This is a genomic window from Gordonia sp. NPDC003376 (assembly GCF_053589235.1).
This window is the reverse complement of the sequence record NZ_JBSFRM010000002.1, coordinates 9,733-125,075: the sequence shown is the minus strand read 5'-3', so window position 1 is coordinate 125,075 and position 115,343 is coordinate 9,733. Positions and strand designations below refer to the sequence as shown.

96 protein-coding genes and 1 riboswitch (1 of these 97 running past the window's edge) are annotated in these 115,343 nt (G+C 69.0%); of the genes, 60 read left to right on the top strand and 36 right to left on the bottom strand.

Translation table 11 applies throughout. The annotated features are described in order from the left end of the window. The 5 genes in view from ACWDUA_RS02800 to pyrF are tightly spaced (each overlapping or abutting the next) and all read left to right on the top strand, a layout consistent with a single transcriptional unit that may run on beyond the window. Positions 1–900, top strand: partial view of a dihydroorotase gene (locus tag ACWDUA_RS02800; RefSeq protein ID WP_449749479.1) — the 3' portion only. The gene continues 441 nt to the left of window position 1, outside the view; 900 of the gene's 1,341 nt are visible here — the last part of the coding sequence; its start codon lies off the left edge, out of view; its stop codon occupies positions 898–900. Further along, entirely contained in the window at positions 897–1,460 is a 564-nt protein-coding gene (locus tag ACWDUA_RS02795) for a PH-like domain-containing protein (RefSeq protein WP_449749478.1), read from the top strand. The genes ACWDUA_RS02800 and ACWDUA_RS02795 overlap by 4 nt, the downstream gene beginning before the upstream one ends. Next, positions 1,457–2,626: a glutamine-hydrolyzing carbamoyl-phosphate synthase small subunit gene (gene carA, locus ACWDUA_RS02790; RefSeq protein ID WP_449749477.1), complete on the top strand. Its 1,170-nt coding sequence runs from the start codon at positions 1,457–1,459 to the stop codon at positions 2,624–2,626. Before ACWDUA_RS02795 ends, carA begins: the two co-directional genes overlap by 4 nt. After that, positions 2,626–5,961 carry a carbamoyl-phosphate synthase large subunit gene (carB, locus tag ACWDUA_RS02785; protein WP_449749476.1) on the top strand — a complete coding sequence of 1,112 codons (3,336 nt, stop codon included), beginning with the start codon at positions 2,626–2,628 and terminating at the stop codon, positions 5,959–5,961. The genes carA and carB overlap by 1 nt, the downstream gene beginning before the upstream one ends. Further along, the gene (gene pyrF / locus ACWDUA_RS02780; protein ID WP_449749475.1) at positions 5,958–6,776 is read left to right on the top strand and encodes an orotidine-5'-phosphate decarboxylase; all 819 of its coding nucleotides are present in this window, start codon (positions 5,958–5,960) and stop codon (positions 6,774–6,776) included. The genes carB and pyrF overlap by 4 nt, the downstream gene beginning before the upstream one ends. 220 nt (positions 6,777–6,996) lie before the next feature. Here the strand turns inward: pyrF and ACWDUA_RS02775 are convergent, their stop codons facing one another. Next, a complete protein-coding gene (locus ACWDUA_RS02775; RefSeq protein ID WP_020791382.1) occupies positions 6,997–7,815 on the bottom strand; it encodes an SDR family NAD(P)-dependent oxidoreductase in 819 nt (272 codons plus the stop codon). Positions 7,816–7,819: 4 nt separating this feature from the next. Beyond that, positions 7,820–8,986, bottom strand: coding sequence for a TetR/AcrR family transcriptional regulator (locus ACWDUA_RS02770; RefSeq protein WP_261977715.1), 1,167 nt, complete (start codon positions 8,984–8,986; stop codon positions 7,820–7,822). Between the two features lie 39 nt (positions 8,987–9,025). Between ACWDUA_RS02770 and ACWDUA_RS02765 the strand changes: the two genes are divergently transcribed. Continuing rightward, entirely contained in the window at positions 9,026–11,884 is a 2,859-nt protein-coding gene (locus ACWDUA_RS02765; RefSeq protein WP_160319576.1) for a helix-turn-helix transcriptional regulator, read from the top strand. A gap of 217 nt (positions 11,885–12,101) precedes the next feature. On the opposite strand, the gene ACWDUA_RS02760 is transcribed toward ACWDUA_RS02765, so the two are convergent. Further along, on the bottom strand, positions 12,102–12,641 hold the full coding sequence (locus ACWDUA_RS02760; RefSeq protein ID WP_261977716.1) for a hypothetical protein: 540 nt from the start codon (positions 12,639–12,641) through the stop codon (positions 12,102–12,104). Between the two features lie 303 nt (positions 12,642–12,944). Between ACWDUA_RS02760 and ACWDUA_RS02755 the strand changes: the two genes are divergently transcribed. The 11 genes from ACWDUA_RS02755 to ACWDUA_RS02705 all read left to right on the top strand — a co-directional run bounded on the left by ACWDUA_RS02755 (position 12,945) and on the right by ACWDUA_RS02705 (position 25,334). Then, positions 12,945–14,207 carry a lipase family protein gene (locus ACWDUA_RS02755; protein ID WP_449749474.1) on the top strand — a complete coding sequence of 421 codons (1,263 nt, stop codon included), beginning with the start codon at positions 12,945–12,947 and terminating at the stop codon, positions 14,205–14,207. Positions 14,208–14,215: 8 nt separating this feature from the next. Beyond that, positions 14,216–14,854, top strand: a complete 639-nt coding sequence (locus ACWDUA_RS02750) for a response regulator (protein WP_449749473.1) — start codon at positions 14,216–14,218, stop codon at positions 14,852–14,854. Between the two features lie 8 nt (positions 14,855–14,862). Continuing rightward, positions 14,863–16,194, top strand: coding sequence for a sensor histidine kinase (locus tag ACWDUA_RS02745; RefSeq protein ID WP_449749472.1), 1,332 nt, complete (start codon positions 14,863–14,865; stop codon positions 16,192–16,194). 505 nt (positions 16,195–16,699) lie between these two features. Continuing rightward, complete coding sequence (gene mihF / locus ACWDUA_RS02740) at positions 16,700–17,014, top strand: integration host factor, actinobacterial type (RefSeq protein ID WP_020791706.1); 315 nt, start codon at positions 16,700–16,702, stop codon at positions 17,012–17,014. 20 nt (positions 17,015–17,034) lie between these two features. After that, a complete protein-coding gene (gene gmk, locus ACWDUA_RS02735; protein WP_449749471.1) occupies positions 17,035–17,673 on the top strand; it encodes a guanylate kinase in 639 nt (212 codons plus the stop codon). Positions 17,674–17,744: 71 nt separating this feature from the next. After that, positions 17,745–18,044, top strand: coding sequence for a DNA-directed RNA polymerase subunit omega (rpoZ, locus tag ACWDUA_RS02730; protein WP_449749470.1), 300 nt, complete (start codon positions 17,745–17,747; stop codon positions 18,042–18,044). Positions 18,045–18,069: 25 nt separating this feature from the next. Next, on the top strand, positions 18,070–19,353 hold the full coding sequence (coaBC, locus tag ACWDUA_RS02725) for a bifunctional phosphopantothenoylcysteine decarboxylase/phosphopantothenate--cysteine ligase CoaBC (protein WP_449749469.1): 1,284 nt from the start codon (positions 18,070–18,072) through the stop codon (positions 19,351–19,353). A 111-nt stretch (positions 19,354–19,464) separates the two neighbouring features. After that, a complete protein-coding gene (gene metK, locus ACWDUA_RS02720) occupies positions 19,465–20,676 on the top strand; it encodes a methionine adenosyltransferase (protein WP_449749468.1) in 1,212 nt (403 codons plus the stop codon). Positions 20,677–20,852: 176 nt separating this feature from the next. Beyond that, positions 20,853–22,868, top strand: coding sequence for a primosomal protein N' (locus tag ACWDUA_RS02715; RefSeq protein ID WP_449749700.1), 2,016 nt, complete (start codon positions 20,853–20,855; stop codon positions 22,866–22,868). A gap of 64 nt (positions 22,869–22,932) precedes the next feature. Next, a complete protein-coding gene (gene fmt / locus ACWDUA_RS02710) occupies positions 22,933–23,874 on the top strand; it encodes a methionyl-tRNA formyltransferase (RefSeq protein ID WP_449749467.1) in 942 nt (313 codons plus the stop codon). After that, positions 23,871–25,334 (top strand): RsmB/NOP family class I SAM-dependent RNA methyltransferase, encoded by a 1,464-nt coding sequence (locus ACWDUA_RS02705; RefSeq protein ID WP_449749466.1) that lies wholly within the window; start codon positions 23,871–23,873, stop codon positions 25,332–25,334. Before fmt ends, ACWDUA_RS02705 begins: the two co-directional genes overlap by 4 nt. A 245-nt stretch (positions 25,335–25,579) precedes the next feature. Here ACWDUA_RS02705 and ACWDUA_RS02700 read toward each other — a convergent pair whose 3' ends face one another. Beyond that, entirely contained in the window at positions 25,580–25,846 is a 267-nt protein-coding gene (locus ACWDUA_RS02700) for a helix-turn-helix domain-containing protein (protein ID WP_449749465.1), read from the bottom strand. Positions 25,847–25,932: 86 nt separating this feature from the next. Between ACWDUA_RS02700 and map the strand changes: the two genes are divergently transcribed. The 3 genes from map to ribD all read left to right on the top strand — a co-directional run bounded on the left by map (position 25,933) and on the right by ribD (position 28,548). Then, entirely contained in the window at positions 25,933–26,700 is a 768-nt protein-coding gene (gene map, locus ACWDUA_RS02695) for a type I methionyl aminopeptidase (RefSeq protein WP_449749464.1), read from the top strand. A 98-nt stretch (positions 26,701–26,798) separates the two neighbouring features. Further along, positions 26,799–27,491 (top strand): ribulose-phosphate 3-epimerase, encoded by a 693-nt coding sequence (rpe, locus tag ACWDUA_RS02690; protein ID WP_053776488.1) that lies wholly within the window; start codon positions 26,799–26,801, stop codon positions 27,489–27,491. Between the two features lie 25 nt (positions 27,492–27,516). Next, positions 27,517–28,548 carry a bifunctional diaminohydroxyphosphoribosylaminopyrimidine deaminase/5-amino-6-(5-phosphoribosylamino)uracil reductase RibD gene (gene ribD / locus ACWDUA_RS02685; RefSeq protein WP_305950354.1) on the top strand — a complete coding sequence of 344 codons (1,032 nt, stop codon included), beginning with the start codon at positions 27,517–27,519 and terminating at the stop codon, positions 28,546–28,548. 45 nt (positions 28,549–28,593) lie between these two features. Here ribD and ACWDUA_RS02680 read toward each other — a convergent pair whose 3' ends face one another. Further along, the gene (locus ACWDUA_RS02680) at positions 28,594–28,812 is read right to left on the bottom strand and encodes a lipopolysaccharide assembly protein LapA domain-containing protein (protein WP_449749463.1); all 219 of its coding nucleotides are present in this window, start codon (positions 28,810–28,812) and stop codon (positions 28,594–28,596) included. 198 nt (positions 28,813–29,010) lie between these two features. Continuing rightward, positions 29,011–29,160, top strand: a riboswitch (FMN riboswitch). Between the two features lie 52 nt (positions 29,161–29,212). Here ACWDUA_RS02680 and ACWDUA_RS02675 point away from each other — a divergent pair. From ACWDUA_RS02675 to ppc, 13 genes are all read left to right on the top strand, one after another. After that, positions 29,213–29,869 (top strand): riboflavin synthase, encoded by a 657-nt coding sequence (locus ACWDUA_RS02675; protein WP_449749462.1) that lies wholly within the window; start codon positions 29,213–29,215, stop codon positions 29,867–29,869. 6 nt (positions 29,870–29,875) lie between these two features. Further along, complete coding sequence (locus ACWDUA_RS02670; RefSeq protein ID WP_449749461.1) at positions 29,876–31,201, top strand: bifunctional 3,4-dihydroxy-2-butanone-4-phosphate synthase/GTP cyclohydrolase II; 1,326 nt, start codon at positions 29,876–29,878, stop codon at positions 31,199–31,201. Continuing rightward, positions 31,198–31,668 (top strand): 6,7-dimethyl-8-ribityllumazine synthase, encoded by a 471-nt coding sequence (gene ribH / locus ACWDUA_RS02665; RefSeq protein ID WP_449749460.1) that lies wholly within the window; start codon positions 31,198–31,200, stop codon positions 31,666–31,668. The genes ACWDUA_RS02670 and ribH overlap by 4 nt, the downstream gene beginning before the upstream one ends. A 95-nt stretch (positions 31,669–31,763) precedes the next feature. Further along, positions 31,764–32,165, top strand: coding sequence for a PH domain-containing protein (locus tag ACWDUA_RS02660; RefSeq protein ID WP_449749699.1), 402 nt, complete (start codon positions 31,764–31,766; stop codon positions 32,163–32,165). 97 nt (positions 32,166–32,262) lie between these two features. Beyond that, on the top strand, positions 32,263–34,401 hold the full coding sequence (gene uvrC / locus ACWDUA_RS02655; RefSeq protein ID WP_449749459.1) for an excinuclease ABC subunit UvrC: 2,139 nt from the start codon (positions 32,263–32,265) through the stop codon (positions 34,399–34,401). Next, a complete protein-coding gene (gene rapZ / locus ACWDUA_RS02650; RefSeq protein ID WP_449749458.1) occupies positions 34,398–35,348 on the top strand; it encodes an RNase adapter RapZ in 951 nt (316 codons plus the stop codon). The genes uvrC and rapZ overlap by 4 nt, the downstream gene beginning before the upstream one ends. Next, complete coding sequence (locus ACWDUA_RS02645) at positions 35,345–36,343, top strand: gluconeogenesis factor YvcK family protein (RefSeq protein ID WP_449749457.1); 999 nt, start codon at positions 35,345–35,347, stop codon at positions 36,341–36,343. Before rapZ ends, ACWDUA_RS02645 begins: the two co-directional genes overlap by 4 nt. Positions 36,344–36,424: 81 nt before the next feature. Next, positions 36,425–37,402, top strand: coding sequence for a DNA-binding protein WhiA (whiA, locus tag ACWDUA_RS02640; RefSeq protein WP_449749698.1), 978 nt, complete (start codon positions 36,425–36,427; stop codon positions 37,400–37,402). Positions 37,403–37,581: 179 nt separating this feature from the next. After that, positions 37,582–38,601 carry a type I glyceraldehyde-3-phosphate dehydrogenase gene (gap, locus tag ACWDUA_RS02635; protein WP_449749456.1) on the top strand — a complete coding sequence of 340 codons (1,020 nt, stop codon included), beginning with the start codon at positions 37,582–37,584 and terminating at the stop codon, positions 38,599–38,601. Between the two features lie 37 nt (positions 38,602–38,638). After that, on the top strand, positions 38,639–39,850 hold the full coding sequence (locus tag ACWDUA_RS02630; RefSeq protein WP_449749455.1) for a phosphoglycerate kinase: 1,212 nt from the start codon (positions 38,639–38,641) through the stop codon (positions 39,848–39,850). A gap of 3 nt (positions 39,851–39,853) precedes the next feature. After that, a complete protein-coding gene (tpiA, locus tag ACWDUA_RS02625) occupies positions 39,854–40,645 on the top strand; it encodes a triose-phosphate isomerase (protein ID WP_449749454.1) in 792 nt (263 codons plus the stop codon). Between the two features lie 125 nt (positions 40,646–40,770). Next, positions 40,771–41,010 (top strand): preprotein translocase subunit SecG, encoded by a 240-nt coding sequence (secG, locus tag ACWDUA_RS02620; protein WP_449749453.1) that lies wholly within the window; start codon positions 40,771–40,773, stop codon positions 41,008–41,010. Positions 41,011–41,214: 204 nt separating this feature from the next. Then, positions 41,215–44,052, top strand: a complete 2,838-nt coding sequence (gene ppc, locus ACWDUA_RS02615; RefSeq protein ID WP_449749452.1) for a phosphoenolpyruvate carboxylase — start codon at positions 41,215–41,217, stop codon at positions 44,050–44,052. A 510-nt stretch (positions 44,053–44,562) separates the two neighbouring features. Here ppc and pgl read toward each other — a convergent pair. The 5 genes from pgl to tkt all read right to left on the bottom strand — a co-directional run bounded on the left by pgl (position 44,563) and on the right by tkt (position 51,142). Next, entirely contained in the window at positions 44,563–45,300 is a 738-nt protein-coding gene (gene pgl / locus ACWDUA_RS02610; protein WP_449749451.1) for a 6-phosphogluconolactonase, read from the bottom strand. Then, the gene (locus ACWDUA_RS02605; RefSeq protein WP_449749450.1) at positions 45,297–46,214 is read right to left on the bottom strand and encodes a glucose-6-phosphate dehydrogenase assembly protein OpcA; all 918 of its coding nucleotides are present in this window, start codon (positions 46,212–46,214) and stop codon (positions 45,297–45,299) included. The genes pgl and ACWDUA_RS02605 overlap by 4 nt, the downstream gene beginning before the upstream one ends. A 52-nt stretch (positions 46,215–46,266) precedes the next feature. Continuing rightward, positions 46,267–47,808: a glucose-6-phosphate dehydrogenase gene (gene zwf / locus ACWDUA_RS02600; protein WP_020792246.1), complete on the bottom strand. Its 1,542-nt coding sequence runs from the start codon at positions 47,806–47,808 to the stop codon at positions 46,267–46,269. Between the two features lie 4 nt (positions 47,809–47,812). Further along, entirely contained in the window at positions 47,813–48,925 is a 1,113-nt protein-coding gene (gene tal / locus ACWDUA_RS02595) for a transaldolase (RefSeq protein ID WP_020792245.1), read from the bottom strand. A gap of 138 nt (positions 48,926–49,063) precedes the next feature. Then, entirely contained in the window at positions 49,064–51,142 is a 2,079-nt protein-coding gene (gene tkt, locus ACWDUA_RS02590; RefSeq protein ID WP_449749449.1) for a transketolase, read from the bottom strand. 468 nt (positions 51,143–51,610) lie between these two features. On the opposite strand from tkt, the gene ACWDUA_RS02585 reads away from it, so the two are divergent. Next, positions 51,611–52,591: a heme o synthase gene (locus ACWDUA_RS02585; protein ID WP_449749448.1), complete on the top strand. Its 981-nt coding sequence runs from the start codon at positions 51,611–51,613 to the stop codon at positions 52,589–52,591. Between the two features lie 90 nt (positions 52,592–52,681). Here ACWDUA_RS02585 and ACWDUA_RS02580 read toward each other — a convergent pair whose 3' ends face one another. Further along, the gene (locus ACWDUA_RS02580) at positions 52,682–53,647 is read right to left on the bottom strand and encodes a quinone oxidoreductase family protein (RefSeq protein WP_449749447.1); all 966 of its coding nucleotides are present in this window, start codon (positions 53,645–53,647) and stop codon (positions 52,682–52,684) included. An 81-nt stretch (positions 53,648–53,728) separates the two neighbouring features. Beyond that, complete coding sequence (locus ACWDUA_RS02575; protein WP_449749446.1) at positions 53,729–54,235, bottom strand: phosphoribosyltransferase; 507 nt, start codon at positions 54,233–54,235, stop codon at positions 53,729–53,731. Between the two features lie 158 nt (positions 54,236–54,393). Between ACWDUA_RS02575 and ACWDUA_RS02570 the strand changes: the two genes are divergently transcribed. Next, positions 54,394–54,771, top strand: a complete 378-nt coding sequence (locus ACWDUA_RS02570) for a hypothetical protein (RefSeq protein WP_449749445.1) — start codon at positions 54,394–54,396, stop codon at positions 54,769–54,771. A gap of 104 nt (positions 54,772–54,875) precedes the next feature. Here ACWDUA_RS02570 and ACWDUA_RS02565 read toward each other — a convergent pair whose 3' ends face one another. The 4 genes from ACWDUA_RS02565 to mptB all read right to left on the bottom strand — a co-directional run bounded on the left by ACWDUA_RS02565 (position 54,876) and on the right by mptB (position 59,584). Next, positions 54,876–55,880, bottom strand: a complete 1,005-nt coding sequence (locus tag ACWDUA_RS02565; protein ID WP_449749444.1) for a COX15/CtaA family protein — start codon at positions 55,878–55,880, stop codon at positions 54,876–54,878. Then, on the bottom strand, positions 55,877–56,698 hold the full coding sequence (locus tag ACWDUA_RS02560) for an ABC transporter permease (protein WP_449749443.1): 822 nt from the start codon (positions 56,696–56,698) through the stop codon (positions 55,877–55,879). The genes ACWDUA_RS02565 and ACWDUA_RS02560 overlap by 4 nt, the downstream gene beginning before the upstream one ends. Then, entirely contained in the window at positions 56,695–57,678 is a 984-nt protein-coding gene (locus tag ACWDUA_RS02555) for an ABC transporter ATP-binding protein (RefSeq protein ID WP_449749697.1), read from the bottom strand. The genes ACWDUA_RS02560 and ACWDUA_RS02555 overlap by 4 nt, the downstream gene beginning before the upstream one ends. A gap of 106 nt (positions 57,679–57,784) precedes the next feature. Next, complete coding sequence (gene mptB / locus ACWDUA_RS02550; protein ID WP_449749696.1) at positions 57,785–59,584, bottom strand: polyprenol phosphomannose-dependent alpha 1,6 mannosyltransferase MptB; 1,800 nt, start codon at positions 59,582–59,584, stop codon at positions 57,785–57,787. Positions 59,585–59,752: 168 nt separating this feature from the next. Here mptB and ACWDUA_RS02545 point away from each other — a divergent pair, with 168 nt between their 5' ends. From ACWDUA_RS02545 to ACWDUA_RS02510, 8 genes are read left to right on the top strand one after another with little or no spacing between them, the layout of a single operon-like run. Further along, on the top strand, positions 59,753–60,592 hold the full coding sequence (locus tag ACWDUA_RS02545; RefSeq protein WP_449749442.1) for a helix-turn-helix transcriptional regulator: 840 nt from the start codon (positions 59,753–59,755) through the stop codon (positions 60,590–60,592). Beyond that, the gene (sufB, locus tag ACWDUA_RS02540; RefSeq protein ID WP_449749441.1) at positions 60,589–62,040 is read left to right on the top strand and encodes a Fe-S cluster assembly protein SufB; all 1,452 of its coding nucleotides are present in this window, start codon (positions 60,589–60,591) and stop codon (positions 62,038–62,040) included. The genes ACWDUA_RS02545 and sufB overlap by 4 nt, the downstream gene beginning before the upstream one ends. Continuing rightward, positions 62,040–63,230 (top strand): Fe-S cluster assembly protein SufD, encoded by a 1,191-nt coding sequence (gene sufD, locus ACWDUA_RS02535; protein WP_449749440.1) that lies wholly within the window; start codon positions 62,040–62,042, stop codon positions 63,228–63,230. Before sufB ends, sufD begins: the two co-directional genes overlap by 1 nt. 48 nt (positions 63,231–63,278) lie before the next feature. Further along, a complete protein-coding gene (gene sufC / locus ACWDUA_RS02530; RefSeq protein ID WP_449749439.1) occupies positions 63,279–64,052 on the top strand; it encodes a Fe-S cluster assembly ATPase SufC in 774 nt (257 codons plus the stop codon). A gap of 44 nt (positions 64,053–64,096) precedes the next feature. Further along, the gene (locus ACWDUA_RS02525; protein ID WP_449749438.1) at positions 64,097–65,392 is read left to right on the top strand and encodes a SufS family cysteine desulfurase; all 1,296 of its coding nucleotides are present in this window, start codon (positions 64,097–64,099) and stop codon (positions 65,390–65,392) included. Then, complete coding sequence (gene sufU / locus ACWDUA_RS02520; protein ID WP_449749437.1) at positions 65,392–65,862, top strand: Fe-S cluster assembly sulfur transfer protein SufU; 471 nt, start codon at positions 65,392–65,394, stop codon at positions 65,860–65,862. Before ACWDUA_RS02525 ends, sufU begins: the two co-directional genes overlap by 1 nt. Further along, on the top strand, positions 65,859–66,302 hold the full coding sequence (locus tag ACWDUA_RS02515; RefSeq protein ID WP_449749436.1) for a metal-sulfur cluster assembly factor: 444 nt from the start codon (positions 65,859–65,861) through the stop codon (positions 66,300–66,302). Before sufU ends, ACWDUA_RS02515 begins: the two co-directional genes overlap by 4 nt. A gap of 31 nt (positions 66,303–66,333) precedes the next feature. Next, positions 66,334–66,693 carry a DnaJ family domain-containing protein gene (locus tag ACWDUA_RS02510; RefSeq protein ID WP_449749435.1) on the top strand — a complete coding sequence of 120 codons (360 nt, stop codon included), beginning with the start codon at positions 66,334–66,336 and terminating at the stop codon, positions 66,691–66,693. Here the strand turns inward: ACWDUA_RS02510 and ACWDUA_RS02505 are convergent. Both ACWDUA_RS02505 and ACWDUA_RS02500 read right to left on the bottom strand, forming a co-directional pair. Then, positions 66,632–67,786 (bottom strand): lycopene cyclase family protein, encoded by a 1,155-nt coding sequence (locus ACWDUA_RS02505; RefSeq protein ID WP_449749434.1) that lies wholly within the window; start codon positions 67,784–67,786, stop codon positions 66,632–66,634. The two genes, ACWDUA_RS02510 and ACWDUA_RS02505, sit on opposite strands and share 62 nt — an antisense overlap. Before the next feature lie 47 nt (positions 67,787–67,833). Beyond that, complete coding sequence (locus ACWDUA_RS02500; protein WP_449749433.1) at positions 67,834–68,622, bottom strand: SDR family oxidoreductase; 789 nt, start codon at positions 68,620–68,622, stop codon at positions 67,834–67,836. A gap of 149 nt (positions 68,623–68,771) precedes the next feature. Between ACWDUA_RS02500 and ACWDUA_RS02495 the strand changes: the two genes are divergently transcribed. The 3 genes from ACWDUA_RS02495 (at position 68,772) to ACWDUA_RS02485 (ending at position 72,363) form a co-directional block, all read left to right on the top strand. Further along, positions 68,772–69,755, top strand: coding sequence for a glycosyltransferase family 2 protein (locus tag ACWDUA_RS02495; RefSeq protein WP_449749432.1), 984 nt, complete (start codon positions 68,772–68,774; stop codon positions 69,753–69,755). Beyond that, positions 69,746–70,627: a glycosyltransferase family 2 protein gene (locus ACWDUA_RS02490; RefSeq protein ID WP_449749431.1), complete on the top strand. Its 882-nt coding sequence runs from the start codon at positions 69,746–69,748 to the stop codon at positions 70,625–70,627. Before ACWDUA_RS02495 ends, ACWDUA_RS02490 begins: the two co-directional genes overlap by 10 nt. Before the next feature lie 152 nt (positions 70,628–70,779). Then, positions 70,780–72,363: an MFS transporter gene (locus tag ACWDUA_RS02485; RefSeq protein ID WP_449749430.1), complete on the top strand. Its 1,584-nt coding sequence runs from the start codon at positions 70,780–70,782 to the stop codon at positions 72,361–72,363. A gap of 6 nt (positions 72,364–72,369) precedes the next feature. On the opposite strand, the gene ACWDUA_RS02480 is transcribed toward ACWDUA_RS02485, so the two are convergent. The 5 genes from ACWDUA_RS02480 to ACWDUA_RS02460 are packed head-to-tail and all read right to left on the bottom strand — an operon-like array spanning position 72,370 to position 78,979. Then, a complete protein-coding gene (locus tag ACWDUA_RS02480) occupies positions 72,370–73,638 on the bottom strand; it encodes a lipopolysaccharide biosynthesis protein (RefSeq protein ID WP_449749429.1) in 1,269 nt (422 codons plus the stop codon). Then, positions 73,635–74,480 carry a beta-1,6-N-acetylglucosaminyltransferase gene (locus ACWDUA_RS02475; protein WP_449749428.1) on the bottom strand — a complete coding sequence of 282 codons (846 nt, stop codon included), beginning with the start codon at positions 74,478–74,480 and terminating at the stop codon, positions 73,635–73,637. The genes ACWDUA_RS02480 and ACWDUA_RS02475 overlap by 4 nt, the downstream gene beginning before the upstream one ends. After that, positions 74,477–76,945 (bottom strand): AMP-binding protein, encoded by a 2,469-nt coding sequence (locus ACWDUA_RS02470; RefSeq protein WP_449749427.1) that lies wholly within the window; start codon positions 76,943–76,945, stop codon positions 74,477–74,479. The genes ACWDUA_RS02475 and ACWDUA_RS02470 overlap by 4 nt, the downstream gene beginning before the upstream one ends. After that, positions 76,932–78,098 carry a 3-dehydroquinate synthase II family protein gene (locus ACWDUA_RS02465; RefSeq protein WP_449749426.1) on the bottom strand — a complete coding sequence of 389 codons (1,167 nt, stop codon included), beginning with the start codon at positions 78,096–78,098 and terminating at the stop codon, positions 76,932–76,934. The genes ACWDUA_RS02470 and ACWDUA_RS02465 overlap by 14 nt, the downstream gene beginning before the upstream one ends. Positions 78,099–78,145: 47 nt before the next feature. Next, complete coding sequence (locus tag ACWDUA_RS02460; RefSeq protein ID WP_449749425.1) at positions 78,146–78,979, bottom strand: 2-amino-3,7-dideoxy-D-threo-hept-6-ulosonate synthase; 834 nt, start codon at positions 78,977–78,979, stop codon at positions 78,146–78,148. 252 nt (positions 78,980–79,231) lie between these two features. Between ACWDUA_RS02460 and ACWDUA_RS02455 the strand changes: the two genes are divergently transcribed. After that, entirely contained in the window at positions 79,232–80,086 is an 855-nt protein-coding gene (locus ACWDUA_RS02455) for a glycosyltransferase family 2 protein (RefSeq protein WP_449749424.1), read from the top strand. Next, entirely contained in the window at positions 80,083–81,363 is a 1,281-nt protein-coding gene (locus tag ACWDUA_RS02450) for a lipopolysaccharide biosynthesis protein (protein WP_449749423.1), read from the top strand. The genes ACWDUA_RS02455 and ACWDUA_RS02450 overlap by 4 nt, the downstream gene beginning before the upstream one ends. 359 nt (positions 81,364–81,722) lie before the next feature. Here ACWDUA_RS02450 and ACWDUA_RS02445 read toward each other — a convergent pair whose 3' ends face one another. From ACWDUA_RS02445 to ACWDUA_RS02430, 4 genes are read right to left on the bottom strand one after another with little or no spacing between them, the layout of a single operon-like run. Further along, the gene (locus ACWDUA_RS02445) at positions 81,723–82,622 is read right to left on the bottom strand and encodes a glycoside hydrolase family 16 protein (RefSeq protein WP_449749422.1); all 900 of its coding nucleotides are present in this window, start codon (positions 82,620–82,622) and stop codon (positions 81,723–81,725) included. Continuing rightward, positions 82,619–82,819 carry a hypothetical protein gene (locus ACWDUA_RS02440; protein WP_449749421.1) on the bottom strand — a complete coding sequence of 67 codons (201 nt, stop codon included), beginning with the start codon at positions 82,817–82,819 and terminating at the stop codon, positions 82,619–82,621. Before ACWDUA_RS02440 ends, ACWDUA_RS02445 begins: the two co-directional genes overlap by 4 nt. Beyond that, a complete protein-coding gene (locus tag ACWDUA_RS02435) occupies positions 82,816–85,050 on the bottom strand; it encodes a hypothetical protein (RefSeq protein WP_449749420.1) in 2,235 nt (744 codons plus the stop codon). Before ACWDUA_RS02435 ends, ACWDUA_RS02440 begins: the two co-directional genes overlap by 4 nt. Further along, complete coding sequence (locus ACWDUA_RS02430; protein WP_449749419.1) at positions 85,047–87,065, bottom strand: glycosyltransferase family 2 protein; 2,019 nt, start codon at positions 87,063–87,065, stop codon at positions 85,047–85,049. Before ACWDUA_RS02430 ends, ACWDUA_RS02435 begins: the two co-directional genes overlap by 4 nt. Before the next feature lie 190 nt (positions 87,066–87,255). On the opposite strand from ACWDUA_RS02430, the gene ACWDUA_RS02425 reads away from it, so the two are divergent. After that, a complete protein-coding gene (locus ACWDUA_RS02425; protein ID WP_449749418.1) occupies positions 87,256–88,884 on the top strand; it encodes an ABC-F family ATP-binding cassette domain-containing protein in 1,629 nt (542 codons plus the stop codon). Here ACWDUA_RS02425 and ACWDUA_RS02420 read toward each other — a convergent pair. Beyond that, a complete protein-coding gene (locus ACWDUA_RS02420) occupies positions 88,860–90,419 on the bottom strand; it encodes an AMP-binding protein (RefSeq protein ID WP_449749417.1) in 1,560 nt (519 codons plus the stop codon). The genes ACWDUA_RS02425 and ACWDUA_RS02420 overlap by 25 nt on opposite strands. A gap of 210 nt (positions 90,420–90,629) precedes the next feature. On the opposite strand from ACWDUA_RS02420, the gene ACWDUA_RS02415 reads away from it, so the two are divergent. After that, a complete protein-coding gene (locus ACWDUA_RS02415) occupies positions 90,630–93,500 on the top strand; it encodes a BTAD domain-containing putative transcriptional regulator (protein WP_449749416.1) in 2,871 nt (956 codons plus the stop codon). A gap of 143 nt (positions 93,501–93,643) precedes the next feature. Further along, positions 93,644–94,324, top strand: coding sequence for a hypothetical protein (locus ACWDUA_RS02410; RefSeq protein WP_449749415.1), 681 nt, complete (start codon positions 93,644–93,646; stop codon positions 94,322–94,324). Here the strand turns inward: ACWDUA_RS02410 and ACWDUA_RS02405 are convergent. The 7 genes from ACWDUA_RS02405 to ACWDUA_RS02375 form a co-directional block, all read right to left on the bottom strand. Continuing rightward, positions 94,234–95,376, bottom strand: coding sequence for a pyridoxal phosphate-dependent aminotransferase (locus tag ACWDUA_RS02405; RefSeq protein ID WP_449749414.1), 1,143 nt, complete (start codon positions 95,374–95,376; stop codon positions 94,234–94,236). The two genes, ACWDUA_RS02410 and ACWDUA_RS02405, sit on opposite strands and share 91 nt — an antisense overlap. After that, entirely contained in the window at positions 95,373–96,410 is a 1,038-nt protein-coding gene (locus ACWDUA_RS02400) for a 3-oxoacyl-ACP synthase III family protein (protein WP_449749413.1), read from the bottom strand. The genes ACWDUA_RS02405 and ACWDUA_RS02400 overlap by 4 nt, the downstream gene beginning before the upstream one ends. Next, positions 96,407–97,084, bottom strand: coding sequence for an SRPBCC family protein (locus ACWDUA_RS02395; RefSeq protein ID WP_449749412.1), 678 nt, complete (start codon positions 97,082–97,084; stop codon positions 96,407–96,409). The genes ACWDUA_RS02400 and ACWDUA_RS02395 overlap by 4 nt, the downstream gene beginning before the upstream one ends. A 7-nt stretch (positions 97,085–97,091) precedes the next feature. Beyond that, positions 97,092–98,900, bottom strand: a complete 1,809-nt coding sequence (locus ACWDUA_RS02390) for a thiamine pyrophosphate-binding protein (RefSeq protein WP_449749411.1) — start codon at positions 98,898–98,900, stop codon at positions 97,092–97,094. 7 nt (positions 98,901–98,907) lie between these two features. Continuing rightward, positions 98,908–100,533, bottom strand: coding sequence for a GMC oxidoreductase (locus ACWDUA_RS02385; RefSeq protein WP_449749410.1), 1,626 nt, complete (start codon positions 100,531–100,533; stop codon positions 98,908–98,910). A 69-nt stretch (positions 100,534–100,602) separates the two neighbouring features. Next, on the bottom strand, positions 100,603–101,208 hold the full coding sequence (locus ACWDUA_RS02380; protein WP_449749409.1) for a TetR/AcrR family transcriptional regulator: 606 nt from the start codon (positions 101,206–101,208) through the stop codon (positions 100,603–100,605). 15 nt (positions 101,209–101,223) lie between these two features. Next, positions 101,224–104,028 carry an aconitate hydratase gene (locus ACWDUA_RS02375; protein ID WP_449749695.1) on the bottom strand — a complete coding sequence of 935 codons (2,805 nt, stop codon included), beginning with the start codon at positions 104,026–104,028 and terminating at the stop codon, positions 101,224–101,226. A gap of 421 nt (positions 104,029–104,449) precedes the next feature. Between ACWDUA_RS02375 and ACWDUA_RS02370 the strand changes: the two genes are divergently transcribed. The 8 genes from ACWDUA_RS02370 to ACWDUA_RS02335 all read left to right on the top strand — a co-directional run bounded on the left by ACWDUA_RS02370 (position 104,450) and on the right by ACWDUA_RS02335 (position 113,219). Beyond that, complete coding sequence (locus ACWDUA_RS02370; RefSeq protein WP_449749408.1) at positions 104,450–105,076, top strand: Rv1476 family membrane protein; 627 nt, start codon at positions 104,450–104,452, stop codon at positions 105,074–105,076. Between the two features lie 424 nt (positions 105,077–105,500). Beyond that, entirely contained in the window at positions 105,501–106,982 is a 1,482-nt protein-coding gene (locus ACWDUA_RS02365) for an NlpC/P60 family protein (protein ID WP_449749407.1), read from the top strand. Between the two features lie 285 nt (positions 106,983–107,267). Further along, entirely contained in the window at positions 107,268–108,449 is a 1,182-nt protein-coding gene (locus tag ACWDUA_RS02360) for an AAA family ATPase (protein ID WP_449749694.1), read from the top strand. Next, the gene (locus ACWDUA_RS02355) at positions 108,439–109,377 is read left to right on the top strand and encodes a DUF58 domain-containing protein (RefSeq protein WP_449749406.1); all 939 of its coding nucleotides are present in this window, start codon (positions 108,439–108,441) and stop codon (positions 109,375–109,377) included. Before ACWDUA_RS02360 ends, ACWDUA_RS02355 begins: the two co-directional genes overlap by 11 nt. 6 nt (positions 109,378–109,383) lie before the next feature. Next, positions 109,384–110,361, top strand: a complete 978-nt coding sequence (locus tag ACWDUA_RS02350; protein ID WP_449749405.1) for a VWA domain-containing protein — start codon at positions 109,384–109,386, stop codon at positions 110,359–110,361. 63 nt (positions 110,362–110,424) lie between these two features. Next, on the top strand, positions 110,425–111,162 hold the full coding sequence (fabG1, locus tag ACWDUA_RS02345; RefSeq protein WP_449749404.1) for a 3-oxoacyl-ACP reductase FabG1: 738 nt from the start codon (positions 110,425–110,427) through the stop codon (positions 111,160–111,162). Between the two features lie 67 nt (positions 111,163–111,229). Further along, positions 111,230–112,066: an NADH-dependent enoyl-ACP reductase InhA gene (gene inhA / locus ACWDUA_RS02340; protein WP_449749403.1), complete on the top strand. Its 837-nt coding sequence runs from the start codon at positions 111,230–111,232 to the stop codon at positions 112,064–112,066. Between the two features lies 1 nt (position 112,067). Then, a complete protein-coding gene (locus tag ACWDUA_RS02335) occupies positions 112,068–113,219 on the top strand; it encodes a ferrochelatase (RefSeq protein ID WP_449749402.1) in 1,152 nt (383 codons plus the stop codon). 50 nt (positions 113,220–113,269) lie between these two features. Here the strand turns inward: ACWDUA_RS02335 and ACWDUA_RS02330 are convergent, their stop codons facing one another. After that, a complete protein-coding gene (locus tag ACWDUA_RS02330; RefSeq protein WP_449749401.1) occupies positions 113,270–114,076 on the bottom strand; it encodes a hypothetical protein in 807 nt (268 codons plus the stop codon). A gap of 128 nt (positions 114,077–114,204) precedes the next feature. Here ACWDUA_RS02330 and ACWDUA_RS02325 point away from each other — a divergent pair, with 128 nt between their 5' ends. Then, positions 114,205–115,032 carry a DUF3097 family protein gene (locus ACWDUA_RS02325; protein ID WP_449749400.1) on the top strand — a complete coding sequence of 276 codons (828 nt, stop codon included), beginning with the start codon at positions 114,205–114,207 and terminating at the stop codon, positions 115,030–115,032. The last annotated feature ends 311 nt before the right edge of the window (positions 115,033–115,343 follow it).

Genomic DNA, 115,343 nt, shown 5'->3' with positions numbered 1-115,343 from the left:
CTCGCCGAGATGGGCATGATGGCGGCCGGTGTCGGCAACGTCCGGATGTTCAGCGACGACGGCAGATGTGTGCACGATCCGCTGATCATGCGCCGTGCCCTGGAGTACGCGAAGGGCCTCGGCGTCCTGATCGCCCAGCACGCAGAGGAGCCGCGACTGACCGTCGGGGCGATCGCCCACGAGGGACCGACCGCGGCCCGTCTGGGTCTGACCGGCTGGCCGCGTGCCGCCGAGGAGTCGATCGTGGTGCGCGACGCGCTGCTGGCCCGCGACGCCGGTGCCCGCGTGCACATCTGCCACGCCTCCACCGAGGGCACCGTCGAACTGCTCCGCTGGGCCAAGGACCAGGGCATCTCGGTGACCGCCGAGGTCACCCCGCATCACCTGCTGCTCACCGACGCCCGGCTCGAGGGCTACGACCCGGTCAACAAGGTCAACCCGCCGCTGCGCGAGGAACGCGACACCCTCGCGCTGCGGCAGGCACTCGCCGACGGCATCGTCGACTGTGTCGCCACCGACCACGCCCCACACGCCTCGCAGGAGAAATGCTGCGAGTTCTCGGTCGCCAAACCCGGCATGCTCGGGCTCGAGACCGCTTTGCCGATCGTGGTCGAGACCCTGGTGCGGCCGGGTCTGCTGGACTGGCGCGGCGTGGCCCGGGTGATGAGCGAGCGGCCCGCCCAGATCGTCGGACTCACCGACCAGGGCCGGCCGATCGCCGTCGGTGAGCCGGGCAACCTGACCATCGTCGACCCGGACACCTCCTGGGTGGTCCACGGTGACGAGCTGGCCAGCCTGTCGTCCAACACGCCGTACGAGGCGATGACGATGCCCGCCACGATCACCGCCACGGTGCTGCGTGGGGTGGTCACCGCGAGGAGCGGGCAGGCGCGGGCATGAACGACATCTGGTTCGACCTGATCATCGTGATCGCCGTGCTCGCGCTGTGGCTGGTGCTGATCTCACTGGTCCTGCGCGGGTGGCGCAATCGCGGACGACGACAGGTCGACGCGGTCGGCGAGATCCCGGTGCCGCCGGACGATCCGGGCCCGGTCACCCTCGGCCCCGACACCGGCCTGTACCTCGGTGCGACGTTCGCGCCGAGCTGGCAGAACCGGGTCGCCGTCGGTGACTACGGCGATCGTGCCGCGTCCTCGATCGGTCTGCACGCCACCGGCATCCTGGTCGAGCGCGACGGGGCGAGCCCGGTCTGGATTCCCAGGGAGTCGATCACCGCGGTCCGCACCGAGCGCGGCCACGCCGGCAAGGTGATGACCGCCGACGGTGTCCTCGTGATCCGCTGGGCCCTGCCCAACGGGACCGAGCTCGACACCGGGTTCCGCGCCGACGACAAGTCCATCTACCCCGGCTGGGTCGCCGAGTTCGATCCCGACGGCGGGCGCGAGAGTTCCGCGCCCGAGTCCGCCCAGCCCGATATCGAACAGAGGAAAGATCAATGACCCCAGCGGTTCTGGTGCTCGAGAACGGGCAGGTTTTCACCGGCCGGGCATTCGGTGCCGTCGGTGAGACCCTCGGCGAGGCGGTCTTCTGCACGGCCATGACCGGCTATCAGGAGACCCTCACCGATCCGAGCTATCACCGGCAGATCGTGGTGGCGACCGCCCCGCAGATCGGCAACACCGGCTGGAACGACGAGGACGGCGAGTCCACCGGCAGCGCCGGCAGCCAGGGTGTCGACGGCGACTCGGGCAAGATCTGGGTCGCCGGTTACGCCGTGCGCAACCCCACCCGCCGCGTCTCCAACTGGCGGGCCACCACCTCCCTCGAGGACGAGCTGGTGCGCCAGGGCGTCGTCGGGATCTCCGGCATCGACACCCGCACGGTGGTGCGCGTGCTGCGCGATCACGGCTCGATGCGCGCCGGCGTGTTCTCCGGTGCCGCCCTCGCCGACACCGACGACCTGCTCACCCGGGTCCGCAACCAGCCGTCGATGAAGGGCGCCGACCTCGCGGGCGAGGTCACCACCGACACCGGGTACCTGGTCGAACCGGCCGGGGAGACCCGCTTCCGGGTGGCCGCCATCGACCTGGGTATCAAGACCAACACCCCGCGCATGTTCGCCGAGCGCGGCGTCGCGGTGCAGGTGTTGCCGTCCACGACGACCTTCGAGCAGATCCGTGACCTCGGCGTCGACGGCGTGTTCCTGTCGAACGGTCCGGGTGACCCGGCCACCGCCGACACCTCCGTCGCGCTGACCCGTGAGGTGCTCGGCGCCGACCTGCCGCTGTTCGGCATCTGCTTCGGCAACCAGATCCTGGGCCGGGCACTCGGTCGTGGCACCTACAAGATGACCTTCGGACACCGCGGCATCAACATCCCGGTGATCGACCACGCCACCGGCACGGTGTCGATCACCGCACAGAACCACGGCTTCGCGCTCGAGGGCGAGGCCGGCGAGGAATTCGACACCGACTTCGGCCGGGCGCGGGTCAGCCATGTCTGCGCCAACGACGGCACCGTCGAGGGTGTGGAGCTGGCCTCCGGCCGCGCGTTCTCGGTGCAGTATCACCCCGAGGCGGCCGCCGGACCCCACGACGCCGCGTACCTGTTCGACAAATTCGTCACCCTCCTCGAGGGTGACCGCGCACGAGGAGCGAGGGCCTGATGCCGCGCCGCACAGATCTGTCCCACGTCCTGGTCATCGGTTCCGGTCCGATCGTGATCGGCCAGGCCTGCGAGTTCGACTATTCCGGCACCCAGGCGTGCCGCGTCCTCAAGGCCGAGGGCCTGCGGGTGAGCCTGGTGAACTCCAATCCGGCCACCATCATGACCGACCCGGAGTTCGCCGACGCCACCTACATCGAGCCGATCACCGCCGAGTACATCGAGAAGGTCATCGAGGCCGAGCGCGACGGTGGCCACCCGATCGACGCCGTGCTGGCCACCCTGGGTGGGCAGACAGCACTCAATGCCGCTGTGGCACTGCATGATCGCGGTTCGTTGGACAAGTACGGCATCGAGCTGATCGGCGCCGACTTCGACGCCATCCAGCGCGGTGAGGACCGGCAGAAGTTCAAGGACATCGTCGCCGAGGTCGGTGGTGAGAGCGCCCGGTCGGCGGTCTGTCACACCATGGAAGAGGTCCGCGCGACGGTCGCCGAGCTCGGCTACCCCGTCGTGGTGCGGCCGTCGTTCACCATGGGTGGGCTCGGCTCGGGTATGGCCTACGACGAGACCGACCTCGAGCGCATCGCCGGTGGCGGTCTGGCCGCGTCACCGACCGCCAACGTCCTGATCGAGGAGTCCATCCTCGGCTGGAAGGAATACGAGCTCGAGCTGATGCGCGATCACCGCGACAACGTCGTGGTGATCTGCTCCATCGAGAACGTCGACCCGGTGGGTGTGCACACCGGTGACTCGGTCACCGTGGCGCCCGCGATGACCCTCACCGACCGCGAATACCAGAAGATGCGCGATCTCTCGATCGCCATCCTGCGTCAGGTCGGCGTCGACACCGGTGGTTGCAACATCCAGTTCGCGCAGGACCCGCGCGACGGACGCCTGGTGGTCATCGAGATGAACCCACGCGTGTCGCGGTCGTCGGCGCTCGCCTCGAAGGCCACCGGCTTCCCGATCGCCAAGATCGCCGCGAAACTGGCCATCGGCTACAGCCTCGACGAGATCACCAACGACATCACCGAGGAGACGCCGGCCTGCTTCGAGCCGACCCTCGACTACGTCGTGGTGAAGGCGCCACGGTTCGCGTTCGAGAAGTTCCCCGGTGCCGACGACACCCTGACCACCACCATGAAGTCGGTCGGCGAGGCGATGAGCCTGGGCCGCAGCTTCGCCGAGGCCCTCGGCAAGGTGATGCGGTCGCTGGAGACCAAGGCCGCCGGGTTCTGGACCGAGCCGCACCGCCCCGATCCGGCGACGCTGGATCTCGACGAGCTGCTCGAGTCGCTCAAGACCCCCAAGGACGGCCGCCTCTACGGGCTGATGCTGGCCTTCGACGCCGGCGCCACCATCGAGCAGGTCTACGAGGCCACCGCCATCGACCCGTGGTTCCTGGCCGAGATCGCCGGGATCGGCGCGCTGGGCAACGAGATCCGCGACGCCGACGAGCTGACCGTGGATCTGCTGCGGGAGGCCAAGTCGAGCGGTTTCTCCGACCGCCAGATCGCGGCGTTGCGCAGTGAGTTCGCCGACCAGGACGAGGTCCGCGCGCGCCGTCACGAGCTCGGTGTGCGGCCGGTGTACAAGACCGTCGACACCTGTGCGGCCGAGTTCGAGGCCAAGACGCCGTACCACTACTCGACCTACGAGCTCGATCCCGCCGCCACCAGCGAGATCGCCCCGCAGACCGAGCGGCCGAAGGTGCTCATCCTCGGTTCGGGTCCCAACCGCATCGGGCAGGGCATCGAGTTCGACTACTCGTGTGTGCACGCGGCGCTGACCTTGAGCGAGGCCGGGTACGAGACCGTGATGGTCAACTGCAACCCGGAAACCGTGTCGACCGACTACGACACCGCCGACCGCCTCTACTTCGAGCCGCTGACCTTCGAGGACGTCCTCGAGGTCTACCATGCGGAATCGCAGTCGGGCGCCGTGGCCGGCGTGATCGTGCAACTCGGCGGGCAGACCCCGCTGAGTCTGGCGCATCGACTCGAGGCGGCAGGCGTGCCGATCGTCGGCACCAACCCCAAGGCCATCGACCTCGCCGAGGACCGTGGCGAGTTCGGCAAGGTGCTCACCGCCGCCGGACTGCCCGCCCCCGCGTTCGGTACCGCGACCAGTTTCGAGGAGGCCCGCGACACCGCCGCCCGCATCGGTTACCCGGTGCTGGTGCGTCCGTCGTATGTCCTCGGTGGTCGCGGCATGGAGATCGTGTACGACGAGAAGTCGTTGGCCGACTACATCTCTCGCGCCACAGAGCTCACCCCCGATCACCCGGTGCTGGTGGACCGCTTCCTGGAGGACGCCGTCGAGATCGACGTCGATGCGCTGTGTGACGGCGACGAGGTGTACATCGGCGGGATCATGGAGCACATCGAGGAGGCCGGCATCCACTCCGGCGACTCCGCGTGCGCGCTCCCGCCGGTCACCCTGGGTCGTGCCGATCTGGCGATGGTGCGCGCCTCCACCGAAGCCCTGGCCAAGGGCATCGGGGTGCGGGGTCTGCTCAACGTGCAGTACGCGCTCAAGGACGACGTCCTCTATGTGCTCGAGGCCAATCCGCGGGCGAGCCGCACCGTACCGTTCGTGTCGAAGACCACGGCGGTGCAGCTCGCCAAGGCCTGTGCCCGCGTGATGCTCGGCACCTCCATCGCAGAGCTGCGCGAGCAGGCGATCCTGCCCGCCACCGGTGACGGCGGGACGATGCCGACCTCGTCGGCGGTCGCGGTCAAGGAGGCGGTGTTGCCGTTCAACCGGTTCCGCCGCCATGACGGCACCGGCATCGACTCGCTGCTGAGCCCGGAGATGAAGTCCACCGGCGAGGTGATGGGCATCGACTCCGATTTCGGTCGCGCCTTCGCCAAATCGCAGACCGCTGCCTACGGGTCGCTGCCCACCCAGGGTGCGGTGTTCGTCTCGGTGGCCAACAAGGACAAACGGGCACTGCTGTTCCCGGTCAAGCATCTCGCCGATCTCGGGTTCACCATCCTGGCCACGGAGGGCACTGCGGATGTGTTGCGCCGCAACGGCGTCGAGTGCACCACGGTGCGTAAGCACTTCGAGGCCGCGCCGGGGGAGAAGACCGTCATCGACGCGATTCGTGCGCACGAGATCGCGATGGTGATCAACACTCCGTTCGGCCAGTCCGGACCGCGTGTCGACGGTTACGAGATCCGTAGTGCCGCAGTGTCGGTCGGTATCCCGTGCATCACCACGGTGCAAGGTGCCAGTGCTGCGGTGCAGGGTATCGAGGCCGCACGCAACGAGCAGATGGGTGTCGAGTCCATCCAGCGTCGCCACGCCGCACTGGTGAACGAACGATGACCGGGTTCGGGGACCGCTACCGCGCGTCGGTCGACGCGCGGGGCCGGCTGTGTGCCGGCATCGACCCGCACACCGAACTCCTCGAGGCCTGGGGGCTGTCGGTGGATGCCGACGGCCTCGGCCGGTTCGCCGACATCTGCATCGAAGCGCTCGGTCCCGCCGCCGCGGTGATCAAGCCGCAGGTCGCGTTCTTCGAGGCGTTCGGGTCGGCCGGGTTCGCGGTCCTCGAACGGGTCATCACCGGCTGCCGGGGGGCCGGTGCGCTGGTCCTGGCCGACGCCAAGCGCGGTGACATCGGCTCCACCATGGCCGCCTATGCGCAGTCATGGCTGGGTGACGCATCCCCGCTGGTATCCGACGCGGTGACGGTGTCGCCGTACCTCGGATTCGGTTCCCTCGCACCGGCTGTCGACGCCGCCCGGGCCGGCGGTCGGGGAGTGTTCGTGCTCGCCCGAACCTCCAACCCGGAGGGCGCGCAGGTGCAGCTCGCCGATGCCGACGGGCGCACCGTCGGCCAGCGCATCGTCGACGACGCCGCCGCGGTGAACGCCGACGGTTCGGCAACCGTCGGCGTGGTGGTCGGCGCGACCCGCGCCCACGGGCTGGATCTGAGCGCATTGCGCGGCCCGATTCTCTCGCCGGGGCTGGGCGCTCAGGGCGCCACCGCAGCGGACCTTCCCGAGGTCTTCGCCGACGCCGACTCGTCGTGGCTGCTGCCCGCGAGTTCGCGCGGCGTGCTGCGTGCCGGTCCCGACGTCGCCGCCATTCGCGCCGCCTTCGAACGAACCCGCGACGAGGTCGAGTCGGCGTTGTAGGCGGCAGCGGCCGCGACACGGACGGAACTGCCGTTCTCTCGACTCCGCGCAACCTGTCGTGTCCCGGTGTCCCCGCCAATCCCGGCGGCGGCTGCCGGCGGAGCGGGGTGCGGGCAGGAACCCGCGTCGAGACCACGTCCATCGAGTGTTCGGGCGGGCTGAGGCGAGCGCGGTGACCGGATGAGCTCGGGCCTGCTCGACCCGGGATCCTCACCGGGGGTCACACCGTCGTCGCGCCCAGCGATCGCATATCGGCCACCATCGGCTGGTGTGACAGGAGACCGGCGTCGACCTTGATCTCCTGTCCGTTGATGCCGGCGGAGTCGTCGGAGGCCAGGAACGCGAATACCTTGGCCTGCTGCTCCGGCGAGGGCATCTCGGGGTTGAGGTTCTGCCGGCGGAAGATGTCCTTGATCTCCTCGGGGAGCTGCTGAGCAGGTGGCGACGTCGTGGTTCCTGGGCTGACGGCGTTACACCGGACCCCTTCCAGCCCGTACTGGGTGGCGAGGAACTTGGTGAGTGCGATCACGCCGGCCTTGGATGCGCCGTACCCACTCAGGCTCGTGTCGCCTGCCGATCCGTGTGTGGATGCCGTGCTGACGATTGTCCCGCCTGCCTTACGCAGGTAAGGCAGTGTGTGCTTGCTCAGCAGCATGACGCTTCGGAGATTCACCGCCATGACGTTGTCCCAGGCCTCGACCGTCATCGTGGCGACCTCGGTGTCATCAGGCGGGAACACGCCTGCGATGTTGATCACGATCGTCGGTTCGCCGAGCTGCTCGACAGTGGTCGCCACGAGCTGCTCGATCTGCTGCTCGGATCGGACATCGGTGTGGACCGCGATCGCCACGCTGTGACCGGCACGCTCGTTGAGCTGTTTGGCCAGTGCCTGCGCGCCTTCGATGTTGATATCGGCGAGCGCGACCTTCGCCCCACCTGCAACGAGTTCGGTTGCGGTGGCGCCTCCGATGTTGAGCCCGCCCGGGTCGACGGTGGTCGCCCCGGTGACTATCGCTGTCTTGCCGTCGAAACTCGGCATGCTGCTACCTTCTCCCATTGGTTGAGGACTGGTTCCCTGCGGCATGTGCCGAGGTCGAGGTCTTCGTCGAATCTGCTGCCAGCCAGGATGGAAAGCACAGAACCAGTTGCTCAACGACCTGTTCCTGTGACCCTTTCGATTCCTCGTCGTCCAGCCAGCGTCCGACGACTCCGAGCACTCCGTGCGCCAGGAAGGGCGCGAGCACCGCCGTGTCCACTTCTGGTGGACGGGTGGTCATCTGGTCGAGCGCGGTGGCGGTCAGTTCTGTGAAGGCCTCCGTGATCCGGCGCACGGCGCCCGCCGGCGCGTGTGATCCGAGCAGCGGCGCATAAACTGCCCGACGCGCATCGATGAATCCGACGAAGGCCGACATTGCACTCCGACTCGCCGCGAGTCCGTCCACCGCGAACAGGCCACGCATCCGGACATCGGCGTCACTGAGCGCGGTGAACAGGTCGCGCAACATGTAGACGGCCAGGTCATCCGGTGACGCGAAGTGCTTGTAGAAGACGGAGCGATGCACACCTGCGGCGCCTGTCAGGGCCGCAACCGTGACCGGTCCCGAGTCGGCGAGCCGGGTGAATGCTTCGACCAGCTTCGTACGAGTACGCATCGCACGTGGATCTTCGCTGGTCACTGTGATGCGCCCCTTGCGCGGAATCGACTGTTGTGAAGAACTCATTTCCCGCGATGCTAGCACTAAACGACAGGTGTCGACGAAGTCCTCTCGTGCCTGCATCGGATCGTTGATCGACCAGGACGAGTCGACGTCGCAACGATCCGCGGTATCCCTGGACCCGTCGGCGTCGTCGGCGACCAAACGGTCGCCGCCGCTGCCAGAACCGGTACCGTGGGCGCCGCAGTGCTTGTCGATCGAACCGTCGCCCGAGAGGGTGCGGTGGCCCGGTCCGGGCGTTCCCGGCCGCGCGTCGGGGTGCGGACAGCGCGCAACGCCGCACGGTGTCGGCTGCGGTCGGTGGTGGGCGTGGTTGCGGCGGGGGGAGACGGCGTACGCCGGACCAGCCGGGCCGTCGAACAGTGCCTGGGCGCGCTGCTCGACCCGCATCCGATCAGTGGTATCGCCAGGACGTATCGCGCCCATGCGGTCGACGAGGTCACCGCGATCAGTCGGATCGACGAGACCCGGATCCGATCCGGGTGCAGCAGCCATTGTGAGCCCGGTTGGGAATGTCCGATTAGCATGTCACCGGTGAGTGAACGGTCCGGGGCCCTGTTGGCCGAGCGGTCACGTCCCGACGTCGTCGCCGGACTCCGCGAGAGCCTTCTCACGGCCCTCGAGACCCGACGCGGCACCTCGATCGTCATCGAGGGCCCACCGGGTATCGGCAAGAGTCACCTCATCTCGACCCTGCTCGCCGACGTGTATCTCGGCGTCCCTGAACCCGCCACCTCCGATCGGGGTGCTCCCATCGTCCTGCGTTCCCGTGGCGACGAACGCCGCCGCACCGAGGCGTTCTCGGTGGTCACGGCGCTGATGGGCGGGGTCGCACCCGACATTCATCCCGGTGAGTACGTTCTCGAGCGCATCGACGATCTCGCCGCGACCGGACCGGTCCTCGTGTGGGTTGACGACGCGCACAACGCCGACGAGGCCAGCCTGACGGTGCTGCGACGGCTGGTATGGACCTCGCAGGTGTTGCCGCTGATCGTGATCGTCTCCGCCCGGCCGATCCCCGGCCGTACCCGCCTGGATTCGCTCGTGGAGCAGGCCGATATCGCGATCAGGTTGCCTCCGTTGACCCCTGAGATGGTGCGCCAGATCGTCACCGACATGGTCGGCGGGGCACCGGGACCCGCGTTGACCCGCGCCGTCTCCATCGCCCAGGGCAATCCGCTCTTCGTCTGTGAGCTCGTACGTGCGTGGCAGCAGGCGGGTGCGCTTCGGTCGACCACCGGGCTCGAGGGGGCCGGCGTCGAACTCGACGACGAAGCTCGCGTGGTTCGTCCGGGGCATCTCGACCGTGTGGTGCGAGATCACCTCGGCGGGCTCGACGACGCGACACGCGATGTCCTCGCGACCCTCGCGGTTTGTGGCACCCGCGTTTCCCTGGAATTGCTCGCCGAGCTGATGTTCTACGACCCGGCCGATCTCGACATCCCGCTCGCACACGCGGACCGGGCCGGAATGGTCACCCTGCGCACCGAGGGAGAACTCACCGTCGACTTCGCTCACGACGTCTTCCGCGAGGTCGCTTACGACGGCTTGTCGCAGGGATTCCGGCGTGCGACCCACCACCGACTGGCGCGCCTGGCCGAGCAGCGCGGCATGTCCGCCGCTGTGGTCGCCGGACACCGGATACGTGCGGGTGGCGGCCGAGACCGCACCGATCGGCATCCCGGCACCGATGACACCGCGCTGATCCTCGATGTACTGCGTACCGCGGTTGCCGAAGCCGAGGAGCTCGCCCCGGAGGTGGCCGCGGATCTGCTCGAGATGGCCGAGACCCAGGCAGGCACCGCCGACGCCGACCGCATGCTGGTGCATCGTGTCCACAATCTGATCCGAGCGGGCCGGGGGCCGGTCGCCGAACGCCTCATCCGTACGCGCATCGACACCGTCGCCGACCCGAGGATCGCCGCCCGGTTGCAGGCGGAGCTGGTCCGGGCCCTCGTGAGTCGCGCCGACGCCGACGGTGCGGTGGCGATGATCGATCGTGCCCTGTCGATCGGCGGACTGCCGCGGGGAGTGCGCGACACGATGACCATTCGCCGGGCATGGATTCGTCAGCTCGCCGGTCACGTGGTGGGCGACGACGAGATCCCTTCCGGCGTCGCCGACTTCGCCGGGACCGATCCGCAGGCCGCCGAGGCCCGGGCGACGCAACTCGTGCTCCGGTCGAGCCAGGCGCTCTTCGGTGGCGCACCCGGCCGTGCCGTCGCACTGCTCGCGGAACTCGACACCGCAGGGGCCCGCGCGGCCAGCGGCTCGTCGGGGTCGTCGATCGCCGACGACCTCGCGCCGGTGTACCGGCTGTGGGCGACCCTCGCGCACAGCGGACCCATCGCCGTGGTCGAACGCGTGGACCGGATCCGCCACCGTTCCGGCGGTGAATTCCGTTGGTCTGATTCGTATCTGGGTTTCCTCTGCGGGGATGCGCGGGCCGCCGAGGCGGAATGGGACGATGCCGTCGCCGAGTTCGATACCGCGTTGGAGTCGGCGGCCGAGACCGGCACCGGGTGGATCTCGATCGCGGTGGGCAATCGTGCCTACCTCGACGCCCATCGCGGTGACGTGGCCCGTGCACGGAGCCGGTTGGATGCTTTTCGACATCGAGGCCTGCCATTGCAGTTCGGGATCGACTATCCCGGGGTGGCCGAACTCGCCGCGCTCGAGGCAGACGGCGACCTCGACCGGGCCGCGGTTCTGGTGCGGTCGCTGTGGGCGGCTGCGCGGATCCGGCCGGGTCGCGGATTCGCCGATCGGGTTCTCGACATCGCCCGCACCGCCCGGCTCACCGGGCAGGAACGCCTCGTCCGTCAGATCGCCGACGATCTCGCCGACGACCTGCGCATGGCGCGGTCGGGATCGCGCGGGCCGGAACCGACGGTGCGGCTGCAGGCGACGGCGGCCTGTGTGACGGCGATGGCTGTGGGCGACGTCACGGCGCTGGTCGCGGCCGCCGACCTGTTCGGGTCGCAGGCATGGGGATGGCCGGCCGCGCAGGTCAGGGAGGAGGCTGCGTGCGCGGCGGCGTCGGCGGGGGACCGGGCGCGTGCGCTCTCCTTGCTCGACGAGGCGCTGGCCGTCTATGAGTACTGCGGTGCGCGACTCGACCGCGACCGCGCGCTGGCCCGGGTCCGTGCGCTCGGCGTGCGGCGCGGCTCCCGGGAATCCCACCGATCGGCGACGAGCGGATGGGAGGCGTTGACCGCCACCGAGACACGCGTCGTCGGTCTGGTGTGCGAGGGGTTGACCAACAAGGAGATCGGGGCCCGCATGTTCGTCTCCCCGCGCACCGTGCAGACCCATGTCTCCCACATTCTCACCAAGACGGGTCTGCGCTCGCGGGTGGAGGTGGCCACCGCGGCACGCGAGCAGCAGACGTGATTCCACGGACGTGAATCGACGGACGCATGTGGATTCGGTGACCGACGACACAGGTCCGTCCATACACGGGTGGCGGGGTGACGGTTCACCCCGTCACCCCGCCACCCGTGTCGGCTGCCTTCAGGTCACATTCTCGCGGCGTCGTCCCCATGCAGGTCTCCTGGCCGGCGGCTGCGCCGCGTGTGTGGCTGCCCCATCTCTGGCTGCCCCGTTCAGATCACCAGAGGTCGTAGCCGGCGTTGGCATGCGGGAAGCCTGTCGAGACGTTGGCATTGATCCAGTAGTGGCCGCCGGTGACGCCGGTGGCGTTGGTGTTGGTGCCGCCGGCGACGTTCACCAGCTGGTACACCGCGTGCGGGCCGACCGCACCGATCCGGTAGTTGATCGTGACGGTCTCGTGGTTGCCGTGCGTGGATGCGGTGACGATCTCCGACGCGCCGGGGGCCAGGGTGCCGCGCGGGGCGTTGATCCAGCTACCGGCGCCCGGGTCGGCACTGGTGAGGTACTCGGTCTTGTCGGTGTGGTTGGTGATGGTCATCGCGGTGGTCGCCTGACCCACCGGCAGGGTTCCGGCACTGGCCAATCCGGCACCACCCGCCGCAAGCGCCCCCACGGCACCGACCCCGGCGAGCACGGCCAGGAGACGGCCCTTGCGGCTGCGCAGACCCTTCCGGCCGGTGTTCTCGGCGGCAGTGTTCTCGGCTGCAATTCCGGTGACGTGGGTGCCGTTGATCGTGGTGGTGTCGGTGGTGATCATGGTGGGTCTCCTTCGACCGGTGACCTCGTCCTTGTGGGGCGTGGTCGTCGTTGTTTCTGACATGTATGACTTTGCCGGTCAGGGTGGGTTTCCGGATTCGGCCGACCCGGCGATCGGGTGGGGGAACGTGTCCTCCCCCAATCGGGGGAGGAGTCGGCAGATCGGCGGATGTCTCCGACAGCGTGCGCAGATACCGTCCAGGCGGTACAAGGAGACCGACCGGCGTCGTCGAAGTGACACCGGCGAATCGGAGGAGGGTGCTCGATGGCCACTGGCAGGCAGGGATCAGGACGGATGAGGTGGATGATCGCCGTCCTCGTGGCGGTGTCGGTGGTGGTCGGTCTCACCGGGGCCCTCGACGCCCGCGCGGTCGCCGACACTCCGGCCGCGGGCGATCCGAGTCCGTCGGCCGACCCGTTCTACCGGTCGCCGCGGCCCCTCGACTCCGTCGTTCCCGGCACGGTCCTGCGGACCCGCGAGGTGAGCATCGGAATCCTCGGCACACCGACACCGTTGCGCGCCACGCAGGCGCTGTATCGCACCACCGACCACCGTGGGGCCCCGACCGCCACGGTCACCACGATCATCCGCCCACCCGGCGGGGCCCCGACGCCACGCCTGGTGAGCTTCAACATGGCCTACGACGGTCTCGGACCGGTCTGCGTTCCGTCGTACACCTTGCGCGGCAACAATCCGAGTCCGCTCACCACTGTCGAACAGGTCGCCATGTCCGGCTACCTTGCCACCGGTCACACCCTGGTCGTCACCGACTACGAGGGCCCGGACAACGAGTGGACCGTCGGCCGGCTGTCGGGATACGCCGCCCTCGATGGTGTCCGCGCCGCGCAGTCGGTGTTGTCACTCCCGCGGTCCACCCCGGTCGGCATGGTGGGGTACTCCGGGGGCTCGGTGCCCACCGACTTCGCCGCCGAACTCGCGCCGGGGTACGCACCCGAGTTGCGTATCGTCGGCGCCGCCGCGGGCGGTCTGCCGGTGGACCTGGCCCACAACCTGCCGTATGTCAGCGGGACCAAGGACTGGGCCGGCGTCATTCCCGCCATCATCGTCGCTTATCAGCGCGCGTACCCGATCAACAGTGCGTCGTTCCTGTCAGCGCGCGGCAGCCAGTTGACCGCCACGGTCGCCGACAAGTGCATCACCGACTTCGCCCGGAGCTACCCGGGGCTCACCGACGCCGACATGGTGCGCGCGCCGTACCACTCGCTGCTCGACGTTCCCGCCGTCGTCGACGCACTCAACGACAACATCATGGGCACCGCGGGCACTCCGCGCACCCCGATGCTGCTGGGCATCGGCCAGTCCGATGCGACGGGCGACGGCGTGATGATCACCGGCGACGTCCGCGGTCTGGCCCGCGACTACTGCACCCGCGGTGTCCGCGTCGACTTCCGGACCTATGCGGGCAAGTCGCACGGCAGTGCCTACCAGCCGTTCGAGACCGACGCCTCCCGGTTCCTCGCCGATCGCTTCGCCGGGCGACCGACCGCCGACAGCTGCGGGACCATCCCGCCGGGCAACTCGCTCGACCCGACACCCGTGCCCTGAGGAGCCCGATGAACCGCCAGATCAGTGTCGTCGTGGTGGACGATCATCCGTTCTTCCGCGACGGACTCGCACGCGGGCTGGCCGCCAGCGGCCGCATCCGCGTGCTCGGCGAGGCCGATGACGGTCGCAGCGGCATCGCGATGATCACCGACCTGCAGCCCGACGTGGCCGTCGTCGACCAGCAGATGCCCGACCTCACCGGAACCGATGTGGTGCACGCGGTGGTCCGCGACGGCCTTCGCACCCGGGTGCTGTTGCTGTCGGCGGTGACCGACTCCGTGGTGGTGTTCGATGCGTTGCGCGAGGGTGCCGCGGGTTATGTGTCGAAGAACTCCGACCGCGACGCGATCATCGGTGCCGTGGAACGGGTGTCGAAGGGGGAGACGGTGGTACCCCCCGAACTCGCCGGTGGTCTGGTCGCCCAGATCCGCGCCCACGCCCAGCCGGATGCCCCCGCGCTCAGCGAACGGGAGAGTCAGGTGCTCAACGGGTTCGCGCGGGGACTGTCGATTCCGCAGATCGCCGCCGAACTCTACATCGGGGCGTCGACGGTCAAGACGCACGCCGCCAACCTGTATCAGAAGCTCGGCGTCTCCGACCGTGCCGCCGCCGTCGCCGAGGGCATGCGACGCCGACTCATCGAATGAGGGCTCCGGTGGTGCGGACCGGGGTCGACGGGGTGCGTGCGCAGGTCGGGATGCGACTGATCCTGGCAGTGTTCTTGGTGCTGGTGATCGCCTGCGATCCACCCGAACAGTTCCTCGCCGTCACGTGGGCGGTGGTCGGCGTATACCTCGGATGGACCGCGTCGACCCTGCTCCTGGCCCGTCGTCCGGACCCGCGGGTGCAGGAGTGGGCGTGGGCGGCGCTGTTCGTCGATCTCGCCGCGCTCACCGCGGTGGCCGTCCTCGCCGCCCGGTCGGATGCCACCAGCTGGACCTCCGATGTGCTGCTGACCGGCTTCGCGCTGATCCCGATGGCCGCCGCCACCGGACTGCGACCCGGGGTGTGTGTGACCATCGCCATCCCGACCACCGTGGTGTTCCTCGTGGCGTCGGCGGCGGCACGCCCGGCCAACGGGGAGCCGTGGTCGTCGGTGCTGCTGCACACCCTGGTCATCGGCGGGCTGGGCGTCGGCAGCGTCGCGTTGTCGGCGATCGCGCGATCACGGGTGGACACGATCGCCGCCCTGGCCCGCGATCGGGCGCAATTGCTCGACGATGTGAGCACCATCGATCGGCGGGCCCGCCGCGAGCTCGCCGACCACCTGCACGACGGTGCCCTGCAATACGTCCTGGCCGCGCGCGGGGACGTGGCCGCCGCCCGACGGGGGGACGGCGAGGCGATCGACCGGATCGAGGCCGCCCTGCGCGAGTCCGGTGATCTGCTGCGGTCGACGCTGACCGCACTCAACCCGGCCGTCCTCGATCACCACGGACTCGGTGTGGCGGTCACCGAACTCGGCCGCAGCACCGCGGTCAGCACCGGGCTCACCGTGATCGTCGACACCGCCGCCTGGCGCGAGCGTCCGACCCCGGCCGACGAACTGCTGTATGCCACCGCCCGCGAACTCCTGACCAACGCCGTCAAACATGCCCACGCGACCCGCATCGAGCTGACCCTCGAGTACGAACACGAGGACGCTGCAGACTTGGACGCCGCAGATTTCGACGCCGTTGCCTTCGACCCCGCTGACCCCGACCCCGCTGACCCCGACCCCGCTGACCCCACATTCGACCGCGACGGCTACAGCGCCGGTCGGGCCACGCAGGGACCTGGAAAGGCTCGGTTGATCGTCGTCGACGACGGGGTGGGTATCCCGCCCGGAGAGCTCGAACCCGGCAGACTGACGGCGCGACTGGCCGAGGGACATCTCGGTCTGGCGTCTCGGCAGGTCCGGCTCGCCGCCGCGGGCGGCACGCTCACCTTCGCCCCGCGGAGCAGTGGGGGGACCGTGGCGATCGCGACGATCCCGGTTGTCGGCTGATCCCGACTTCAGGCCGATTCCCGACTGTAGGCCGATCGATGGACAGCGGTCGGGAGGGTCATCCGACCGGTCCGGACACCGTGCGACACGCGCAACGTGCGCAACGACTTCCGATTTTTCGGTGCGGGTCCCAGTTGTCACACAGGTCTCAGTCGTTCGGCGTCGCCCAACGCGTCTCACTGGGCGCTGAAGGGTCCGCCGCGGCGCAGAGATGCCTCTCACCTGCAATTTTGTTCGAAGCGGGTTACCCGGATGGGGTAGCGTTGGTATCGACCGGACCCGATCTGCATCGACGACAGATGGCGTGTGTACATCACGGCTGTCGACGCGATCACCAGGGGTGGGCCTCGCAAATGCCAGCTCACGTGGGTACGGTCGCTTTCGCCGCACCAATCGGTGAGTGCCGGGCAACCAACCCGCCGCACCCACGCCGAGCGGCCACACGCCACCGGGCACCACTTGGTGCCGGTGCAGTCCAGATCGAGAACGAAAGACGGAGGACCCCGTGGCGCTTCCCCAGTTGACCGACGAGCAGCGCGCCGCTGCGTTGGAGAAGGCCGCTGCCGCCCGCCGAGTGCGCGCCGAGCTCAAAGAGCGCCTCAAGCGTGGTGGCACCGACCTCAAGCAGGTGCTCAAGGACGCCGAAGAAGACGAGATCCTGGGCAAGATGAAGGTCTCGGCCCTGCTCGAGGCCCTGCCGAAGGTCGGCAAGGTCAAGGCACAGGAGATCATGACCGAGCTGGAGATCGCTCCGACCCGCCGCCTGCGTGGTCTCGGTGATCGTCAGCGCAAGGCGCTGCTCGAGAAGTTCAGCTCCTGATCGACGCCGAAACAGGCAGCGTGAACGGAGCAGCACAGCCCGCGCGTGCGAGGGGCCGACTGGTTGTTTTGGTCGGCCCCTCTGCCGTGGGCAAGTCCACCGTGGTCGCGCGGGTCAAGCACCTCGTGCCGGACCTGTGGTTCAGCGTCTCGGCGACCACCCGCGACCCGCGACCCGGTGAGGTCGACGGACGCGACTATCACTTCGTCAGCCGTGCGGAGTTCGACCGGATGATCGATGCCGACGAACTCCTCGAGTGGGCTGACATCCATGGCGGCCTGCAGCGGTCGGGGACCCCGCTGCGCCCGGTCGCCGACGCCCTCGACTCGGGCGTCCCGGTACTGCTCGAGGTCGACCTCGTCGGTGCCCGCAACGTCCGCCACCGCCTGCCCGAGGCGATCCTGGTGTTCCTCGCACCGCCGAGCTGGGAGGAATTGGTCGCCCGGCTGACCGGCCGCGGCACCGAGACACCGGAGGCGATCGAGCGTCGACTGGCCACCGCACGGACCGAGATGGCCGCCCAGGGCGAGTTCGACCACGTCCTCGTGAACAGGCAAGTCGACCAGGTGGCCGATGAATTGGTATCCTTGCTGGTCGGACACGATCATCTCGACCGAGCGCCTGCCCTGGAGCACAGCAGCGGCGACCGCCCCGACTGATCCGATCCACCGACCACCGTCGGACGCGTCTGTTCTCGCCCGACCCATCCACGACCATTGCAGGAGTTCGCGTGAGCACGCCGACCAACTTCGATTCCACCGAGATCGCCGACGCACCGGTCTACGACACCCCGCTGGGCATCACCAACCCGCCGATCGACGACCTCCTCGAGCGTGCGTCGTCGAAGTACGCCCTGGTGATCTACGCGGCCAAGCGCGCCCGCCAGATCAACGACTACTACAACCAGCTCGGCGACGGCATCCTCGAGTACGTCGGCCCGCTGGTGGAGCCGGGTCTGCAGGAGAAGCCGCTGTCGATCGCGATGCGCGAGATCCACTCCGACCTGCTCGAGCACACCGAGGGCGAGTAGCGAGAACGCGGCCGGGCACGCGCACATGACCGCAGAGTCGGCAACCACGCCGGCCCCGGGGAACCGGGGCCGCAAGCGCATCCTGATCGGAGTGGGCGGCGGAATCGCCGCCTACAAGGTGTGCTCGCTGATCCGGCATTTCACCGAGGCCGGCCATGAGGTCCACGTCGCCCCGACCCGGGCGGCCCTGGAGTTCATCGGAGCGGCCACGTTCGAGGCGCTGAGCGGCAACCCGGTCAGCACCGAGGTGTTCGACGCGGTCGACGAGGTCCGCCACGTCCGTCTCGGCCAGGAGGCCGACCTGGTCATCATCGCGCCGGCGACCGCCGACCTGATGGCCCGCGCCGCCGCAGGTCGCGCCGATGACCTGCTGACGGCGTCCCTGCTGGTGGTGCGATGTCCGGTGTTGTTCGTGCCGGCCATGCACACCGAGATGTGGCAGCATCCGGCCACCCAGGCCAACGTCGCGACCCTACGTGCCCGCGGCACCACCGTGATGACCCCGGCGTCGGGTCGACTCACCGGCGCCGACAGCGGTCCCGGACGACTCCCCGAGCCGCAGGAGATCGCGCTGGTTGCCGAGCTGTTGCTCGACCGCGCCGACGCCCTGCCGTACGACCTCGCGGGTCTGCGTGTGCTGATCAGCGCCGGCGGCACCCGCGAACCGCTCGACCCGGTCCGCTTCCTGGGTAACCACAGTTCCGGCAAACAGGGCTACGCCCTCGGCCGGGCCGCGGCGCAGCGCGGCGCCGAGGTCACCATCGTGGCCGGCACGGTCAGTGCCGCGGGCGATCCGGCCGGCGTCGAGATCGTCGGTGTCGGCAGCGCCGAGCAGATGGCCACCGAGATGACCAAACGGGCGGCCGACGCCGATGTGGTGATCATGGCCGCCGCGGTCGCCGACTTCAGGCCGGTGTCGATGGCCGACGCCAAGATCAAGAAGGGTGATCAGGGCCCCGCCCCGATCGAGCTCACCACGAACCCCGACATCCTCCGCGGGCTGGTCGAGGCGCGCACCGAGGGCCGGATCGCCGCGACGACGGTGATCGTCGGATTCGCCGCGGAGACCGGCGACGAGACCGGCGGGGTACTCGACCACGGTCGCGCCAAGTTCAAGCGCAAGGGATGCGACCTGCTCGTCGTCAACGCCGTCGGCAACGGCAAGGCGTTCGGCACCGAGGACAACACCGGCTGGCTGCTGTCGGCGGGCGGCGAGGAGACGGCGTTGCCGACGGGTTCCAAAACACTCATGGCGAGCCGAATCCTTGACGAGGTCCGCGCGCTCGTGCCCGATGAAATCGGGATCTGACACGCGTTCTCGTTCTGCCACTCCCGGCAGCGCAGGCCGCGCTGCCACTGTGTACGTTTGAAGCCACAACCGGCGACGCGGGCGTCGCCGATACCACCCTGAGAGGATCCGATGACCAGCTCCGCGTCACGCCTTTTCACCAGCGAGTCCGTCACCGAGGGGCACCCGGACAAGATCTGTGACGCGATCAGCGACTCGATCCTGGACGCGATCCTCACCGAGGACCCCAAGGCCCGCGTGGCCGTGGAGACGCTGGTCACCACCGGGCAGGTGCACGTCGCCGGCGAGGTCACCACCACCGCCTACGTCGACATCCCGGGCATCGTGCGCGCCAAGATCCTCGACATCGGATACGACTCGTCCACCAAGGGCTTCGACGGTGCGTCCTGCGGAGTGAACGTGGCCATCGGTGCGCAGTCGCCGGACATCGCCGGCGGCGTGTTCAACTCGCACGAGAACCGCAGCGGCATCTCCGAGGACGAGATCGACGCCCAGGGTGCGGGCGACCAGGGCCTGATGTTCGGCTACGCCACCAACGAGACCCCCGAGCTGATGCCGGTGCCGATCGCGCTGGCCCACCGCCTGTCGCGACGCCTGACCGAGGTGCGGAAGAACGGCACCCTGCCGTACCTGCGCCCGGACGGCAAGACCCAGGTCACCATCGAGTACCAGGACGACAAGCCGGTCCGGCTCGACACCGTGGTGGTCTCCACCCAGCACGCCGCCGACATCGACCTCGAGAACATGCTCACCCCCGACATCCGCACCGAGGTGCTCGAGTCGGTGTTCGCCGAGCTGCAGCTGCCCACCCTCGACACCTCCGATGTGCGTCTGCTGGTCAACCCGACCGGCAAGTTCGTCCTCGGTGGCCCGATGGGCGACGCCGGCCTCACCGGCCGCAAGATCATCGTCGACACCTACGGGGGCATGGCCCGCCATGGCGGTGGTGCGTTCTCCGGCAAGGACCCGTCGAAGGTCGACCGCAGCGCCGCGTACGCGATGCGCTGGGTTGCCAAGAATGCCGTCGCCGCCGGCCTCGCCGACCGCATCGAGGTGCAGGTCGCGTATGCGATCGGCAAGGCCGCCCCGGTGGGCCTGTTCGTCGAGACCTTCGGCACCGAGAAGACCGACCCGGTCAACATCCAGCAGGCGATCACCGAGATCTTCGACCTGCGCCCGCTCGCGATCATCCGCGACCTGGATCTGCTGCGTCCGATCTACGGGCCGACCGCCGCCTACGGTCACTTCGGTCGCACCGACGTCGATCTGCCGTGGGAGCGGACCGACCGCGCCGAGAAGCTGCGCGCGGCCGCCGGACTCTAAGTCCCCGGCCGTTCGTGGCCGACACCGCAAAGGGCGGTCGCACCACCGAGACCGGCACGGCGACAGGGCCAGACACCGCGACGGGGCCAGACACCGCGAGCACCGGCGGTACGCGCAAGGGTGCCGCCGGTCCTCGTCGGCGCGCCCCGCACGCGCCGATCGCCAAGGTCCTGCCGATGTTGGGTCTGACCCATCTCGACCGACCGTTCGACTACCTTGTCGACGCCGATCAGGACGAGTCCGCGATTCCCGGCGTACGGGTACGGGTGCGGTTCTCGGGGCGCCTTGTCGACGGATTCCTGCTCGAGCGCGTCGAGCACTCCGACCATGAGGGACGCCTCGGCTGGCTCGACCGGGTGGTCTCCGCCGAACCCGTTCTGTCCAGCGAACTCGCCGGCGTGTGCCGTGCTGTCGCCGACCGCTACGCCGGGACCATGTCCGACGTGCTGCGCCTGGCGGTGCCGCCACGCCATGCCCGCACCGAGGCTCAGCCCACCCCCGAACCCACCACCGATGTCGTCGTCCCGGATCGCAGCGCCTGGCAGCGCTACCGCGCGGGGGCGTCGTTCCTGGAATCGCTGACGAGCGGGCATCCGCGGGCCGTGTGGCAGGCGTTGCCGGGGGAGGACTGGCCGCAACGACTGGCCGACCTCGCGGCGATCACCGCGGCCGCCGGCCGGGGTGTGGTCATCGTGGTGCCCGACCAGCGTGACCTCGACCGGTTGTCGTCGGCGTGCGAGCCGCTCCTCGGGGACCGGTGCGTGACGTTGTCGGCGGGGCTGGGCCCCACGGCCCGCTACCGGCGGTGGCTGTCGGTGCTCCGCGGGGCCGCCGACGTCGTGCTCGGCACGCGCAGTGCGATCTTCGCGCCCGTCCACGACCTCGGACTGATCGTCGTGTTCGACGACGGTGACGACTCCCTCAACGAACCCCGCGCCCCGTATCCGCATCCTCGGGAGGTGGCGGTGCTGCGCGCCCACCAACAGCACGCGGCGCTGGTGATCGGGGGATTCGCCCGCACCACCGAGGCCCAGTCGCTGATCGCGTCCGGGTGGGCCCACGACCTCGTCGCCGACCGCCCGCTGATCCGCGACCGGATGCCCGCGGTGGAGGCCATCTCCGACGAGGACGTCCGTATCGCCCGAGACCCCCTCGCTCGCACCGCACGTATTCCCGCGACCGCGTTCGATGCTGCCCGGAAAGCCGTCGCCGCCGACGCCCCGGTGCTGTTCTCGGTACCCCGGCGCGGCTACATCCCGTCGCTGGCCTGCGCGCGATGCCGCTCCCACGCCCGCTGCCGCGCCTGCCACGGACCGCTGCAGATGGATGCCGACGGCAGCCTGACCTGCCGCTGGTGCGGTCGGCGGGAATCACGGTTCCGGTGTCCGGAATGCGGCGCCACCCAGATCCGTGCACTCACCCTCGGTGCCCGTCGCACCGCCGAGGAACTCGGCCGGGCCTTCGCCGGGGTGCCGGTGGTGACCAGCGGCGGATCGACCGTCGTCGACGAACTGGAGCCGGGTGCCCGGGTCGTGGTGGCCACTCCCGGCGCCGAACCGGAGGCTCCGGGTGGGTACGGCGCGGCGGTCGTCCTCGACACCTGGGCACAGCTCGACCGCGCCGACCTGCGGGCCGAGGAGGACACGGTGCGACGCTGGATGGCGATCGGCGCGCGGGTCCGGCCGCGCGCCGACGGCGGACGGCTGATCATCGTCGCCGACGCGGGACTGACCCCCGTGCAGGCGGTCATCCGATGGGATCCGGTCGGCTTCGCGGCCGCCGAGCTCGACCACCGCGGCGAGCTGGGCTTCCCGCCCGCGGTGACGATGGCATCGGTCGACGGCCCGGCTGCGCTGGTCAGCGGTTTCCTCGACCTGCTCGAACTGCCCGACGGCGCCGACACCCTCGGCCCGGTCCCGCTGCCCGACGGCGTGCGGCCACCGGCAGGTAGCGAGGACTGGGAGCGGTCGGCGGCCGCAGGCAGTGTCGGCGGGTCCGGTCGCGGTGGGCCGGCTCCGGGTTTCGGTAGGGGTGACGGCGTCGGCGGCGAGATCGAACGGGTGCTGGTGCGCACCGACCGTCGGCACGGATGGCGACTCGCCCAGGCGCTCACCGCAGCGCAGGTCCGGCGGAACGCCGCGCACGAGACCGGGCCGATCCGGGTGCAGATCGACCCGCCTACCATCGGATGATCACCGGAACCAGAGTTTCGGGGTGGAGAATCGTGCACAACCCGGCCGAGTGGAGGCAGACAGCGTGAGGATCGTGTTCGCGGGCACACCCGAGGTGGCCGTACCATCATTACGGCGACTCGTCGAGGGGCCCGAACACGAGGTGATCGGGGTGATCTCCCGGCCCGACGCGGTGTCCGGCCGCGGTCGCAAGGTCCACCGTGCACCGGTCGCCGAACTCGCCGACGCCCACGGCATCCCGGTGATCACCCCGCGCCGCCTCGGAGAGCCGGAGGTTCTCGAGACCCTGACCGCCTGGGCGCCGGACGCCGGGGCCGTCGTCGCCTACGGTGGCCTCGTCCCGCCGTCACTGCTGGAGCTGCCCATCCACGGCTGGATCAACCTGCACTTCTCGGTGCTGCCCGCCTGGCGCGGGGCGGCGCCCGTGCAGGCGGCGATCGCGGCCGGCGAGACCACCACCGGCGCGAGCACGTTCCGGCTGGAGAAGGGCCTCGACACCGGTCCGGTGTACGGGGTGCTCACCGAGACCATCCGTGACACCGACACCTCCGGTGACCTGCTCGGCCGTCTCGCCGACGTCGGGTCCGGTCTGCTGGTGGACACGTTGTCGGGGATCGAGTCCGGCACGCTCGTACCGGTCCCACAGCCCGCCGAGGGAGTCAGCCATGCGGCCAAGGTCGAGGTCGACGACGCCCGCGTGCGCTGGGATCTGCCCGCCCACATCGTCGATCGCCGGATTCGCGCACACACCCCGGCACCCGGCGCCTGGACCACGTTGGGCGACGCCCGCCTGAAGCTGGGGCCGGTCGCCCCGTCGGCGGGTGAACCGCAGGCTCCCACCGACCTGGCGCCGGGCACACTCGGCATCACCAAGAAGGCCGTGTACGTCGGTACCGCCACCGTCCCGGTGCGGCTGGGATCGGTTCAGGCGCCGGGAAAGAAGCCGATGCCGGCCACCGACTGGGCCCGCGGGGCCCGTCCGGATGAGGGGAGTGTGCTCGGATGAGCAGGCCAGGGAGCTCGCGTCCATACGGGTCTCGATCGGAGGGCGCACGATCCGGGGGCCGTCCGGCGCGCGGTGGGCGGGATGCCAAACGCGATCCCAAGATCCGCGACAAGGCGATCGATCCGGTCCGTGAGGTCGCGCGTGACGTGCTACGTGCGGTCCGTGAGCGCGACGCCTATGCCAACCTGATCCTGCCGAAGATGTTGCGGGAGAGGCACATCAGTGGCCGTGACGCGGCGCTGGCGACGGAATTGACCTATGGCACCGCCCGCGCGCAGGGCACCCTCGACGCGGTGATCGTGGCAGCAGCCAATCGGCCGGTCGCCGAGATCGACGGGAAGCTGCTGGACGTGCTGCGGCTGGGCACCTACCAGTTGCTCCGCACCCGGATCGGGGCCCACGCGGCGGTCGACACCTCGGTGGACCTCGTCCGTTCGGAGGCCGGGATCGGCCCCAGCGGTTTCGTGAACGCGGTGCTGCGCAAGGTGTCCCAGCGCGACGAGGAGCTCTGGATCGACGAGCTGGCGCCGCCGATGGCCGACGACCTGATCGGTAATCTCGCCTTCCGCTATGCCCACCCGCGCTGGATCGCCGAGGTGTTCTTCGATGCCCTGGGCCGTTCGGCCGGGCAGTTGCAGGCCGCACTCGCCGCCGACGACGACCGCCCGCCGGTGCACCTGGTGGCCCGCCCCGGCTTCATCACCGCCGAAGAACTTGCGTTGACCAGCGGGGGAGAGGTCGGCCGATACTCCCCGTACTGCGTGTATTTGCCGGGAGGCGATCCCGGCGACGTGGAGGCGATCCGTCAGGGCTACGCCGGTGTGCAGGACGAGGGCTCGCAGCTCGTCGCCCGCTCGGTCACCGTCGCCGACATCGGCACCGACGGCGGCCGGTGGCTGGACATGTGCGCCGGCCCCGGCGGCAAGGCGGCCCTACTGGGGGCCATCGCCGACATCGATTCCGCACACGTCGATGCCCTCGAGATCAGCGACCACCGTGCCGACCTGATCCGCGGAGTGGTTCGGGATCTGCCGGTGTCGGTGCACGTCGCCGACGCGCGTGACGTCACCGGGAACACCGGACTCGAGCCGGGGTTCGACCGCATCCTGCTCGACGCACCGTGCACCGGACTGGGCTCCCTGCGTCGCCGCCCCGAGGCACGGTGGCGCCGCAAGCCGAGTGATGTCGGAGATCTCGTGGCACTGCAACGACAACTGCTCACCGAAGCGATCTCGCTGGTCCGTCCGGGCGGCGTCATCGTGTACTCGACGTGCTCGCCGCATCCGGCCGAGACCACCGATCTGGTCGGTGACGTCGTCGGCTCGGTCCACGGTGCCCGTCAGCTCGACGCGCGGGCCCTGGTCGGCGCCGACGATCTGGGAGACGGCCCGCACGTGCAGTTGTGGCCGCACATCCACGGCACCGACGCGATGTTCCTGGCCGCGATCACCAAGGACTGACCGCTCCGGAGGTGTTCGATCTCCCGCTCGTCGTCGGCTCGATCATCGACTGGCGCAGGGTGTTTCGGTGGTTGAGTGGGGATCGAGCCCGGAGGGCGAGGACCCGTGTCGAAACCTGGTGAGGTGACGATGTCGGCAACCACGGGTCGTCGACCTTGTCGCGTCGCTCGGCTCGACCCCGACGACGCGTTCGCTTGTCCCGCGGTGATCGAGGAGGCGACTACGGCCACCGCGGACGTGGTGCCTCACATGGCAAGCGGTTCGTCGGCGGTGCCGCGCCAGACGTCGACGGCGTCGGTGATCGGCAGTCCGACGGCGTCGCAGATGGCGACGACGGTGCCGAAGCTCGGCGTGGCGATTCGTCCGACCTCGATCTTGCGCAGTGTCTCGGGGGAGATGCCGGCGCTGCGGGCAACGGTCTCGGGGTCGCGGCCGGCGCGGGCCCGGCGCAACAAGGCGCCGAGCCGTCGACCGGAGTCGATCTGTTCGGGGGTCAGCGGCACACGCACCATGCACCGGAGCATACCGGTATTTGTGTACCGATCGTGATAGCGTGGTCTCGGTATTCAAATACCGAGCTGCGAGGAGAGACCACAACGTGATGGAACTGAAGACCCCGGCCGAGATCGACAGGATGGCGGTCACCGGCGCCTTCGTGGCGGAGGTTCTCACGACGCTGTCGGCGCGGGCCGAACCCGGTGTCAACGTCCTCGACCTGGAGAAGCACGCCCGCACCATGGTCGCCGATCGCGGTGCCGAGTCGTGTTACTGGGACTACGCCCCGTCCTTCGGCAGCGGGCCGTTCCGCAACGTCATCTGCCTGTCGGTCAACGACGCCGTGCTGCACGGTATGCCCCACGACCACGTGCTCGCCGACGGCGACGTACTTACCCTCGACTTCGCGGTCTCGATCGACGGCTGGGTCGCAGATGCCGCGGTGACCGTCCAGGTGGGTGATCCGCGACCGGCGATCACCACGCTCATCGATTCCACCCGCCATGCCCTGGCCGCCGGGATCGCCGCCGCGGTCCCGGGCGGACGACTCGGTGACATCTCCGCTGCCATCGGCGCCGTCGCCGCCGAGGGCGGCTACCGGGTCAACACCGACTTCGGCGGTCACGGCCTCGGCCACACCATGCACGAGGACCCGCACGTCCCCAACCGCGGTCGCGCCGGGCGCGGGCTCAAGCTCAAGGCCGGCATGACCCTCGCGCTGGAGCCGTGGTGGGGGACGGGCACCGACGAACTCCTCACCGATCCCGACGGCTGGACCCTGCGCCTGGCCGATGGCACACCCGGCGCGCACACCGAGCACACCATCGCGATCACCGACGACGGACCGCGCATCCTGACCCTGCGGGCCTGAGCTGCGGCGCGGGGCCGCCGGCCGGCGTCCCGAGGTGCCGGTCACCTCGGGTCCGGCCCTGCGTCGGGGCGGACCTCCGACCGCGTAAGTTGTCTGCCATGAGTTCCCAGCTTGCCCCGATGATCGCGCCCTCGATCCTGTCGGCAGACTTCGCCAACCTCGCCGCCGAGGCCACCGCGGTCGCGGGCCCCGGTCCCTCGCGCGCCGACTGGTTGCACGTGGACGTCATGGACGCCCACTTCGTCCCGAATCTCACCCTCGGTCTGCCGATCGTGCAGAGCCTGCTCAAGGCCACCGACATCCCGCTCGACTGCCACCTGATGATCGAGGACCCGGCCCGCTGGGCACCGCCGTACGCCGAGGCCGGTGCCCACAACGTGACCTTCCACGCCGAGGCCACCGACAACCCGGTCGCCGTCGCCAAGGACATCCGCGCCGCCGGCGGCAAGGCCGGCCTCGCGATCAAGCCGGGTACCGCCCTCGAGCCGTACCTGGAGATCCTGCGCGACGTCGACACCCTCCTCGTGATGAGCGTCGAACCGGGCTTCGGTGGCCAGAAGTTCATGCCGCAGGTGCTCGACAAGGTGCGCACCGTCCGCAAGCTGGTCGACTCCGGCGATCTGCGTCTGCTGATCGAGATCGACGGCGGTATCGCCGACTCGACGATCGCCGAGGCCGCCGAGGCGGGCGTGGACTGCTTCGTCGCAGGCTCCGCGGTGTACGGCCCGCAGGATGCCGGTGCCGCGGTCGCCGCCCTGCGCGCCAAGGCCGCCGCCCACCGCGCCCGGTGATCCGGATCGGAACGAGTACCTGCCGATGACCGTCGCCCCCGACCGCCTCGCCACGGCCATGCGTCTGGCGATCGACGAATCGGCCGGTGCGCTCGGTCTGTCGCGTCCCAACCCCTCGGTCGGTGCGGTGATCCTCGCCGATGACGGGACCGAGATAGCGCGTGGTCACACGCAGCGGGCCGGCGGACCTCACGCCGAGGTGATGGCATTGCGCGCCGCCGGGTCCGCGGCGCGGGGTGCCACCGCGGTGGTGACCCTGGAACCGTGCAACCACACCGGCCGCACGGGACCGTGCGCACAGGCGCTCATCGACGCCGGTGTCGCGACGGTCGTCTACGCCGTCGGCGATCCCAACCCCACCGCTTCCGGCGGGGCGGCGCGGCTGCGGGATGCGGGCATCGAGGTGATCGCCGGTCTCGGTGAGCGGGACGCGATGTCGGGGCCGTTGCGGGGTTGGCTGTTCCGGCAACGCCACGGCCGTCCACTCGTCACAGCGAAGCTCGCCGCCACCCTCGACGGGCGCATCGCCGCCCCCGACGGCACCAGTCAGTGGATCACCGGCGCGCGGGCCCGGGCCCGCGTCCACCGACAACGCGCGCAGCTCGACGCGATCATCGTGGGTACGGGCACGGTGGTCCGCGACGACCCGGCGCTCACCGCACGACTCCCCGACGGCGCCCTCGCCGATCGTCAACCCATTCGGGTTGCCATGGGGCACAGGGATATCCACGCTGACGCGCGGATCACGTCGTCGGCCGCGGGAGACTTCAGACACGTCCGAAGCCACGACCCGGCCGACGTGCTGGCGGCCCTGCCCGACACCACCTGGGTGCTCGTCGAAGGCGGCCCGAGGATCATCGGGGCCTTCTTGGACGCCGGGTTGGTCGACGAGATCGAGGCCTATGTCGCGCCGACGGTGCTCGGCGCCGGACAGTCGGCGATCGACCGGGCGGCGGTCACCACGTTGTCCGATGCCTCACGACTGCGGCTCGCCGCGGTCGAGCGGATCGGTGACGACGTCCTCCTCACCGCACGCACACAACGCCTGCCGGACTAGTCCGACAGGCGCGAACCGATCGGTCACCGACGCACGCGGTGCCGGTCACTTCTGGGCGGCGGCCTTGCGCTTGGCGCCGTTGCGTCCGATCACCCAGCCGGCGATCAGCCCGCACAACGCGATGATCGTGTAGATCAGCCACTGCCAGGAGGAGATGCTGAGGAAGAGGAAGTCGACGCTGACCTTCTCGCGGTTCTGCACGATGAAGATGATCGCGACAACAACCAGGATCAGGGGGAGCCAAAACCGTTTCAGGAGATCCACGATCACTCCACCGGCCCCTTTGCCGCCCGCTGTCGCGGGGGAGTTCGCAGTACCGTTCGCCATGGTGGCGCCGCCTTCCGACAGTGGTGGATCGAGCGAGTTGTCGACTGCGAGAATCTTATCCCAGCGACCCCGGCGCGGCGGACCCCGCCAGACCGCCGGTGGTTGCATGTCCCGGCGACGTGCTAGCGTCGACTTGTACGTTCTCGGGGCGGGGTGAAAATCCCCACCGGCGGTGAGTCCCACGCACGTGAGACCTAGCCCGCGAGCGCTCATCGAGAGGTGAGGACAGCAGATCCGGTGTGAATCCGGAGCCGACGGTCATAGTCCGGATGCGAGAGAACAAGGCGGCGACCCGCGCCGTCCTGTCGGCTTCGAGCGAGCAAGACAGGAGGACTGGGTGTTCACCGGTATCGTCGAAGAACTGGGCACCATCGTCGGGCGCGACGAACTCAGCGACGCCGCACGACTCACCATTCGGGGACCATTGGTCACCTCTGACGCCGGATTCGGCGACTCGATCGCGGTCAACGGGGTCTGTCTGACCGTCGTCGAGCACACCGCCGACGAGTTCACCGTCGACGTGATGGCCGAGACCCTGCGCCGTAGCTCCCTGGACCGGCTCGGACCGGGCAGCCCGGTCAATCTCGAACGTGCGATGCCCGCCGGTGGCCGCTTCGGCGGTCACATCGTGCAGGGCCACGTCGACGGTACCGGCACCATCGCCGCGATCAGTCCGTCGGAGAACTGGACGATCGTACGGATCGGCATCGACCGCGCACTCAGCCGCTACCTCGTCGAGAAGGGATCGATCACCGTCGACGGTGTCTCCCTCACGGTTTCGGCGGTCAGCTCGAACGCCGCCGGGTCCGGGTCCGACGATTCGGGCGAGTGGTTCGAGATCTCCCTGATCCCCACGACGCTGGGCGAGACCAACCTCGGATCGGCTGCGGTGGGGGCAGTGGTCAATCTCGAGGTCGATGTCATCGCCAAGTACGTCGAGCGTCTCCAGTCCACAGCCGGCACGGCCGTGCCCGGTGCAGCAGAGGTGAAGTGATTTCCGATGAGTGACAACAAGAACGCGGCTTCCACGGCGGACGTCGACGCCGACGTGACGCGCGTCGAGCTCGACACCGTCGAGCGTGCGATCGCCGACATCGCGGCCGGCAAGGCCGTCGTGGTGGTCGACGACGAGGACCGTGAGAACGAGGGCGACCTGATCTTCGCCGCGGAGAAGGCCACCCCCGAACTGGTGGCGTTCATGGTGCGCTACACCTCCGGTTACCTGTGCGTCCCGCTCGCCGGCGACGACTGCGATCGCCTCGGGCTGCCGCCGATGTACTCGATGAACCAGGACAAGCACGGCACCGCCTACACCGTGACCGTCGACGCCCGCGAGGGCATCGGCACCGGCATCAGTGCCTCCGACCGCGCCACCACCATGCGGCTGCTGGCCGACCCGGCCTCGGCCGCAGGCGATTTCACCCGCCCCGGACACGTCGTCCCGTTGCGCGCCAAAGAGGGTGGCGTGCTACGGCGGCCCGGCCACACCGAGGCCGCCGTCGACCTGGCCCGCCTGGCCGGACTGGCCCCGGCCGGTGTGATCTGCGAGATCGTGTCGCAGAAGGACGTGGGCTCCATGGCCCAGACGCCCGAGCTGCGCGTCTTCGCCGACGAGCACGATCTGGCGCTGATCTCCATCGCCGATCTGATCGCCTGGCGCCGTCGCAACGAGAAGCATGTCGTGCGCGTCGCCGACGCCCGGATCCCCACGCGCCACGGCGATTTCCGCGCTGTCGGCTACACCAGCATCCACGACGACGTCGAACACGTCGCCCTCGTGCTCGGCGACATCGCCGGCCCTGACGGCACCGGCAGCGACGTCCTCGTGCGTGTGCACTCCGAATGCCTGACCGGTGACGTCTTCGGGTCGCTGCGCTGTGACTGTGGTCCGCAGCTCGACGCCGCGATGGAGATGGTGGCCGACGAGGGCCGCGGCATCGTGCTCTACATGCGTGGCCACGAGGGCCGCGGCATCGGCCTGCTGCACAAGCTGCAGGCCTACCAGTTGCAGGACGCCGGCTCCGACACCGTCGACGCCAACCTGCAGCTCGGCCTGCCTGCCGACTCCCGTGACTACGGTCTGGGTGCCCAGATACTGGTGGACCTCGGCGTGACCTCGATGCGTCTGCTCACCAACAACCCGGCCAAGCGGGTCGGGCTCGACGGCTACGGCCTGCAGATCGTCGAACGGGTACCGATGCCGGTGCGCGCCAACGAGGAGAACCTGCGCTACCTGCGCACCAAGCGCGACCGGATGGGCCATGATCTGATCGGACTGGAGAAGTGGGACGGAGTCCCCGCGACCGGAGAGGCGGATCCCGCATGAGCGGTGCCGGTGAACCCACACTCGAACTCTCCGGCGCCGGCGGGCTGAAGCTCGCGATCGTGTCGTCCCAGTGGCACGAGACCATCTGCACCGCGCTGCTCGACGGCGCGCTGCGTGCGGCAAAGCAACACGGCGTCACCGATCCGACCGTCGTGCAGGTCGCCGGTGCCATCGAACTACCGGTCATCGTGCAGGCGCTGGCCCGCACCCACGACGCCGTCGTGGCACTCGGCGTGGTGATCAAGGGGGAGACCCCGCACTTCGACTACGTGTGTGACGCGGTGACCGCGGGCCTGACCCGGGTGTCGTTGGACGAGTCCACGCCCGTCGGCAACGGCGTGCTGACCACCAACACCGAGGCGCAGGCGCTGGCCCGGGCTGGACTGCCCGACTCGACCGAGGACAAGGGCGCGCAGGCGACCACCGCGGCCCTCGCCTCCGCGCTGGTCCTGCGGTCCCTGCCGTGACGGGGCGGTCCGCCGAGGTGAGCGGTGAGATCAACGGGGACCAGGCGGCCGGTGGCGACGACTGGGAGTTCGAGTACCGGTCGCGGCGGCTGGCGATGATCGGCGGGGTCGCCGCGGTGGTGGTGCTGGTCATCCACATCACCTTCGGGGCCTTGCTGACCATCTCCAACACCGGCCCGGACAACATCGGTTTCGTCGACCAGGCCGCGATCATCCTCATCGGCGTGGTGATCGCCTCCGCGGTGATGCTGCTGGCCCGGCCGCGGCTGCGCGTGGGACCCCAGGGTGTCGCGGTCCGCAACCTCGCCACCGAGCGGATCTTCGGCTGGGACCAGGTGCTCGGCCTGGACTATCCGGAGAAGGGGTTCGGTGGGCAGCTCGCACTGCCCGGCGACGAGCACGTACCGGTGCTGGCGATCCAGGCCGGTGACGGCGAGAAGGCCGTCGGGGCGATGGAACGCTTCCGGGCGATCGAGGCACGCCACCGGACCCACTGACATCCCCCGGTGCGCCGTGCGACCCCGTCACCGGGGCCGGAGCGTGGGCCGGAACGCCGGCGGAATGATCGTCGGTGTGGGTGACTAGCCTGGAAGCGTGGCCGACCCGAGTACCTACCGTCCCGCCCCCGGGACGATCCCCACCGATCCGGGGGTGTACAAGTTCCGCGATCAGCACGCCCGGGTCATCTACGTCGGCAAGGCCAAGAACCTGCGGTCCAGGCTGACGTCGTACTTCGCCGACATCGCGTCGCTGCATCCGCGCACCCGCCAGATGGTCACCACCGCCGCATCGGTCGAGTGGACGGTGGTGGGCACCGAGGTCGAGGCACTCCAGCTCGAGTACAACTGGATCAAGGAGTTCGACCCGCGGTTCAACGTCCGGTACCGCGACGACAAGTCCTATCCGATGCTCGCGGTGACGATCGACGACGAGTACCCGCGTCTGTTCGTCTACCGCGGTCCGCGACGTCGCGGCGTCCGCTACTTCGGCCCGTACTCGCATGCCTGGGCGATCCGGGAGACCGTCGACCTGCTGACCCGGGTGTTCCCTGCCCGGACCTGCTCGGCGGGCGTGTTCAAGCGGCACGGGCAGATCGGCCGGCCGTGTCTGCTCGGCTACATCGAGAAGTGTTCCGCGCCGTGTATCGGGCGGGTGTCGGCGGCAGAGCACCGCGAGATCGTCGACGACTTCTGCGACTTCCTGGCCGGCCGTACCGACCAGATGACCCGTCGCCTCGAGCGTGAGATGACAGCTGCGGCTCAAGAACTCGACTTCGAGCGGGCGGCGCGGCTCCGGGACGACCTCTCGGCGATGCGGCGGGCGATGGAGAAACAGGCGGTGGTGCTCGGCGACGGCACCGATGCCGACATCATCGCGATGGCCGGTGACGATCTCGAGGTGTCGGTGCAGATCTTCCACGTCCGCGACGGCCGGGTGCGCGGTGAGCGCGGCTGGGTGGTGGAGAAGTCCGAGGACCATTCGCTCGGCGAGCAGGTGGGGCAGTTCCTCACCCAGTTCTACGGCGCGGAGGTCGATCTGGACGCCACCGTGCGGATCGGCACCGATCGCGCCCGCGGTGAGTCGGTGCCCCGAGAGGTCCTGGTGCCGGCGCTGCCGGACGACGCCGACGAGCTCACCGATTTCCTCAGCGACCTGCGGGGTAGCCGGGTCAGCCTCCGCGTGCCGCAGCGTGGCGACAAGAAGGCGCTGTTCGAGACGGTCGAACGCAACGCGTCGGAGGCCCTGGCGCGGCACAAGCTGCGCCGCGCGGGTGATCTGACGACGCGGTCGGCGGCGCTGACCGAACTGCAGGACGGGCTCGGACTCGACCAGGCACCGCTGCGCATCGAGTGCGTCGACATCTCGCATGTGCAGGGCACCGACGTGGTGGCGTCGCTGGTGGTGTTCGAGGACGGCCTGCCGCGCAAGTCCGACTACCGGCACTACTCGATCCGGGAGGCCGCCGGCGACGGACACTCCGACGACGTCGCATCCATCGCCGAGGTCACCCGGCGTCGGTTCCTGCGTCACCGCGCCGATCAGGAGGCCGGGGTGTCGGGAGCGGTGGTCGACCCGGACACCAACCGGCCCAAGCGATTCGCCTACCCGCCCAACCTGTATGTGGTGGACGGCGGTGCACCCCAGGTGCATGCGGCGGCCGCGGTCCTCGACGAACTCGGTGTGACCGATGTCGCGGTGATCGGACTGGCCAAGCGGTTGGAGGAGATCTGGGTTCCCGGCGACGACGAGCCGGTGATCCTCCCGCGGTCGAGCGAGGCGCTGTTCCTGCTGCAACGGGTGCGTGACGAGGCCCACCGGTTCGCGATCACCTTTCACCGGTCCAAGCGCAGCAAGCGGATGACCGAGTCGGTGCTCGACGGGGTGCCCGGCCTCGGCCGCGCCCGTCGCACCGCGCTGGTCACCCATTTCGGGTCGGTCGCGCGCCTGCGGCAGGCGACTGTGGCCGAGATCGCCGAGGTGCCCGGGATCGGCGTCGGCACCGCTCGCACGGTGCACGAGGCGCTGGTGCGGGAGGATCGTCCCGGGGACGACGACACGGCCCCGGGCGCTGACGGGTCCACGGGCGATGACGAGACCCCGACCCCGACCCCGACCCCGACCCCGACCCCGACCGACGATCGCACCCCGACCGCCGATCGACCCGAGACCGGCGAGTCCGTACCGGCGGGACCAACCGTCCCGGTGGGCTCCACACAGGAGGGCAGCGCATGACGACGAGCAGTACCGAGACCGGCGGGGGTACACCCGCCGACCGGGACCGGGAGGTCGACGATCTCGACGACCTCGTCGTGCTGTTCGTGGCAGGCCTGTCGGGTGCCGGACGCTCCACCGTCGCCAACGTCCTCGAGGACGACGGGTGGTACGTCGCCGACAACGTGCCGTCGGCGCTGATCTCGACGATGGTCGACACCATCCGGGAGAACGACCCGCCGATCCTGAGGCTGGCGATGGTGCTGCGTGCCTCCGACGCCTCGCTCGGCGGCGAATTGGCCACGCTGCGAGCCGGTCTCGAGGCCACCGGCACCCGCACCCGGCTGCTGTTCTTGGATGCCAGCGACCAGGTGCTGGTGCGGCGGTTCGAGCAGGTCCGCCGGCGGCACCCGCTGCAGGGCAACGGCACCCTGGTGGAGGGCATCGCCCGCGAACGGGTGATCCTCGCCCCGCTCAAGGACACCGCCGACCTCGTCGTCGAGACCTCCACCCTGACCGTCGCGAAACTGCGTGAGGTGGTGGAGGATTCGTATCCGCATGATGCGAGCTCGCCGCTCAGCGTCGCGGTGCAGTCATTCGGCTTCAAGTACGGTCTGCCGATCGACTCCGACCTCGTCGCCGACGTCCGGTTCCTGCCCAACCCCTACTGGGTGACCGACCTGCGCGAACTCAACGGGCGGGACGCACCGGTGCGCGAGTACGTGCTGGGTCAGGACGATGCCGAGGACTTCCTCGCCCTCTACACCCGGCTCGTGGCTGTGGTGGGCAAGGGATATCTGCGAGAAGGCAAGCGCTACATGACGATCAGCATCGGCTGTACCGGCGGAAAACACCGCAGCGTGGCGATCGCCGAGGAGCTCTCGCGTCGGCTCCGCCGGGCCGCCGACGACGCCGGCGCCACCCGCTACGACGTGCGGGTCAGCCACCGAGATCTGGGGCGCGAATGACCATGCGGATCGCCGCGCTCGGCGGCGGCCACGGTCTGTACGCGACGCTGACCGCGATGCGATATCTGAGCCCGGAGGTGACCGCGGTGGTGACCGTCGCCGACGACGGCGGGTCGTCGGGCCGGTTGCGGGCCGAGCTGGGGGTGATCCCGCCGGGCGATCTGCGGATGGCATTCGCCGCCCTCATGTGTGCACCGGCGGCCCTCGTCGACGTCGAGAAGCGGTCGGGACCCGATGCCGTGCGCCGGCACGAGCTGTGGGGGGAGACCTTCCAGCACCGGTTCGGCGGTTATGGCGCGCTCGCCGGACATCCGGTCGGCAATCTGTTGCTGTCGGGGCTCGGTGAGGTGCTCGGCGATCCGATCGCGGCCCTCGACGAGTTGATGAGGGTTTTCGACGTCGACGGCCGGGTGCTGCCGATGTCGACGGTGCCGCTGCAGATCGAGGCCGACGTGTCCGGACTGGAGTCCGATCCGCGGATCTCACGGGTGATCCGGGGCCAGGTCGCGGTGGCCACCACCCCCGGCAAGGTGCGCCGCGTCCGGCTGATGCCACCCGACCCGCCGGCCGCCCCACCTGCGCTCGCAGCGATCGAGCAGGCGGATCTGGTGGTGATCGGGCCGGGCTCGTGGTTCTCCAGTGTGATCCCGCACGTTCTGGTCCCCGGGCAGCTGGAGGCATTGCGCCGCAGCGACTCCCGTAAGATCTTGTTCGTCAACCTGGCACCGGAGCCCGGGGAGACCCCGGGATTCTCGGTGGAGCGGCACCTGCACGTGCTGCACGCCCATGCCGATCGACTCCGTATCGACCACGTCGTGGTGGACGAGGCATCGGTCCCGGCGGGACGCGAACGCGAACATCTCGAACGCGCGGCAGGTCTGTTCGGTGCCACGCTCGATGTCGGTGATGTGGCGGTGCCCGGGCGGCACGTCCACGATCCGGTGAAGGTGGCCGCTCTGGTGAACCAACTGTGCGACCGTGAATTGAACCGTTAGGCTGTCCCGACGTGTTGCGGACGGCGACACGTTGTGAAGGGACGAATCCCGGTGACGATCGGAGGTCAGGGACCGGTGGCGATGACCGCTGCGGTGAAGGATGAACTGAGTCGACTCACCGTGACGCAGGTGAGCGCCCGAAAAGCGGAGGTCTCGGCCCTGCTGCGCTTCGCCGGGGGACTGCACATCGTCGGCGGCCGGGTGGTGGTGGAGGCCGAGGTGGACCTCGGCAACGTCGCCCGCAGGCTGCGCCGGGAGATCCACGACCTGTTCGGGTACAACTCCGATGTCCACGTGCTCCGGGGTGGCGGACTGCGCAAGTCCGCCCGCTACATCGTGCGGGTCACCCGTGACGGTGAGGGACTGGCCCGCCAGACCGGCCTGCTCGACATGCGTGGCCGCCCGGTGCGCGGGCTGCCCGCCCAGGTGGTCGGTGGCAGCGTCGCCGACGCCGAGGCCGCCTGGCGCGGGGCGTTCCTCGCGCACGGGTCACTTACCGAGCCCGGCCGCTCATCGGCGCTCGAGGTCAGTTGTCCCGGACCGGAATCGGCGCTCGCCCTGGTCGGCGCGGCCCGTCGGCTGGGGGTGTCGGCCAAGGCACGCGAGGTGCGTGGCGCCGACCGTGTGGTGATCCGCGACGGCGAGGCAATCGGTGCCCTGCTGACCCGGATGGGCGCGCACGACACCCGCCTGGTGTGGGAGGAACGGCGGATGCGTCGTGAGGTCCGGGCCACCGCCAATCGCCTCGCCAACTTCGACGACGCCAACCTGCGTCGCTCCGCCCGCGCCGCGGTGTCGGCGGCCGCTCGCGTCGAGCGTGCCCTGCAGATCCTCGGCGACGACGTCCCCGATCACCTCGCCGCTGCCGGCGCGCTGCGCATCACCCACCGGCAGGCCTCGCTCGAGGAGCTGGGCCAACTCGCCGACCCCCCGATGACCAAGGACGCCGTCGCGGGCCGGATCCGCCGGTTGCTGTCGATGGCCGACAAGAAGGCCCGCACAGAGGGCATCCCGGACACCGAGTCCGCGGTCACCAACGACCTGCTCGACGAGGCCTAGCCGCGTCCGGGCAGGTGACCGCCGGGTGTGCGGCCCGCGAACTCGGACCCGTCAGGGTGCCCCGGATGGGGCGTCCTACTAGGCTGTGGGGCGAGCCGGTCTGCCACGAGTCGATCGGCGCAGGAGAAGCGGCGTGGCCAGATGGCCGGTAGCCGAGACAACCGCTAAGGAGCACACCAGTGACTGTTCGGGTAGGCGTCAACGGATTCGGCCGTATCGGCCGCAACTTCTTCCGTGCCGTCGAAGCGCAGAAGGCTTTGGGCACCACCGACATCGAGATCGTCGCGGTCAACGATCTCACCGACAACGCCTCGCTGGCGCACCTGCTGAAGTTCGACTCGATCCTGGGTCGTCTCGACAAGGACGTGAGCCTCGAGGGCGAAGACACCATCGTCGTCGGCGAGCAGAAGATCAAGGCCCTCGAGGTCAAGGAGGGCCCGGCGGCGATTCCGTGGGGCGATCTGGGCGTCGACGTCGTCGTCGAGTCGACCGGTATCTTCACCGCGCGTGCCAAGGCGCAGGGCCACCTGGACGCGGGCGCCAAGAAGGTCATCATCTCCGCTCCGGCGAGCGATGAGGACATCACCATCGTCATGGGCGTCAACGACGACAAGTACGACGGCAGCCAGAACATCATCTCCAACGCCTCCTGCACCACCAACTGCCTCGGCCCGTTCGCCAAGGTCCTCAACGACGAGTTCGGCATCGTCAAGGGCCTGATGACCACCGTCCACGCCTACACCCAGGACCAGAACCTGCAGGACGGCCCGCACAAGGACCTGCGCCGCGCCCGCGCCGCCGCGATCAACATCGTCCCCACCTCCACCGGTGCCGCCAAGGCCATCGGCCTGGTGCTCCCGGAGCTGAAGGGCAAGCTCGACGGCTACGCCCTGCGAGTGCCGATCCCCACCGGCTCGGTCACCGACCTGACCGCGGAGCTGTCCAAGGAGACCACCGCCGACGAGGTCAACGCCGCGATGAAGGCTGCCGCCGAGGGGCCGCTGAAGGGAATCCTCAAGTACTACGATGCACCGATCGTCTCCAGCGACATCGTCACCGACCCGCACAGCTCGCTGTTCGACTCCGGCCTGACCAAGGTCCTCGGCAACCAGGTCAAGGCCGTCTCCTGGTACGACAACGAATGGGGCTACTCCAACCGCCTGGTCGACCTCATCGGCCTGGTCGGCAAGTCTCTCTGAACCACCCACTGACCACAACGTACGGAGCCACGCTGCAATGGGTGTACCCACTCTGAAAGACCTTCTGGACGAAGGCGTTTCGGGTCGCGGAGTGCTGGTCCGGTCGGATTTCAACGTCCCCCTCGACGGGTCGACGATCACCGACCCGGGCCGGATCCTCGCCTCCCTCCCGACGCTCAACGCGCTGATCGACGGCGGTGCCAAGGTGATCATCACCGCACACCTGGGCCGGCCGAAGGGCGAACCCGACCCGAAGTTCTCGCTGGCCCCGGTCGCCGAGCGACTCGGGCAAGAACTGGGCCGCAACGTCCAGCTCGCCGGTGACGTCGTCGGAACCGATGCGCTCGCCCGCGCCGAGGGCCTGACCGACGGTGACGTGCTGCTGCTGGAGAACATCCGGTTCGACCCGCGGGAGACGTCCAAGGACGAGTCCGAGCGGGCCGCGCTGGCCGCAGCCCTCGTCGAGCTCGTCGGTGAGGACGGGGCCTTCGTCTCGGACGGCTTCGGGGTGGTGCACCGCAAGCAGGCATCGGTGTACGACGTCGCCAAACTGCTCCCGCACTTCGCCGGCGAGCTGGTCGCCGCCGAGGTGGACGTGCTGTCGAAGCTGACCACCGAGCCGCAGCGTCCGTACGCGGTGGTGCTGGGCGGTTCCAAGGTGTCGGACAAGCTCGGCGTGATCGAGGCGTTGGCCCCCAAGGTCGACACCCTCGTGATCGGTGGCGGCATGGCCTTCACCTTCCTGGCCGCCCAGGGGCACGGTGTCGGGTCGTCGCTGCTGCAGGAAGACCAGATCGAGGTGTGCAAGGGTCTGCTCGAGCGCTTCGGTGATGTCATCCACCTGCCGCACGACGTGGTCGTCGCCGACCGCTTTGCCGCCGATGCGGAGGCGAAAACCGTTGCCGCCGACGAGATCCCGGATGGATGGATGGGTCTGGACGTGGGTCCGGAGTCGGTCAAGCGCTTCGCCGCGCTGCTGACCGGCGCCAAGACCATCTTCTGGAACGGTCCCTCCGGCGTGTTCGAGTTCGCGAAGTTCTCGGCCGGCACGAAGGGTGTCGCCGAGGCCATCGCGCAGGCCACCTCGTCGGGCGCGTTCACCGTTGTCGGTGGCGGCGACTCCGCGGCCGCGGTGCGGACCCTGGGTCTGCCGGACTCCGACTTCTCGCACATCTCCACCGGAGGCGGTGCGTCGCTGGAGTACCTGGAGGGCAAGGAACTTCCCGGTCTCAAGGTTCTGGAGAGCTGAACGATGTCCTCATCACGTAAGCCGCTCATCGCCGGCAACTGGAAGATGAACCTCAACCATCTCGAGGCCATCGCCCTGGTGCAGAAGCTCGCCTTCGCACTGCCGGCGAAGTACTTCGAGAAGGTCGATGTGACGGTGATCCCGCCGTTCACCGACATCCGCAGTGTGCAGACCGTCGTCGACGGCGACAAGCTGCTGCTCACCTACGGTGCGCAGGATCTGTCGGCGCACGACTCGGGTGCCTACACCGGTGAGATCAGCGGCGCGTTCCTGGCCAAGCTGGGCTGCACCTTCGTCGTCGTCGGGCACTCGGAGCGCCGCACCCTGCACGCCGAGACCGACGAGGTGGTGCTGGCCAAGACCAAGTCCGCACTACGACACGAGATCACCCCGATCGTGTGCATCGGTGAGGGCCTCGAGATCCGCGAGTCCGGCGAGCACGTGGCGTACAACGTCGCACAGCTCAAGGGCTCACTGGCCGGTCTCACCGCCGAGGAGATCGGCAAGGTCGTCATCGCCTACGAGCCGGTCTGGGCGATCGGCACGGGCCGGGTGGCCAGTGCCGCCGACGCCCAGGAGGTGTGCGCCGCCGTGCGCACCGCACTGGCCGAGATCGCCGACGAGGCGACCGCGGCATCGGTGCGCATCCTGTACGGGGGATCGGTGAACTCCAAGAACGTCGGCGACATCGTCGGCCAGACCGACGTCGACGGTGCACTCGTCGGCGGCGCGTCGCTCAAGTCGGACGAGTTCGCCACGCTGTCGGCGATCGCCGCCGGCGGGCCCCTGCCCTGATCGGCGACCCCCTACGCGTACACTGGGCGGGTCGGTTCGTCACCTTCTGACGAACCGGCCCGCCCTGGTGCGCGCGGGGACCACACCCTGCGCCTCCGCCCCCGACCGGACAGGACCTGCGACTCGTGCTCGAAACCGTGCTCGACATCGGACTCATCGTCACCAGCGTGCTGTTGGTGATCCTGATCCTGCTGCATCGCGGCAAGGGCGGCGGCCTGTCGTCGCTGTTCGGTGGCGGCGTGCAGTCGAGCCTGTCGGGCTCGAGTGTCGTCGAGCGCAACCTCGATCGGCTGACCGTCTTCGTCGGCCTGGTGTGGTTCATCTTCATCATCGGGATCGGCGTCGACATCAAGCTGTCCGCCTGATCCTGCCCTGACACCGCTCCCTCGCCCCCGGCGCCGGCCTCGAGCCCGCCGGGGCGAGGTGTGTCCGTGGCTGTAACACCCACTGCCCCGGCCACGCACCGTCCCGACCGAGCGGGTCCGGGTCCCCGCAGCGCTTGCCTCCGGACCGGTCCCCATCACGATTCTGAGATGCCACATCACCGGGTTGGCGCAATACTGAACGCCATGACCTCATCCGTCCCATCCCACGGTGCCCCGGACTGGCGTCCATCCATCTCGATCGTCGAGCACGTCGTCGTCGACGACGAGGGACGAGCCCTCACCGAACCGTTGCGTGAGGACATCCGCCTGCTCGGCGGCATCCTCGGCGACGTGGTCCGTGAACACTCGGGTGTCGAGATCTTCGACCTGGTGGAGAACGCGCGGATCGCGGCTTTCCGGATCCGGCGCGCGGAGATCGACCGGGACGAGTTGGCGGACCTGTTCACCGACCTGGACATCGGCGTCGCACTGCCGATCATCCGCGCGTTCAGCAACTTCGCCTTGCTCGCGAACCTCGCCGAGGACATCCACCGAGAACGCCGCCGTAGCCTGCATGTGCGCGCCGGCGACCTGCCGCAGGACAGCAGCCTCGCCGCCACCTACGCCAAACTCGCCGCCGCGGGTCTGTCCGATGACCAGGTCGGCCGTGCGCTCGCCGACGCGACCGTGGTGCCGGTGATCACCGCACATCCCACCGAGACCCGCCGTCGCACGGTGTTCGAGGCACAGAACCGGATCACCGAGCTGATGCGTTTCCGCGGGCGCACCGAACTCACGCCGGACGAAGATGCCGAGGTGGTCGAGGGCATCCGCCGGCAGATCCTCACGCTGTGGCAGACCGCCCTGATCCGCCTGGAACGATTGACCATTCAGGACGAGGTGCGGTCCGGGCTTCGCTACTACGACGCCTCCTTCTTCGACGTCGTCCCCACCATCAACACCAAGGTCCGCGCCGCACTCCGCGAGGCCTACCCCGATGCCGGCCTGGCCGACGACCCGATGATCCGGATGGGATCGTGGATCGGCGGCGACCGCGACGGCAACCCGTTCGTCACCGATGAGGTGGTGACCCTGGCCACTTCGCTGGCCGCGCAGACGGCGATCGCCCACCACCTGTCGGAGCTGCGGTTGCTCACGCAGGAACTCAGTATGTCGGCGCGCCTGATCGACACCGATGCCACCATACTGGAGCTGGCGGGATCGAGTGCCGACGATCCGGCGGCCGACGAACCGTTCCGGCTTGCGTTGCGTCACATCCGTTCCCGACTCGGGGCGACCGCCGCCGACATGTTCGGCACAGAGTTCCTCGCATCCCTCGACCAGGTCGTCTTCGACGGCACCCGGGCCTATGCGACCGCCGACGAGTTGCTTGCCGATCTCGATGTGGTCGACGCGGCGTTGCGCGACAACCGCGACGACAGCATCGCCGACGACCGACTCGCGCGTCTGCGAGAAGCCGTGCGCACCTTCGGATTCAACTTGTCCGGGCTGGACATGCGGCAGAACTCCGACATGCACGAGGAGGTGATCGCCGAACTGCTCGCATGGGCCGGGGTACATCCGGACTACCTGTCCCTCGACGAGGACGCCCGCGTGCAGGTGCTGTCGGCGGAGCTCACCTCGCGTCGTCCGCTCGTGCGGCCGGATGCGGAGCTGTCGGAGTTGGCGACCAAGGAACTCAACATCGTGCGGGCCGCCGCCGCGGCGGTGGCGACCTTCGGCCCGCAGGCCGTGCCGAACTACATCATCTCGATGTGCACGTCGGTCAGTGACATGCTCGAGCCGATGATCCTGCTCAAGGAGGCGGGACTGATCGACGTCGACGCCGAGACCGGTAAGACGGTGTCGACGGTGCGCATCGTCCCGCTGTTCGAGACGATCGAGGATCTCCAGCAGGGTGCCGAAACCCTGCTTGCAGCACTGGATCTGCCGTTCTATCGCGACATGGTCGCGGGACAGGCAGACATGCAGGAAGTGATGCTCGGCTACTCCGACTCCAACAAGGACGGCGGCTACATGGCCGCCAACTGGGCGCTCTACCGCGGTGAGCTGGACCTAGTCGAGGCCGCCGAGAAGGCCGGAATCCGGTTGCGGCTCTTCCACGGTCGCGGAGGTACCGTCGGCCGCGGCGGCGGCCCCAGCTACGACGCGATCCTGGCGCAGCCGCCCGGTGCGGTGCAGGGATCGCTGCGTATCACCGAGCAGGGCGAGATCATCGCCGCGAAGTACGCCGAGCCGGTGATCGCCGAACGCAACCTGGAGACCCTGCTCGCCGCGACCATCGAGTCGTCGCTGCTCGACGTCGAGGGGCTGGGGGAGGAGTCGGAGGACGCCTACGCGAACATGGACGAGATCGCGGCGCTGGCCCGCGCGGCGTATTCGGCGCTGGTGCACGAGACCCCGGGTTTCGTCGAGTACTTCACGACGTCCACCCCGTTGTCGGAGATCGGTGCGCTCAACATCGGCAGCCGTCCCGCGTCACGCAAGCAGACCGAGAAGATCTCGGATCTGCGCGCCATCCCGTGGGTGCTGTCGTGGACGCAGTCGCGGGTGATGCTGCCCGGGTGGTACGGCACCGGTGCGGCCTTCGAGCAGTGGGTGGGCGACAGCGACGAGCGCCTGGCCACGCTGCAGCGCTACTACGAGAAGTGGCCGTTCTTCCGCACCGTCATGTCCAACATGGCGCAGGTCCTGGCGAAGTCCGACATGGGGCTGGCCCACCGTTACGCGCAGTTGGTCCCGGACGAGACGCTGCGCGACACCGTCTTCGGCATGATCGTCGACGAGCACGAGCGCACCATCGCGATGTACTCGAAGATCACCGGTACCGACGATCTACTCGCTGACAACGCCGCCCTGAAGCGATCCGTCTACAACCGGTTCCCGTACCTGGAACCGTTGAACCTGCTCCAGGTGGAGTTGTTGCGTCGCTTCCGCGCCGGCGACGATGAATCACGCGTCCGTCGCGGTATCCAGCTGACGATGAACGGTCTTGCGACCGCGCTGCGCAACAGCGGGTAGCGGATCAACCATCAAGGGGGGATGGCGTTTTCGGTGGTTGAGCCGATGAGGAGCGTAGCGACGAGGCGTGTGCGTTCGGTGGTTGAGCCGATGAGGAGCGTAGCGACGAGGCGTGTCGAAACCTCGGTTGGCCGGGGTTGGGTGGTGAGCACCTCGGGGTGGTTTGGGGGCAGTAGTGTCTCGTCGGGCTTCGACTCGGGTCCTCGCGCTTGGCGCTCGGTCCCGGCTCAACCATCCAGGGGGGGTGGCGTTTTCGGTGGTTGAGCCGATGAGGAGCGTAGCGACGAGGCGTGTCGAAACCTCGGTTGGCCGGGGTTGGGTGGTGAGCACCTCGGGGGTGGGTTGGGGGCAGTAGTGTCTCGTCGGGTTTCGACTCGGGTCCTCGCGCTTGGCGCTCGGTCCCGGCTCAACCATCCAGGGGGGTGGCGTTTTCGGTGGTTGAGCCGATGAGGAGCGTAGCGACGAGGCGTGTCGAAACCTCGGTTGGCCGACTCTCCCTGGGTAACCCGGTCAGTCGGGCAACTCCGATGCGGCGGGGCGATCGAGGAACCAGACGGTCTCGGTGGTGCCATGCGCGCCCGCACACGGCCAGTCGGTGGCAGCCGCACCGGAGTGGGCTGCGGCGACGGCCTCGGCCTTGTCGGCACCGGCGACCAGGAACCACACCGATGTCGACCGGTTCACCACCGGCAGGGTGAGGGTGATCCGACGCAGCGGGGGCTTTGGTGAATCCTCCACCGCCACAACGGTCTTCCTCTCCTCGGCGGTCGCCGCGGTGTGCGGGAAGAGCGAATTGATGTGACCCTCGCCGCCCATCCCGAGCAGGTGCAGATCGAAAGCCGGTGACGTGCCGTCTCCGGCGGCGGCGAGCACCGCGGCGTAGGCGTCCGCCGCCGCGGCGATGTCGTCGCCGAAGTCTCCGTCCGACGGGGCCATCGGATGCACGCGAGCCGGATCCACCGGCACCTTCGACAGCAATGCGTCGACGGCCTGCCCGTGGTTGCGTTCGGGATCGTGGGCGGGGACGAAACGATCGTCACCCCAATAGATGTCGACGTTCGACCAGTCGACGTCACCGCTGTCGGTGGCCAGCGCGGCGAGGATCGCGATGCCGTTGGAGCCCCCGGTGAGCACCACCGAGGCGCTGCCCCGCTCACGCTGGGCGGTGGTGATCAGGTCGACGAAGCGGTGCGCGGCAGTGTCGACGAGGGTCTGCTTGTCCTCGAACACCAGGGTCTCGACGGTCACGACGCCGCACCTTCCTCGGCCATCTGCACCGCGCCACGCAGGGCCAGCTCGTAGATCTCATCGGTGTCCAGGCGTCGCAGTTCTTCGGCCAGGCACACCGGCAGATCGCGATGCATCATCGCGACCTTGCCGTCCGGTTTGTCGGGTACCGAGATCACCGCGTTGCCGTTCTGGTCGATCGACAGCACGGTCGGTCCCTCGGGACGGTGCATCCGCACCTCGAAGCTCCCGATCTGTCGGCTCGTCGGCACCTCGAGGGTGCCGCGCAGCCATCCGGCGAGCAGATCGATGCCGGGGGAGTGGGCCGGGCCGGTCACGTCGACCGCGGTGATGGCGCTGTGCGGCGGACGGTCGATCGCCGACGCGAGCAGGGCACGCCAGTGGGTGATCTGCGTCCATGCGATGTCGGTGTCGCCGGGGCTGTAGGTGGCCAGCCGCCGTTCCAGCACGGTGTCGGGATGTGCGGACTTGCTCGCGTCGAGGATGCGACGCTTGCCGATGCGGCCCATCGGATCCGCAGACGGATTCTCCGGCGCGGCACCGGGCCACCAGACGACGATCGGGCAGTCCGGCAGCAGGAACGGGGTGACCACGCTGTGCGGCTGGTCGGCGAGCGGGCCCTGCATCGTCAGGATCACCACCTCAGACGCGCCCGCGTCACCGCCGACCCGTACCTGCGCGTCGAGTCGGGACTCGCCCTTGCGGCTGCCCGAGGCCAACACGATCACGCGGCTCGGATGCTCGCTGCTGGCGCCGATCGCTGCCTCGATCGCGGCCTCGGTGGGTTCACCGCGGTCGGCGACGACGACGAGGGTCAGCACCCGGCCGAGGCTGACGGCGCCGCCGGCCTCCCGGAGCTCGACCATCTTCTTGGCGACGGCATTGGTGGAGGTCTCGGGAAGGTCGACGATCATCGCTGTCCTCTCGGGCGGGGAATGCGGTGGTCACACTCGGAACTGTGGACGGTCACGGACGCCGCCACGTACGGCCGGTTCGGGCCATCATGTCGTCGGCCGACTTGGGGCCCCATGTGCCGGACTCGTAGGTGTCGGGCTTTCCCTCCGCCGCCCAGCGCTCGAGCACCGGGTCGAGGATCTTCCACGACAACTCGACCTCGGCGTTCACCGGGAAGAGCGAGGGCTCTCCGAGCAGCACGTCGAGGATGAGGCGCTCATAGGCCTCCGGGGACGCCTCGGTGAACGCGGTGCCGTAGCTGAAGTCCATGTTGACGTCGCGGACCTCCATGCTCGACGCCGGCACCTTGGAACCGAACCGCAAGGTGATGCCCTCGTCCGGCTGAACCCGGATGACCAGCGCGTTCTGTGACAGCTCCTCGGTCATCGTCTTGTCGAAGGGCAGGTGCGGTGCGCGTTTGAACACCAGTGCGATCTCGGTGACCCGACGACCCAGCCGCTTGCCGGTACGGAGATAGAACGGCACCCCGGCCCAGCGACGAGAATCCACCTCGAGGGCGATCGCCGCATAGGTCTCGGTGGTGGAATCCTGAGCGAACCCCTCCTCGTCGAGCAACCCGGGCACCTGTTCGCTGCCCTGCCAGCCCGGGCCGTACTGGCCGCGGGCGGTGTTCTCGTCGAGCGGGAGGATGTTGGTGGTCGCCGACAGCACCTTGATCTTCTCGGCCTGCAACTGCTTGGGCTCGAAGGAGATCGGCTCCTCCATCGCCACCAGGGCCATCAGCTGTAGCAGGTGGTTCTGGATGACGTCGCGGGCGGCACCGATCCCGTCGTAGTACCCGGCACGACCACCCAACCCGATGTCCTCGGCCATCGTGATCTGCACGTGGTCGACGTAGTGTGAGCTCCACAGCGGGTCGAACAGCTGGTTCGCGAACCGCAGCGCCAGGATGTTCTGGACGGTCTCCTTGCCCAGGTAGTGGTCGATGCGGAACACCGACGACTCCGGAAACACCGCGTTCACGATCGAGTTGAGTTCCTTGGCCGACTCGAGGTCGTGACCGAACGGCTTCTCGATCACCACCCGGCGCCAGTGGTCCTCGGACTCGGTGGCCAGGCCGCTGCGCTGCAACTGTTCACAGACCGTGGGGAAGGCCTTCGGCGGGATCGACAGGTAGAAGGCGTGATTGCCGTCGGTACCGCGCGCCGCGTCCAGGTCGACGAGGGTCTTCTTCAACCGGAGGAAAGCATCGTCGTCGTCGAAGGACCCCTGGACGAACCGGAATCCCTCGGACAATCGCTCCCACACCTCTTCACGAAATCCGGTGCGGGCGTGCTGACGGACCGCGTCGTGGACGATGGAGGCGAAATCCTCGTCCTCCCAGTCCCGTCGGGCGAACCCGACGAGGGCGAACGACGGCGGCAGCAGCCCCCGGTTGGCGAGATCGTAGACCGCAGGCATCAGCTTCTTGCGGGCGAGGTCGCCGGTGACCCCGAAGATGACCAGACTGCACGGACCTGCGATCCGCGGGAGCCGCTTGTCACGGCGATCGCGGAGCGGATTCTTCCAGGTCTCGGAGGTGCTGCCGCCCACGCGATCAGCCCTGCTTCGCCGCGTCGAGCTGTGCGGTGGTGGCGTCGAGGAGCTCGTTCCAGGCGTCGGCGAACTTGCTGACGCCCTCGTCCTCGAGGACGGTGAACACGTCGTCGAAGTCGACACCGGCGGCGGCGACCGCGAGGAAGACCTCCTGCGACTCCTGTGCCTGGCCGACGATCGAGTCGGTGTTGACCCAGCCATGGTCGGCGAAGGCGTCCATGGTCTTGCCGGGCATGGTGTTGACGGTGTTCGGCGCCACCAGCTCACTGACGTACAGCGTGTCCGCGTAGTCGGGGTTCTTGGTGCCGGTCGACGCCCACAGCGCACGCTGCGGATTGCCGTTCAGCTTCGCGAAGCGCTCGCCGGTCTCGAAGATCTCCTGGTAGGCGGCGTAGGCGAGGCGGGCATTCGCCAGGGCGGCCTTGCCGCGTAGGGCCAGGGCGGCGTCGGAGCCGATGGCCTCGAGGCGCTTGTCGATCTCGGTGTCCACGCGAGAGACGAAGAACGAGGCCACCGAGTGGATCGTGGACACGTCGTGACCGGCCGCGGCGGCGGCCTCGATGCCGGCGAGGTAGGCGTCCATCACTCCGCGGTAGCGCTCCACCGAGAAGATCAGGGTGACGTTGACGCTGATGCCCTCGGCGAGCACGCGGGTGATCGCGGGCAGACCGGCCTTGGTGGCCGGGATCTTGATCAGCAGGTTGGGGCGATCCACGATCTTCCACAGTTCGATCGCCTGCTCGACGGTGTCGTCGGTCTCGTGTGCCAGCCGCGGATCGACCTCGATCGACACGCGGCCGTCGACGCCGTTGCTGGCGGCGTACACGGGTGCGAGGACGTCGCATGCCGAGCGCACGTCGTCGGTGGTGATGGTCCGGATGGTGCTGTCGACGTCGGCGTCGCGGGCGGCGAGCTCGTTGATCTGCGCATCGTAGGTGCGGGTCTTGGAGATCGACGCCTGGAAGATCGACGGGTTGGTGGTCACACCGACCACCGACTTGGTGTCGATCACTTCCTGGAGACCACCGGAGGTGATCAGGTCACGCGACAGGTCGTCCAACCACACCGAGACTCCGGCGGCGGACAATTCGGCGAGTTTCTCGTTCTGGGTCACGGTTCTCTCCTGATGTTCTCGCCACCGCATCGGGTTGGGCGGCGACGACGATATGGGGACGGACGTGTGTGTGAAGTTGTGGTGCGGTCCCGGGCCGGCGGACGGATCTCGTCGCCGGCCCGGGACCTGCGGGGCCGGCTAGGCTCCGGTGACTCGCTCGGCGGCGGCGACGACGGCCTCGGCGGTCAGGCCGAACTTCTCGAACAGCACCTTGTAGTCGGCGGATGCGCCGAAGTGCTCGAGCGAGATGATCGCGCCGGTGTCGCCGACGATCCGGTACCACGGCATCGCGACGCCGGCCTCGACGGAGACCTTCGGCAACGACGGCGGCAGCACCGAGTCGCGGTAGGACTGCGGCTGCTCGAAGAACCACTCGAAGCACGGCATCGACACGACCCGGGCGGCGATTCCCTTGTCGGCGAGTGCGGCCTGCGCCTCGACGGCGATCTGCACTTCCGAGCCGGTGCCGATCAGCACCACCTGGGCGTCACCCTCGGGCTCGCTCAGCACGTACGCACCCGCGGCGACGCCCTCGTAAGAGGTGCCCTCGAGCACCGGCACACCCTGCCGGGTGAGGCACAGGCCCACCGGATGATCGCGGCGGGTCAGCAGGTGACGCCAGGCGTGGGCGGTCTCGTTGGCGTCGGCCGGCCGCACCACGTCGAGGTTCGGGATGGTGCGGAGGGCGGCGAGATGCTCCACCGGCTGATGGGTCGGGCCATCCTCGCCCAGGCCGATCGAGTCGTGGGTCCAGACGTAGATCGGGTCGATCTCCATCAGCGCGGCCAGACGCACCGCCGGACGCATGTAGTCGGCGAACTGCAGGAAGGTGCCGCCGTAGGCGCGGGTCGGTCCGTGCAGGGCGATACCCGACAGGATCGAGCCCATCGCGTGCTCGCGGATACCGAAGTGCAGGGTGCGGCCGTAGGGGTTGGCGGTCCAGGTGTCGGTGGAGATCGACGCCGGTCCGAAGGAGTCCGCACCGTCCATGGTGGTGTTGTTGGACCCGGCGAGGTCGGCCGAGCCACCCCAGAGTTCGGGCAGGATCGGGGCGAGTGCCGAGAGCACCTTGCCCGATGCGGCGCGGGTGGCGAGGGCCTTGCTCCCGGCCTCCCAGGTCGGCAGTGCATCGGCCCAGCCGGCGGGCAGCTCGTGGGCGGTCAACCGGTCGAAGAGGGCCTTGCGCTCGGGGTTGGCCTCGGCCCAGGCGTCGAACCCGGCCTGCCACTCCTGATGGGCCTCCACGCCGCGGTCGACCAGCTTGCGGGTGTGACCGATCACCGCGTCGGAGACCTCGAACTCCTTCTCCGGGTCGAAGCCGAGGACCTTCTTGGTCGCGGCGACCTCGTCGGCGCCGAGCGCCGAGCCGTGGATGCCGCCGGTGTTCATCTTCTTGGGAGCCGGGAAACCGATGATGGTGCGCAGCACGATCAGCGACGGGCGGTCGGTGACCGCACGTGCCTCGGCGATCGCGGCCTCGATGGCGGTGACGTTCTCACCGCCGTCGACGTGTACGACGTGCCAACCGTAGGCCTCGTAGCGCTTGGCGGTGTCCTCGCTGAGGGCGATCTTGGTGTCGTCCTCGATCGAGATGTGGTTCTTGTCGTAGAAGACGATCAGGTTGCCCAGTTCCTGGGTGCCGGCCAGCGACGACGCCTCGGAGGTGACGCCCTCCTCGATGTCACCGTCGGAGGCGATGACGTAGATGGTGTGGTCGAACGGGCTGGTGCCGGGGGCGGCATCCGGATCGAACAGGCCGCGCTCGTAGCGGGCGGCGTAGGCCATGCCGACCGCCGACGCGAGTCCCTGGCCGAGCGGGCCGGTGGTGATCTCGACACCCTTGGTGTGGCGGTACTCGGGGTGGCCGGGGGTCAGCGAACCCCAGGTGCGCAGAGCCTCGATGTCACCGAGCTCGAGGCCGAAACCGCCGAGGTAGAGCTGGATGTACTGGGTGAGGCTCGAGTGGCCACACGACAGGACGAAGCGGTCGCGGCCGACCCACTCGGGATCGGAGGGATCGTGGCGCATCACCCGCTGGTAGAGGGTGTAGGCCAGGGGAGCGAGGCTCATCGCCGTTCCCGGGTGGCCGCTGCCGCACCGCTGCACGGCGTCGGCAGCGAGGATGCGCACGGTGTCCACCGCACGGGTGTCGACCTCGCTCCAGTCGTCGGGGTGAACCGCCGTGGTGAGTTCGCGGATCTGATCTGTGTCGGCCACTGTCCTGCAGTCTCCTGTGCCTATTCGGGTGCGGGTTGCTGGTGGTGTGATCGCACGACGGTGCGGAGCGGTTCGGGCGACGCCGACCGCCGTGGTCCGTGCGGATGGTGGATCGACGTCGACGAAGTTCCGGGCGCATCGACCCGGGGCTCCGGTGGACGTCGGAGGGACCTCACGTGTCCCAGAGTAATGGCCAGGGTCCCTGCCGGTCACGCGGGCGGTTCCACCGATGTTGCAATCGTCGACTCGGGCGGGCGTGCGGCCCCCGCGATTCTCGGATCGCGAGGGCCACGGTCTACCATGCTGTGTAGTAGCCGCGGCACGCTGTTCAATCGGTTCTGTCAACTGCCTGGACGTGTCGCCGGCCCCGGGTCAGCGGCCGTCGGTAGTCCACCGACCGGCACAGCCAAGGCGCGCGGGTCGCAACGGCCGGGCAGGCGAGGAGTCGACGTGAGGATTGGGGAACGTGTGAGTGGAGAGGGCGCCGCAGCCTCCCGGCACACCCCCAGCCCCGAGAGTGTGGCGCCCGATCCGGGCCCGCAGTCGGTGGCCGCCCGTATCCGGGGGACCGTGCTGGCCTACATTGCGCTGACCAAGCCCCGGGTGATCGAGCTGTTGCTGGTGGCGACCATCCCGGTGATGCTGCAGGCCGATCGCGGTCACGTCGACATCGGCGTCATCCTGTTCACCCTGCTCGGCGGCTGGCTCGGAGCCGGCAGCGCCAACACGCTGAACATGGTCGTCGACGCCGACATCGACAAGAAGATGCGGCGGACCGCTCGGCGGCCGCTGGCCCGTCAGGCCGTGACGACCGGCCATGCGCTGATCTTCGGCTTGCTGCTGTGGGTCGCATCGTTCCTGGTGCTGTTCTTCGCCGCGAACCTGCTCAGCGCCCTGCTGGTGACCGTCACGATCGGTTTCTACGTCGGCGTCTACACGATGATCCTCAAGCGCCGGACCTGGCAGAACGTGGTCTGGGGAGGCGCGGCGGGCTGCATGCCGACCCTGGTCGGCTGGGCCGCGGTGACCGGTTCCCTGAGCTGGCAGCCGGTGGTGCTGTTCCTCGTCATCTTCTTCTGGACACCGCCGCACACCTGGGCCCTGGCCATGCGGTACCGCGAGGACTACCGCGCGGCCGGTGTACCGATGCTGCCGGTGATCGCCTCCGACGAGCGCGTCACCCGGCAGATGCTCTTCTACACCTGGGCGACGGTCATCGCATCGCTGGTGCTGGTGCCCGCCGCGAGCTGGATCTACGCCGCGGTCGCGGTGCTCGCCGGTGGCTGGTTCGTCGAGCGCGTCACCAAGCTCTACCGTGACACCCGCAACGGCGCCGAGGTGGCGCCGCTGAAGATCTTCCTGCAGTCCAACGAGTACCTCGCGCTCCTGTTCTGCGGCCTGGCGATCGACGCGGTGGTCAACCTGCCGACCATCGCCTCCCTGTTCTGATCTGACACGAGCGTCTCGACGACAGCGGCCGCCGGTTCACTCCGGCGGCCGCTGTCGTCGAGACGTGGGTCTGGTGTGCGCGCGAGTCCCTCAGTTCGGGACGAGCACCGTCGACCCGGTGGTGGCGCGCGACTCCAGGTCGGCGTGTGCCTGCCCGGCATCGGCCAGGCGGTAACGCTGGCCCACCCGGACATCGAGGCCATCGGCCACGGCGCCGAGATACTCCGATGCCCGCCAGACGAGCTCGTCGTGGTCGACGATGAAGTGTGCGAGCGTCGGTCGGGTCACCGACAACGACCCCTCGCTGTTGAGACGCTGCAGATCGAACGGCGGAACCGGGCCACTGGCCGCACCGAACAGCACCACCGTGCCGCGCAGGCCGGTGGCCGCCAGCGACTGGTCGAAGGTGGCCGCACCGACACCGTCGTAGGTGACCCGCACGCCCCTGCCGTCGGTGTGCTCGCGCACCTGGGCTACCAGGTCGTCGCCGTATCGCAGGACGTGGTCGGCGCCGGCGGCCGTGGACAACTCCGCCTTGGCGTCGGTGGACACCGTCGTGATCACCCGGATGCCCCTGCGCGTGGCCAGCTGGGTGAGGATCAGTCCCACCCCACCCGCGCCCGCGTGGACCAGGACGGTGTCGCCGGCGACGGGGTGGGCGCTGCCGTCGAGCAGATAGTGCGCGGTCAGGCCCCGCAGCATCGAACTCCCTGCGACCTCGTCGGAGACACCGTCGGGGACGGCCACGGCGCGGTCGGCGGGCACCGCGACGAGTTCGGCGTAGGAGCCGTTGGTGTCGCACCAGCAGACCCGGTCGCCGGGCGCGAATGTGGTGACCTCGGCGCCCACCGAGACCACCTCACCGGCGCCTTCGGTGCCGGGAACGTATGGGGGATGCGACGGGTACAGACCCCGCCGCAGGTATGTGTCGATGAAGTTGACGCCCACCGCGCCGGTCCGGATCAGCAATTCGTCGGGACCGGGAATCGGGTCGTCGATGGTGCCGTAGCCGAGGACGTCGGGTCCGCCGTGTCGGGTTACCTGGACAGCGTGCATGTCCCTGTTCTACACGGCCGGCCACCCGCGGCGGGACCCGGTCGGGGTGGGTGTGGCAGGGGTGGTGTCGCCTCGGCGGGGCTAGGGGATCTGTGCCGCGGGAGTGACCGGCGGTTCGACCGACCAGGGGAAGTTGATCCACTTGTCGGTGCTGCGCCAGCAGTAGTCGGGAACGGTGATGGTGTGCGGCTTGCGGTAGATCACCGCATTGCGCACCTCGGCCACCCGGCCCTGCTGCTCACAGAACTCGTCGACGAGGGCGAGTGTCCTACCGGTGTCGGCGACGTCGTCGACGACGAGCACCTTCTGGTCGTGCAGGCCGCTGCTCTCCAGCAGGGACGGCAGCATCACCGGTTCGGCGAGGGTCTCGCCGATGCCGGTGTAGAAGGCGACGTTGAGCGAGATCATCAGCTTGCAGTCGAGGGCGTAGGCGATGGCACCGGCCGGGATGAGGCCGCCGCGGGCGATACCGAGGATGATGTCGGGGACGAAGCCGTCGTCGGCGACCTGCTGGGCCAGCTCACGGCACGCCCGGCCGTTCATCTCCCACGTGAGGATCTCGCGTTCGGAAAGAGGGGGTGCTTCCATGCGACCACTGTGCCAACTCCGGCGCCCGCACGCCGACTCGAGTGGCATATCCGTGCCGGACGCGGTGCCGCCGGTGCCGTGACCTCGGTCTCGCATACGGCCGCGATCGGCCCCTCTGCCTGCGGTGTCGACGAGCGGCGCCGGTATGCTCGGGAACCATGAGCAGCCAGCCCGACACCCAGACCACCGAGGCCGCGCCCGCGCCGGTTGCCGTGCCGCGTGATGTGGTCGCCTCGATCGAGAAGTTCGTCAGCCGTGAGGGCGGATCGGCCACCGCCGTGTTGCAGCCGATCGGCGCGGCCGGTGTCCGGATCACGCTGGTGGGTGAGAAGGGCGGAATCTTGGGCGACCGTGTGGTGGCCGACGAGGCGACAGCCCAGGCCGTGGTGGACGCCGTCGCCGGGGTCGAGGTGGGCGAGTGGGACCGCGACCTTGTGTCGACGGTGGACGTGAAGCCGAGCCACTACAAGCAGATGGCCGGGTGGGTCGCCGGTCAGAAGCGCTTCCCGAAGCCGCGCAACCGCGCGATCCTCTAGCTTCCCGCTTCCCGGCGGTCGAGAAGAACGACACGACCCACAGATGGAGCAGGGCGCCCACTCGCAGCGAGTGGGCGCCCTGCTCCTTCTGTCGTGGGGTCTCCTCAGGCGTCGGCCGGTGCGAGGTTGCCCGCGTCGCGCGGCGCTCGCTCGCTGAGCCCGAACCACAGCACCAGCCAGGTCGCGCCGATCAGAAGCAGACCGCTGCCGAGCATGTGCAGCAGGACCAGCAGGATCGGCAGGTCGGTGAAGTACTGGACCATGCCGATGATCCCCTGCAGTAGGAGCAGTCCGAAGAAGGTCAGTGCGGCTCGCGACTGCGGCATCTGCAGCACCCGGGTGAGGACGAGGATCGCGATCGCCACACCGATCAGCACGAACACCGCGTCGGCGTGCAGCTGGGTGGTCTGGGACGGGGTGAGCCCGTTGCGTGGTGCCTCGGTGTCGCCGGCGTGCGGACCCGAACCGGTCACCACGGTGCCCAGATAGATCGCCACCCAGGTGAGTCCGTAGGCAAGCCACGACAGTGCCCGGCCCAGGCGCGGGAGGGCGCCGGTCGGCCCGAGTTCACGCGGATACGGGCTGGTCCGGAAGACCAGCACGGTGGCACCGGAGACCAGCACCATCGACAGCACGAAATGCAGGGAGACGACCCACGGGTTGAGGTCGGTGAGGACCGTGATGCCGCCGATCACGCCCTGGAACGGGATGCCGAGGGCGATCAGGGTGATCAGGGTGCGGTCGCGCCGCGTCGACTCGGCGCGCCGCCACACCGCGATCCACGTCGCGATGGCGACGACGACCAACACCCAGGTGAGCATGCGATTGCCGAACTCGATCGCGCCGTGATAGCCGAGGGCCTGATGCGGCACGAACGAGGAGTCGGTGCACTGCGGCCAGGTGGGGCAGCCGAGTCCGGAGCCGGTCAGCCGGACCGCACCGCCGGTGACGACGATGCCCACGTTCGCGACCAGGTTCGCGATGGTCCAGCGGTGGACGAACCGGGCGGTGGGCCGACCGAACCCCGGGATTCGGGAGAACCGGCCGGGGTCGGCCGGCAGGGTACCGGTCACCGGGCGCCCGGCGCCCGTCTTCTCGGACGTCGTCATTGGAATCGGAACCACCTCACAGCGAGCGAACCGCCGATGGCGGCCCAGATGAGCAACACGACCACCCCGACGACGTCGAATCCGCCGTGGGTCGCCTGTTCGAGAGTCTCGGTCAGCGCGCCCGAGGGGATGCAGCGGGCGACCCACCACACCGCGTCGGGCACCCGGTCCTGCATCACCGTGATGCTGCCGATACCGACCATCGCGAACCAGAGCAGGTTGGCCAGCGCCAGGACCACCTCGGCCTTGAGGGTGCCGCCGAGCAGCAGTCCCAGCGTCGCGAAGGTCACGGTGCCGATCGCGATGGCGATCGCACCGAGCAGTAGCCCGAGCAGTCCTGGACGCCAGCCGAAGCATGCGCCGATCCCGCCGATGATCAGCGATTGCAGGATCACGACGATCACCACGGCGAGGGATTTGCCCGCGATGATGCCCCAGCGGGGGATGGGTGTGGCACCGAGTCGCTTGAGGGCGCCGTAACGTCGGTCGAAGCCGACCGCGATGGCCTGCCCGGTGAATGCGGTGGACATCACCGCGACGGTCATGATCGCCGGCACGAAGGTGGCGGCGCGTTCGGCGGTCGTGGAGCCGAGGCTGGTGTCCAGTGGGAGCAGACACAGACCGATCAGCAGGGTGATCGGGATGAACATGGTGAGCAGCAGCTGTTCGCCGTTGCGGAGCAGCAGCCGCAGTTCGAGGCGGGTCTGTGCGGCGAGCATCGCCGGCAGGGGTGCCGGTGCGGGCCGTGGGGTGAAGGTGCCGGGCGGAAACCGGGGTGTGGTCGGTTCGGGTGCGTCGCGGTCGGTGACGGCGGTCATCGCAGGGCCCTTCCGGTCAGATCGAGGAACACGTCCTCGAGACTGCGGGTCTCCACGCGCAGATCGGTGGCCAGGACGTTGATCTTGGCACACCATGCGGTGACGGTCGCCGGGATCTGCGGGACGATCGGGCCCGCCACCAGGTAGCTGCCGGGGTTGGGCTCCGAACACAGGTATCCCTCGGGCAACGCCAGGCGCAGCAGGGACAGGTCGAGCCCACGGGGGGCGGTGAAGCGCAGTTCGTTCTCCGCACCGCGGCTGGTCAGGTCGGCAGGGGTGCCGTCGGCGACCACCCGGCCACGGTCGATGATCACGACGTGGTCGGCGAGTTCCTCGGCCTCGTCCATCAGGTGGGTGGTCAGCAGTACCGACACACCGTCGCCGCGGAGGCGATCGATGATCTCCCACACCACCAGCCGCGCGTGGGCGTCGAGTCCGGCGGTCGGTTCGTCGAGGAACACCATCTCGGGGCGTCCGACGATCGCGCAGGCCAGCGACAGGCGCTGCTGTTGGCCGCCGGACAGCCGCCGGAACGGGGTGCGCGCGGCGTCGACCAGGCCGAGGGCGTCGAGCAGCCAGTCCGGGTCGAGTGGGTCGGCGGAATAGGCGGCACACAGTCGCAGCATCTCCTCGGCGCGAGCGCCGGGGTAGGCGCCACCGCCCTGCAGCATCACACCGATCCGTCGGCGGAGTTCGTCGTTGTCGCGGCGCGGGTCGAGTCCGAGGACACGGACGACACCGTCGTCGGCGGACTGGAATCCCTCACAGATCTCGACGGTTGTGGTCTTGCCGGCACCGTTGGGTCCGAGGAGTGCCAGCAGCGATCCGGGGGCGAGTTCGAGATCGAGGCCGTCCACGGCGGTTCGGTCACCGAAGCGCTTGACCAGGCCCGCCACACGCAGCGCGGGCTCCGATTCCCGCCGTGGCGCACCGGCGGGGGTGCGCGCGGCCGAGGAGCCGCCGGGGTGACGATCGGTCATCGGACCGTCGCTGGACGGCGGGGAGGTCGCGCTACGCACACCCGTCAGAGTATTCCCTGCGCTCGTGCAAGCGAAAACGCCGCCTGCCGGTGGGCGGGGTCACCCGTCAGGGCCGGGAGACGGTTTCGTCGCGGTCGGCCTCGGCCGACCTGCGGCGTCGTAGGCGACGCCACGGCCAGTCCTCGAAGAACAACGCCGTCATCACCGCGACCATGATCACACCGGCGAGCAGGCCCTGCGCGAGCACCACACCGCTGGTGTTGGAACTGGTCGGCATCACCACGATGGCGATGATCGCGGTGACCGCGATGGTGGAGATGCGGAACCACGGGCGGGTGGCCCACGCGGCGAGCGGGATGACCGCCCACAGCAGATACCAGGCCTGGACGAAGGGGAAGAAGACCACCACCGTCGCCATCGACACGCCGAGCGCGCCGAGTGGGTGCAGGCGACCGGCCAACGCCGCGAGCATCCACCGGACCACGAAGATCGCGGCGATCAGTTCGCCGAGTGGCCGGACGACGTCGAGTAGGGCCTGGGTCTGGTCGCCGAGGCCGAGATACACGCCGAGCCGCCCCGTGGTCACCGACGCCAGTGTGGGCAGCGACATCCACGAGCGCACGATCGCACCGGTCGATGTGGTCGACAACCAGCCGAAGCCCAGGCCGGAGACCAGTGCGACGAGGAGCATCACCCCCACCAGCACCACGGCCATGAGCGCCGCCGAGGCGCCCAGGGTGCGCACCGTGGTCCGCGACCGCGACCACCACTGTCGGACAGGCGTGCCCCGTAGCGAGGGCAGCGTGGCTCCCCAGCGTCTTGCAAGAGCGATGCCGAGGAAGCCGAGCGCCAGGATCGAGGTGACCTTGACCAGCGCGCTGAGCGCGACGATGGCGGTTCCGGCGAGCAGGAGACAGCCCGCCCGCGACGGCAGGGGCCGACCCGCCAGGCGTAACGATTCGGTGCCATACACCGCCCGGAACGCCAGTTCCAGGCCGACGAGCATCATGCCGAGCATCAGCGACTCGTTGTGGATGCCACCGACGAGATGGAGGATGACCAGCGGGTTCATCGCGCCCAGCCACAGGGCGGCGACAGGTGAGACGCCGCAGCGCCGCGCCAGCCGGGGCAGCGCCCACACGATCAGCGCCAGACCGATCAGGGCGACCACACGGTGCAGGAAGATCGCGGCGGTGATGGTGTCGCCGGTGATCGCGGTGATGCCCTTGCCGATCCAGAGGAAGAACGGGCCGTAGGGGGCGGGGGTGTCCCGCCACAGATTCGGCACCGACCTGGTCAGGACGTTCTCCACGCCCAACCCTCGCAGCGGACTCACCGTGTAGGGGTCCATGCCGTGGTAGGCGATCGCACTCTGCGCGAGGTAGGAGTAGACGTCCTTGCTGAGCAGCGGCGGGGCGATGACGATGGGCGCGATCCACACCAGCAGCGTGCGGTCGGCCTGGGCGCGGGTCATCCGCCGTTCCGGGCTACGACCGTGTAGTACCTCGACGCTGAACCGGCCGACCGCGAACCGGCCGAGCAGCAGCCACGCGACCACCAGCATGATGGTGCCGCCGATGGACAGGGTGAGTGCGGTGCTCCACATCCGCGACGGCAGCGAGAGCACCCGCATCCCGGCGACCGGGTTCTGCAACACGGGGATCTGGCCGGTGGCCAGGGATCCGATGAGCAGCAGCACCGATCCGGTGGCACCGAACAGCTTGATCCGCAGCAGCCGGCGGTTCTCCACTGCGTTGAGCGGGCCGGCGTCGGGTTCCCGGTCGTGCAGCTTCGCGACGCTGACGCCGTAGTCGCCGCGTCGGTCGACGCCCGGGGCGTCGGATCCGGGCGGCTTCGTCAGTCCCACGTGGTCGAGCGCGCGCCGCAGCCTCGGGGCGCGACGCATCTCTGTGGTTTCTGGCACACGACGACTGTAGTGGGTGGCCCGGTGACGTGGATCGATGGTCGCTTCGACGCCGTGCGTGCCGGTCGTCGGGACCGATCCGGTGGGCGGCTAAGGGCACCCTTCCTGGAACCGGGGAATCAATTACGTCACACTTGCGTTGTGAAAACCATGCCGAGCGATGTCGAGCCCCCAGCCGACGCTGCCCATCATGGTGTGAACCACCCCGACGGGCAGACACGCGCCGCGGTCGTCGCCCTCCTCGTCGAGGACGGACCGCTGACCGCGGGCGAGATCGGCGAGCGCCTCGGGATCTCCGCCGCGGGCGTCCGTCGGCACCTCGATGCGCTGACCGCCGCCGGTGACGTACAGACCGCCCAGGGCAGTTTCGGCCAGCGAGGCGGACGCGGTCGTCCGGCCAAGTGGTTCCAGCTGACGCCGTCGGGCCGGGGCAAGCTGCGCCACGCCTACGACGACCTCGCCGGAGCGGCGATGCGTAAATTGCGTGATGTCGCCGGTTCGGATGCCGTCGAGTCGTTCGCCCGGGAACGGATCGAGGGGATCGTCGCCGAGGTCACGCCGGCGGGAACCCCCGACGACGTGCCGACCACGGTGCAGGGCATCGCCGACGCGCTCACCGGCGCCGGATACTCGGCCAATACGCGCATCGTCGGCTCGGGGATGCAGATCTGCCAGCATCACTGCCCGGTCGCCCACGTGGCCGCGGAGTTCCCGGAGCTCTGTGAGGCCGAGACGGCGGTGTTCACCGAGCTGCTCGGTACACACGTCCAGCGACTGGCGACCATCGCCAACGGCGACTGTGCGTGCACCACCCATGTACCCCTACCGCATCCGGTACCCCTGTCGGCGCCGGATCCACCGCCCGACGGTGCCGTGTCCACCACGAACACCCCCACCCCGAACATCCCGGAAGTGAACACCCCGGCAGAACCGAGCGATGCACAGCCCGCATCCGTCCGGACCGCCACGAGTCGAAAGGCCTCGCGATGACAGTCACCGATCCCACCGTGACACCCGGCAAGGCGGCACCGCTGTCGCAGGAGGAGGCCATCGCCTCCCTCGGTCACTACGGATACGGCTGGGCCGACTCCGACGCCGCGGGTGCCAGCGCACAGCGTGGCCTGTCGGAGGCCGTCGTCACCGACATCTCCGGCAAGAAGAACGAGCCCGAGTGGATGCTCGAGCAACGGCTCAAGGCCCTGAAGATCTTCGATCGCAAGCCGATGCCGCACTGGGGTGCCGAGCTCGACGGGATCGACTTCGACAACATCAAGTACTTCGTCCGGTCCACCGAGAAGCAGGCGACCTCCTGGGAGGAACTGCCCGAGGACATCAAGAACACCTACGACAAGCTGGGCATCCCGGAGGCGGAGAAGCAGCGTCTGGTCGCCGGTGTCGCCGCGCAGTACGAGTCCGAGGTGGTCTACCACCAGATCCGTGAGGATCTCGAGGCCAAGGGCGTGATCTTCCTCGACACCGACAGCGGTCTGCGTGAGCACCCGGAGCTGTTCCGCGAGTACTTCGGTTCGGTCATCCCGGCCGGCGACAACAAGTTCTCCGCGCTGAACACCGCGGTCTGGTCGGGTGGGTCGTTCATCTACGTCCCGCCGGGCGTGCAGGTCGACATCCCGCTGCAGGCCTACTTCCGGATCAACACCGAGAACATGGGTCAGTTCGAGCGCACCCTGATCATCGTCGACGAGGGTGCGTATGTGCACTACGTCGAGGGCTGTACCGCGCCGATCTACAAGACCGACTCGCTGCACTCCGCGGTCGTCGAGATCATCGTCAAGAAGGGTGGCCGCTGCCGGTACACCACCATCCAGAACTGGTCGAACAACGTCTACAACCTGGTCACCAAGCGCGCCAAGGCCGAGGCCGGCGCCACCATGGAGTGGATCGACGGAAACATCGGTTCCAAGGTCACCATGAAGTACCCGGCCGTCTGGCTGACCGGTGAGCACGCCAAGGGTGAGGTGCTGTCGGTGGCGTTCGCCGGTGAGGGGCAGCACCAGGACACGGGTTCCAAGATGGTGCACCTCGCGCCGAACACCTCGAGCAACATCGTCTCCAAGTCGGTGGCCCGTGGCGGTGGCCGCGCGTCCTACCGAGGTCTGATCAAGATCAACCACGGTGCCCACGGCAGCCGCTCGACGGTGAAGTGTGATGCGCTGCTGGTCGACACGATCTCGCGCAGCGACACCTATCCGTACGTCGACATCCGTGAGGACGACGTCACGATGGGCCATGAGGCGACCGTCTCGAAGGTCAGCGACGATCAGTTGTTCTACCTGATGAGCCGCGGCCTCACCGAGGACGAGGCGATGGCGATGGTCGTCCGCGGATTCGTGGAGCCGATCGCCAAGGAACTGCCGATGGAGTACGCCCTCGAGCTCAACCGGCTGATCGAACTGCAGATGGAAGGAGCGGTCGGCTGATGGCGGACCCCGTGAACACCCAGGCCGAGACCGTCACCGACAACGCCGCCGTCGCACTGAACAAGGGTGAGCTGTTCACCTCGTTCGATGTCGATGCCTTCGAGGTACCCAGCCCGCGTGAGGAGGCGTGGCGGTTCACCCCGTTCCGCCGGCTGCGTGGCCTGCACGACGGGACCGCCAGGCCGACGGCCCAGGCCGGTGTCACCGTCGAGGGGGTCTCCGACGGCGTGACCGTGGAGACCGTCGAGCGCACCGACGAACGTCTCGGCCAGGCCGGTGTCCCGTTCGACCGGGTCGCCGCACAGGCGTACTCGTCCTTCGACGACGCCACCATCGTGACCGTCGCCAAGGAGACCGAACTCACCGAACCGGTGACCGTCACCATCACCGGTGCCGGGGTCGACGAGGTGTCCTACGGACACCTCCAGATCCGTCTCGAGCCTTTCGCCCGTGCCGTGATGGTGATCGACCAGAAGGGCAGCGGCACCTATGCCGAGAACATCGAGTTCGTCGTCGGCGACCAGGCGGCGCTGACCGTGGTCAACGTGCACGACTGGGAAGACGATGCCGTGCACGTGGCCGCGCACCACGTGAAGGTCGGCCGTGACGCGGTGGTCCGCCACTTCGCGATCAGCCTCGGCGGCAACCTGGTCCGGCTGTCGCCGATCATCCACTACGACGCCCCCGGCGGGGACGTGGAGATGTGGGGCCTGTACTTCGCCGACGCCGGCCAGCACCTCGAGCAGCGTCTGCTGGTCGACCACAGCCAGCCGCACTGCCGCTCCAACGTGATCTACAAGGGGGCTCTGCAGGGCGACGGCACCGACCGGTCGCGTGAGGCCCACACCGTGTGGATCGGTGACGTGCTGATCCGGCCCGAGGCCGAGGGCACCGACACCTTCGAGCTCAACCGCAACCTGGTGCTCACCGACGGCGCCCGCGCCGACTCGGTGCCCAACCTGGAGATCGAGACCGGCGAGATCGTCGGCGCCGGACACGCCAGCGCCACCGGCCGGTTCGACGACGAGCAGTTGTTCTACCTGCAGGCGCGCGGTATCCCCGAGGAGCAGGCCCGTCGACTGGTGATCCGCGGCTTCTTCGGCGAGATCATCGCCAAGATCGCCGTGCCGGCCCTGCGTGAGCGCCTCGAGGCCGCCGTCGAGGCAGAGCTCGAGAACGCCGGCGCCTGACGCCACCCGACCACCACACACAGCCCAGAGATCAGCAAGGAAGCATCCGTGAGCACACTCGAGATCCGCGACCTCCACGTCAACGTCGCCCAGACCGACGCCGACGCCGAACCCATCAACATCCTCAAGGGTGTCGACCTGACCGTGAAGTCCGGTGAGACCCACGCGATCATGGGTCCCAACGGCTCCGGCAAGTCCACCCTCTCGTACGCGATCGCCGGGCACCCGAAGTACGAGGTCACCTCCGGATCGATCACCCTCGACGGGGAGAACGTGCTCGAGATGAGCGTCGACGAGCGGGCCCGCGCCGGCCTGTTCCTCGCGATGCAGTACCCGGTGGAGGTCCCCGGCGTCTCGATGTCGAACTTCCTGCGCACCGCTGCCACCGCCGTGCGTGGCGAGGCCCCCAAGCTGCGCCACTGGGTCAAGGAGACGAAGGAGGCGATGACCGCGCTGGAGATCGATCCGTCGTTCGCCGAGCGCAGCGTCAACGAGGGCTTCTCCGGTGGTGAGAAGAAGCGTCACGAGATCCTTCAGCTCGACCTGCTCAAGCCGAAGATCGCGATCCTCGACGAGACCGACTCCGGTCTCGACGTCGACGCACTGCGCGTGGTCAGCGAGGGCGTCAACCGGTACAAGGAGCGCGAGCACGGCGGCATCCTGCTGATCACGCACTACACCCGCATCCTGCGCTACATCGAGCCCGACTACGTGCACGTCTTCGTCAACGGCCGCATCGTGGAGTCTTCCGGACCGGAGCTGGCCGACGAGCTCGAGGAGAACGGCTACGTGCGGTTCACCTCGGCTGCCGCAGCCGGCTGACCGACCCCTCCACGTACACAGCCCACTCTCGAGCAGGAGGAACCGTGACCCTTTCGGCCGACACGGTCGGTACGCACCCGGCGACCACGTTCGACGTCGCCGCGGTGCGAGCGGATTTCCCGATCCTCGCGCGCACCGTCCGCGACGACAAACCGCTGGTGTACCTCGATTCGGGGGCCACCTCGCAGCGTCCGTTGCAGGTGCTCGACGCCGAGCGGGATTTCCTGGTGACCCGCAATGCCGCAGTGCACCGTGGTGCGCATCAGCTGGCCGAGGAGGCCACCGACGCCTATGAGGAGGCGCGCGAGAAGATCGCCCGCTTCGTCGGTGCCACCGCCGAACAGCTGGTGTTCACCAAGAACGCCACCGAGTCGCTGAACCTGGTCACCTACACCCTCGGGGACGACCGGTCGGGATCGGTGCTGGGCGGTACAGCGCTCGGTGCCGGCGACACGGTGGTCATCACCGAACTGGAACATCATGCGAATCTCGTTCCGTGGCAGGAACTCTGCCGTCGGACCGGTGCCACCCTGCGGTGGTACGGGGTCACCGACGACGGCCGGATCGATCTCGACTCGCTGGACCTCGACGACACCGTCAAGGTGGTCGCGTTCACCCACCAGTCCAATGTGACCGGCGCGGTCGCCGACGTCGCGGAGCTGGTCCGACGGGCACGCGCCGTCGGCGCGCTCGTGGTGCTCGACGCCTGCCAGTCGGTGCCTCACATGGCGGTCGACTTCACCGCACTCGATGTCGATTTCGCGGCGTTCTCCGGACACAAGATGTTCGGCCCGTCCGGTGTCGGCGTGCTGTACGGCAAGAGTGAGCTGCTCGAGGCGTTGCCGCCGTTCCTGACCGGTGGGTCGATGATCGAGACGGTCACGATGGAGGTCTCCACCTATGCGCCGCCGCCGCAGCGGTTCGAGGCGGGCGTACCGATGACCTCGCAGGTCGTCGGGCTCGGTGCCGCCGTCGACTACCTGTCGGTGCTCGGGATGAACGCCGTGGCCAACCACGAGCACTCCCTCGTCGCCCACGCGCTGGAGACCCTCGGCGCGATCGACGGTCTTCGGATCATCGGGCCGACGACCACCGAGCACCGCGGTGGCGCGGTGTCGTTCGTGGTGGACGGCATTCACGCCCACGATCTCGGTCAGATCCTCGACGACGAGGGCGTGGCCATCCGCGTCGGGCACCACTGCGCGTGGCCGTTGCATCGTCGGTTCGGTGTCGCCGCGACCGCGCGGGCGTCCTTCGCGGCGTACAACACCGTCGCCGAGGTGGACGCGCTGGCCGCCGCGATCGTGCGGGCCCAGGAGTTCTTCGGGGTGTCGCGCTGATGCGGATGGAGCAGATGTACCAGGATGTGATCCTGGATCACTACAAGCATCCGCACGGTCGTGGTCTGCGGGAGCCGTTCGGCGCCGAGGTCCACCACGTCAACCCGACGTGCGGTGACGAGGTCACCCTGCGCGTGGCGCTGTCCGACGACGGCCACACCGTCACCGACATCTCGTATGACGGACAGGGCTGCTCCATTTCACAGGCCTCCACCTCGGTGCTCTACGACCAGGTGGTCGGCGAGCCCCTCGAGACGGCCATGGCCACCCTCGACTCGTTCACCGCGATGATGACCTCGCGCGGCAAGGACGAGGGCGACGAGGAGATCATCGGTGACGGCATCGCCTTCTCCGGGGTCAGCAAGTATCCCGCACGGGTCAAGTGCGCGCTGCTGGGATGGATGGCGTTCAAGGACGCGTTGGCACAGACGGTCGATGAGGCCGGAGCGGAACGAGCGGAGACGGCATGAGCGAGAACATCACCACCTCGGAGACCCCGACCCCGGAAGCCGGGGTCACCACCGACACACCGCCCACCCCGGACGGTGTGCCCACCGCTGCCGGTACTTCGACCCCGGCGCCGGTGACCACCTCGTTGCCGCAGCTGGAGGACGTGGAGGAGGCGATGCGTGACGTCGTCGACCCCGAACTCGGTATCAACGTGGTGGACCTCGGTCTGGTGTACGGCATCGAGATCACCGACGACGCCGTCGCCAAGATCGACATGACGCTCACCTCGGCGGCGTGCCCGCTGACCGACGTGATCGAGGACCAGTCACGTGGCGCGCTGGTCGCCAGCGGACTGTGCACCGACATGGAGATCAACTGGGTGTGGCTGCCGCCGTGGGGTCCGGACAAGATCACCGACGACGGCCGCGAGCAATTGCGTGCCCTCGGCTTCACCGTCTGAGCCGCCGGTCGGCGAGTCCCGGGTCGAACGGATGATCCGCGAGGCCGCCGAACGCGGCGATTTCGACGACCTGCCGGGACTCGGGAAGCCGTTGAACCTGTCCGGTTTCGATGACCCGGACTGGTGGGCGAAGCAGAAGATCCGCGAGGAGAAACTCGACTCGTCGGCTCTGCTGCCGCCAACCCTGCAACTACGCAAGGAGCGCGACGCGTTTCCGGAGTCGTTGCGCCCCATCGCCGATGAACGTGCCGTGCGCACAATCCTCGAGGACTTCAACCGGCGGGTCCGTCAGGACCGGCTGCGCCCCACCATGGGACCACAGTCGCATGTCATCGCCCGGACGATCGACGTCGACGAGATGCTCGCCCGATGGCGCGATCTGCGCGGCTGACCGATCGCAGCACCGTTCGTCGTGCGCCGTTGTCGAGCCGGGCGAAGACCCGCGCCATCGTGGTGAGCGTGCCGGCCAGGTCGGCGCGGTCGCTGAGGTAGGCGCGCTGCGCGGTAGCCGGCAGCGACAGGAACGCGGCGAAGAAGTCGACGGTCTCGGCCGGATCGAGGTCGAGCAGAACCCCGAGCCCGGCGACCCGCAGCCGCCACACCGCTCGCGCCGGCGCCGGCCACATCGCCGACACCGCGTCGGAGCCGGCGACGATCGCGGACGCGACGTCGTCGGCGGCCATGAGCATGGCGGCCACCCCGTATCCCGTGGTCGGGTTCAGCAATCCACCGGCGGCACCGTGCCGCAGCGGACGGCACCGCCATGGCCGGAGCGTCGCCCCGAGCATCGGGAACGACACCCGTTCGGTGTGCTCCGCGTGCCGCACATCGATGCCGCTTCCGGACAGACGTCGCGAGAGCCGTTGGGACAGTTCGGTGATCGTCACTGCTGGATCGCCGACCAGGCAGGTCTCCTCGAGCAGCATCCGATCGCGGGCCACCGGGACCGCGTAGAGGAACGAAGGAGTGGGTCCATCCGAACGCCAAGGGTCGCCTGACTCCGGTGCGCGCCAATCCATCAGCACTGCCGCCGCGTCTCCGATCACCGCTCTCGCCGCGTCGGTCGGCACCACCACGCCGAACGCGGTCTGGCGTGGCCGGGGGCGGCCGGTCGGTCCGCGGCAGTCGATCACGTGCGTGGCGACCAGAACACGTCCGTCGTCGAGGGCGACATGGTGCGCGGTCACCTCGTGCGCCCTGGCGCTGATCACCCTCGCGTCGTCGACGGTGAGGGACCGCTGCAGGCCTTGGGTGTGGAACACGCTGTAGGAGCGGTCGATTCGGATCGGCCCCGGCGCGTGGGCGGTGACCGACGCGGTGGTGGCGGCGATCGCCGCCGGTGGCACCCAGCCGGGCAGTTCGTCGGTCCATGCGGCGTAGGTCGGTGTCCACGAGCGCGTGGGGTGCGGATCGACCAGAGTGGTCGCGATGCCGTGGTGGGTCAGCCGGTGGGTCAGGCTGCGACCGGCGGGTCCGGCACCCACCACGACGGCCGTCGGACCGTCTGGGGCTCGCGGGACGTCGGGCACCGTCAGAGGCCGCCGGTGGCGAGCAGGCCGCCGTCGACGCGCAGGGTCTCCCCGGTGATCCACGACGCCTGTTCGCTGACGAGAAAGGCTGCGGCACCGGCGATGTCCTCGGGGACACCGAGCCGGCCGAGTGGATAGCGGGCGATGGCCTCGGACTCCTTGTCGCCGCTGATCAGCACGTCGGCGAACTTCGTGCGAACGACGGCGGGCGCGATTGCGTTGACCCGGATGCCTCGTGGGCCGAGCTCCCAGGCGAGCTCCTCGGTGAGGCGGATCAAGGCCGCCTTGGAGGCGCCGTAGGCGGCGATCGAACCGGTCGAGCGCAACCCGGCCACCGACGCCACGTTCACGACCGCACCACCGGTCTCGCCCATGCCGGCCCGGTAGGCCTCTTGGACATATCCGAGCGCGGCGACGACATTGGTGTCGAAGGTCTTACGGACCGCACCGAGGTCGGCGTCGACCAGGGGGCCGGCGGTCGGGGCGATCCCGGTGTTGTTGACCAGGATGTCGATGCCGCCCTGGGACACGGCTGCGGCCACCGCTTCGGCGCGGTGTTCCTCGGCGCCGGTGTTGCCTGCGACGGCTGTCGCGCGGGCGCCGGCGACGGCGTCGCGGATCGCCTGTGCAGCGGTCTCGAGCGGTTCGGGTTTGCGGCCGGTGATCACCACGGCGGCGCCGCGGCGGGCGAGTTCGATGGCGATGGCCAGTCCGATGCCCCGGCTGGCACCGGTCACGACTGCCGATCGGCCGGTCAGGTCTGGGGTCGGGAACGCGGTGGTGTCGGTCACGTCGTCACCCTATCCGGCAACCGGTGGGGTGGGTCGCGGAACCGGGAGCAGTACCTACGAATATACTTAGGCTAACCTTATGGCCAATACGTGGTCGGGGTGTAGGTGGTAGTGGATTCGCGGTGGCGGAACCGGGGAGGAGTGGCCGAGTGCGGCCGACGGTGGGGGTGGTGATCCCGGTGTACCGCAGCGCTCCGTACATTCGGGGATCGGTGGAATCCGTTTTGGCGCAGACATATCCGGTCGATCAGATCGTGCTCGTCGACGATCGTGGCGACGACGACTCGATCGGGATCGCGACGCGGGTGCTGGCCGACCACGCGCGCGAGTACACGGTGATCACCCAGCCGCGCAACGGGGGACTCGGACGAGCACGGAACACCGGACTCGCGGCGCTGACCACGGATCTGGTGTGGTTCCTCGACAGCGACGACGAGGCCGAGCCCGACTTCGTCGACCGGCTGGTGTCGGTGCTCGTCGCCGCTGACGCCCAGATCGCGGTGGCGCGCACCCGGCGGGTCGGCATCGGCGGGCACACCCTGGGTATCGACGAGGCCGAGCCGCGCCACGCCATGCTGAGCGGGGAGCGGTACGCCCGCGAGATCCTCTGTGGCCGCGCCAAGGCGTATGCCTGCACCAAACTCTTCCGCCGCGAGATCCTCGGTGAGCGTCCGTGGGCGCAGGACCAGGCCTATGAGGACTTCGCGAGCACCTTGGCCCTGGCGCTGGCCGTCCCCCGGGTGGCCATGGTTCCCGACCCGCTCTACCGGTATCTGTACCGTGAGGGGTCGTTGTCGACGGCGCTGAGCGAGTCCACCTTCGACCTGTTCACCGTCGAGGACCAGGTCCACGATCTCCTCCGGTCGCGGCTGGGGGACCGTCGGTGGTACCGAGAGTACGTCGGCTTCCGTTACCGGGAGGTGCTCACCTCGGTGGCCCATGTGGCCATGCGGGCCTCGCATGCGGCCGGGTCGACGCCGTTGTCGCGACGCGCTGTCGCCCGCGTACGCGGTGGCATCGCACTGCGTGATCTGACCGCTCTGTGTGCGGGCCGCCGCTACCGGCAGATGGTGTTCGCGGTGATGGTGAAGTTCACCCCGGGACTGTATTCGATGGTGTTGCGATGGCGTTGACCGACTCACCGATGCTGACCGTGCTGATCCCGGTCTACAACGCGGCTCCTCACATCGTGCGGGCGGTGCGCTCGGTTCTGTCGCAGGGCGTCGACGATCTCGAGGTCATCGTCGTCGACGACGGCTCCACCGACGGGTCCGCGAACGCCCTCGCCGAGATCGACGATCCGCGGGTACGCGTGGTGTCTCAGCCCAACGGGGGACTGGTGTCGGCACTCAACCGGGGTCTCGACGAGGTCCGCGGGGTGTTCCTGGCCCGGATGGACGCCGACGATCTGTGCGCCCCTGGTCGGCTGCAGGCCCAGTTGCGCTGGTTCACAACACATCCCGACGCCGTGGTGTGCGGTACCGACTACGAGCTGTTCGGCGCGATGACCGGTCGCGTCCGGATGCCGCGGTCCGACCGGGCCTGCCGGCAGCGGCTGCTGCTCGCGGGTTGTCTCTGTGGGGCGTCGGCCATGATGCGCTCGGAAGTTCTGCGGCGCAGCGGAATCCGGTTCGACCCTGCGTTCGCCCACGCCGAGGACTACGAGTTCTATGCCCGGCTCTCGGAGTACGGGGAGATCGGCAATATCCCGATGGTGGGGTATCTCTACCGGATTCACCCCGGTCAGGTCAGTGACCGTCACGCCGGCGCCCAGCGCGCCGCGCATCTGCGGATCGCCGCCGCACATGCGGCCCGGGTGGGGGTGCGCCCGTTGCCCGACGAGGTGCTGTCGGATCTGTTGTGGCCCGATCGGGGCGGCGTACTCGCCACCGCCGGCGTCTCGGCGGTCGCAGCGGTCCGGGCCATGCTCCGTGACCCGGGCACCGAGACCGCGCGGTTCGGTGCCCGCCGAGTGCTCGAGGCGACGCTCGCCGCACGGCGCTGACCCGGCCGACCGCGAGCCGCACCGTGATTCGGCCCGCGTGTGGTCGTCGGCAGGTAATGTCCCAGAGCAACTGCCGGATGGCCCCAGACGTCATCCCGAGGTCGTGATGGCGGGATCCGGCAGTTCGCCAGCACTCGAACGGTGGGCCCGGGATGACCGAAGACACGACCGGCGACGGCCAGGTTGGAGGCGGTTCCCGGCATCCGCAGACCCTGGCGATTCTACTGGCCATGGCGATGTTCGTGCTGGTGGTCGACACGTCACTGATGAACGTGTCGATATCGGCGGTGGTGCGAGATCTCCACACGACCGCCAGTGGCGTCCAAACCGCGATCGCCCTCGAGGCGTTGGTGTCGGCGGCATTCATCCTGATCGGCGGCAAGGTCGGAGACCTCATCGGACGTAAGCGTGCCTACATACTGGGCCTGCTCGGCTACGCGACCGGCGCAACCGCGATGGCCTTTGCGCAGAGCCTCACCACCGTGATCATCTTCTGGGCCGTCGTCGGTGGTATCGGGGCCTCGCTGCTGCTGCCGGCGATGCAATCGCTGGTCCACGGCAACTTCGAGGGCGACGCGCAGTCCAGGGTGTACGCATTGGTCGGGGCCGCAGCGGCGATCGCAGCCGCCGTCGGGCCGCTTCTCGGTGGGTTCATCACCACGTATCTGTCGTGGCGAATCGCATTCCTGTTCGAGGTGGCGATCATCGTGGTGGTGCTGTCGGGCATCCACCTGGTGCGCGATGTGCCCTACACAGGCAATCGCGGCGTCGACCCGGTGGGAGCGCTGCTGTCGGTGATCGGAATGGGTGGTGTCGTTCTCGGCATCCTGGTGTGGCAGGAAGGCGGCGAGGCGGTCGGCGGTCTGCTGGTGGCCGGCTGTGCGTCCCTGGGAGGTCTGGCGTGGTGGCTGGTCCGGGGCAAACGTCTCGGGCGGCCGACGCTCCTCGATCCGGACCTCTTCCGGTCGAAGGTCTTCCGGTTGGGCGTCACGCAGCAGATGCTTCAGCAGATCGCGCTGGGCGGGATCATGATCGTGCTACCGATCTACCTCCAGATGGTGCTGCAGTACAACGCGATGCAGGCCGGCCTGTCTCTTGCTCCGCTGTCACTGAGTATGTTCGTGGTCGCTCTCCTCATGGGGCAGAGGACGAGCGGCCACGACCCGGGTGTCATCGTCCGGTGGGGCTTCGCACTCGCGACGCTCGGAGTGGCCGTGCTGATCCCACTCGTTCCGCGGGCCGATTTCGGGTGGGAACTGCTGATTCCGTTGGCCGTCGCCGGCGCGGGTCTCGGTCTGCTGGTGTCCCAGCTGAACAACTACACGCTCGCGCCGATCTCCGAGGAGCGCGTGAGCGAGGCGGCCGGGACCAACTCGGCCGCGGGGTCCTTCGGCCTGTCCTTCGGACTCGCCTTCGCCGGTGCGGTTCTGCTGGCCACCCTGTCGTTCACGTTCACGACCATGGCGCAGTCGAGTTCGGTGCTGTCGGCGGACGAGCAAGACCGGGTCGCCCAGGTACTTCAGGAAGACGCCGAGGTGATGGACAACGGTCAACTCGGCGAACTGCTGGCCGGGCAGCCGCCGGATGTGCAGACAGAGATCATCCGGATCAACACCCAGGCACGGCCGATCGCCCTCCAGGTGGCCTTGCTGGTGCCGCTCGGAGCCGCGTTGCTGGGAGCCGTGAACGCCTTCAGGATGGGTGCCCGCCGGCGCGATTCCTCGCCCTCGGGATGACCGGGGTCAGCCGACGGTCTCGACCGGTCGCGCCTCGGTCGCCATTTCACGGATCCCGCGGACGAGCGGTCGGGCGACGATCACCAGCGCCACCACCGACGCACTCAGCGAGCCGACGGCGACACCGACGAGCCCCAGCGGTCCCAGCATCACCGCACTGCCACCCACGGTGAGCACCACGACCGCGACCTGTGCGATCACCATCAGACGCAATCTGCGCTGCAACTGCGCGACGAGGTAGTAGGTGGTCACACCGGTCTGCACGATCGAGTCGATGGCCATCACCAGCATCAAGGGAGCGGCGGCATGAAGGTAGTCGGGACCGGTCAGCCACAGGATCAACGGTCCGCCGAGGGCGAGCCCGGCGGCACCGAGTGCGGTGACGGCGATCAGCATCCGACCGAACCGACGCAGCAGCGCCGGATGGTCGGCGTCGGGCAGCGCCGCCTCGACGACGAACGCCGAACCGACCGCCGCACGCAGCAACCCGACGGCCGAGCACATCGTCCAGGCCAGGTTGAAGTAGGCATTCTGGGTGGTGCCCACCTGACCGACCACCAACAACGGCAGCACCAGCGGGGTGACCGACGAGACCAGCATCATGGCGAAGAACGCACTCTGGAACGACAGCAGCTCCCGTCCCGCGGGCAGCAGCGCATGGGACTCGTCGCGACGGCGCAGCGCCACCCGGAAGCCGTGGAAGATCGCGATCGCGGTGATCACCGCGGCCGCCACCGCCCACGAGCCGGTGATCACGAAGGCGGTCGGGGTTGCGGTGACGACGACGAGCGGCACGATCTTCACCGCCGACAACCCGATGTTCTTGGCCGCCACCGCCGGTGCCTGTCGCAGACCGGTGAGGACCGGGTCGCAGATGGCGTACTGGGCGAAGACGACGACCATCGCGATGAAGCCCCACTGTTCACCTGTCGAGAGCAACAGCCGGTCGCCGAATCCGAGCAGCACGAATCCCGAACCGAGCAGGGTGGCGGTTGCGGTGATCAGCAGGTGCCCACCGAGCAGCAGCCGAAACGTGCGATCTCCCGACACCGGCAGGAACCGTTGATAGGCACCACCGAGCGACAGACACGCCAGTGACGAGAGCACCGTCGCGGAACTGATGATCGCCGACGCGCGGCCGACCTCCGCGGTGGGGAAGTAGTGCTCGGCGACGACCCAGTAAAGCAGTCCGAGGGCGCCGGTGCCGATCGACGACAGCATCAGTGCCGACGCATTGCGCGCGAGAAGATCTCGTCCAGGGGATCGGCGGTTCACGATGGCACCCGCCAGGTCCAGCCCGACCCGACCTTGCGGGCGAACAGTGCAGGGCCGGCGAGTGCCTCGGCGAGCAGTGCCTCGTCGAGTTCGGGGGGCGAGTAGGCCTCGTCGTCGCGCCAGTCGATGAAGTGCTGGCCGTGCAGCAGCCGGTCGGTGGCGGGCCGCTCGGAGTAGTCCTGACCGATGCGGTCGGCGAGCGGCGATGCCTTCAGGATGGAGGGGACGAGGATCTCGTCCGGGCACAGTGCGAAGCGCAGATCCGAACACCAGCTCGGATCGGTGGCGATCGCGGAGCGGACGATCTGCATCGCGACGTCGGTCAGCGACCACCACATCGACCCCTGATACAGGAGATGGGCGGGCGGTCGCCGTCGGATGCGTCCCGAGATCCGGCGCAGCACCGGACGATCCGGGAAGTGGATATGGGTGACCTTGTGTGCGTGTGCAGCCCCGGGCCGCAGGGCGTGGTCGATCCGGACGTGTTCGGTGTCGGTGGCCCAGCTCGCGAGCAGATCCGGGAGGGGCCGGAGAACCACGTCACGGCCGGACAACAGGGTGTGCCGCTGGTACGCGACGCCGGTCGCCGCGGCCGACTCGACCAGCGCGAGGACCGCGGTGACGACGCTGAATCCGCCCCAGCGGACGGGAATCCGGTCGGTGTCGGCGATGAAGTGCACCCGATCGTTCGCGGCGAGGGCTGCGGTGAACGGTTCGGGCACGACCCGTGCATCGATGTGGGCGTACACGTCGATCTGCGGATGTCGAAGCGATGCAACCAGATCGGCGAAGAGGCGGGGCTCGTCGTGTGCGATGACGTACACCGCGTGGCGGTCGGTCACGGCCGCACGCCGGTGAGTGCATCGGTGATCACCCTGGCAGTGTGGTCCACATGGGGTGCGCGCAGCATCCCGTTGTGATCACCGGGGACGGTGTGGATGTCACGATGCGCCGGCGCCACCGACACCCACCACTCCCGGGGATCGGGATTGTCCTGTGCCAGAACGATGGTGACCGGCCCCTCCCACGGGCGCAGTCGGTGCAGCAGGGCGGTCCGGCGACCGAGCTCGTGGAACAGCGACCACTGCTGCTGCGCCGGTCGTGGCCACCAGCCCGCGGTGAGCAGGCGCAGTCGCATACGCCACAGGCCCCCGGGAGCCTCCGGCTCCACCGCCGTGGACGAATCCGCTTGTGCCGGTGCGGAGTCGGCGATGCCCGCCGGGGGCAGGAGATCTCCGGCCCGACGCTGTAGCGGTCCGGAGAGAACCGTGTCCAGACACACGATGTGTTCGACGGTCTCGCCGTCGGCGGTCAGGGTTCGTGCGGTCTCCATCGCGATCACCCCGCCGAGGGAATGACCGATGAATCGGTACGGGCCGTGCGGTGCGATGGCCCGGATGTGGCGCACGGCGCGCCGCGTGGCGGCGGTGACCGTCCAGTCCGGCACGCCGCGCGATTCGAGGCCGTGCGCGTGGAGCCCGATCATCCGGAACCCCGACAGCCGGCGGGCCAGCGGCGCGAATGCCAGCGCCGATTCGCCTGCACCACCGAAGGCGAACACGATCGGCCGGGTGTCGGCGGTGACCGTACGCCCGTCGCCGAGATCGACGATGTCACCGCCGGCGCGTACCGGTCCGGCCGCGTCGATCGCGGTCGCCATCGCGGCGAGGGTCGGATGGGTGACCGGTGTCGAGGCAGGGAGGGTGACCCCGAAGGCGTCGTCGACACGGCGCAGCAGGGTCACCATGGTCAGTGAGTCGCCACCCAGTGCGACGAGGTCGTCGTCGGCGCCGATCTCGTCGACGCCGAGCAGATCCGACCACATCGGTGCGAGGAGTCGCTCGGTGGTGGTGCGCGGTGGCACATGGTCGGGGCGTCTCGGGGGCACCGGCAGTGCGGCGCGGTCGATCTTGCCGCGAGCGTTGCGCGGCAACGCCGACAGCAACACCGTGTGCGTGGGCACCATGAACGCCGGCAACGCGGCGGCCATCGTCGTGCGCACCGCGGCGAGCGACGGCGGCGACTCGCCGGCCGGGGGAGCGAGGTAGGCGACGAGCACGGTGCCGCCGGGCTCGGTGCTGTCGGGGTCGGTGCTGTCGGGGTCGGTGCTGTCGGGGTCGGTGCTGGCCGGGTCGGTGCGTGCGATCACCACCGCCTCGCCGATGCCGGGGACGGCCCGTGCGGCGGCGGTGACCTCGCCGATGTCGACCCGGTAGCCACGGATCTTCACGGTGTCGTCCACCCGGCCCGCGAGGTGGAGTTCGCCGTCGACGATGCGGCCGCGATCACCGAGCAGGTGGCGTCGAACGCCCGGGGTGACCTCCGGGAAGTCGATGAATCGACCGTCGACGACGTAGCCGAGCGCCAGGAACGGCGAGGTGACCTCGATGATTCCGGTCGCACCGGCAGGGAGCTCGGACCCGTCGTCGTCGAGGATTCGGAACTGCTTGCCGCCGGCGAGCCTTCCGGCCGGGACCGTGCCCGTGGGGAGCGGCCGCTGTGGCGCGTGGACGCCGAAGGCGAGGTTACCGGTCTCCGACGAGCCGGATCGGTTGACGAAGGTGACCTGCGGTGCCACTGCGCGCAGTCGCGCGAGATCGGCGGCGTCGAGGGCCTCCCCGCAGGTGGCGACCAGACGCACCGCCGTGAGGGCGGCCTCGGCGCCGGGCGCGGCGAGCAGGGGGCGCAGGAGCGCCGGTGACAGATGCACTGAATCGGCTCGCCACCGGGTGAGGGTGGCGACGGTGTCGGCGACCCCGTCGAGGCGGGCATCGATCAGATGCAACTCGCCACCGGCGAGCAGCGTGGTCACGGTGATGTCGAGGCCGCCACCGAAGGCGATCGGAAGTGCCTGTGCGACGGCGATTCCGGGGCCGATCCCGAGTTCGGCCGCGAGTTCGTCCGCCTGGTTCAGCCACAGGTCGTGGCCCTGGCGCACGGCCTTGGGAGCACCCGTCGAGCCCGAGGTGAACGCCAGCAACGCGCACCCCGGCAGGATGAGCGCGTCGGCCTGCGCTCGGATGATGTCGACCCGGGACTGCGGTGAGGACGCGTCGATCGGCACCAGCGGATGACCGGAGAACAGGATCGCGAGCAGGTCGAGTACTGCATCGGGGGAACCGTCGGCGACCACCGGGACCGGACGGGCCGCCGGCAGGTCCCGGGTGAGCGCGACCTCTCGGTCGGCGACCTCCCGGGCGAGTTGGCCGTAGGACAGGATCTGCTCGCCGACGCGCAACGCCGTGCGGTCGGCGTGAGTGCCGACCGTCGCGACGAAACGGCCGGTCAGGGTCTCAGCGTTCGTCACAGAACTCGGTGATGGGCAGACCCACGTGCCTCGCCTCGGTGGGGACGTAGCCGAGCAGCACGTCGCCGGGCTTCAGCTCGGTGACGTTGTTGACGCTGCCGCCGGGGCCGAGTAGCCGAACGTGCCAGTCGTCCTGGGCGATCACGTTGATCGTCTTGCCGTCCGGGCTCGTCGCGGTGATGGAGATCAGGGGGCGTCGCTCGATCTTGACTCTCCCGATCCGCACCTCGCGGGCGGTGCCGTCGGACCGGACGGCGAGGATCGGCTGTCCGGCACGCAGCTCGCTGACGTAGCGGGTGCGGTTGTCGGGGGTCATCACATATGAGTGCACGGCACCGGCGTTCCAGCGGAACGGCCGGGTCGGCATGTATGGCAATGGGTGGGTTTCGCTGCACGACAGGAACATTCCGGATGCGAAGGATCCGATCAGGCAGCCCTCGTCGAGATCGAGCAGCGAGCAGGTGTCGATGCAGGCACGCTCACCCATGCCGATGTGCTCGACGCTCGTGATGGTCAGATGCGACAGCTCGACGCGGTCGGCCGACGGGGTGAGGATCTGGGCCAATGCGATCACGTCGTCGGCGTGGCGCGGGGCCAGCAACAGTCCGTCGGAGCCGTGCTCGAGGACCAGCTTCACGATCTCGGCATCCTCGATGTCGTTGACCACGGTGATCGTCTTGCCGCCGGAGTTCTCGGCCGCGGCGATCACGATCTCGAGCGGGATCTTGGTGGGGTCGGTGAAGGTCAGCACGGTCCACGGGGTCACCCGGACCAGGTCACAGGCGCGGGTGAGGGTGGGGGCGTCGGAGACGACGACGTGCACGGCGGCCGGATTCGGCGGCGTCGTGTCGGGATCGGTGGCCTCGGTCAGCAGGAGGTCACTGCCATCGGTGCCGAGGTCGAGATCGATGTGATCGCCTGCCAGGATGCGGTGGATGGTCGGAGGCAGATCAGCGAGGACCACCGGGTCGTCGGAGACGATTCCGTCGAGGCCCTGGTTGAGGGCGGCGGCGATGACGGCCTCACGAACGGGCCCGGTCAGTCCTCGTACGTCGACCCAGCCGAAGTGCCCGGCGGTGCGGATGCGGTTGCCGGCGTCGGCATCCGGGACGATGTGGTCGGTGACGATGGTGCTCGGGGTGCTCGGTGCCATGGTGGTCTCCTGTGAGGTGAACGATCGGCCGCTGCGGATCGGGCTGGTCAGGCCGATTCGAGGGCGGGAAGGATGTCGGCCGGGACGACGCGGCGATGCACGAGGTCGGCCAGGGTGGTGGCCACCCGCGCCGGATCGTCGGCGTCGAAGATGTTGCGGCCGAAGCTGAGTCCGGCGACACCACTCTCGAGGACCTCGGCACCGAAGGCGATGGCGTCGTCGTCGGAGCGGGTGGCGCCGCCGGCGACGTAGATCGGCAGCGGTGTGGTGGCGACGACCCGGGCCATCGACTCGGTGGAGCCGGTGTAGTCGAGTTTGACCATGTCGGCACCGAGATCGGTGGCGACGGCGGCCAGATGGGCGACGGTCGCCGCGTCGGGCCGGGCTGCCTGGTGCGGGCCGCGTGCATACACCATGGCCAGCAGGGGGACACCGAGTATCTCGCACTCGCGTGACACCGCGGCGAAATCGGTGAGCTGCCGGGTCTCGGTCTCCGAACCCACGTTGACATGGATACTCACCGCGTCGGCGCCGGATCGCAGCGCCGCATCCACGCCGCCGACGATCACCTTCGCGTCGGGGTCGAGTCCCAGCGACGTACTCGCCGACAGGTGGACGATCAATCCCAGGTTCGTGAACGCGTCCGGTGCGATCTGGGCAACTCGCCCGCGATGCAGGACGACGGCATCGCAGGCGGTTCGCGCGAGCAGACGCACCATGTGTTCGGTATGGTTTCGCGGTCCGAGTGGTCCCACCGTCACAGAGTGGTCGAGCGGCACGATCTGCGCCCGGCGGGTTACCGGGTCGGAGATCCGGGACAGTCGGATTGCCTTGCCCCCGTAGGCAGGTGGGCGGCGGTGACCGTCCGGGATGTTGCTCATCTGGTGCTCCTGGCCCCATCGGATTCAGCAGGGAATGTCGGATATGTCGGTTCACGCTCATACCGTGACAGAGGATTAGGGTAGGCTACCCTCGTCGATGGGCGCAATCCGGGGCCTGGTGTGAGCTGAGGCACGTTGTCCGATATTGAGGTTTACCGACTCTTTTGGTTAGGCTTACCTTCGGTTCAGGATTCTGCGCCTATGCCGGGTCCCCAACTCCCATCTGTCCGACCGCAACGAGCGGAGCTTTTCATGCACGACCATGCCAGATCCACTGTGACCGGGCTGCACGGGATCTCGGCGGTACCGTCGGCCGACTCGGACAAGCCTCGGCCGAGTGTGTCGGTCATCATCCCGGCCATGAATGAGGCGAAGAACCTCCCCTACGTCGCATATCGGATGCCCGTCGGGATCGATCAGGTCGTCTTCGTCGACGGGCATTCTGCCGACGACACGGTCGCCGTCGCCCGCAAGTTGTGGCCCGAGGCCACGTTCGTCACGCAGACCCGTTCCGGCAAGGGCAACGCCCTGGCCTGTGGAATCGAGGCCTGCACCGGTGACATCATCGTCATGATCGACGCCGACGGGTCCACCGACCCCGCGGAGATCCCGCTGTTCGTCCAAGCCCTGATCGACGGTGCCGACCTGGCCAAGGGAAGCCGGTTCGTCGGCGCCGGCGGCAGCACCGACATCACCACGCTGCGTCGGTGGGGCAACAAGGCCCTCAACCAGATCGTGAACATGTACTTCCGTACCGAGTTCACCGATCTGTGCTACGGCTACAACGCCTTCTGGGCTCGTCACGCCGAGCAGATCGAGTTGCCTCCGACCCAGTACACCCGTGCCCAGTGGGGCGACGGATTCGAGATCGAGACCGTGATCAACGTGCGTCTGGCCACGGCCGGACTGGAGATCACCGAAGTCGGCAGCTTCGAGGGACCGCGTCTGCACGGCCGGAGCAACCTCAACGCCTACAGCGACGGAATGCGCGTGTTGCGCACCATCAACCAGGAATTCGCGCACTGGAAGGACCACCGGTCCAAGGTGCGCAGCGGGGTACGCGCCGGTGCCGCGGTGGCGAAGGCCGCCGACGAGCTCGCGGGTTGAGTGTTCGCGAGCGTTCGTCACTCGCGCGTAGTTCGCTCGCTCTGGCGGCCTCGGGGCTGCTGACCGCCGCGCTGGGGCTGGTGTACTGGGTGCTGGCCGGGCGGCTGTACCCGGCGCGTGAGGTGGGGGCCGCGGCTGCGGTGATCACCACTGCGACGATGCTCTCCGCATTCGGAAACCTCGGTGTCGGTGCCTATCTCGAGCGCTTCCTGCCGCTCGCGGGCGACCGCGCACGATGGTTGCCCGGCGTCGGACTCGCCGTCGGCGCGGGCTGTGGTGCACTGCTCGGTGTCGGATTCCTGCTGGTGGGTCCGACCGGGGAGATGTTCGACGGTCGGGGCGAGATGGCGTTGTTCCCGCTCGTCGTCGTCGTGCTGTCGATGTTCGCCCTGCTCGATCACCTCGTCATCGCGATGGAACGCGCGCACTGGGCGGCGGGCAAGAACGTCGTGCATGCCGTCGCGAAACTCGTTGCGGTCGTCGTGCTGGCCGCCGGAGCCGACCGGATGGGTCTGGTCGGTTCGTGGATTCTGCTCGCCGCCATCACCGGTGGGGTGGTGTGGTGGTGGGCCGCCCGCGAGCTCACCGAGCGGGCGCTCTCCTCACCCGCCGGACATCGGTTGCCGTCGAGGGCGGTTCAGGGCCGGTTCCTGCTCGGTAACTACGGCGTCTACGTCGCCGGTGCGATCACCCCGCTGATCCTCCCGCCGATCGTGATCGGGCTGGTGGGTGCGGCTCAGAACGCGTACTTCTCCATCGTGTGGTCGTTGGTCAGCGCCGTGATCGTGTTGCTCACGATGCTGATCGGGCCGTACGTGGCGGCGACGAGTACCGACTCCGCCACCACCGATGCCTCGGATGGTTCCCTGCTGCGGCATACCCGAACCTTTGTCGCCACCCTCATCGGTGGCGCGAGTGCTGCAGCGTTGTGTCTGGCGGTTCTCGGTCCGATCATCCTGCGGATCGCCGGTCCCGATTACGCCGAGTTCGGGACCCCGCTGCTACGTGTGGGGGCCCTCGCGTTGCCGCCGGCCGCGGTGGCCCTCTGCTACGTGGGTCTTTGTCGCGTGCGGTGCAATCTCGCACCCGCCCTGGTCGTCCAGGTCATCAGCGCGACCATCATGCTCACCCTCACCACTCTCTGGATCGGAGACCACGGTCTGGTCGCCGCCGGCTGGGCGATGGTGATCGCCGAATCCACCGCCGCAGTCCTGGTGGCCGCGCCGTTGGCGCGCGCCGTGCTGGGGAGGGCGCCGCTGCCGTCGGCCACCGGATGAGCGGGTTGGTTCGACCTGAGGGCGGGGTTTCGATGTTGATCCGCTCAACCATCAACTGGCACTAGGTCTTTGGGTGGTTGGGCCGGGACCGGGCTTCGCGAGGACCCGTGTCGAAACCGGGTGGGTGGACGATGTCGGTGGCCACTGGGAGCGTGGTGGTGGTGTTTCGAGGTCGGCCGGCGGGGGTGTCGACTCGACGTGTCGCTGCGCTCCTCGTCGGATGAACCATGTACTGGCGCTGGCTCTTTGGGTGGTTGGGCCGGGACCGGGCTTCGCGAGGACCCGTGTCGAAACCACTGTGGCGTGTCATGGGTTGGTGACGACGGCCCATGGTGAGGACGCTGGTCTCATGACCCGGCCTACTTGATCTGCACCGCACCCGGTGTGGGTTCGCCGTAGCCGGCCAACCGGAAGGCGTTCTCGTCGTCGACGGGCGCGTAGACTGCGACCCAGTCGATCTCGACCTCTGCGCGTTCGGGGCGCGCCTCGTGGTCGGAGCACGGGTCGAGGTCCCAGTCGGCGCGACGCTCGCAGGCGCCGGCCTCCACTTGCAGGCCCAGCCACATGGGGGTGGTCGGGACCATGTCGGGTGTGCGGACCTCGGCCCACACCTTGCCGTTGTGCAGATACCGGATCAGTCCGGGTAGCCACTCGACGCCGACGGTATGCCAGTCGGCGAAGTCGCCGGCGAGGTCGGCGTGTGCCTTCTCGTTGCTATCGTCGGCCTTCCAGTGAACGAACGCCGACATCGCGTCGCGTTCGGAGGCCACGCTCTCGGCGAAGTCGATCTCGGGCGGCCATTGTTCGTTCTGCGGCCACAGGAGCATGTGGTAAGAGAGGTCTGCCGACCGTGCGGCCCGCATCCGGATCTCCCAGCGACCGTACTGCTGGGTCACCGGATAGTTCGAGACGCCACCGGTCACCCAGCCCGTCGACGTGCGCTTGCCCGAGAGCGTCAGCACGCCGTCGCCGACAGCGACCATGGTCTTGTCCCAGTGGCCCACCGGATTTCCGCCGGGCTGACCCGAGTAGGTGCTCCACTGGGAGCCCAGGTCGCAGCGATCGAAGGTGTCGACGAAGGTCGACCTCCACAGCGCCGGATCGACACCGGTGGGGGCGTGCCCCGATCCTTCCACCGTTCCGGCGCGGACACAGTGGTTGGTGGTCTGAGGGTCATCGGCGAAGATCGCACAGCCACCGAGGACGGTCGCCACGACCGACCCCAGCGCCAGGACCAGCAGGCGGCGTCGCAGTGTCATGAGAGGGCCATGTCGACCAGTCGGTTCAGGGTCAACGCCGCGGAGAGCACGACGAGGATCGCCAACGCGATACTGATCCGATGGGCCAGTGGGCCACGGCCTTCGCTGCCGCCGTCACCGACCTGGACCTCCCGCAGCGCGATGCCGGCGGCGAGCAGGACGCCGCCGGCGACGAAGAAGAGGACGGTGAAACTCATCGGGTACCTGCCTCGTCGCGACGTGTTGCCCGCAGGATCTCGACGCTGTCGGTCCGGGTGATCACCTCGTAGGCTCCGGAGTCGACCAGTGCATCGATCTGCGCCTGTGCGCGATCGATATCGGCACCGTATTGCAGCGCAGACATCTTCAGTCCCTGATTCGTGATGTAGAGGTAGTCGGGTGCTCGTTCGGTAGCACAGTCGCCGACGTTCTCGAGGCACTCGTTGGAGTCGACGTAGGAGAACCGCGGACCGGTGGGATCCAGGACGCGTCGTGTCCCGATGGTGTGCGGCGCGTGGCCGATGCTCATCACGTGCGATTCGGGTTCCACCGATGCGATGAACTCGCCCGACACCACCACCTCGTCGCGCGTCGACGCCTCGAACGCGGTGTTGAGGCCGCGGTTGGTGGTCTCGAGGATCCCCAGGGCGACGATGCCCAGGCAGATCAGCACGAGTCCCGCAGCCCGTGACCACGGTGTCGGACGTCGAATCCCGCGCCGTGCGAGCGCACCCAGGCGGGCCAGTGCGAGGGCCGCGAACGGGGCGAGCACGGGTGACGCCAGCAGGAACGAGCGGATCACCATCTCGCCACCGTAGCTTTGCAGGACCACGAGCATGAATGGTGCGGCACTGAGCAATCCGCCGACCAGCCAGGCGCGGGACGAGCGGTGCAGGCACCAGCCGACAAAGGCCACCGCGGCGAACCCGCCGGAGGCCAGCATCCGGAGGTACTGCATGCGCGTGTAGGTGGGGTCACCGGTGAGGCGATCGCCCACGCCGGAGCCGACCGACTGGCCCACCTGGCCGATCTCGTCGACGATCGATTGCATGTGACCGAACCAGAAGTCGGTGGCGCCGTAGGAGAACCATGCGGCGAAGATCAGTCCGGCGGCAACCCAGAGCGTGCGATACCTCGTGGTGCCCGTGACGGCGAACGCGGTGAGGGCCAGGACGGTGAGGATCGGTGTCATCTGGTGTGCGACGACGAGTGCCGTCACGATCAGGAGCAGGACGAGTTCCACCGCGACGGTCCGCCCGGGCCCGTACCCGGGGACACGACCCGGGGTGCGGCGGAGCAGGCCGGCGAACCGACGCAGACCCCGGGGTCCGGCATCGGGGAGCGGTGCGCGTCGGAGTTGCCAGAGCAGCACACCGATGATCGCGACGTAGCCGATCGTGGCCAGTGCCTGCGGCGCGAAGTAGTCCTGCTGATACCAGTTGAACGCGTGGTACAGGAGCACCGCCGCCCAGGCGAGACGGGCTCGTCCGGTGATCACGATCGCGATGGCGTACAGCCCGAACGACAACGCCACCCCGGACACCAACGGAGCCCAGACCAGGATGTCGAGGGTGTCGTCGAGACCGGCCACGGTCTGCACGTGGGCGAACAGCGAGAAGAAGCCCGCCCAGCTGAACCGGGCATCGATGTGGTCGGGGAGTCGGTGGGCCTCGGCGATGATGCTGATGAAGCCGCGGTGCACGAACGACGTGGGGATCGAGGTCTCACCGGTGGCGGCGGCGACCAGCATCGTGTTGTAGACGACGGCCATCACCACGCTCGCCGACAGCACGATCGGATCGAGTCGGCGTGCGGTGAGCCCGATGGTGATGACGGCCGCGAGCAGTCCGAGTCCCACGAAGTACCAGATCGTGAGGTGGGCGATCACGCCGAAGTGGCCGACGGTGAGGATGTCGAGGAGGTCGGCGGCGACGATGAAGCACACCGACGATGCGGTGAGGCCCGCCAGCGACAGCCACCGGGTCAGGGTCCAGTCGACGCGACCGAGGCGAAGCGATGGCGTGCTGGTCGCGGGCGGCACCGACCGCAGCGCCCACAGGCAGCCCAGCAATGAGCCGACGGCGATGACCGCCTGGGTCACCGGCGGGTTCCACAACTCCTGGATGATGGTCGCCTGGGTCACCAGGATCTGCGTCGACGTCGACACCGCGACGACGAGAACTGCCGACAACGCGCGTCCCGGGATGCGGAGCGCCACCACGATCGGGATGCCGGGCAGCAAGAGCACGCCGGCGCACACGATCAGGGTGCGAGCCCATGCCGGAGGGGCATCGACCCCGGCGGTGACCAGGAGGTCGACGACCACCAGGAGTACCGCGAGCAGGGCACCGGTCCACAGCGCTCCGCGTGGGGCCCAGCCGTAGGCGACGGCCGCGGACTCGGTCTCGGGGGAGTCCGGGCGCTCGGCCTTCTCGAGGGTCACGGTCACCGCCGGGCCTCGGCACGTCGGGCCGCGCGGTAACGCAGGTGTGCGCGGACGAACAGAGTGGGGCCGGCAAGGTAGCCGCGCAACTCCCGATGGCGCAGTTCGGCCGGCCACCCGTCACGGGCGAACGCCGATGTGGTCTCGTCGTCGGGAACCAGCAGGAGCCGCAGTCCCTTCGGGAGACGGGCCAGCACCGCCACCAGGTGACGGCTGAACAACAGTTTGGTCAGGGCGGCGGCCATCCCGGTGCCGTAGCCGTAGCTCTGCACGCGCAGGTCGTCCATGTTGTCGCGGTGATAGTGCACCACAACGGCATTCGGACGATAGGCGATGGCGTCGCCGGCGAGGATCACCGCGCGGAGCACGTCCAGGTCCTCACCGCCGCGGGTCGGGGTGCCGGTGCCCAGGCGCAGGTCGAAGCCGCCGATCCCATCGAGGACCCCGGCCGCGAAGGCCATGTTGTTGCCGCTGCCGAATTGGCCTGCGGTGTAAGGGAAGAACGCGTTGTGCGGTCCGGAAACACCGGCGGCGAGGTGATCGGCGTGTGGGTGCAGCGCCCAGATCACGTCCGCTGACCCCTTGTCGAAGACCCTGGCGTTCTCGAACAGTTCCTGCAGCTGGGTCGGATCCTCCACGCCGATCACACGGCCGGTGACCACCGCGACGGTGCCGGTGGTGTCGCCGGTGAACGCCGCGACGATCTGGCTCACCCAGTCGCGGCGCGGTCGCGCGTCGTCGTCGGTGAAGGCGACGACGCGGCCATGGGCCGCCCGGTTGCCGGCATTGCGGGCGGCGGAGATGCCCGGGACCGGTTCGTCGACGATCCGCAGTCGAGGGTCGGTGTGATCGGCGAGCAGTTCGCGGGTCCGGCCGGTGGTGGGCCGGTTGTCGACGACGATCACCTCAATTGCCGGATGATCCTGGGCGAGTGCGGCTTCGACGGTCTCGACCAGGAGGTCACGGCCGACGGTCGGGATGACGATCGACACCAGGTCCGCGGCGTCGATCCGGTGACGGGCCTGCCGGGGACGGCGTGGCCGGGACGTCGAGGCCCGGCGGCCGGGGAACCGGAGCCGGCCCAGGGTGCCGGTGGCGGTACCCACGACGGTGAACACGACGCCGGTGAGCATCAGGACCAGCCGGGCGACCGCGGTGAGATCACCGCGCACCAACTGCCCGAGGTACCGGCCGACACCCGATCCGATGGTCCGCACCAGATACGTCGCCTCCGCCGAGAACGCGTCGCCGCTCCCGGCGATGTGCCGGAGTGTCGCCTTGGACCGGCCTTCGTGGCGGCAGCGGGACAGGAAGTAGCGCACCGTCTCTCGCGAGGGCGACACGGTGTGGTCGACGGCGAGTCCGGTGGTGCGCAGGATCTGCCCGCCGGGAAAGGTGCGGTGCAGTTCGATCCCCATCAGGGTCTCCTCGCAGCCGACGGGGAGGTCGTCGACCCGCCCGAGTCGGTCGGTGAACCCGCCGATCTTCTCCAGTTCGAGGCGGCGCACCGCCATGGCGGCGCCGATCGGATTACGGATGTCGGCACCCTCCGGCGCGATACCGCGGTAGTCGCAGCCGACCACCCAGCCGAACTCGTCGGGGAACCATCGCGGTGCGTTGCCGGAGGCCCACGCCGGGGTCACCTGCCCGCCGATCGCCAGCACGTCGGTGTCGGTGAACGCGGTGCGGGCGGCGGCGAGTCCGCCGGGACGCAGCACCGCATCGTCGTCGAGGAAGACGACGATGTCCTGAGTAGCGTGTGTCACACCGGTGTTGCGGGCCCCCGACAACCCGCGGGTCTCGGCGTTGGCCACCACCTCGACGTGGTCGTCGCCGGTCAGGTGGGTAGTCAGCTCGGCACGCAGTGCCTCGTTGTGGTCGACCACCACCACGAGGCGGTCGCCGTCCTCACGCTGGGCGAGGGCCGCGTCGATCGCGCGGTTCAGGAGCTGGCGGCGGTCGGCGGTGTAGCAGCAGATGACCACGCAGACACTGACGGCACGCGGGTGGGCAGAGGGCACCGGGAGGGCTCCAAACATCTCTTCGGGAACAGGTCACCTGATCAGTCACTAAGGTGAGGCTAAGCTAGTGTAGTCGAGGCTACCCAATCGGCCATCAGGGGTGTCCGACCGCTGCCGGTGGCGCCCCGGGACTGTGGTGCCGACCTCACGATTCCGGGGATCGCGACCCCGCCCCGTAGACTGGACCGTCGTGATCACCGCGACCGACCTGGAAGTCCGAGCGGGCGCCCGGACCCTGCTGTCGGCGCCCGGCCCTGCACTGCGCATCCAACCGGGCGACCGGATCGGGCTGGTCGGGCGTAACGGCGCAGGCAAGACCACCACCCTGCGCATCCTCGCCGGCGAGACCGAACCGTATGCGGGCACCGTCGTCCGCAGCGGTGAACTCGGGTATCTCCCGCAGGATCCCAAGGAGGGCGACCTCGACGTCCTGGCCAAGGACCGGGTCCTCTCGGCGCGGGGACTCGACTCGATTCTGCACGACATGGAGAAGCAGCAGGCCCTGATGGCCGAGGCCGCCGACGACAAGGTGCGTGATCGCGCGGTCGCCAAGTACGGCCGGCTCGAGGAGCGGTTCTCCGCGCTCGGCGGGTATGTCGCCGAGTCCGAGGCGGCCCGCATCTGCAGCAGCCTGGGCCTTCCCGACCGCGTTCTCGGTCAGCCGCTGCGCACCCTGTCCGGTGGTCAGCGACGTCGAATCGAGCTGGCGCGCATCCTGTTCGCGGCCTCCGACGGCTCCGGCAAGTCCACCACCACGCTGCTGCTCGACGAGCCGACCAACCACCTCGACGCCGACTCGATCACCTGGCTGCGCGGATTCCTGCAGAACCACGACGGCGGTCTGATCGTGATCAGCCACGACGTCGACCTGCTGGCCGACGTGGTCAACAAGGTGTGGTTCCTCGACGCCGTGCGGGGTGAGGCCGACGTCTACAACATGGGCTGGAAGCGCTACCTCGACGCGCGTGCCACCGACGAGCAGCGCCGCAAGCGCGAGCGTGCCAACGCCGAGAAGAAGGCGTCGGCGCTGCGGTCACAGGCGGCCAAGCTGGGCGCGAAGGCCACCAAGGCCACGGCCGCGCAGAACATGCTCAAGCGCGCCGAGCGGATGCTCGACTCCCTCGACGACGAGCGGGTGGCCGACCGTACCGCCAAGATCCGTTTCCCGGATCCGGCCCCGTGTGGCAAGACCCCCCTGATGGCGTCGTCGCTGACCAAGGCATACGGCTCGCTGGAGATCTTCGCCGGCGTCGACCTCGCCATCGACAAGGGGTCACGCGTGGTCGTGCTCGGCCTCAACGGTGCCGGCAAGACCACCTTGCTGAAGGTGCTCGCCGGTGTCGAGACCCACGACACCGGAACCATCGAGCCGGGGTTCGGGCTCAAGATCGGCTATTTCGCCCAGGAGCACGACACCCTTGACGACGATGCGACCGTGTGGGAGAACATCCGCCACGCCGCACCGGACGCGGGGGAGCAGGACCTGCGCGGGCTGCTCGGTGCGTTCATGTTCACCGGACCGCAGCTCGAACAGCCGGCAGGCACCCTGTCCGGTGGCGAGAAGACCCGTCTGACCCTGGCCGGTCTGGTGTCGTCGGCGGCCAATGTGCTGTTGCTCGACGAGCCCACGAACAACCTCGACCCGATCTCGCGTGAGCAGGTGCTCGATGCCCTGCGCAGCTACTCCGGGGCCGTGGTGCTGGTGACCCACGACCCCGGTGCGGCGGCGGCCCTCGATCCGCAGCGTGTGATCCTGCTGCCGGACGGCACCGAGGACCACTGGAGCGAGGAGTATCAGGAACTGATCGAGCTGGCCTGAGGCCAGTACGCCTTCTTCAGGATGCCCTTCACCAGCTTCCCGGTGGGCGTCCGCGGCAGGTCGTCGACGAAGTCCACGCTCCGCGGGGCCTTGTATTTGGCGATCTTCGACGCGGTGAAGGCGAGTAGCTCGTCGCCCAGCGCTTCGGTCGGTGAGTACCCGGGTGCGAGCTGCACGCATGCCATCGCCACCTCGCCGAGTTCGGCGTCGGGCACGCCGATCACACCGACGTCGAACACCGCCGGATGGGTGACGAGGACGTTCTCGGCCTCCTGCGGGTAGATGTTCACACCGCCGGAGATGATCATGAACGCCTTGCGGTCGGTGAGATACAGGTAACCCTCCTCGTCGACGTAGCCGACGTCGCCGGTCGTCGACCAGTTCGCGTGGCGCGGGTGACGTGCCTCGGCGGTTTTGGCCGGATCGTTGTGGTATTCGAAGGCGGCCTCCTCACGCTCGAAGTAGACCAGGCCCACCTCGCCGGCCGGGAGGTCATTGCCGTCCTCGTCGCAGATGTGCACCACACCGAGAAGTGCCTTGCCCACCGACCCGGGCCGCTCGAGGGCCTCCTGCGGGCCGATGAACGTGGCGCCCGCGGCCTCGGTGGAGGCGTAGTACTCGTGGATCACCGGGCCCCACCACTCGATCATCGCCCGCTTGACCTCGGCCGGACACGGCGCGGCCGCGTGGACGGCGATCCTCAGGCTGCCGGTGTCGTACTTCGAGCGGATCTCGTCGGGCAGCTTCAGCATCCGGATGAACATCGTCGGGACCCACTGGCTGTGGGTCGCGTGGTACTTCTCGATCGCCGCCAGGGCGTCCTCCGGATCGAACCGGTCCAGAAAGACCACGGTGCCGCCCACCGAATTGGTGGTCCCGCAGTATCGCAGTGGTGCAGCGTGATACAGCGGCGCGGGGGAGAGGTAGACGCTGTTCTCGTCGAAGCCGTACATGGGCGCGAAGATCGCGGTGTAGGCGTCGGGGATCTCGTCGACCTGTCCTTGTGGCAGCGGCGTCTGGATTCCCTTGGGACGTCCGGTGGTGCCCGACGAGTACAGCATGTCGGTGCCACGCGGCTGATCGGTGCGCGGTGTGCGGTCCGCGGCCGCGAGTACGTCCTCATAGGAGACGAACCCGTCGATCGGCCCGCCCCAGGCGATCCGGTGGCCGGGTGCGGCCAGTGCCGCGATCTCGCCCGCGCGCGCGACGGCGGAGGCCACCGATGCCCCGGCGAGCACCACCTTCGCCGCGGAGTCGGTGAGGATGTAGTTGGTCTCCTCGTCGGTGAGGTGATGGTTGATGGCCGTGATGTAGAGGCCGCTGCGCAGGGCCGCCCAGTACGCCTCGAAGATGTGCAGGTCGTTCTCCGACACCACGGCGATGCTGTCCCCGGGACGCAGACCCAGGCTCTCGAGGTGGTTGGCCAGAGCGGTGGAGTTCTCGTCGAGTTCGCGGTAGGTGAGCTGATCTCCCGTCGCGGCGCGGATCACGGCGGGCTTGTCGGGGGTGCGGGCGGCAAAGACTCCTGGGAACACACTCTCTCCTGACTGACGGGGCGGTGATACCGACGATGGGGGTGATGCGGATCACTCTGAGGTCGAACCCAGGTTATAGCGAGCGCTCAGTCAGGGTCGCGGAATCGCCGATGCCGCTGTCCGGTTCGCGGATCCGCAGGGGGTTCGCCCGAATGACCGGGCGCGTGGCCCACTGTCCGACACGCGTGCATTGGCCCTATTGTTCTCGGCATGCCGATCGATGTTCACGTGTTGGGCGCAGTGCGCGTGCAGGTGGACGGTGTCGACGCCGCACTCGGCGGGCCGATGCCACGTGCACTGCTGTCCCGACTGGTGATCGCCGGCGGTGACACCGTCCCGGTCTCGGCGCTGATCGACGAACTGTGGCGCGGAGACCCCCCGCGCTCGGCATCGGGCACGCTGCAGGGATATGTCTCCACGCTGCGACGCGGCGTCGAACCGGCACACGGTCGCGAGACCCCGACGGTCCTCGTCCGTGCCGGTGCGGGGTATGCGCTACATCTGCCCGACGACGCACTCGACGCCGACCGCTTCGTCGGGCAGGCCCGCCGTGGGCACGCCGAGCTGGCGGCCGGCCGCACCGAACAGGCCCGTGACCTGTTCGCCGGCGCGCTGGCGATGTGGTCGGGGCGGGCCTACGCCGACGCGGAGGGCTGGGAGTTCGCCGAGGTCGAGGCCGACCGGCTGGAGTCGTTGCGTGCCGACGCCGTCGACGGGCACCTCGCGGCGATGTCGGCGTGCGGCGACCAGGAACTCGTCATCGCCGAGCTCACCAAACTCTTACGGACCAACCCCCTGCGGGAGAAGTGGTGGGAGTTGCTGTCGCTCGCCCAGTATCGTGCGGGCCGTCAGGCCGAGGCCCTCGAGAGCCTGCGGCGTGCCCGTCGCGTGGTCGCCGACGAGCTCGGCACCGATCCCGGGCCGTCGCTGGTGGCCCTGCACACCGCGATCCTGCGACAGGATCCGTCGCTGCTGCCCACCCGGCCGTCGTCGGAACCGGCCCCGGTGCGGTCCGGGGCCGATCCCCCGACCGCCGATCATCCCCGCGGCGACCGCAGCGCGCCCCGCCGTCACGTGCCGACGGCGCTGACGTCGTTCGTGGGTCGCGACGTCGAGGTGGCCGAGGTGACCGCGACACTCCGCGCCGAACGCCTGGTCACCGTCACCGGTCCCGGGGGGATCGGGAAGACCCGGGTGGCCCTCGCCGTGGCCCAGGGCCGCGCCGGTGGGGACACCGACGGGCCCTGGTTCCTCGAGTTCTCCGGCGCCCACGATCACGATGCCGTCGTCGACACCCTGGTGCGGGTGCTGCGGCTGACCGCCCCGGGCGGACTCGACACCGTCGCATCCCTGCTGGCCGAGCGCGAGACGCTGCTGGTCTTCGACAACTGCGAACACATCGCCGACGAGATCGCCAAGGCTGCACTGGGTCTGCTCACCGCCTGCCCGCGGTTGTCCATCCTGGCGACGAGCCGGGTGCGGCTGGGAGTGCCGGGCGAGGCGGTGTACGTGCTCGCCCCGCTGGCCGACGGGGCCTCGCTGTTCGCCGAACGGGCGCCGGCGGCTGCCGGCTTCGAGAACCGCGGCGACATCGTCGCCCTGTGCGATGCGCTCGACAATCTGCCGTTGGCCATCGAACTGGCCGCCGCCCGCAACTCGGTGCTCTCGGTACGGCAGCTGCGCGAACGGCTCGACGACCGGTTCGCGATGCTCCGCCACGACCGGCGCGGGGCACCCGGCACCGGTGGTGAGCGGCACATCAGCATGGAGGCCGCGATCGACTCCTCGTACCGGGCGCTCGACGACTCGCAACGGACGCTGTTCGACGCGCTCTCGGTGTTCGAGGGCAGCTTCGACTTCACCGCCGCCGAGGCCGTGACCGGCCACGGGGTGCGGCTGCTCCCGGATCTCGAGGCGCTCATCGACTCGTCGATGGTGACCGTGATCGGCGGCGACCCGCGCCGGTACCGGATCCTGGAGACCCTGCGCCAGTACGCACGCGAGCATCTCGCAGCCGACGCCGCCGACGCCATCCGTACGGCGCACCTGCAGTGGGTGCGTGAGTTCAGCCGGCCGGTGTTCGCCGGACTGCAGGGAGACGACAGCCTCGGCTGGACGCGCCGGATCGATGTCGAGATGCCGAACATCCATGCGGCCCTGGCGCGCGGCCGAACCGACGATCCGGTGGCCTATCTCGAGATCGTCGGCAACATCGTGTGGTACTGGTATCGCCGCGGGTTGATCGACGAGGGCATCCGGATGCTCGACCCGGCGGTCGCGGCCGCAGATGACCCGGCGGTCCCGATCGCGGTCCGACTCCGCGCGCTCACCGGGGCGATGATGATGGCCTACCTCGCCGGCGACCTCGGGGCCCTGCTGTCCACGATGGGCACCGTCGATCGTCTGATCACCGAAGGCGACCTGGGCCTGGCGACACCCGAGGACAGGTTCGTGTACGCCGACGCGACCCTGACACTCGGCAACTTCCAGGCCGGCGCCGGAATGGTCGTGGAGGGCGCGTCGCGGGCCCGCATCGCCCTCGGGATCGCCGCCGACGACGACCAGGGCTGGTTGGAGACGGCGGCCCGAATGGTGCTGGGCGCCGCCGCCTTCCGCGCCGGCGACCACGAGACCGCCGGACGGGAGTTCACCCGCTCGGTGGAGGTGGGCCGGATGCGTGGACACGACTGGGTGGTCGGGTCGTCGCTGTGGATGTACGCCAAATGCGACATCGTCGGCGGAAGGATCGACGGACCGGCACAGGAGAAGCTCGCCGGACTCATCGACGTCACGCGCCGGGGGGACGACCTCACGTCCTGGATGGTCGCGATCCAGACCCTGGCGTGTGTGGCGTTCCGTCGTGGCGATCATGCGACGGCCGCCCGGTTGCTCGGCGTGGTCGCCCGACACACGGAGATGACCGGGTATCGTCCCGACGCCATGGACATCGTCGACCTCGGTCCGTGGGTGGCGCAGATCCGCGATCAGGTCGACGCCGACCTGTTCGCCGAACACCACGCGAACGGACGTGCACTCACCGACGCCGAGGCCGCCGAACTCGTCGCCGCCTGCCTGTCCTGACACGTCGGCAGTATCGCGCCGACCGCTTGGAATCGGCTGGGATCGCCGACGTCCTCGACCTCAGGTGTCTCGCAACCGACACCGGGGACGCTTCTCGCACCGAGCCGCCGAACCCGGCGGCCACAGTGGGAGAGGAACCCACGATGGACAGTACGGATGTGGACCGGTCGGCACCCGACCGGATGGTGGACCAGAGGGTCGAGACGACGTGGCGGGGCCGGGTGGCACCCGACCGGCGGGTCACCGGCATCGTCCTGGCGATCGGATCGGTGACCGTGGCCGTCGGGTTGTCGGCGGTCGGTGACACCGAGGGCTTCGGTGTGGTGTCGGTTCTCGGCGGTGCCGGTGCCCTGGTGTTCCAGATCGCGCTGCTCGCCCTCATCCGGCTGCAATACGCCGAACAGGCGATGACCCGGCCGGGCGCCGCCGGTTCGGTGGCTCGGATCGGATACCTGATCCAGGCGGTGCTGCTGTGCGGGGCGATCTGTTCGACCGTCCTCGACGCACTCTGGCTGATCCACGGTTCGGTGCTGTGGGCGATCTTCGACGTGTGCTGGCCGTTGTCGATGCTGGGCATGGTGGTGATCGGCATCCGGGTCGCGATCGCCGGCCGCTGGCCGGGGTGGCTGCGGTGGCAGACGCTGTTCGCGCAGAGCTGGTTGCTGTGGGGGGTGCCGCTCGCAGCGCTCGGCACCGGGGGGCTCTATGTGGGTGCGGTGCAGTTCGTGCTCGGCTACGGCGTGCTCGGCATCCTGCTGGCCGCACGGACACGCGATGCGGTCACCGCGGACGGAAGCCGCCCGGCCCCGGTCAACCGACCATGATGACAGCCGGGGTCTCCCGGACCGCCGGCGAGGGCATCGAGCACCCGATCGGTGATCGCGGCGTCTGCGATTGTCAGTCGAAAACCATTGTTCTCCAGCGCTTTTCCATGCAGGCCCGCCTCGGCCAGAAGGCGGCCCGCGGCGTGACCCTGCGCACCCGGGAGATACACGAAGTTGGCCTGACTCGGCAGGACATCCCAGCCGAGAGCGGTCGAGGCCTGCACCAGCCGATCGCGCTGCGCACGCGTGGCGGCCACGCGCTCCGCGAGTTCGGTCCGGGCGGCCAGTGCCACCGGGAGGACCTCCGCCGCAGCGGAACTCACCGCGAAGGGCAGCTCGAACCGGCGGGTCTCGGCGATCGCCCACGGATGTCCGATGGCGTACCCCACCCGTACCGCTGCCAGACCGTACGCCTTCGACAGCGTCCGCAGGACGACGAGCTCCGACGACGCCTCGAGCAGGGAGCACAGGTCCGGCGGGTCGACGCAGTACTCGACGTAGGCCTGATCGAGGAGGAGTCGTACGCCATCCGGGCAGTCGGTCAGGAGGCGGTGCAGTTCGTCGCCATCGACGCACACGCCCGTCGGATTGTGCGGTGAGCAGATGATGACCGCGGCCGTCGCCGGTCCGATCGCAGCGCGCAGGGTGCGCAGGTCGGGGCGGCCCGCGGCGTCGATGCCGATCCCCACCAACCGGGCACCGAGCGCCTCGGAGATCAACGCGAATCCCTCGAACGTCGGTGTGGCGGTCACGATCTCGGGTTCGGCCACGCCACGGCGGGTGGCCCGGGCCACGGCTGCGGCGAGCACGGAGTGCGCCACGGCGGTCCCGCCCGGACCGACGGTGATGTGCTCGGGCGTCAGCTCGAACGCACCGGTCCCGAGGTGATCGGTGCGCAGGTGGGCGGCGATGACGTGTCGCGAGTGCTCGGGCCGGAACTCGGGATAGCGATGGGCCTGGCCGGCCGACCGCACCAGCGCCAGGGTCACCGACGGCAGCGGACCGAAGACCGACTCGTTGAGGTCCAGCCGGATCGGCGCCGCGATGGTCACGACCTCCCGTTCCACCGTAGGGCGGCTGCTGCCGCGTAGTCGCCGGCGTGGGCGAACGCCGCGGCCATGACCACCGAGCCCGGTGCCACCCGCCCATCGGTGATGGCCGCGTCGAGGGTCATCGGAATGCCGACCGCGAACAGATTCCCGCACGTGTCGAACGTGTCGGGATGCCGCTCCTCCGGCAGCTCGAGCGCCTCACGCCAGTTCCGGAGGAAGATGCGGTTGGGTTGATTGGTGACCAGCAGGTCGAGGTCGGCGGGCCGGATCCCGATCTCGTCGGCCACCGCCATCGCGACCTCGGGCACCATTCGGTTGCCCCGGGCGAGGACCTTGGTGACCTTGGCCTCGGTGAATCCCACGTGGATCTGGCCGGGGCCGGCCTCCCAGTACCTGCGGTCGGGTTCGGCCACCGATGTCATGTCACCGGAGTACTGGCCGTGACTGCGCGCGGCGATGCCGAGCACGGGGTTGGCGTCGTCGAGGGTGATCACGGCGACCGCGGCGCCGTCGCCGGGGATGGCGGCCTGCGCCTTTCCGCGGACCTGCTCCTGGGTGAAGATCTGTCCGGCGCTGTTCTGCGCCAACCCGATCAGCGCCTTGCGGCCACGCCCACCACGCAGCAGTGATCCCGCGACGTCGATCATGTGCACGAAGGCGGCGCAGCCACCGTTGTGCACGTCGAGGACCAGCGACGGGGTGAGGTCCAGCCGATGGACGACCTCACCGACGCATCCGCGGACCGGCACCTCGGGGAGCTGACTGTGGGTCAGGACGATGTCCACGTCGTCGAGATGATCGGTGCCGTGCCGATCGAGCAACGCCCGTGCAGCGGAGACGATCATGTCGGCCGACGACTCGCCGTCGGCCGCGTGGTGACGGAAGGCCGGTGCCCGGAACATGACGCTGTCGGCGAGGGAGTCGTCCTCGGCGAAGCCCGCGAAATAGTCGGCGGGAACCCGGTTCTCGGGCAGATAGGTCGCGAGGTCGGCCAGCGCCACCGGGGGCGTGTCGGGGGCGTGAACGGCGGTCATGAACGCATCCAATCGGGGGTCAGGGGCAGACCGGCGCGGTGCCGGTGCTCGGCGATGGCGGTGAGGTTGTCGAGCTCGATCCGGTGACCGGCGCTGAACATGTCCCAGAGGTCCCCGACCCATTCCTCCCGCCCCACCGGCGCGGTCTCCGGGTAGGGGTTGGCGTCGTAGAAGGGATGCCGACAGTTGTTCCACAGCACCACCGAGCCGGGCCTGTTCAGCACCAGCCGGGCGTCGACCACCCGCATCAGATAGATCATCCACAGGTGGTCGCCCTGGTCCCACGCACAGTGGTAGTCGACGGTCATGGCCTCGGGGTTGGCGACGGTGCGGACGTAGAAGTCGGTGTCGGTGGCCAGCCGGTCGCGACCCGTCCACAGGTCGGGGGTTCCGGTCGGACGGAGGTCGCGGGTGCTGTAGGTCCATTCCTCCAGCGATCGGGTGTCGGCGAGCCACTCGTAGAGCTCGCGCGGGGGTGCGTCGACGTAGCCCTGCACCGGGCAGTAGCTGCCGAAGACCCGCTCGTGCGGGTACACCGAGCGGATCATGTCGATCACGGTGGGCGTCATCTGCGCGCGCGTGTGGGTCTCGGCCCGGATGACGCCGTCGAGGACGACGCCGTCGAGGTCGGCGAGGGGAGTCGACGTCGAGGGCGGTGGTGTTGTCGGGATCATGCGGACCTCACAGGAAGGGGGCGAAGGGAGGGATCTCGTGCGCCGGGGTGTCGACGACGAGGCAGTTGGGACCGGATTCCGCGAACAGCTCGGATGCCGCCGCCCGCACCGCGTCGGCGTCGGTGGCGCGTCGCACCGACATCGTGGTGAACATCGCGCCGAGTCCGGCGGCGATGTCGGTCTCGCCGAATCGGTTGACCGGGGGCGTCCCGGAGAAGTACAGGTTCTCACGCACCAGACACATACCGTGCGCGTTGTTGTTCAGCACCACCAGGGTCACCGGGGCGGAGTGTTCGACGGCCGTGTGGATCTCGAATCCGTGCATCAGGAACGCCCCGTCGCCGGCGATGATCACCGTTCGCGGCGGATGCCGGGCATCGTCGTCGGAGGCCGGATCGGTTGCGGCGGTGCCGATCGCGGCACCGATGCCGGCGGCGATCGCATACCCCATGCCACCCATGCCGAGTGCGACGACGAAACGTCCGGCGCCGAACGGCAGGTGGTGGACGGCGCTCGCGCCGGTGTTGCCCGCGTCAGCGAAAACCCGTGTACCCGAAGGGATCGTGGCGCCCAGTGCCTCGACCGCCGTGCGCATGCTCAGACCGGGTCCGGTCGTCGGGGTGGGCAGGTACTCGATCTGGCAACGGGCGAGCGCCGACCGGATGGAATCAGCCGGTATCCGTTCCCGTAGTGCCCTGACGAGTGCATCGATCGCCGTGCGGAGGTCGTCGACCCCGATGACCCGGTCGACGCCGGGCAGCCGTGGGTCGAATCGGCCGAGATGGATGATCGTGGTGTCGCGCAGGGTCGGGTCGAGACCTGCGCGGTCGGTGGCCGAGAGACGGCAGCCGACAGCCAGGCAGACCTGTGCCGCGGCGAGGGCCCGGTGTGCCGAAGGATGTCCCATCACGCCGGTGATCCCGGCGGTGCGGGCGGTGGCGAGGTCGCGGCCGCCCGGCGACACCACATGGTCGGCGTCGAGCACAGTGAGCAACTCGGCGAGCTCGGCGTGCGGTTGCGCGCGCGAGGCCTCCTCGCCGGTCCACACGCAGATCCGTGCACCGGTGGCCAGTGCCCGCGTCAGTTCGTCTGCCAGGGAATCGATCTCGGAGCGGGAATCGATGCGGGCGCGAGAATCGATGCCGGTGACGGGCGCCCGGCCGGGCGGCAGTAGTGCCGTCTGCACGTCCTTGGGCAGCACCAGGGCGGCGGGCAGACCCGCCCGCAGCACCGCGAACACCTCGTCGAGCGCGTCGTCGACCCGGGTGGGATCGTCGACGACGCGGACGGCGCCCACCACACCGGAGAGCACCCGTGCGATGTCGGGGGTGTCGGGGAACGACGCCATGTCCTGGAATGCCCCGCGGCCGACGCCGGGCCGTGCGGCCGTCCCGACGAGGGCGAGGACAGGCACTCGGCTGTCATATGACTCCGCCAGGGCTGCAACCACATTCATCGCACCGCCACCCGAAGTGGTGAGGACGACGGCAGGTGTTCCGCTGATGCGCACCAGCCCGTCCGCCATCGCACCGGCGCCGAACTCGTGCTTGGCGACGACCACGCGGAGACGGTCGTCGCCCGCCGCCGCGTCGAAGAGATCCTCCGCGTTGGCACCATGGACGCCGAAGACGGTCGTGACCCCGCTCGCGGCGAGCCGCGACATGAGCTGGTCGGCGAGCCGCGACACGAGCTCGTCGGGGTGCCGCGACACGAGCTCGTCGGGGTGCCGCGACACGAGCTCGTCGGGGTGCCGCGACACGATGGCGTCGCCCGCAGGTGGTGTGGTGGGCCCGGTGGCCGATCGTGTGATCGTCATCGGGTGCTCAGCGTCGGCCGAGGAACCGGTCCATCGTGCGTTCGGCCAGCGCGGTGATGGTCAGCGACGGATTGACCAGGCCGACCGCTCCCGGTGCGAACGATCCGTCCACGACGTACAGGTTGTCGTATCCCTTGACCGCACCGTCGAGGGTCGCGGCCTGCCCGGCCACCACGCCCCCGAGGCCGTGGAAGGTGGCCCCCGAACCGAACCCGGAGGCCCGGTCGTAGATCGGAATACCGTTGAGTGGGTGGCCGAATCGGGATTCGGTGCGCTCGTGGAACTGTTTGGCGAAGGCGATGGCCCGGCGATCGAGGACGCTGGTCTCGGCCCGGTGCGGGTAGTTGAGTGTGGTGCCCCCGGTCGAGTGGTCGTAGTCGATGGTGCCGCGCTCGTCGGTGTGCACCTGGATGAGGTGGGTGGTGGCCAGGGATCCGGCGGGCGCCGGGAACGGGCTGGCCTGATAGATCATGGTGGCCGGTCCGCCGGGCATCCGCTCCTCCCGGATGCGGGCGTAGCCGGGACCGCCCTGGATCGGGCCGTGCTGATCGCGCAGCGCGGTGCGCACGATCAGGAAGTCGCCGTTGCCGCCGAAGCCGTCACCGATCTTCGGCGACAGCCGGGGGAGTGTGCCCTGTGCTCGCGCGCGGAGCAGCAGTGAGGTGGTGTGGAACGAGCCGGCGGCCAGGAACAGGTGGTCGGCCTCGGCGGTGACGATGCGCACCGTGCGACGGGCGTCGTCGATGACTCGGGCCTTCACCACATATCCCGGGCGGCGTGAGCGCTCGCGGATCTCGAAGACCTCGTGCATGGGTTCGATGCTGACGAAGCCGGTCCGCTCGGCCGCGGGCAGGTAGTTGCGGTCGACGGAGTTCTTGGCGCCGCTGTTGACGCCGTAGGAGATGTCGCCGATCGACATGCCGGCCGGCGCGCGGCCGGCGAGTTCGGCGCGCACCCGGTCCCAGTTCACGGCGTATTCGACGAACTCGGGCCGAATCCCGTAGCGTGCCACCACCTTCAGCCACGAGCGTGCGCCGGTGTAGTTGGGATGGGCGAGGACGTCGTCGGGGACACCGCTGGTACCGAGCATCTTTCGGGCGCGCGGATAGTACGTGCGCGCCAGTTCGTCGTAGTCGGTCCCTCCGGGGAAGACCTCGGTGAAATCGTCCTTGTCGGGCTGAAGGGTGAACGCCCCGAACACGAGGGAGCCGCCACCGACACCGGCCCCGTGGACCGATTCGAGTCCATTGCCTCGAATCGTCTCCAGCACACCGGGGTACGGCTGGACCGGTACGCGGCCGACGCTGGAGATGCCCGCGCTGGTGTCGAACCAGGCGGCACGGCGATCCGGGGCGGTGAAGGTGGCGAAGGTGTTGCCGTCGGGGCGGATCGGCCAGCGACGGCCCCGCTCGAACACCGTGGTGCGGATTCCGGCCTCGCCGAGGCGGAGCGCTGCGACCGCGCCCCCGAAGCCGCTGCCGATCACGATCGCGGTGGGTGCGTCGGCCGCGTGGGCCGCGCCCGACCGGGCGATCGCGCCGGCTCCGGTGGCGCCGAGCACCCCCAACCCGGCCGCGCCGCGCAGCAGGGTTCGGCGAGTCGGGGAGGGATTGATCGAGAAGTCTGCATGCACCCTGTGAAGTTAGCCGGAAAAACGACTTAGGGGAACCTAAAGTTAGGACCGGCTACGTGATTCAGATCACTACCCGTCCGCCGAGGGTTCCCGCGTCGGGCGAGGGTCGTCGCGGGACACCCGCACCGACTCCTCCACGAGGTCGAGGACCGCATGCAGATCGTCGGTGGGCTGACCGGTCGCCAGCCGGGTGATGAGCCCGTCGAGGACCAGGTCGAGGTATTTCACCAGGACCTCGGTGGGGACGTCCTCACGCAGTCGGCCCGAGGCCCTGCCGCGTTCCAGTCGATCCAGGGTGGCCTTCTCCAGGTCCGCCGAGTGGCCGAGCCAGGCAGTGCGAAAACTCTTGTCCGTCCGCAGTTTTCGTGCGATCTCGAGCCTGGTTCCGAGCCAGTCGAAGTCCTGGGGGTGTGCCAGGACGTCCCGCATGACCTGGACCAGGCCGGCTTCGGCCGCCACATCGGCCATCCGTTCGGCGTCTTCCTGCGCGAGCGCGAGGAACAATGCCTCCTTGTCCCTGAAGTGGTGGAAGATCGCCCCCCGGGACAACCCGGTCGACTCCTCGATCCGTTTGACGGTCGCACCGTCGTATCCATACTCCGCAAAGCAATGCCGCGCGCCGTCGAGGATTTCCCGACGACGCGCGGCAAGGCGGTCATCGCTGACCTTGGGCATCGCTGATCTTTCGGATCAGCTGTTGATCATGTTGCGTAGGACGTACTGCAGGATGCCGCCGTTGCGGTAGTAGTCCGCCTCTCCGGGCGTGTCGATGCGGACGACCGCGTCGAACTCGACCTTCGCACCGTCTTCCTTGGTGGCGGTGACCTTGACGGTCTTCGGGGTCTTGCCCTCGTTGAGCTCCTCGATGCCCACGATGTCGAAGACCTCGGTGCCGTCCAGGCCCAGCGACTTGGCCGACTCGCCGGCAGGGAACTGGAGCGGGACGACGCCCATGCCGATCAGGTTGGAGCGGTGGATGCGCTCGAACGACTCGGTGATGACGGCCTTGACGCCCAGCAGGACAGTGCCCTTGGCGGCCCAGTCACGCGAGCTGCCGGAACCATACTCCTTGCCGCCCAGGACGACCAGCGGGATGCCGGCTTCCTTGTAGTTGACCGACGCGTCGTAGATGAACGACTGCGGGCCACCGTCCTGGGTGAAATCGCGGGTGTATCCGCCGGACACGCCGTCGAGCAGCTGGTTCTGCAGGCGGATGTTGGCGAAGGTGCCGCGGATCATCACCTCGTGGTTGCCGCGACGCGACCCCAGCGAGTTGTAGTCCTTGCGGGCCACACCGTGCGCGTCCAGGTACTGCGCGGCCGGGGTGCCCGGCTTGATCGGGCCGGCCGGGCTGATGTGGTCGGTGGTCACCGAGTCACCGAGCAGGGCCAGGACGCGCGCGCCCTTGATGTCGGAGACCGGGCTGGTCTCCAGCGACATGCCGTCGAAGTACGGCGCCTTGCGGACGTAGGTGGAGTCCTCGGCCCAGGCGAAGGTGTCACCCGCCGGGGTCTCCAGGTTCTGCCAGCGCTCGTCACCCTTGAACACGTCGGCGTAGGACTTGCGGAACATGTCCTGGCTGATCGCGGTCTTGATGGTGTCGTCGATCTCCTGGGCCGACGGCCAGATGTCCTTCAGGAAGACATCGTTGCCGTCGGTGTCCTGGCCGAGGGCCTGCGACTCGAAGTCGAAATCCATGGTGCCGGCGAGGGCGTAGGCGATGACCAGCGGCGGCGATGCCAGGTAGTTCATCTTGACGTCGGGGGAGATGCGTCCCTCGAAGTTGCGGTTGCCCGAGAGGACCGCGGTGACGGTCAGGTCGTTGTCGTTGACGGCCTTGCTGATCTCCTCCGGCAGCGGACCGGTGTTACCGATGCAGGTGGTGCAGCCGTAACCGCCGAGGTAGAAGCCGAGCTTCTCCAGATACGGCCACAGACCGGCCTTCTCGTAGTAGTCGGTGACGACCTGGCTGCCCGGAGCCATGTTGGTCTTGACCCACGGCTTGCTGGCGAGGCCCTTCTCGACCGCATTACGAGCAAGCAGACCCGCACCGATCATCACCGACGGGTTCGAGGTGTTGGTACACGAGGTGATACCCGCGACGGCGACGGCACCGTGATCGAGGATGAACTCACCCGCGTCGGCGGAGGTCACCTTGATCGGCTTGGTCGGGCGGCCCTCGGCACCGTTGGCGGCCGACTGGACGTCCACCGAACCGTCGTCGGCGAAGGACAATGCGGCCGGATCCGAGGCCGGGAAGGACTCCTCGACGGCCTCGTCGAGCTTCGAGTGGGCCGGGGTGAGGCCCTCCTCGACATAGTTGTGGATGTCCTTACGGAAGGCGATCTTGGACTCCGAGAGCAGGATTCGGTCCTGCGGACGCTTCGGGCCGGCGATCGAGGGCACCACGGTCGACAGGTCGAGCTCCAGGTACTCCGAGAAGGTGGGCTCGTGGTCGGCGTCATGCCACATGCCCTGTTCCTTGGCGTAGGCCTCGACGAGGGCGAGCTGCTCGTCGTCGCGGCCGGTCAGGCGCAGGTAGTTGATGGTCTCGCCGTCGATCGGGAAGATCGCGCAGGTCGAGCCGAACTCGGGACTCATGTTGCCCAGGGTGGCGCGGTTGGCCAGCGGCACCTCGGCGACGCCCTTGCCGTAGAACTCCACGAACTTGCCGACGACACCGTGTCGACGGAGCATGTCGGTCACGGTCAGGACCACGTCGGTGGCGGTGACGCCGGGCTGGATCTCGCCGGTCAGCTTGAATCCGACGACACGCGGGATGAGCATCGACACCGGCTGGCCGAGCATCGCGGCCTCGGCCTCGATGCCGCCGACACCCCAGCCGAGGACGCCGAGGCCGTTCTCCATGGTGGTGTGCGAGTCGGTACCGACGCAGGTGTCAGGGTAGGCCTGGCCGTTACGGACCATGATCGTGCGTGCGAGGTACTCGATGTTGACCTGGTGCACGATGCCGGTGCCCGGGGGGACGACCTTGAAGTCGTCGAACGCGCCCTGTCCCCAGCGGAGGAACTGGTAGCGCTCACCGTTGCGCTGGTATTCCAGCTCGACGTTGCGCTCGAAGGCGTCCGCCGTACCGAACACGTCGAGGATCACGGAGTGGTCGATGACCATCTCGGCGGGGGACAGCGGGTTGACCTTGTTCGGGTCGCCGCCCAGGGAGGCGACCGCTTCGCGCATGGTGGCCAGGTCGACGACACACGGGACACCCGTGAAGTCCTGCATGAGGACGCGGGCGGGCGTGAACTGGATCTCGACACTCGGATCGGCGTCGGCGTCCCAGTTGGCCAGCGCGTTGACGTGGTCGGCGGTGATGTTGGCACCGTCTTCGGTGCGCAGCAGGTTCTCGGCGAGCACCTTCAGCGAGTAGGGCAGGCGCTCGGTGCCGGGCACGGCGCTCAGTCGGAAGATCTCGTAGGACTTGTCGCCCACCTCAAGGGTTCCACGGGCGCCAAAGGAATTGATACTCACGTCTATCCACTCTCCTCTGGCCGGCGGGCTGCGCCGGCGATGCTGTTCGGTCCCGGGCGACGGGACCGGGACGGCTGTGACCGTCGCCGACGAACGCGACCGGCTAGCCCGGCTCGTCGACTCTGACCATCACCCGACGGGCTGCGTCGGGGTCGTGCTGTACTGCGTGTCTCGTCCAGCGACCACGGGGGCTACCCGCGGCGACCACGCCATTCTAACAGTACGCACGTACTGCTAACAAGGCGGACACGCCGACGAAACGCGCCCGGGGTCGCCCCGGATGCTCACGACGATCCCATTTTGTCGTACCGTGCTGAGCGAGGTTCGACGACGGGTCGCCTCAGCCGGACATTTAATGATCGCGAAACGTTTTCGCCACCCGACGTGGCGGAACGGGAGCGCACCCAACGAGTGAGGAACCATCGCCGTGAGTCCTGAGCCCCTCGCCGACGGACCACTGTTGCTCGCCGCACCCGTTCCGGGCTCCACCTGGGAACCGCCCGGCGACGTCGACCTCGCCGCGATCGCGGCGAGCCTGAAGACCGATCACGTCTGGGGTCCGGCCGATCAGGTCGCGGGTCTGGAGAAGATCGTGTCCGACGCCCGGGCCCAGGGCCATGACATCAACATCGTCGTGCTGACCGAGAAGATGCCACGGTTCACCGTCTACCGCGACATCGCCACCGAACTCCAGCACGAGGTGGGCGGCACGGTGCTGGTGCTCGGTCCGAACGCGGCAGGCAGTTCGTCGACCGAGTTCAGTCGGGTCCAGTTGGAAGAGGCCACCGACAACCTGACCCTGAGCAATCCCACCCAGGCCGCGCGCGACATGGTCGACTACATCACCGACCCCGGCGTGAACTACACCCTCCTCACGATCGTGCTCATCGTCGTGGTCGCGATCGGGGCCGTACTCGGTCGGCTCCGCACGCTCCGCCGGCGTCGGGGCGCGGCGGACGCGGCCTCGGGGTCGGAGGTGGGGTCGGGTCCGGTGCGCGTCGGCGCGGCGGCCACCGACGCCGACCGGTCCGAGGGGTCGGCCGAACCGCGCTGACGCCGCCCGCACGGGGGTCGGCACGCGGTCACTCGCGTAGTCCATGAAGGGCTTGGTCCGCGTGTCCACGGGCGCTGCGCGTCGGTACCCGACCGGCGGTCCGCGGAGGTCTCCGACAGGCACTGTGTGCGCGCGTCCGAGATGTCGCCGACCCCCGCATGTCGTTGCGAATTCTTTATCTGAACCGATTCGAGCTTCTTTTGGCAGTTCACGTCGATTTGTGCAGGTAATCACGTCCCTGTAATTCGTGACAGTGGTTTTCCCTGTGGCGAATGTGACGTACGGTTCCACTGTCGCTTGTGGTTCGGATGTAGTCCACCGGGTCACGTGTGATGTGTGTTGCGCATGGGGGTGCAGCGCTGATCGGGCCGGACGGCGAGGGAGTTCACTAGTGAGGCGACGAACCACTTCAGTGGTCCGCTCGATGCGCGCTCGCGTCGTCGTGGCACTCATCGGCGCGACCACTGCGGTGGTCGGTGCCGTCGGCCCCGCGTCAGCCGCCCCGTCGAGTGCACCCGTATCGCCGGTGTCGTCCCTGATCAATCAGATCGCGCAGGTCAACCAGAACCTCAGCGACCTCGACAATGCCGTCGCGCTCCGCCAGGAAGAGGTCAACCGCTCGGTCGTCGACTACCAGAACGCCCTGGCCGCCCAGCGGCTCGCACGCGTGGCGGCCGACAACGCCCAGAGTTCGCTGACCAAGGCCACCCAGGCCACCGCGGCCGCCCAGAAGCGGTTCGACGACTACGTACGGTCGGTGTACCTCCGTGGCGGTCACCAGGGATCGATGGCCGAGTATCTCTCGTCGAGCGACCCGGACGCGGTGCTCGCCCGGGTCGGCGTCATCGACCAGATCGGGCGTGAGCAGCAGCAGACCATCCGCCGCCTCCAGGTCGCCCGGAACCAACAGGCCAACGACGTCGCCGCGCTCGAGGCCACGCGCCGTCAGACCACGTTCGCCACCGAGAGTGCCGAGCAACGTCGCGACGCCGCGGTGGCCGCGGTGTCGCAGGCCCGTGACGCGATCGCCGACCAGCAGCGCAAGCGCGTCGCCCTGGTCACGCAACGCGACGAGACCCAGAAGCGCCTCGACACCCTGCGCGGCACCGTGCGGCCGACACCGGCGGCCGACCCGGCACCGGCAGATCTGCTGACCGGACTGTTCCGTACGCTGCCCGGTCGGCCCGATCCCGGTCCGATCGCCCCGACGCCGAACCAGGCGGCCGGCGACAACGACAGCATGCAGGTCGCCGCCGAGGCCGCGGCCCGACTTGCCCTCGACGTCACCCAGAAGGTACTGGCCGCGCTCGTCGGTCAGGCGCAGGTACCGCACTCGGAACTCCTCGACGAACTCGGTGTGGGTGGCGCGGGACTGGGCAGCGACGGCGGCGACACCCTGAGTTCACGGCTGGGCACGGGCAGCCTCGGCTCGATCTTCGGCAGTTCGGGAGGCGGCGGTGGCGCGGTGCGCCCCGGTCTCCGCGGTCCGCAGGCGGTGGAGATCGTCGTCAACCGTGCGCTGTCGCAGCTGAACGTCCCGTACGCCTGGGGTGGCGGTGATGCCAACGGCCCCACCCAGGGCATCCGCGACGGCGGTGTCGCCGACAGCTACGGCGATTACAACAAGATCGGCTACGACTGCTCGGGGCTGATGATCTACGCCTTCGCCGGCGTCGGCATCGAACTGCCGCACTACACCGGCTACCAGTACACGTCCGGCCCCCAGGTCCCCCTTTCGCAGATGCAGCGCGGCGACATGATCTTCTACGGTCCCAACGCCAGCACCCATGTGGCCATGTACCTCGGCGACGGAAAGATGGTGGAGGCGCCTCAGTCCGGTGACGTCGTCAAGGTCTCGCCGCTGCGTACCGACGGCGCGATGCCCAACGTCGTCCGTCTGCTCTGATCGAACGGACCGCCTCGACCGAACGGCCCGCCCGGCGGGCGGCGGGGTCGCGTACGGCGTCGGGTGTGACGTCGTCATCCGGCACGCCGACGCACCGCCGGACTTCGTGGCGAGTTCTCAGGCCGCGCGGCTAGGCTGGCACACGATGCCCACGGCGCCGGTGACGGCGGCGCGCGGCAGTCCAGGCGACGGTGACGTGCAGCGCACGGCGTCCGTCGCGCCACGGAAGGACAGGAGCAAGGGTTGACCTCACATCCCAGTGCCGAGTCGCAGGCCACTGCCGTCATGGGCAAGGGGGCCGCGGCCGAGGGGGGCCTCGCACTGAGCGAATCCGACGCGAAGCTGCTCGAGCGGGCCATCTACGAGGTCAAGCGCGTCATCGTCGGCCAGGATGAACTCGTCGAACGGATCCTCGTGGGTCTGCTCGCCAAGGGCCACATCCTGCTCGAGGGTGTTCCGGGCGTCGCCAAGACCCTGGCCGTCGAGACGTTCGCCAAGGTCGTCGGTGGCAGCTTCTCGCGCGTGCAGTTCACCCCCGACCTGGTGCCCACCGATCTCATCGGTACCCGCATCTATCGGCAGGGCCGCGAGGAGTTCGACACCGAACTCGGCCCGGTGGTGGCCAACTTCCTGCTCGCCGACGAGATCAACCGTGCGCCCGCCAAGGTGCAGTCGGCGTTGCTGGAGGTGATGGCCGAGCGGCATGTGTCGATCGGTGGCACCACCTACCCGATGCCCGCACCGTTCCTGGTGATGGCCACCCAGAACCCGATCGAGAACGAGGGCGTGTATCCGCTGCCGGAGGCGCAGCGTGACCGCTTCCTGTTCAAAGTGCTCGTCGACTACCCGTCGGTGGAAGAGGAACGCGAGATCGTCTACCGGATGGGTAATGTCCCGCCGACGGCGTCGCAGGTGCTCGACCCGGCCGCGATGATCCGGCTGCAGCAGACCGCCGCGAACGTCTTCGTCCACCACGCGCTCGTCGACTACGTGGTCCGTGTGATCAACGCGACCCGCCGGCCTGCCGAACTCGGTCTCACCGACGTCGACACCTGGCTGTCCTACGGGGCCTCGCCGCGCGCGACCCTGGGCATCGTGGCCGCCGCCCGTGCCCTCGCGCTGGTACGCGGCCGCGACTACGTGATCCCGCAGGACGTGGTCGAGGTGATCCCGGACGTGCTGCGGCATCGGCTGGTGCTCAGCTACGACGCGCTGGCCGACGAGGTGACCGCGGATGCCGTGATCACCCGCATCCTGCAGACCGTCGGTCTGCCCCAGGTGGGTGCACAGTCGGTGCCCGCGCCGGCGGGACCGGTCGCCGGATACCCCCAGAACGCACCGGTACAGAACCCGGCAGTCCAGAGCCCTCAGGGTTCGGCACCCCAGCCCGCGCCGTCGAACGGGTACCCCGGCGCGGTGATCCCGACGGCCCCGGCGGACCGGACGTCCGTGCAGTATGGCGGCTAACCGCGATCTGCCGTCGTTCGGCGCAGGTCTGCTCGAGGAGCCGCAGCTGACCGCTGCGCTGCGGATGCTCGAGCTCACCGTCCGGCGCAAACTCGACGGCGTACTCCAGGGTGAGCACCTCGGCCTGATCCCGGGGCCGGGCTCGGAGCCGGGAGAGGCGCGTGCGTATCAGCCCGGCGACGACATCCGGCGTATGGAGTGGTCGGTCACCGCGCGCACCACCCAACCGCACGTGCGGCAGATGATCGCCGACCGCGAGCTCGAGACGTGGATCGTGGTCGACGCCTCGGCCAGCCTGGACTTCGGCACGGTCAACTGCACCAAACGCGATCTCGCGGTGGCCGCCTCGGCGGCATTGGTGCACCTCACCGCCGGCGGTGGCAACCGGCACGGCGGGATCGTCGTGACCGGTGACCAGGTGGTGCGTATCCCGGCCCGCGCCGGACGTGTCCACGACCAGCACCTGCTCAAGGCGTTCGCCACCACGCGTCGGGCGGCGCCCGGCGTGCGCGGCGACCTCAAGGCAGGGATCGAGGCCCTCCGCCGACCCGAACGGCGTCGCGGGCTGGCCGTCGTGATCAGCGACTTCCTCGGGCCGATCGACTGGGAACGGTCGTTGCGTGCGATCGGCGCCCACCACGAACTGCTCGCCGTCGAGGTCCTCGACCAGCGAGACCTCGAACTGCCGCCGGTCGGTCAGGTGCGCCTGGCCGACCCCGAATCCGGTGAGGTCCGCGAGGTCACCATCACCGAGACGTTGCGCCGCGACTTCGCCGCCGCCGCCCGCGCGCATCAGCAGAAGGTGCGTCGCGTGGTCCGCAGCTGTGGCGGTCCGGTGCTGTCCCTGCGGACCGACCGGGAATGGCTCACCGACATGGTGCGATTCGTCGGCGAACGCCGCCGAGGACTTGCCGCAGGGGTGGGGTAGCCGACGATGTTCTCCAGCCCCTGGTGGTTGCTGCTCGCCCTGCCGGTGCTCGCGGTGGTCGCCGTCTACGTCTACATCCTGCGGGAACGCCGTCGACGCACCCTGCAGTTCGCCAACCTCGAGGTCCTCGACCGGGTCACCCCGCCGGAGAACCGGTGGATCCGGCGACTTCGGCATGTACCGTTGGCGGTCCTGCTCGTCGCCCTGTTGCTGCTGGTGGTGGCCGCAGCCGGCCCGCAGGCCGAACGCAAGGTGCCGCGTAACAAGGCCACCGTCATCCTCGTCATGGACGTCTCTCGGTCGATGGAGGCCACCGACGTCGCGCCATCGCGCATCAAGGCCGCCCAGGCCGCCGCCAAGAAGTTCGCCGACGAACTCACCGACGGCATCAACCTCGGCCTCATCTCGTTCGCCGGGACCGCATCGAGTCTGGTGACGCCCACCCCAGATCACGGCGCGACCAAGGCGGCGGTCGACAAGCTGCAACTGGCCGACAAGACCGCGACCGGCGAGGGCATCTTCGCCGCGATCCAGCAGATCCAGACGCTGAACTCGGTCCTGGGCGGGCAGGCCGGGGCGCCGCCGGCACGGATCGTGTTGCTGTCGGACGGCAAGCAGACCGTCCCCGACGACGAGAACGATCCGCGCGGGGCGTTCACCGCCGCCCGAAAGGCCAAGGAGGAGAGCATCCCCGTGTCGACCATCTCGTTCGGTACCAAGACCGGCACCGTCGACCTCGACGGCGACCGGGTCCCGGTCCCGGTGGACGACGAGTCGTTGCGGGAGATCGCCAACCTGTCCGGCGGCACCTTCTTCACCGCGTCCAGCCTGGACGAGTTGAACAAGGTGTACGAGACGTTGCAGCAGGAGATCGGCTACGAGATGCGCAAGGGCGACAACTCGCGGCCGTGGATCATCGCGGGCACGATCCTGGCGATCATCGCAGTGGTCGGGTCCCTGCTCGTCAACCAGCGGGTGCCGTGATCGGCTCGGCGCATGTCCGACCTGGGCATCGGCCACCCAGGTCGGACCGATAGGTTGGTGGCCATGGCTGAGAGCAACGAAACCCCCACCGGGCAACCGTCCCGGTCGGTGCTGGTGACCGGTGGCAACCGCGGAATCGGGCTGGCGGTGGCCCGCCGTCTGGCCGCCGACGGACACAAGGTCGCCGTGACCCACCGCGGATCCGGTGCCCCCGAGGGCCTGTTCGGTGTGCTGTGCGACGTCACCGACACCGCATCCGTGGAGCGTGCCTTCGACGAGGTCGCCGAGCATCAGGGGCCGGTCGAGGTGCTCGTGGCCAACGCCGGCATCACCGACAACATGCTGCTCATGCGCCTCACCGAGGAACAGTTCAGCAGCGTCGTCGACGCCAACCTGACCGGAGCGTTCCGCTGCGCCAAGCGCGCCACCAAGGGCATGCAGAGGGCCAAGTGGGGCCGCATGATCTTCCTCGGCTCGGTGGTCGCCACCTCCGGCGTGCCCGGCCAGGTCAACTATGCCGCTTCCAAGGCCGGCCTGATCGGCATGGCCCGCTCGATCGCGCGTGAGCTCGGCTCCCGCAACATCACCGCGAATGTCGTCGCCCCCGGTTTCATCGACACCGACATGACCGCCGAGATGGAGGACAAGTACATCGAGATGGCCAAGCAGGCCATCCCGCTGGGCCGCGTCGGATCACCGGAGGACGTCGCCGCGGCGATCTCGTTCCTGGCCTCCGACCAGGGGTCCTACATCACAGGCGCGGTGATCCCGGTCGACGGCGGCATGGGCATGGGTCACTGACGCGCCCGCACCACCCACACCATCAGATTCGACTTCTCGAACACCCCGACATCCCGAGGAGAACACGTTGAGCGGAATCCTGGACGGGAAGACCGTCCTCGTCACCGGCATCATCACCGATGCCTCGATCGCCTTCCACACCGCGAGGGTCGCCCAGGAACAGGGCGCCAAGGTGATCATCACCGGCATCCCCGATCGGCTCCGGCTGATCGACCGGATCGCCAGGCGGCTGCCGCAGGAGGTGCCGTCGGCGATCCCGCTCGACGTCACCGACGAGGAGTACCTCGGCGCCCTGGCCGACAAGGTGCGGGAGCTCGCGCCAGAGGGTGTCGACGGTGTCGTGCACTCGATCGCCTTCGCCCCCAAGACCCTGATGGGTCCCGACGCCGTACCCTTCCTGGAGGGACCGGGCCCGGACGTTGCCAAGTCGTTCGAGATCTCGGCCTGGAGCTATGCCTCACTGGCCCGCGCCGTTCTCCCGGTGATGAACGAGGGCGGATCGATCGTCGGGATGGACTTCGACCCGCGGACCGCGCTGCCCGACTACAACTGGATGGGTGTGTCCAAGGCCGCCCTCGAGTCGGTCAACCGGTACGTCGCCCGTGAGGTCGGCAACGCCAAGCGGATTCGCTCCAACCTGGTGGCCGCCGGTCCGATCAAGACCCTGGCCGCCAAGGCCATCTCGGGCACCGCGACCGACGACGCCCGCAAGCTGAACATGCTCAACGAGTACTGGGATGGTGCGTCGCCGATCGGCTGGGACGTCAACGACCCGGGCGTGGTGGGCACCAGCGTGTGTGCGCTGCTCTCGGACTTCCTGCCGGCCACCACCGGCTCCATCGTGTACGTCGACGGGGGTGCCAGCCACAACACCTGGTTCCCGGAGAACTTCCTGGGTGCCTGACATGCCGGTTGCAGCCGACGGGTCGGTAGGCCATGCCGACGGGTCGGTGGAGAATTCCGACGGGTCGGTGGAGGATTTCGACGGATCGGGGGGCGAGTTCGACGCGATCCTGTTCCTGTCCTTCGGTGGCCCCGAGGGTCCCGACGACGTGATGCCGTTCCTGGAGAACGTGACCCGGGGCCGCGGGGTACCCCGGGAGCGACTCGAGGAGGTCGCCCACCATTACATGCACTTCGGTGGGGTCTCGCCGATCAATCGGCTCAACCGGGACATGATCGCGTCGCTGCGGGCCGAGCTCGCCACCCGCGGCAACGCCGATCTGCCGATCTACTTCGGCAACCGCAACTGGCACCCGCTGGCGGCCGACACGCTCGTGCAGATGTACGACGACGGGCACCGCCGCATCCTCGCGTTCGCGACGTCGGCCTGGGGTGGGTACTCGGGGTGCCGTCAGTACCACGAGGACATCGAGCGTTCCGTGGCCGCCTTGCACGAGGCGCGACCGCAGGCGGTGGACTCCGACCCGGTACTGGTGCGCAAGCTCCCGCAGTTCTGGGATCGGCCGGCGACCCTGGCCGCCGGGCGCGATGCGATCCGGCGGGCCGCGGCCGAACTCCCCGATGCCGACGCGGTGCCGCACCTGGTGTGTACCGCCCACTCGATCCCGACGGTCGCGGATGCGGCCGCCGGGGAACCCGCCGAGGGGGGACACCTGTATTCGCGGCAGGTCGCGCAGGCGGCAGAGCGGGTGGCGTCGATGGCCGGGTTCGCCGAGCATGACCAGGTGTGGCAGTCCCGGTCGGGTCCGCCGCAGGTGCCGTGGCTCGAACCCGACATCTGTGACCGGCTCGAAGAGCTCGGTGCGCAAGGTGTTTCGCAGGTGATCGTCTTTCCGGTGGGCTTTGTGTCCGATCACGTCGAGGTGGTGTGGGACCTCGACAACGAGGCTGCCGAGCTCGCCGCCCGGCTCGGGATCGACTACGTGCGGGCCGAGACCGTCGGCACCGACCCGCAGTTCATCTCGATGATCGCCGACCTTGTCGACGAATACTGCAGTGGTGCAGGAGATCTCGATGCCCCCGGGGTCGGCGACAATGGTCGACCCTGTGGTTCGCGGTGCTGCGTTCCGGCCCGCCGTCCGGCCCGCTCCTGATCAGCGGTGCCGACGATCGGCATCATCGACCGACGATGACCGGTCGCCGGTCACCATCCTCCCGGCAGGAATTCGCCGATCACCCGGTTGACGGCGGCGGCGCGTGCGGCATGGGCCAGCCGCATCAGGTGACGCAGGCCGTGGTCGCCGGACTCCCACTGCCCGGCGGTCGCGCCGAATCCCGCGCCACCGATGGTGGCCACGGAGACGATCGCCTCGACCTGTGCGGCCGAACCGAGCAGCCGGGTCGCACGGACATCGTCGTGTGGCGGGAGGTCGATGAGATGTCGCTGCGTCTGGGCGCGGATGGTTCCACGCAGGTCCGCCGGGTGTGTCCCGGACCGGCCACCGAGCGTTGCCATCAGTTGTGCGGTCTCCGCGATCGCCTCGCGCAGTTCGTACTCGATCTCTCCGGCGGATGCGGTGCCGGTGACCGGTACCGGCACGCGGTACCGGAACACCGACCAGCGGCAGGAACCGTCGTGTTCGGCGGGGACCAGCGCGAGGGGTGTCGGGGAACCGTCGTCGACGAGCAGCGACTCACCTGCGGTGAGCGCCGCCGCGGTGGCCGGATCCGGTGGGAGACCGTGCGGGGCGCCCGAATCGGGCAGACGAACCGAGAGATTGTGCGCCCGGCGCAGGACGGCGAGCAGGCCGAGCGTGCCGTCGGTCGGGACGGTCTCGAGCCCGGTGGTCTCCAGTGCGCCCCGGTCGTCGATGACGTGCAGTCCGGCGAACCCGGCCAGGGTGTCGGCGACGTCGTCGGGGGAGCAGCGCCCGGCCACCCACGCGGCAGCCCAGGCTCCCAACCCGCAGGTCGGCCAGGCCTGGGTGACGGTGTGATCGGTACTGGTCATAGATGAACCAGAATACTGTGGTGCACCGTCGATCACGGTGCCGGCCATCGCGATCGCGTCGCGCGGATGGTCTGGATCGGCGTGGCGCGTGCGTCGTGGGGCTGCTGTTAACTACCGTGGCTGCTGTGATGGATGATCGATATGGCCGGGATGTCCTGGCGTCGCCGCGCCGGACCAAACCCCGAGCTCCCGAGGTCGCGGCCGAACGCGATCTCGTGGTCGAGGACGCAGCCAGTGGCTTCTGCGGTGCGGTCGTCGGTCTGGAGAAGAGCTATGCCGGAGACCTCGTCCGGCTGGAGGATCGGCACGGGCGCACCCGCGTCTTCCTGATGCATCCGGCCGCCTTCCTGATCGACGGCAAACCCGTCACCCTCGTACGGCCCCGTGGTCGGGGCCCGGTCGCCGCGGCGCGTACCGCGTCGGGCTCGCGGATGGCACCCGTGCGCCGGGCCCGCACGGCGCGTGCCAGCCGTCTGTTCGTCGAAGGCGTGCACGATGCGACGCTGGTGGAGCGGGTGTGGGGTGCCGATCTGCGCGCCGAGGGCGTGGTGGTCGTCAGCCTGGACGGGCTCGACAACCTCGACGCCGCCCTCGCGGAGTTCCAGCCGGCGGCGCACCGGCGGGCGGGCGTACTGGTCGATCACCTGCTCGCCGGTACCAAGGAGGCCCGGCTCACCGAGGAGGTCGGCGAGAACGTCCTGGTCTGCGGACACCCGTATGTCGACGTCTGGCAGGCCGTGAAACCCGCATCGGTGCGCATCTCGGCGTGGCCGACGGTCCCGATGGGTGAGGACTGGAAGACCGGTGTGTGCTCCCGATTGCGGTGGGGTTCACCGCAAGACGGTTGGCGACGGGTCCTGGCCGGGGTCACCGATTTCCGTGATCTCGAGGTGGATCTGCTGCGCTCGGTGGAAGAACTCATCGACTTCGTGACCGCCGCGGAGGGCGATCGCTGACGAGGGCGGCGCAGCACGTGATCGACCCGCCGGGGTACATGGCGCCGGGCGCGGTTCCGGTGGTCGGCCCGTGGGGCGGCGAGGCTTTCTCCTGACGGTGGTCGGCCCGTCGGGGGCGACGAGGAGAGGAGTGGTTCTCTCGGTGGTCGGCCGTCGGGGTGCATGGCGATGGGGTGTGGTTCTCTCGGTGGTCGGCTCGTCGGGGGTGGTGGGGTGTGGTTCTCACGATGATTGAGCCGACGAGGAGCGTAGCGACGAGGCGTGGTTCTCACGATGATTGAGCCGACGAGGAGCGTAGCGACGAGGCGTGG

Bases quoted from the DNA above. Each gene is read 5' to 3' on its own strand.
- ACWDUA_RS02760 (WP_261977716.1), bottom strand. From the start codon at position 12,641: ATGATCACCACCGACACCACCACGATCAACGGCACCCACGTCACCGGA.
- ACWDUA_RS02365 (WP_449749407.1), top strand. From the start codon at position 105,501: ATGCGCGCTCGCGTCGTCGTGGCACTCATCGGCGCGACCACTGCGGTG.
- ACWDUA_RS02490 (WP_449749431.1), top strand. From the start codon at position 69,746: ATGGCGTTGACCGACTCACCGATGCTGACCGTGCTGATCCCGGTCTAC.
- coaBC (WP_449749469.1), top strand. From the start codon at position 18,070: ATGACCGCAGAGTCGGCAACCACGCCGGCCCCGGGGAACCGGGGCCGC.
- ACWDUA_RS02645 (WP_449749457.1), top strand. From the start codon at position 35,345: ATGACCATGCGGATCGCCGCGCTCGGCGGCGGCCACGGTCTGTACGCG.
- fabG1 (WP_449749404.1), top strand. From the start codon at position 110,425: ATGGCTGAGAGCAACGAAACCCCCACCGGGCAACCGTCCCGGTCGGTG.
- ACWDUA_RS02605 (WP_449749450.1), bottom strand. From the start codon at position 46,214: ATGATCGTCGACCTTCCCGAGACCTCCACCAATGCCGTCGCCAAGAAG.
- rapZ (WP_449749458.1), top strand. From the start codon at position 34,398: ATGACGACGAGCAGTACCGAGACCGGCGGGGGTACACCCGCCGACCGG.
- ACWDUA_RS02755 (WP_449749474.1), top strand. From the start codon at position 12,945: ATGATCGCCGTCCTCGTGGCGGTGTCGGTGGTGGTCGGTCTCACCGGG.
- rpe (WP_053776488.1), top strand. From the start codon at position 26,799: ATGAGTTCCCAGCTTGCCCCGATGATCGCGCCCTCGATCCTGTCGGCA.
- ACWDUA_RS02750 (WP_449749473.1), top strand. From the start codon at position 14,216: ATGAACCGCCAGATCAGTGTCGTCGTGGTGGACGATCATCCGTTCTTC.
- metK (WP_449749468.1), top strand. From the start codon at position 19,465: ATGACCAGCTCCGCGTCACGCCTTTTCACCAGCGAGTCCGTCACCGAG.
- ribD (WP_305950354.1), top strand. From the start codon at position 27,517: ATGACCGTCGCCCCCGACCGCCTCGCCACGGCCATGCGTCTGGCGATC.
- ribH (WP_449749460.1), top strand. From the start codon at position 31,198: ATGAGCGGTGCCGGTGAACCCACACTCGAACTCTCCGGCGCCGGCGGG.
- carB (WP_449749476.1), top strand. From the start codon at position 2,626: ATGCCGCGCCGCACAGATCTGTCCCACGTCCTGGTCATCGGTTCCGGT.
- ACWDUA_RS02355 (WP_449749406.1), top strand. From the start codon at position 108,439: ATGGCGGCTAACCGCGATCTGCCGTCGTTCGGCGCAGGTCTGCTCGAG.
- ACWDUA_RS02465 (WP_449749426.1), bottom strand. From the start codon at position 78,098: ATGGCACCGAGCACCCCGAGCACCATCGTCACCGACCACATCGTCCCG.
- ACWDUA_RS02415 (WP_449749416.1), top strand. From the start codon at position 90,630: ATGCCGATCGATGTTCACGTGTTGGGCGCAGTGCGCGTGCAGGTGGAC.
- whiA (WP_449749698.1), top strand. From the start codon at position 36,425: ATGACCGCTGCGGTGAAGGATGAACTGAGTCGACTCACCGTGACGCAG.
- ACWDUA_RS02795 (WP_449749478.1), top strand. From the start codon at position 897: ATGAACGACATCTGGTTCGACCTGATCATCGTGATCGCCGTGCTCGCG.
- ACWDUA_RS02560 (WP_449749443.1), bottom strand. From the start codon at position 56,698: ATGACCGCCGTCACCGACCGCGACGCACCCGAACCGACCACACCCCGG.
- ACWDUA_RS02570 (WP_449749445.1), top strand. From the start codon at position 54,394: ATGAGCAGCCAGCCCGACACCCAGACCACCGAGGCCGCGCCCGCGCCG.
- pyrF (WP_449749475.1), top strand. From the start codon at position 5,958: ATGACCGGGTTCGGGGACCGCTACCGCGCGTCGGTCGACGCGCGGGGC.
- ACWDUA_RS02575 (WP_449749446.1), bottom strand. From the start codon at position 54,235: ATGGAAGCACCCCCTCTTTCCGAACGCGAGATCCTCACGTGGGAGATG.
- ACWDUA_RS02565 (WP_449749444.1), bottom strand. From the start codon at position 55,880: ATGACGACGTCCGAGAAGACGGGCGCCGGGCGCCCGGTGACCGGTACC.
- ACWDUA_RS02705 (WP_449749466.1), top strand. From the start codon at position 23,871: ATGAGCAGGCCAGGGAGCTCGCGTCCATACGGGTCTCGATCGGAGGGC.
- ACWDUA_RS02460 (WP_449749425.1), bottom strand. From the start codon at position 78,979: ATGAGCAACATCCCGGACGGTCACCGCCGCCCACCTGCCTACGGGGGC.
- sufU (WP_449749437.1), top strand. From the start codon at position 65,392: ATGCGGATGGAGCAGATGTACCAGGATGTGATCCTGGATCACTACAAG.
- ACWDUA_RS02350 (WP_449749405.1), top strand. From the start codon at position 109,384: ATGTTCTCCAGCCCCTGGTGGTTGCTGCTCGCCCTGCCGGTGCTCGCG.
- ACWDUA_RS02580 (WP_449749447.1), bottom strand. From the start codon at position 53,647: ATGCACGCTGTCCAGGTAACCCGACACGGCGGACCCGACGTCCTCGGC.
- ACWDUA_RS02515 (WP_449749436.1), top strand. From the start codon at position 65,859: ATGAGCGAGAACATCACCACCTCGGAGACCCCGACCCCGGAAGCCGGG.
- ACWDUA_RS02555 (WP_449749697.1), bottom strand. From the start codon at position 57,678: ATGACCGATCGTCACCCCGGCGGCTCCTCGGCCGCGCGCACCCCCGCC.
- ACWDUA_RS02775 (WP_020791382.1), bottom strand. From the start codon at position 7,815: ATGCCGAGTTTCGACGGCAAGACAGCGATAGTCACCGGGGCGACCACC.
- ACWDUA_RS02630 (WP_449749455.1), top strand. From the start codon at position 38,639: ATGGGTGTACCCACTCTGAAAGACCTTCTGGACGAAGGCGTTTCGGGT.
- ACWDUA_RS02335 (WP_449749402.1), top strand. From the start codon at position 112,068: ATGCCGGTTGCAGCCGACGGGTCGGTAGGCCATGCCGACGGGTCGGTG.
- ACWDUA_RS02390 (WP_449749411.1), bottom strand. From the start codon at position 98,900: ATGACGATCACACGATCGGCCACCGGGCCCACCACACCACCTGCGGGC.
- ACWDUA_RS02715 (WP_449749700.1), top strand. From the start codon at position 20,853: ATGTTGGGTCTGACCCATCTCGACCGACCGTTCGACTACCTTGTCGAC.
- tpiA (WP_449749454.1), top strand. From the start codon at position 39,854: ATGTCCTCATCACGTAAGCCGCTCATCGCCGGCAACTGGAAGATGAAC.
- ACWDUA_RS02445 (WP_449749422.1), bottom strand. From the start codon at position 82,622: ATGACACTGCGACGCCGCCTGCTGGTCCTGGCGCTGGGGTCGGTCGTG.
- sufD (WP_449749440.1), top strand. From the start codon at position 62,040: ATGGCGGACCCCGTGAACACCCAGGCCGAGACCGTCACCGACAACGCC.
- ACWDUA_RS02660 (WP_449749699.1), top strand. From the start codon at position 31,764: ATGATCGGCGGGGTCGCCGCGGTGGTGGTGCTGGTCATCCACATCACC.
- ACWDUA_RS02545 (WP_449749442.1), top strand. From the start codon at position 59,753: ATGCCGAGCGATGTCGAGCCCCCAGCCGACGCTGCCCATCATGGTGTG.
- ACWDUA_RS02455 (WP_449749424.1), top strand. From the start codon at position 79,232: ATGCACGACCATGCCAGATCCACTGTGACCGGGCTGCACGGGATCTCG.
- mptB (WP_449749696.1), bottom strand. From the start codon at position 59,584: ATGCGTCGCGCCCCGAGGCTGCGGCGCGCGCTCGACCACGTGGGACTG.
- ACWDUA_RS02410 (WP_449749415.1), top strand. From the start codon at position 93,644: ATGGACAGTACGGATGTGGACCGGTCGGCACCCGACCGGATGGTGGAC.
- ACWDUA_RS02510 (WP_449749435.1), top strand. From the start codon at position 66,334: ATGATCCGCGAGGCCGCCGAACGCGGCGATTTCGACGACCTGCCGGGA.
- ACWDUA_RS02700 (WP_449749465.1), bottom strand. From the start codon at position 25,846: ATGGTGCGTGTGCCGCTGACCCCCGAACAGATCGACTCCGGTCGACGG.
- ACWDUA_RS02380 (WP_449749409.1), bottom strand. From the start codon at position 101,208: ATGCCCAAGGTCAGCGATGACCGCCTTGCCGCGCGTCGTCGGGAAATC.
- ACWDUA_RS02330 (WP_449749401.1), bottom strand. From the start codon at position 114,076: ATGACCAGTACCGATCACACCGTCACCCAGGCCTGGCCGACCTGCGGG.
- sufB (WP_449749441.1), top strand. From the start codon at position 60,589: ATGACAGTCACCGATCCCACCGTGACACCCGGCAAGGCGGCACCGCTG.
- ACWDUA_RS02325 (WP_449749400.1), top strand. From the start codon at position 114,205: ATGGATGATCGATATGGCCGGGATGTCCTGGCGTCGCCGCGCCGGACC.
- ACWDUA_RS02395 (WP_449749412.1), bottom strand. From the start codon at position 97,084: ATGATCCCGACAACACCACCGCCCTCGACGTCGACTCCCCTCGCCGAC.
- ACWDUA_RS02770 (WP_261977715.1), bottom strand. From the start codon at position 8,986: ATGGCTGCTGCACCCGGATCGGATCCGGGTCTCGTCGATCCGACTGAT.
- ACWDUA_RS02670 (WP_449749461.1), top strand. From the start codon at position 29,876: ATGAGTGACAACAAGAACGCGGCTTCCACGGCGGACGTCGACGCCGAC.
- ppc (WP_449749452.1), top strand. From the start codon at position 41,215: ATGACCTCATCCGTCCCATCCCACGGTGCCCCGGACTGGCGTCCATCC.
- ACWDUA_RS02360 (WP_449749694.1), top strand. From the start codon at position 107,268: ATGGGCAAGGGGGCCGCGGCCGAGGGGGGCCTCGCACTGAGCGAATCC.
- ACWDUA_RS02440 (WP_449749421.1), bottom strand. From the start codon at position 82,819: ATGAGTTTCACCGTCCTCTTCTTCGTCGCCGGCGGCGTCCTGCTCGCC.
- carA (WP_449749477.1), top strand. From the start codon at position 1,457: ATGACCCCAGCGGTTCTGGTGCTCGAGAACGGGCAGGTTTTCACCGGC.
- ACWDUA_RS02485 (WP_449749430.1), top strand. From the start codon at position 70,780: ATGACCGAAGACACGACCGGCGACGGCCAGGTTGGAGGCGGTTCCCGG.
- ACWDUA_RS02400 (WP_449749413.1), bottom strand. From the start codon at position 96,410: ATGACCGCCGTTCACGCCCCCGACACGCCCCCGGTGGCGCTGGCCGAC.